Origin of the sequence: Amycolatopsis samaneae (genome assembly GCF_039541975.1) — a bacterium.
In the GTDB taxonomy this organism is placed as follows: Bacteria; Actinomycetota; Actinomycetes; order Mycobacteriales; family Pseudonocardiaceae; genus Amycolatopsis; species Amycolatopsis samaneae.
On the sequence record NZ_BAABHG010000001.1, the window covers coordinates 1 to 112,366 of the forward strand.

109 protein-coding genes are annotated in these 112,366 nt (G+C 71.9%); 64 read left to right on the forward strand and 45 right to left on the reverse strand.

Annotated elements, in window-relative coordinates; translation table 11 throughout:
- A partial coding sequence (locus ABD987_RS00005; RefSeq protein ID WP_345385393.1) for a universal stress protein occupies window positions 1-845 on the reverse strand: 845 nt, incomplete at its 3' end.
- Between the two features lie 290 nt (window positions 846-1,135).
- Between ABD987_RS00005 and ABD987_RS00010 the strand changes: the two genes are divergently transcribed.
- Window positions 1,136-1,822: a CBS domain-containing protein gene (locus tag ABD987_RS00010; RefSeq protein ID WP_345385396.1), complete on the forward strand. Its 687-nt coding sequence runs from the start codon at window positions 1,136-1,138 to the stop codon at window positions 1,820-1,822.
- 13 nt (window positions 1,823-1,835) lie between these two features.
- Window positions 1,836-2,423 carry a hypothetical protein gene (locus tag ABD987_RS00015; RefSeq protein ID WP_345385398.1) on the forward strand — a complete coding sequence of 196 codons (588 nt, stop codon included), beginning with the start codon at window positions 1,836-1,838 and terminating at the stop codon, window positions 2,421-2,423.
- A gap of 51 nt (window positions 2,424-2,474) precedes the next feature.
- On the opposite strand, the gene ABD987_RS00020 is transcribed toward ABD987_RS00015, so the two are convergent.
- Entirely contained in the window at window positions 2,475-3,572 is a 1,098-nt protein-coding gene (locus tag ABD987_RS00020; RefSeq protein WP_345385400.1) for an acetate/propionate family kinase, read from the reverse strand.
- On the reverse strand, window positions 3,560-4,444 hold the full coding sequence (locus ABD987_RS00025; RefSeq protein ID WP_345385402.1) for a three-helix bundle dimerization domain-containing protein: 885 nt from the start codon (window positions 4,442-4,444) through the stop codon (window positions 3,560-3,562). Before ABD987_RS00025 ends, ABD987_RS00020 begins: the two co-directional genes overlap by 13 nt.
- A gap of 156 nt (window positions 4,445-4,600) precedes the next feature.
- Between ABD987_RS00025 and ABD987_RS00030 the strand changes: the two genes are divergently transcribed.
- From ABD987_RS00030 to ABD987_RS00045, 4 genes are all read left to right on the forward strand, one after another.
- Complete coding sequence (locus ABD987_RS00030) at window positions 4,601-5,581, forward strand: AraC family transcriptional regulator (protein WP_345385404.1); 981 nt, start codon at window positions 4,601-4,603, stop codon at window positions 5,579-5,581.
- 118 nt (window positions 5,582-5,699) lie between these two features.
- Window positions 5,700-7,157 carry a 4-hydroxyphenylacetate 3-hydroxylase family protein gene (locus ABD987_RS00035; protein ID WP_345385406.1) on the forward strand — a complete coding sequence of 486 codons (1,458 nt, stop codon included), beginning with the start codon at window positions 5,700-5,702 and terminating at the stop codon, window positions 7,155-7,157.
- Window positions 7,154-7,498, forward strand: a complete 345-nt coding sequence (locus tag ABD987_RS00040) for a cupin domain-containing protein (RefSeq protein WP_345385408.1) — start codon at window positions 7,154-7,156, stop codon at window positions 7,496-7,498. The genes ABD987_RS00035 and ABD987_RS00040 overlap by 4 nt, the downstream gene beginning before the upstream one ends.
- Window positions 7,499-7,521: 23 nt before the next feature.
- Window positions 7,522-8,049 (forward strand): flavin reductase family protein, encoded by a 528-nt coding sequence (locus ABD987_RS00045; RefSeq protein WP_345385410.1) that lies wholly within the window; start codon window positions 7,522-7,524, stop codon window positions 8,047-8,049.
- A 51-nt stretch (window positions 8,050-8,100) separates the two neighbouring features.
- On the opposite strand, the gene ABD987_RS00050 is transcribed toward ABD987_RS00045, so the two are convergent.
- Entirely contained in the window at window positions 8,101-9,165 is a 1,065-nt protein-coding gene (locus ABD987_RS00050; RefSeq protein WP_345385412.1) for an aldo/keto reductase, read from the reverse strand.
- A 118-nt stretch (window positions 9,166-9,283) separates the two neighbouring features.
- On the opposite strand from ABD987_RS00050, the gene ABD987_RS00055 reads away from it, so the two are divergent.
- Window positions 9,284-10,117 (forward strand): helix-turn-helix transcriptional regulator, encoded by an 834-nt coding sequence (locus ABD987_RS00055; RefSeq protein ID WP_345385414.1) that lies wholly within the window; start codon window positions 9,284-9,286, stop codon window positions 10,115-10,117.
- Window positions 10,118-10,223: 106 nt separating this feature from the next.
- On the opposite strand, the gene ABD987_RS00060 is transcribed toward ABD987_RS00055, so the two are convergent.
- Both ABD987_RS00060 and ABD987_RS00065 read right to left on the reverse strand, forming a co-directional pair.
- On the reverse strand, window positions 10,224-10,700 hold the full coding sequence (locus tag ABD987_RS00060; RefSeq protein ID WP_345385415.1) for a (2Fe-2S)-binding protein: 477 nt from the start codon (window positions 10,698-10,700) through the stop codon (window positions 10,224-10,226).
- A gap of 11 nt (window positions 10,701-10,711) precedes the next feature.
- Window positions 10,712-13,063: a molybdopterin cofactor-binding domain-containing protein gene (locus ABD987_RS00065; protein ID WP_345385417.1), complete on the reverse strand. Its 2,352-nt coding sequence runs from the start codon at window positions 13,061-13,063 to the stop codon at window positions 10,712-10,714.
- A 184-nt stretch (window positions 13,064-13,247) separates the two neighbouring features.
- Here ABD987_RS00065 and ABD987_RS00070 point away from each other — a divergent pair, with 184 nt between their 5' ends.
- The 3 genes from ABD987_RS00070 to ABD987_RS00080 all read left to right on the forward strand — a co-directional run bounded on the left by ABD987_RS00070 (window position 13,248) and on the right by ABD987_RS00080 (window position 15,527).
- Entirely contained in the window at window positions 13,248-13,874 is a 627-nt protein-coding gene (locus tag ABD987_RS00070) for a VOC family protein (RefSeq protein ID WP_345385419.1), read from the forward strand.
- 135 nt (window positions 13,875-14,009) lie between these two features.
- Window positions 14,010-14,591, forward strand: a complete 582-nt coding sequence (locus ABD987_RS00075; protein ID WP_345385421.1) for a YdcF family protein — start codon at window positions 14,010-14,012, stop codon at window positions 14,589-14,591.
- 309 nt (window positions 14,592-14,900) lie between these two features.
- Window positions 14,901-15,527, forward strand: a complete 627-nt coding sequence (locus ABD987_RS00080; RefSeq protein WP_345385423.1) for a DUF4360 domain-containing protein — start codon at window positions 14,901-14,903, stop codon at window positions 15,525-15,527.
- 150 nt (window positions 15,528-15,677) lie between these two features.
- On the opposite strand, the gene ABD987_RS00085 is transcribed toward ABD987_RS00080, so the two are convergent.
- Window positions 15,678-16,262, reverse strand: a complete 585-nt coding sequence (locus ABD987_RS00085; protein ID WP_345385425.1) for a hypothetical protein — start codon at window positions 16,260-16,262, stop codon at window positions 15,678-15,680.
- 298 nt (window positions 16,263-16,560) lie between these two features.
- Here ABD987_RS00085 and ABD987_RS00090 point away from each other — a divergent pair, with 298 nt between their 5' ends.
- The 5 genes from ABD987_RS00090 to ABD987_RS00110 are packed head-to-tail and all read left to right on the forward strand — an operon-like array spanning window position 16,561 to window position 23,713.
- On the forward strand, window positions 16,561-17,040 hold the full coding sequence (locus tag ABD987_RS00090; protein ID WP_345385427.1) for a hypothetical protein: 480 nt from the start codon (window positions 16,561-16,563) through the stop codon (window positions 17,038-17,040).
- Entirely contained in the window at window positions 17,010-18,428 is a 1,419-nt protein-coding gene (locus ABD987_RS00095) for a hypothetical protein (protein ID WP_345385429.1), read from the forward strand. Before ABD987_RS00090 ends, ABD987_RS00095 begins: the two co-directional genes overlap by 31 nt.
- Window positions 18,425-19,822, forward strand: coding sequence for a VWA domain-containing protein (locus ABD987_RS00100; RefSeq protein WP_345385431.1), 1,398 nt, complete (start codon window positions 18,425-18,427; stop codon window positions 19,820-19,822). Before ABD987_RS00095 ends, ABD987_RS00100 begins: the two co-directional genes overlap by 4 nt.
- 10 nt (window positions 19,823-19,832) lie before the next feature.
- Window positions 19,833-20,945 carry an ATP-binding protein gene (locus ABD987_RS00105; protein WP_345385433.1) on the forward strand — a complete coding sequence of 371 codons (1,113 nt, stop codon included), beginning with the start codon at window positions 19,833-19,835 and terminating at the stop codon, window positions 20,943-20,945.
- On the forward strand, window positions 20,942-23,713 hold the full coding sequence (locus ABD987_RS00110) for a DUF5682 family protein (protein ID WP_345385435.1): 2,772 nt from the start codon (window positions 20,942-20,944) through the stop codon (window positions 23,711-23,713). The genes ABD987_RS00105 and ABD987_RS00110 overlap by 4 nt, the downstream gene beginning before the upstream one ends.
- Before the next feature lie 33 nt (window positions 23,714-23,746).
- Here the strand turns inward: ABD987_RS00110 and ABD987_RS00115 are convergent, their stop codons facing one another.
- From ABD987_RS00115 to ABD987_RS00130, 4 genes are all read right to left on the reverse strand, one after another.
- Window positions 23,747-24,118, reverse strand: coding sequence for an MmcQ/YjbR family DNA-binding protein (locus tag ABD987_RS00115; protein ID WP_345385437.1), 372 nt, complete (start codon window positions 24,116-24,118; stop codon window positions 23,747-23,749).
- Window positions 24,119-24,143: 25 nt separating this feature from the next.
- Complete coding sequence (locus ABD987_RS00120; protein WP_345385439.1) at window positions 24,144-24,491, reverse strand: hypothetical protein; 348 nt, start codon at window positions 24,489-24,491, stop codon at window positions 24,144-24,146.
- Window positions 24,492-24,654: 163 nt separating this feature from the next.
- Complete coding sequence (locus tag ABD987_RS00125) at window positions 24,655-25,212, reverse strand: DUF4232 domain-containing protein (RefSeq protein ID WP_345385441.1); 558 nt, start codon at window positions 25,210-25,212, stop codon at window positions 24,655-24,657.
- A gap of 255 nt (window positions 25,213-25,467) precedes the next feature.
- A complete protein-coding gene (locus ABD987_RS00130) occupies window positions 25,468-26,883 on the reverse strand; it encodes a tol-pal system YbgF family protein (RefSeq protein ID WP_345385443.1) in 1,416 nt (471 codons plus the stop codon).
- 184 nt (window positions 26,884-27,067) lie between these two features.
- Here ABD987_RS00130 and ABD987_RS00135 point away from each other — a divergent pair, with 184 nt between their 5' ends.
- A complete protein-coding gene (locus ABD987_RS00135; protein ID WP_345385445.1) occupies window positions 27,068-27,709 on the forward strand; it encodes a DUF3159 domain-containing protein in 642 nt (213 codons plus the stop codon).
- 10 nt (window positions 27,710-27,719) lie between these two features.
- Here the strand turns inward: ABD987_RS00135 and ABD987_RS00140 are convergent, their stop codons facing one another.
- Window positions 27,720-29,078 (reverse strand): sensor histidine kinase, encoded by a 1,359-nt coding sequence (locus ABD987_RS00140; RefSeq protein ID WP_345385447.1) that lies wholly within the window; start codon window positions 29,076-29,078, stop codon window positions 27,720-27,722.
- Entirely contained in the window at window positions 29,075-29,767 is a 693-nt protein-coding gene (locus tag ABD987_RS00145) for a response regulator transcription factor (protein WP_345385449.1), read from the reverse strand. Before ABD987_RS00145 ends, ABD987_RS00140 begins: the two co-directional genes overlap by 4 nt.
- A 193-nt stretch (window positions 29,768-29,960) precedes the next feature.
- Here ABD987_RS00145 and ald point away from each other — a divergent pair, with 193 nt between their 5' ends.
- The 4 genes from ald (at window position 29,961) to ABD987_RS00165 (ending at window position 35,868) form a co-directional block, all read left to right on the forward strand.
- A complete protein-coding gene (ald, locus tag ABD987_RS00150) occupies window positions 29,961-31,076 on the forward strand; it encodes an alanine dehydrogenase (RefSeq protein WP_345385451.1) in 1,116 nt (371 codons plus the stop codon).
- Window positions 31,077-31,134: 58 nt separating this feature from the next.
- A complete protein-coding gene (gene pdxR, locus ABD987_RS00155; protein ID WP_345385453.1) occupies window positions 31,135-32,598 on the forward strand; it encodes a MocR-like pyridoxine biosynthesis transcription factor PdxR in 1,464 nt (487 codons plus the stop codon).
- A 107-nt stretch (window positions 32,599-32,705) separates the two neighbouring features.
- Window positions 32,706-34,070, forward strand: coding sequence for an aspartate aminotransferase family protein (locus ABD987_RS00160; protein WP_345385455.1), 1,365 nt, complete (start codon window positions 32,706-32,708; stop codon window positions 34,068-34,070).
- Window positions 34,071-34,464: 394 nt separating this feature from the next.
- Window positions 34,465-35,868: an amino acid permease gene (locus tag ABD987_RS00165; RefSeq protein WP_345386764.1), complete on the forward strand. Its 1,404-nt coding sequence runs from the start codon at window positions 34,465-34,467 to the stop codon at window positions 35,866-35,868.
- A gap of 89 nt (window positions 35,869-35,957) precedes the next feature.
- On the opposite strand, the gene ABD987_RS00170 is transcribed toward ABD987_RS00165, so the two are convergent.
- Window positions 35,958-37,316, reverse strand: a complete 1,359-nt coding sequence (locus ABD987_RS00170) for an MFS transporter (RefSeq protein ID WP_345385457.1) — start codon at window positions 37,314-37,316, stop codon at window positions 35,958-35,960.
- Between the two features lie 19 nt (window positions 37,317-37,335).
- The gene (locus ABD987_RS00175) at window positions 37,336-38,610 is read right to left on the reverse strand and encodes a hydroxyacid-oxoacid transhydrogenase (RefSeq protein WP_345385459.1); all 1,275 of its coding nucleotides are present in this window, start codon (window positions 38,608-38,610) and stop codon (window positions 37,336-37,338) included.
- Between the two features lie 118 nt (window positions 38,611-38,728).
- Here ABD987_RS00175 and ABD987_RS00180 point away from each other — a divergent pair, with 118 nt between their 5' ends.
- Window positions 38,729-41,602: an FAD-binding and (Fe-S)-binding domain-containing protein gene (locus tag ABD987_RS00180; RefSeq protein WP_345385461.1), complete on the forward strand. Its 2,874-nt coding sequence runs from the start codon at window positions 38,729-38,731 to the stop codon at window positions 41,600-41,602.
- On the opposite strand, the gene ABD987_RS00185 is transcribed toward ABD987_RS00180, so the two are convergent.
- The 4 genes from ABD987_RS00185 to xsc form a co-directional block, all read right to left on the reverse strand.
- A complete protein-coding gene (locus ABD987_RS00185) occupies window positions 41,589-42,380 on the reverse strand; it encodes an IclR family transcriptional regulator (protein ID WP_345385463.1) in 792 nt (263 codons plus the stop codon). The genes ABD987_RS00180 and ABD987_RS00185 overlap by 14 nt on opposite strands.
- A 53-nt stretch (window positions 42,381-42,433) precedes the next feature.
- On the reverse strand, window positions 42,434-43,159 hold the full coding sequence (locus ABD987_RS00190; protein WP_345385465.1) for a TSUP family transporter: 726 nt from the start codon (window positions 43,157-43,159) through the stop codon (window positions 42,434-42,436).
- The gene (locus ABD987_RS00195; protein WP_345385467.1) at window positions 43,160-44,179 is read right to left on the reverse strand and encodes a phosphotransacetylase; all 1,020 of its coding nucleotides are present in this window, start codon (window positions 44,177-44,179) and stop codon (window positions 43,160-43,162) included.
- Window positions 44,180-44,274: 95 nt separating this feature from the next.
- Window positions 44,275-46,029, reverse strand: coding sequence for a sulfoacetaldehyde acetyltransferase (gene xsc, locus ABD987_RS00200; protein WP_345386766.1), 1,755 nt, complete (start codon window positions 46,027-46,029; stop codon window positions 44,275-44,277).
- Window positions 46,030-46,219: 190 nt separating this feature from the next.
- Between xsc and ABD987_RS00205 the strand changes: the two genes are divergently transcribed.
- Genes ABD987_RS00205 through ABD987_RS00220 form a run of 4 tightly spaced genes read left to right on the forward strand, consistent with a single transcriptional unit; the run spans window position 46,220 to window position 50,106 of the window.
- The gene (locus tag ABD987_RS00205; protein ID WP_345385469.1) at window positions 46,220-47,041 is read left to right on the forward strand and encodes an IclR family transcriptional regulator; all 822 of its coding nucleotides are present in this window, start codon (window positions 46,220-46,222) and stop codon (window positions 47,039-47,041) included.
- On the forward strand, window positions 47,038-47,991 hold the full coding sequence (locus ABD987_RS00210) for an AAA family ATPase (protein WP_345385471.1): 954 nt from the start codon (window positions 47,038-47,040) through the stop codon (window positions 47,989-47,991). Before ABD987_RS00205 ends, ABD987_RS00210 begins: the two co-directional genes overlap by 4 nt.
- 3 nt (window positions 47,992-47,994) lie before the next feature.
- Window positions 47,995-49,692 (forward strand): cobaltochelatase CobT-related protein, encoded by a 1,698-nt coding sequence (locus ABD987_RS00215; protein ID WP_345385474.1) that lies wholly within the window; start codon window positions 47,995-47,997, stop codon window positions 49,690-49,692.
- Between the two features lie 51 nt (window positions 49,693-49,743).
- Entirely contained in the window at window positions 49,744-50,106 is a 363-nt protein-coding gene (locus tag ABD987_RS00220) for an alpha/beta fold hydrolase (RefSeq protein ID WP_345385476.1), read from the forward strand.
- Between the two features lie 273 nt (window positions 50,107-50,379).
- Here ABD987_RS00220 and ABD987_RS00225 read toward each other — a convergent pair whose 3' ends face one another.
- Together ABD987_RS00225 and ABD987_RS00230 are read right to left on the reverse strand one after the other, a co-directional pair.
- Complete coding sequence (locus ABD987_RS00225; protein WP_345385478.1) at window positions 50,380-51,348, reverse strand: GNAT family N-acetyltransferase; 969 nt, start codon at window positions 51,346-51,348, stop codon at window positions 50,380-50,382.
- Between the two features lie 341 nt (window positions 51,349-51,689).
- Window positions 51,690-52,943: an HNH endonuclease signature motif containing protein gene (locus ABD987_RS00230; RefSeq protein WP_345385480.1), complete on the reverse strand. Its 1,254-nt coding sequence runs from the start codon at window positions 52,941-52,943 to the stop codon at window positions 51,690-51,692.
- A gap of 95 nt (window positions 52,944-53,038) precedes the next feature.
- On the opposite strand from ABD987_RS00230, the gene ABD987_RS00235 reads away from it, so the two are divergent.
- Window positions 53,039-53,416, forward strand: coding sequence for a VOC family protein (locus ABD987_RS00235; protein ID WP_345385482.1), 378 nt, complete (start codon window positions 53,039-53,041; stop codon window positions 53,414-53,416).
- Window position 53,417: 1 nt separating this feature from the next.
- Here ABD987_RS00235 and ABD987_RS00240 read toward each other — a convergent pair whose 3' ends face one another.
- Entirely contained in the window at window positions 53,418-54,014 is a 597-nt protein-coding gene (locus ABD987_RS00240; protein ID WP_345385484.1) for a hypothetical protein, read from the reverse strand.
- 293 nt (window positions 54,015-54,307) lie between these two features.
- On the opposite strand from ABD987_RS00240, the gene ABD987_RS00245 reads away from it, so the two are divergent.
- On the forward strand, window positions 54,308-55,081 hold the full coding sequence (locus tag ABD987_RS00245) for a TIGR03084 family metal-binding protein (RefSeq protein WP_345385486.1): 774 nt from the start codon (window positions 54,308-54,310) through the stop codon (window positions 55,079-55,081).
- A gap of 24 nt (window positions 55,082-55,105) precedes the next feature.
- On the opposite strand, the gene ABD987_RS00250 is transcribed toward ABD987_RS00245, so the two are convergent.
- Window positions 55,106-56,329: an oxygenase MpaB family protein gene (locus ABD987_RS00250; RefSeq protein ID WP_345385488.1), complete on the reverse strand. Its 1,224-nt coding sequence runs from the start codon at window positions 56,327-56,329 to the stop codon at window positions 55,106-55,108.
- A gap of 171 nt (window positions 56,330-56,500) precedes the next feature.
- On the opposite strand from ABD987_RS00250, the gene ABD987_RS00255 reads away from it, so the two are divergent.
- From ABD987_RS00255 to ABD987_RS00265, 3 genes are read left to right on the forward strand one after another with little or no spacing between them, the layout of a single operon-like run.
- On the forward strand, window positions 56,501-57,172 hold the full coding sequence (locus tag ABD987_RS00255) for a TetR/AcrR family transcriptional regulator (RefSeq protein ID WP_345385490.1): 672 nt from the start codon (window positions 56,501-56,503) through the stop codon (window positions 57,170-57,172).
- Window positions 57,173-57,202: 30 nt separating this feature from the next.
- Window positions 57,203-57,514, forward strand: a complete 312-nt coding sequence (locus ABD987_RS00260; protein WP_345385492.1) for a hypothetical protein — start codon at window positions 57,203-57,205, stop codon at window positions 57,512-57,514.
- 34 nt (window positions 57,515-57,548) lie between these two features.
- Window positions 57,549-58,370 carry an enoyl-CoA hydratase/isomerase family protein gene (locus tag ABD987_RS00265; RefSeq protein ID WP_345385494.1) on the forward strand — a complete coding sequence of 274 codons (822 nt, stop codon included), beginning with the start codon at window positions 57,549-57,551 and terminating at the stop codon, window positions 58,368-58,370.
- A gap of 14 nt (window positions 58,371-58,384) precedes the next feature.
- On the opposite strand, the gene ABD987_RS00270 is transcribed toward ABD987_RS00265, so the two are convergent.
- The gene (locus tag ABD987_RS00270) at window positions 58,385-58,645 is read right to left on the reverse strand and encodes an ANTAR domain-containing protein (RefSeq protein ID WP_345385496.1); all 261 of its coding nucleotides are present in this window, start codon (window positions 58,643-58,645) and stop codon (window positions 58,385-58,387) included.
- Between the two features lie 185 nt (window positions 58,646-58,830).
- Between ABD987_RS00270 and ABD987_RS00275 the strand changes: the two genes are divergently transcribed.
- Both ABD987_RS00275 and ABD987_RS00280 read left to right on the forward strand, forming a co-directional pair.
- On the forward strand, window positions 58,831-59,913 hold the full coding sequence (locus ABD987_RS00275) for a WD40/YVTN/BNR-like repeat-containing protein (RefSeq protein WP_345385498.1): 1,083 nt from the start codon (window positions 58,831-58,833) through the stop codon (window positions 59,911-59,913).
- Window positions 59,914-59,915: 2 nt separating this feature from the next.
- Window positions 59,916-60,200 (forward strand): ubiquitin-like small modifier protein 1, encoded by a 285-nt coding sequence (locus ABD987_RS00280; RefSeq protein ID WP_345385500.1) that lies wholly within the window; start codon window positions 59,916-59,918, stop codon window positions 60,198-60,200.
- Window positions 60,201-60,225: 25 nt separating this feature from the next.
- On the opposite strand, the gene ABD987_RS00285 is transcribed toward ABD987_RS00280, so the two are convergent.
- From ABD987_RS00285 to ABD987_RS00315, 7 genes are all read right to left on the reverse strand, one after another.
- Window positions 60,226-61,122 (reverse strand): S1 family peptidase, encoded by an 897-nt coding sequence (locus ABD987_RS00285; RefSeq protein ID WP_345385502.1) that lies wholly within the window; start codon window positions 61,120-61,122, stop codon window positions 60,226-60,228.
- A 161-nt stretch (window positions 61,123-61,283) separates the two neighbouring features.
- Entirely contained in the window at window positions 61,284-61,748 is a 465-nt protein-coding gene (locus ABD987_RS00290; protein WP_345385504.1) for a hypothetical protein, read from the reverse strand.
- 57 nt (window positions 61,749-61,805) lie between these two features.
- Window positions 61,806-62,201 carry a hypothetical protein gene (locus ABD987_RS00295; RefSeq protein ID WP_345385506.1) on the reverse strand — a complete coding sequence of 132 codons (396 nt, stop codon included), beginning with the start codon at window positions 62,199-62,201 and terminating at the stop codon, window positions 61,806-61,808.
- The gene (locus ABD987_RS00300) at window positions 62,198-63,151 is read right to left on the reverse strand and encodes a metallophosphoesterase family protein (RefSeq protein WP_345385509.1); all 954 of its coding nucleotides are present in this window, start codon (window positions 63,149-63,151) and stop codon (window positions 62,198-62,200) included. Before ABD987_RS00300 ends, ABD987_RS00295 begins: the two co-directional genes overlap by 4 nt.
- A complete protein-coding gene (locus ABD987_RS00305) occupies window positions 63,148-63,570 on the reverse strand; it encodes a cupredoxin domain-containing protein (protein ID WP_345385511.1) in 423 nt (140 codons plus the stop codon). The genes ABD987_RS00300 and ABD987_RS00305 overlap by 4 nt, the downstream gene beginning before the upstream one ends.
- 21 nt (window positions 63,571-63,591) lie before the next feature.
- Window positions 63,592-64,278, reverse strand: coding sequence for a QcrA and Rieske domain-containing protein (locus tag ABD987_RS00310; protein ID WP_345385513.1), 687 nt, complete (start codon window positions 64,276-64,278; stop codon window positions 63,592-63,594).
- Window positions 64,275-64,862 carry an RNA polymerase sigma factor gene (locus ABD987_RS00315; RefSeq protein WP_345385515.1) on the reverse strand — a complete coding sequence of 196 codons (588 nt, stop codon included), beginning with the start codon at window positions 64,860-64,862 and terminating at the stop codon, window positions 64,275-64,277. Before ABD987_RS00315 ends, ABD987_RS00310 begins: the two co-directional genes overlap by 4 nt.
- 129 nt (window positions 64,863-64,991) lie before the next feature.
- On the opposite strand from ABD987_RS00315, the gene ABD987_RS00320 reads away from it, so the two are divergent.
- The 4 genes from ABD987_RS00320 (at window position 64,992) to ABD987_RS00335 (ending at window position 67,774) form a co-directional block, all read left to right on the forward strand.
- Window positions 64,992-66,224, forward strand: a complete 1,233-nt coding sequence (locus tag ABD987_RS00320) for a vanadium-dependent haloperoxidase (RefSeq protein WP_345385517.1) — start codon at window positions 64,992-64,994, stop codon at window positions 66,222-66,224.
- A 70-nt stretch (window positions 66,225-66,294) separates the two neighbouring features.
- Window positions 66,295-66,960, forward strand: a complete 666-nt coding sequence (locus ABD987_RS00325; protein ID WP_345385519.1) for a peptide deformylase — start codon at window positions 66,295-66,297, stop codon at window positions 66,958-66,960.
- A gap of 79 nt (window positions 66,961-67,039) precedes the next feature.
- Window positions 67,040-67,312 carry a DUF2087 domain-containing protein gene (locus ABD987_RS00330; protein ID WP_345385521.1) on the forward strand — a complete coding sequence of 91 codons (273 nt, stop codon included), beginning with the start codon at window positions 67,040-67,042 and terminating at the stop codon, window positions 67,310-67,312.
- Window positions 67,313-67,420: 108 nt separating this feature from the next.
- The gene (locus ABD987_RS00335; protein WP_345385523.1) at window positions 67,421-67,774 is read left to right on the forward strand and encodes a hypothetical protein; all 354 of its coding nucleotides are present in this window, start codon (window positions 67,421-67,423) and stop codon (window positions 67,772-67,774) included.
- 21 nt (window positions 67,775-67,795) lie between these two features.
- Here ABD987_RS00335 and ABD987_RS00340 read toward each other — a convergent pair whose 3' ends face one another.
- Window positions 67,796-70,468 (reverse strand): ATP-binding protein, encoded by a 2,673-nt coding sequence (locus ABD987_RS00340; RefSeq protein ID WP_345385525.1) that lies wholly within the window; start codon window positions 70,466-70,468, stop codon window positions 67,796-67,798.
- A 309-nt stretch (window positions 70,469-70,777) separates the two neighbouring features.
- On the opposite strand from ABD987_RS00340, the gene ABD987_RS00345 reads away from it, so the two are divergent.
- Window positions 70,778-71,089, forward strand: a complete 312-nt coding sequence (locus ABD987_RS00345; protein ID WP_345385527.1) for a beta/gamma crystallin domain-containing protein — start codon at window positions 70,778-70,780, stop codon at window positions 71,087-71,089.
- 42 nt (window positions 71,090-71,131) lie between these two features.
- Window positions 71,132-71,974, forward strand: coding sequence for a hypothetical protein (locus tag ABD987_RS00350; protein ID WP_345385529.1), 843 nt, complete (start codon window positions 71,132-71,134; stop codon window positions 71,972-71,974).
- Window positions 71,975-72,034: 60 nt separating this feature from the next.
- Here ABD987_RS00350 and ABD987_RS00355 read toward each other — a convergent pair whose 3' ends face one another.
- Both ABD987_RS00355 and ABD987_RS00360 read right to left on the reverse strand, forming a co-directional pair.
- Window positions 72,035-75,439, reverse strand: a complete 3,405-nt coding sequence (locus ABD987_RS00355) for a TM0106 family RecB-like putative nuclease (RefSeq protein ID WP_345385531.1) — start codon at window positions 75,437-75,439, stop codon at window positions 72,035-72,037.
- 75 nt (window positions 75,440-75,514) lie between these two features.
- Complete coding sequence (locus ABD987_RS00360) at window positions 75,515-75,961, reverse strand: MarR family winged helix-turn-helix transcriptional regulator (RefSeq protein ID WP_345385533.1); 447 nt, start codon at window positions 75,959-75,961, stop codon at window positions 75,515-75,517.
- Between the two features lie 164 nt (window positions 75,962-76,125).
- Between ABD987_RS00360 and ABD987_RS00365 the strand changes: the two genes are divergently transcribed.
- Window positions 76,126-76,596, forward strand: a complete 471-nt coding sequence (locus tag ABD987_RS00365; RefSeq protein WP_345385535.1) for a cupin domain-containing protein — start codon at window positions 76,126-76,128, stop codon at window positions 76,594-76,596.
- Window positions 76,597-76,603: 7 nt separating this feature from the next.
- Here ABD987_RS00365 and ABD987_RS00370 read toward each other — a convergent pair whose 3' ends face one another.
- Window positions 76,604-77,500 (reverse strand): LysR family transcriptional regulator, encoded by an 897-nt coding sequence (locus tag ABD987_RS00370; RefSeq protein ID WP_345385537.1) that lies wholly within the window; start codon window positions 77,498-77,500, stop codon window positions 76,604-76,606.
- A 154-nt stretch (window positions 77,501-77,654) separates the two neighbouring features.
- Between ABD987_RS00370 and ABD987_RS00375 the strand changes: the two genes are divergently transcribed.
- Window positions 77,655-78,746 carry an FUSC family protein gene (locus tag ABD987_RS00375; protein WP_345385539.1) on the forward strand — a complete coding sequence of 364 codons (1,092 nt, stop codon included), beginning with the start codon at window positions 77,655-77,657 and terminating at the stop codon, window positions 78,744-78,746.
- On the opposite strand, the gene ABD987_RS00380 is transcribed toward ABD987_RS00375, so the two are convergent.
- Window positions 78,724-80,994, reverse strand: coding sequence for an FdhF/YdeP family oxidoreductase (locus ABD987_RS00380; RefSeq protein WP_345385541.1), 2,271 nt, complete (start codon window positions 80,992-80,994; stop codon window positions 78,724-78,726). The two genes, ABD987_RS00375 and ABD987_RS00380, sit on opposite strands and share 23 nt — an antisense overlap.
- A 283-nt stretch (window positions 80,995-81,277) precedes the next feature.
- Between ABD987_RS00380 and ABD987_RS00385 the strand changes: the two genes are divergently transcribed.
- Together ABD987_RS00385 and ABD987_RS00390 are read left to right on the forward strand one after the other, a co-directional pair.
- On the forward strand, window positions 81,278-82,498 hold the full coding sequence (locus ABD987_RS00385; RefSeq protein ID WP_345385543.1) for a PucR family transcriptional regulator: 1,221 nt from the start codon (window positions 81,278-81,280) through the stop codon (window positions 82,496-82,498).
- Window positions 82,499-82,591: 93 nt separating this feature from the next.
- Window positions 82,592-83,530 (forward strand): Dyp-type peroxidase, encoded by a 939-nt coding sequence (locus ABD987_RS00390; RefSeq protein ID WP_345385545.1) that lies wholly within the window; start codon window positions 82,592-82,594, stop codon window positions 83,528-83,530.
- A 57-nt stretch (window positions 83,531-83,587) separates the two neighbouring features.
- Here the strand turns inward: ABD987_RS00390 and ABD987_RS00395 are convergent, their stop codons facing one another.
- Window positions 83,588-84,121: a cupin domain-containing protein gene (locus ABD987_RS00395; RefSeq protein ID WP_345385547.1), complete on the reverse strand. Its 534-nt coding sequence runs from the start codon at window positions 84,119-84,121 to the stop codon at window positions 83,588-83,590.
- 126 nt (window positions 84,122-84,247) lie between these two features.
- Between ABD987_RS00395 and ABD987_RS00400 the strand changes: the two genes are divergently transcribed.
- Entirely contained in the window at window positions 84,248-84,877 is a 630-nt protein-coding gene (locus ABD987_RS00400) for a TetR/AcrR family transcriptional regulator (RefSeq protein ID WP_345385549.1), read from the forward strand.
- Between the two features lie 8 nt (window positions 84,878-84,885).
- On the opposite strand, the gene ABD987_RS00405 is transcribed toward ABD987_RS00400, so the two are convergent.
- On the reverse strand, window positions 84,886-85,833 hold the full coding sequence (locus ABD987_RS00405) for a DMT family transporter (RefSeq protein ID WP_345385551.1): 948 nt from the start codon (window positions 85,831-85,833) through the stop codon (window positions 84,886-84,888).
- On the opposite strand from ABD987_RS00405, the gene ABD987_RS00410 reads away from it, so the two are divergent.
- From ABD987_RS00410 to katG, 3 genes are all read left to right on the forward strand, one after another.
- Complete coding sequence (locus tag ABD987_RS00410) at window positions 85,832-87,247, forward strand: aminotransferase-like domain-containing protein (RefSeq protein WP_345385553.1); 1,416 nt, start codon at window positions 85,832-85,834, stop codon at window positions 87,245-87,247. The genes ABD987_RS00405 and ABD987_RS00410 overlap by 2 nt on opposite strands.
- A gap of 140 nt (window positions 87,248-87,387) precedes the next feature.
- Entirely contained in the window at window positions 87,388-87,819 is a 432-nt protein-coding gene (locus ABD987_RS00415) for a Fur family transcriptional regulator (RefSeq protein WP_345385555.1), read from the forward strand.
- On the forward strand, window positions 87,740-90,094 hold the full coding sequence (katG, locus tag ABD987_RS00420) for a catalase/peroxidase HPI (RefSeq protein ID WP_378213992.1): 2,355 nt from the start codon (window positions 87,740-87,742) through the stop codon (window positions 90,092-90,094). Before ABD987_RS00415 ends, katG begins: the two co-directional genes overlap by 80 nt.
- An 89-nt stretch (window positions 90,095-90,183) precedes the next feature.
- Here katG and ABD987_RS00425 read toward each other — a convergent pair whose 3' ends face one another.
- Window positions 90,184-90,327, reverse strand: coding sequence for a hypothetical protein (locus ABD987_RS00425; RefSeq protein WP_345385559.1), 144 nt, complete (start codon window positions 90,325-90,327; stop codon window positions 90,184-90,186).
- A gap of 278 nt (window positions 90,328-90,605) precedes the next feature.
- On the opposite strand from ABD987_RS00425, the gene ABD987_RS00430 reads away from it, so the two are divergent.
- Together ABD987_RS00430 and ABD987_RS00435 are read left to right on the forward strand one after the other, a co-directional pair.
- A complete protein-coding gene (locus ABD987_RS00430; protein WP_345385561.1) occupies window positions 90,606-91,913 on the forward strand; it encodes an SGNH/GDSL hydrolase family protein in 1,308 nt (435 codons plus the stop codon).
- 134 nt (window positions 91,914-92,047) lie between these two features.
- Window positions 92,048-92,794: a dienelactone hydrolase family protein gene (locus ABD987_RS00435; protein ID WP_345385563.1), complete on the forward strand. Its 747-nt coding sequence runs from the start codon at window positions 92,048-92,050 to the stop codon at window positions 92,792-92,794.
- Window positions 92,795-92,803: 9 nt separating this feature from the next.
- Here ABD987_RS00435 and ABD987_RS00440 read toward each other — a convergent pair whose 3' ends face one another.
- Together ABD987_RS00440 and ABD987_RS00445 are read right to left on the reverse strand one after the other, a co-directional pair.
- Window positions 92,804-93,028, reverse strand: coding sequence for a three-helix bundle dimerization domain-containing protein (locus tag ABD987_RS00440; RefSeq protein WP_345385565.1), 225 nt, complete (start codon window positions 93,026-93,028; stop codon window positions 92,804-92,806).
- A gap of 130 nt (window positions 93,029-93,158) precedes the next feature.
- Entirely contained in the window at window positions 93,159-93,887 is a 729-nt protein-coding gene (locus ABD987_RS00445) for an SDR family NAD(P)-dependent oxidoreductase (protein WP_345385567.1), read from the reverse strand.
- 113 nt (window positions 93,888-94,000) lie between these two features.
- Here ABD987_RS00445 and ABD987_RS00450 point away from each other — a divergent pair, with 113 nt between their 5' ends.
- From ABD987_RS00450 to ABD987_RS00460, 3 genes are read left to right on the forward strand one after another with little or no spacing between them, the layout of a single operon-like run.
- On the forward strand, window positions 94,001-94,936 hold the full coding sequence (locus ABD987_RS00450; protein WP_345385569.1) for an AraC family transcriptional regulator: 936 nt from the start codon (window positions 94,001-94,003) through the stop codon (window positions 94,934-94,936).
- Window positions 94,937-94,992: 56 nt separating this feature from the next.
- On the forward strand, window positions 94,993-95,574 hold the full coding sequence (locus ABD987_RS00455) for a TetR/AcrR family transcriptional regulator (protein WP_345385571.1): 582 nt from the start codon (window positions 94,993-94,995) through the stop codon (window positions 95,572-95,574).
- 22 nt (window positions 95,575-95,596) lie between these two features.
- A complete protein-coding gene (locus ABD987_RS00460; RefSeq protein ID WP_345385573.1) occupies window positions 95,597-96,796 on the forward strand; it encodes an alpha/beta hydrolase family protein in 1,200 nt (399 codons plus the stop codon).
- 9 nt (window positions 96,797-96,805) lie between these two features.
- Here ABD987_RS00460 and soxR read toward each other — a convergent pair whose 3' ends face one another.
- A complete protein-coding gene (gene soxR, locus ABD987_RS00465; RefSeq protein ID WP_345385575.1) occupies window positions 96,806-97,300 on the reverse strand; it encodes a redox-sensitive transcriptional activator SoxR in 495 nt (164 codons plus the stop codon).
- 43 nt (window positions 97,301-97,343) lie between these two features.
- Between soxR and ABD987_RS00470 the strand changes: the two genes are divergently transcribed.
- The 4 genes from ABD987_RS00470 (at window position 97,344) to ABD987_RS00485 (ending at window position 102,128) form a co-directional block, all read left to right on the forward strand.
- Window positions 97,344-98,528 (forward strand): MFS transporter, encoded by a 1,185-nt coding sequence (locus tag ABD987_RS00470; protein ID WP_345385577.1) that lies wholly within the window; start codon window positions 97,344-97,346, stop codon window positions 98,526-98,528.
- Window positions 98,529-98,701: 173 nt separating this feature from the next.
- A complete protein-coding gene (locus tag ABD987_RS00475; RefSeq protein ID WP_345385579.1) occupies window positions 98,702-100,045 on the forward strand; it encodes a serine hydrolase domain-containing protein in 1,344 nt (447 codons plus the stop codon).
- Between the two features lie 92 nt (window positions 100,046-100,137).
- Window positions 100,138-101,031, forward strand: coding sequence for a right-handed parallel beta-helix repeat-containing protein (locus ABD987_RS00480; protein WP_345385581.1), 894 nt, complete (start codon window positions 100,138-100,140; stop codon window positions 101,029-101,031).
- A gap of 59 nt (window positions 101,032-101,090) precedes the next feature.
- Window positions 101,091-102,128: a hypothetical protein gene (locus ABD987_RS00485; protein ID WP_345385583.1), complete on the forward strand. Its 1,038-nt coding sequence runs from the start codon at window positions 101,091-101,093 to the stop codon at window positions 102,126-102,128.
- 32 nt (window positions 102,129-102,160) lie between these two features.
- Here ABD987_RS00485 and lexA read toward each other — a convergent pair whose 3' ends face one another.
- Together lexA and ABD987_RS00495 are read right to left on the reverse strand one after the other, a co-directional pair.
- Window positions 102,161-102,817, reverse strand: a complete 657-nt coding sequence (lexA, locus tag ABD987_RS00490) for a transcriptional repressor LexA (protein ID WP_345385585.1) — start codon at window positions 102,815-102,817, stop codon at window positions 102,161-102,163.
- A gap of 43 nt (window positions 102,818-102,860) precedes the next feature.
- Window positions 102,861-103,232 carry a DUF5997 family protein gene (locus tag ABD987_RS00495; protein ID WP_345385588.1) on the reverse strand — a complete coding sequence of 124 codons (372 nt, stop codon included), beginning with the start codon at window positions 103,230-103,232 and terminating at the stop codon, window positions 102,861-102,863.
- A gap of 54 nt (window positions 103,233-103,286) precedes the next feature.
- Between ABD987_RS00495 and ABD987_RS00500 the strand changes: the two genes are divergently transcribed.
- From ABD987_RS00500 to ABD987_RS00535, 8 genes are all read left to right on the forward strand, one after another.
- Window positions 103,287-104,054 carry a LysR family substrate-binding domain-containing protein gene (locus tag ABD987_RS00500; RefSeq protein WP_345385590.1) on the forward strand — a complete coding sequence of 256 codons (768 nt, stop codon included), beginning with the start codon at window positions 103,287-103,289 and terminating at the stop codon, window positions 104,052-104,054.
- 735 nt (window positions 104,055-104,789) lie between these two features.
- On the forward strand, window positions 104,790-105,794 hold the full coding sequence (locus ABD987_RS00505) for a hypothetical protein (protein WP_345385592.1): 1,005 nt from the start codon (window positions 104,790-104,792) through the stop codon (window positions 105,792-105,794).
- A 91-nt stretch (window positions 105,795-105,885) separates the two neighbouring features.
- A complete protein-coding gene (locus ABD987_RS00510; RefSeq protein ID WP_345385594.1) occupies window positions 105,886-106,470 on the forward strand; it encodes a hypothetical protein in 585 nt (194 codons plus the stop codon).
- A 22-nt stretch (window positions 106,471-106,492) separates the two neighbouring features.
- On the forward strand, window positions 106,493-107,608 hold the full coding sequence (locus ABD987_RS00515) for a hypothetical protein (protein WP_345385596.1): 1,116 nt from the start codon (window positions 106,493-106,495) through the stop codon (window positions 107,606-107,608).
- An 80-nt stretch (window positions 107,609-107,688) separates the two neighbouring features.
- A complete protein-coding gene (locus ABD987_RS00520) occupies window positions 107,689-107,856 on the forward strand; it encodes a hypothetical protein (protein WP_345385598.1) in 168 nt (55 codons plus the stop codon).
- Window positions 107,857-107,859: 3 nt separating this feature from the next.
- Window positions 107,860-108,282 (forward strand): hypothetical protein, encoded by a 423-nt coding sequence (locus ABD987_RS00525; RefSeq protein ID WP_345385600.1) that lies wholly within the window; start codon window positions 107,860-107,862, stop codon window positions 108,280-108,282.
- A gap of 25 nt (window positions 108,283-108,307) precedes the next feature.
- Window positions 108,308-109,267: a universal stress protein gene (locus ABD987_RS00530; RefSeq protein ID WP_345385602.1), complete on the forward strand. Its 960-nt coding sequence runs from the start codon at window positions 108,308-108,310 to the stop codon at window positions 109,265-109,267.
- A gap of 119 nt (window positions 109,268-109,386) precedes the next feature.
- Window positions 109,387-110,202 carry a VOC family protein gene (locus ABD987_RS00535; protein ID WP_345385604.1) on the forward strand — a complete coding sequence of 272 codons (816 nt, stop codon included), beginning with the start codon at window positions 109,387-109,389 and terminating at the stop codon, window positions 110,200-110,202.
- Here the strand turns inward: ABD987_RS00535 and add are convergent.
- A complete protein-coding gene (gene add / locus ABD987_RS00540) occupies window positions 110,190-111,194 on the reverse strand; it encodes an adenosine deaminase (RefSeq protein WP_345385606.1) in 1,005 nt (334 codons plus the stop codon). The two genes, ABD987_RS00535 and add, sit on opposite strands and share 13 nt — an antisense overlap.
- A 102-nt stretch (window positions 111,195-111,296) precedes the next feature.
- On the opposite strand from add, the gene ABD987_RS00545 reads away from it, so the two are divergent.
- Window positions 111,297-112,325, forward strand: coding sequence for a YhjD/YihY/BrkB family envelope integrity protein (locus tag ABD987_RS00545; RefSeq protein ID WP_345385608.1), 1,029 nt, complete (start codon window positions 111,297-111,299; stop codon window positions 112,323-112,325).
- Window positions 112,326-112,366 lie beyond the last annotated feature (41 nt).

A 112,366-nucleotide genomic window follows, 5' to 3' on the forward strand; every position in this document is an offset into this window, starting at 1 on the left:
TGCTGCACCAGCGCCTGCCCGGTGGAGCCGAGCAGCATCCCGGTGAAGCCGCCACGCCCGTGGCTGCCGACCACCACCAGCCGGGCCCGCCCGGACAACTCCAGCAGCGCGTGCCGCGGCCGGTCGACCCGGAGGTCGCGGCGGATCTCGACGCCGGGGTACTTCTCCTGCCAGCCCGCAAGCCGCTCGGCCAGCAGCCGTTCCTCATCGTCCCGCAAGGATTCCCACTGCGGCAGCAGCCGGGCCGTGCCCCGCGTCGACTCGTAGACGACGTCACTCCATGCGTGCAACGCCACCAACGGCGCGCCCCGCAGCGACGCCTCCTCGAACGCCATCGCGACCGCCCGCTCACTCACCGGGCTGCCGTCGATCCCGACCACCACCGGTCCGTCCGAAGGCACCTCGCCGGTGCCGTCCCGGCCGCGGACCACCGCGACCGGGCAGGAGGCGTGTCCCACCAGCGCCGAGGTCGTCGACCCCAGCACCGTCGAGAGGAACTGACCGTATCCGGCACTCCCGACCACCAGCATCCGCGCGCCCCGGGACTGCTCGATCAGCAACGGCACCGGTGCCTCCGGCGAGGTACGCCCTTCGATCCGGAGCGAAGGGCTCACCGACCGCGCGATGACCTCCGCCTGCCGTACGAAGCCCTCGCTCGCGCGCCGCAGGTCGTTCAGCATGCTCTCGCCGAGCGGTGCGCCGCCGCCGTAGTACAACCCGGCGATGTTGACCGCGCTCACGATCCGCAGCACGTCACCCCGCGCCGCGGCCTCGCCCGCCGCCCACGCCACGGCCTGTTCCGCGCCGGGCGAACCATCGGTACCGACCAGGATGGTGTTGTTCATCGGGTACTCCCTCGTGTTCGGAAACGACCTCCGCGGCCACACCGGTTCCCTCCACCCTCGCCCGTGCCGGAGCGTCCGGGTCAGAGCCGAAGGTCCCGCCGGGTAACGCGAAGGTCATCGATGGCGTGCCCGGAACGAGAAAGCGGAACACGGGCAGGGCCACCGGCGTACCGAGGTCCCACGGATCGGGGACCAACGGCACCATTCCCGCCCGCCGCCCCGGTCCTAGCTTGGGCACATGGCCGACGCCGGGGCCGTCCGCTCCGGTGGCCGGCCGATCGGAGGAGATCATGCGCCAGACCGTTTCCGACGTCATGACGGCGAACCCGGTCACCGTGACACCACGGACGCCGTACAAGCACATCGCGCGGCTCCTCGCCGAGCGGAGGATCAGCGCGATCCCGGTCGTGGACGGCCACGGCCGCCCGGTCGGCGTCGTGTCCGAGGCCGACCTGATCGCCCGGCTCCGCACCGGCGAGGACACCCGACGCCCCGGGCCGATCGCGGGCGGACGCGCCCGGCGGGACTGGGACAGGGCACACGCGCTGTTCGCGAGGGACCTCATGACCAGGCCCGCGCGAACCGTCACGCCCGGCGAATCCGTCCACGCCACCGCGCTCCGCATGGCCCGCGCCGGGGTACGCAGGCTGTTCGTCGTCGACGAAGGGCGGCTCGTCGGCGTGGTGTCCCGGCGCGACCTGCTCGGCACGTTCTGCCGCCCGGACCGGGAGATCCACGCCGACATCGAACGCGACGTCCTCCAGCGCGCGCTCTGGATGGCACCGGGACAGGCCACCGTCACCGTCGAAGACGGTGTCGTGACCCTCGTCGGACGGCTCGACAGCCGCGGCGAGGCCGAGCGCGCGGGCCTGCTCTGCGCACGGGTGCCCGGCGTCCTCGGTGTCCGCAACCGGCTCGACTTCGTCTGGGACGACCGGGGCGGCACCCGGCTTCAATCGTCCACTGTAGACAGATGAGAAGGAGAAACCCATGTCCGTCAAGGGACACGACACGCACCTCGAGTCCGCGCGGGTCCCCGTCCAGCACGACGGCTCCGGTGCGCCCAACGGACTCCGCGCGCTGGCCGTACTGCGCGTCGCCACCGGCCTGCTGTTCCTGTGGGCCTTCCTCGACAAGACCTTCGGCTGGGGCTACGCCACCACCTCGGCGAACGCCTGGGTCGACGGCGGCTCCCCGACCAAGGGCTTCCTCGGCCACGTGAGCGTCGGCCCGCTCGCGGACACCCTGCGTTCGTGGGCCGGCGCCTGGTGGGCCGACTGGCTGTTCATGCTCGGCCTCGCCGCGATCGGCGTCGCCGTCACGCTCGGGATCGGGCTGCGGATCTCCGCCGCCACCGGCACGGTGCTGCTCCTGCTCATGTGGGTCGCGGAATGGCCACCGGCCCGCACCACCCTCGACGGCAGGCCGAGTATGTCGACCAACCCGGTCATCGACTACCACCTCGTCTACGCCCTCGTGCTGATCGCGCTCGCGCTGACACTGGCCGGGAACGTCTGGGGCCTGGGCAGGCGATGGGCCGAAATCCCCTTCGTACGGCGCAATCCCTGGCTTCGTTGAGCCACTCCGGAGCGTCGGTGGCACGGTCCGGAGACCGTGCCGCCGACGCCGTCACCCCGTTCCCGCGGCCGAAAGCACCCGTTCGGCGTCGCGGGCCAGTTCGAGGTCTTCCCGCGTCCGGACGATCAGCACGGCCACTCCCGCCCCGTCCGGGCTGACCACCCGGTCCCCCGCCCCGGCACAGCGAGCCGGATCGACCTCGACGCCGAGCGGCCCCGGTTTCCCGGCCAACGTGGCGACCAGGTCCGGCTGGTGCTCCGCGACACCCCCGGTGAACACGATCGCGTCCAGCTCCGGCAGGCTCATCGCCACCGCGCCGATCTCCCGCCGCAGCCGGTGCAGGTAGACCTCGAGCGCGAGTACCGCGTCCGGATCCCCCGCCGACGCGGCGGCCCGCACCTCCCGCAGATCCCCGCTGGTCCCGCTCATCCCGGCCAGCCCCGAGCGGCGATACAGCGCGTCGGCCAGCTCCGCGGGCGACATCGGCGCCGTCTCCAGGACGTGCAGGAGCAGACCCGGATCCACCGTGCCGGACCTGGTCGCCATCGCCGGACCCGCCAGCGGGGTGAACCCCATGCTCGTGTCCACGCTGCGGCCGCCGTCGATCGCGGTCACCGAAACCCCGGCCCCGAGATGGCAGCACAGCAGCCGCGCGGCATCCGGCCCGACGCCGAGCATCCCGGCGGCCCGGCGCGCGACGTACCGGCAGGACAGGCCGTGGAAGCCGTACCGGCGCAGGCGGCCCTGCCGGGTCCACTCCCGGGGCAACGGGTAGTGGGCGGCGGGCTCCGGCAGGTCGACGTGGAAGGACGTGTCGAAGCACGCGACCACCGGCGTCCCCGGGCGTTCCCGGAGTACGGCACGGGCCACCGCGATCGACTGCGGCTGGTGCAGCGGCGCGAGCGGGCCGAGCCGCCGCAAGGATTCGAGGAGTTCGTCGTCCAGGAGCGCGGGCCCGCGACGCGCACCGCCGTGCACGAATCGCACCGCGACCACGTCGGCGTCCGGCCAGCACCCCACCGCGTCGGCGACGATTCCGTCCACAGTGGACCCGGCCGTTTCCCAGGCGGCCCGGCCGACCGCCGCCCCGGCCGCGACCAGCGCCGCCTTCAAGCTCGACGAACCGGGGTTGAGGGTCAGTACCCGCATCGCGATCTCCCTGCTGCCCGGGTTTCGACGTGCTCGAGCAGTTGTTCGGTGCGGCGCACGGCGGCGGCGCGTTCACTCCCGTTGACGGCCAGTGCACGAACCACAGGATCGGCCGGGCCGCGGCGAGCGCGCAACTCGGCCAGCCGGTCGGCATAGGAGACCGGTTCGCCGTCCGGGCTGGTGGTCATGTCACAGAACCACAGCGCGTCACGCACCGCGCCGCGTTCGTCCGGGAACCGCGCGAGTTCGCCGGAAAGCCCAAGTAGATCCGCGACCGCCGCCGCACCGGTGTGGTGAGCCACCAGCGCACAAACACGATCCGGCACACCACTGGCACCAAGGAACCGCGCCCCGTCCACCGGATGAAACCCGGTGCGGACCAGAGCGGGGGCGTAGCCGATGTCGTGCAGCCACGCCGCGGCCACCAGCACCTCACGATCCGTTGACACGAAAAGGGTTCCGACCTCGCCCGCCCGCCGGGCGACGCCCTGGGTGTGGGCCCACCGGCGCGGCAGGTCGCCGGACAGCAGCCGATGCGCCACCACCCGCGCCCACTCCGGCATCGAGTAGGGCCGCGGCCCGTTCCCGGCGGCCGCCGGGCCCGACCGCCCGGCCGCGCCCGTGGTGAGGTCCAGGTGCGCGCGCACCGTCCGCTCGACCAGGATCGGCACGAACCTCCGGATCCGGGCGTGCGCGAACCGCGCTCGGGCGTACTCGACCATCCGGTGCACCAGCCCGGACGGCATCCGATCGTGCTCACGCGCCAGCCGCTGCTCCAGCTGCTGTATCCGCTCCTCGATCTGAGTGTCGTCCAGGTCGTCCACAGACGTGGGCCGCACGTCGCTCCCCTCCACCGTCGACTGATCGCTCACCCATCTCCGGTTACCCGTTCAGTGTCGAGACAGGCACACATGCCGGACAGGGCCGGAAGACCCCACCTCCCGTCGTGGTGCTTCCCCGCCCGGGAACCGCGCCGAGCCGGGCGCCCCGGCGTCTACACTCGCGGGGACCCCTACCCCGGAGTTCCGATGGGCACGACCGAACTCGCACGCAGCACCGTCGCGCACGGCGACGCGGTCCTGGCCGCGGCGCGCGACGCCGAGCAGGTGATCGAGGCGTGCACCGGGGCGCTGCGCCCGCACGAGCTGCGGCTGTCCAGGGGCGCCCGGCTGGCCGCGCGGCTCGCCCACGTCCCGGTCGGCGACCTGTCGGTCAACCGGCTCCGGTACGGCGCGAACGTCACGGTCTCCCCCGCGGTACCCGAGGAGGACAACTTCCTGCTGACCCTCCCGGTCGGCGGTGGGGCCGTCTACCGCTACGGCCGGACGGAGGTGCCGGTGTCCCCCGGGCACGGCGTCATCGTGGGGCCGTATCACGAGTTCGAGTTCGCCATCGACGCCGCGTTCGACCAGGTCGTCGTCCGGCTGGACCGGCGGCGGGTCGAATCGGTCGCCTCGGCGATGACCGGGACGGCCGGTCCCGTCCACTTCGAACTGGGTCTCGCCGACGCCGTCCGCGGGCTCGACGGGTTGCTGGAGTCGGTGGTGGACCTGGCCGGGCCGGGGCCGGTGTCCGCGCGGCCACGGCTGCTGTGGCAGCTCGAACAGGTGATCATCGAGTCGCTGCTGCTGTGCCAGCCGAGCAACCGCAGCGCGGCGCTGGGGCCGGAGCGGGAAAAGGCGCCGTCCGCGCGGGTCCGGCGGGCGATGGACCACATGCGGGACCGGCTCGCCGAGCCGATGAGCATCGCCGCCGTCGCGGCGGAGTGCGGTGTCGGCGTCCGGACCCTGCAGGAGTCCTTCCGGCGCGAGCTCGACACGTCACCCGCGCGGTGGCTCCGGGACCAGCGGCTGGAACGGGCCCACGCCCTGCTCCTCGGCGGCGGGGAGCACACCACCGTCACCGAGGTCGCCTACGCCTGCGGTTTCCTTCACCTCGGCGAATTCGGCGCCGCGTTCAAGGCACGCTACGGCGTCACGCCGTCGTCCCTGCTCACCCCGCGGCGCTGACCCGCCCGCGCGATTCCGACAACGGCGCCGCGCACATCCGATATCGCCGGGCCTTCCCGCGGACCGAAACTGACGGCCATCCGCCGGTTCGTACTCCGTGAAAGTAGGGAAGCCCCTGATGCGCACCAGTGCCGACTATCTGGCGAGCCTCGACGACGGCCGCACGGTCATCGTCGACGGCGAGCCCGTCGAGAACGTCGCCGCCCATCCGGCGTTCGCGCCGATCGCGACCACGATCGGCGAGCTGTTCGACATCGCCGCCGATCCGGCCTCGGACATGCTCCGCGCCGAACCCGGCGCCGACGCGGTGAACCGGCTGTTCACCACCCCGCGCAGCCGCGCGGACCTGACCGCGTTCCGCGAGGCGGCCACGACCTGGGCGCGGCACACGCACGGCTGGGTCGGCCGCAGTCCCGACCACGTCGGCGCGTTCTTCGCCGCGTTCGCCGCGCACCCCGAGGCCTTCGCGGGCGGCGAGCACGACTTCGCCGCGAACGTCGCCGCCTACCAGCGACGCATCGAGACCGAGGATCTCTACGTCTCCTACGCCATCATCCCGCCCCAGGTCTCCCGCGCCACCACCGCGCACGCGTGGGACGGCGAGCTGGTGCAGGTCGGTGTCGCCGAGGAACGCGCGGACGGGATCGTGGTGCGCGGCGCGCAGATGCTGGCCACCGGCGGCGCGGTCGCCGACGAGATCTTCGTGTCCTGCATCAAGCCGCTGGGCCCCGAGGACAGCGACTTCGCGCTCGGCTTCGCGGTCCCGGTCGCCGCGAAGGGACTCAAACTCTACTGCCGCCGCCCGTACGCGCCCGCCGCGACCAGCGCCTACGACTACCCGCTGACCACCCGCTTCGACGAGTCCGACGCGCTGCTGGTGTTCGACGACGTGTTCGTCCCGTGGGAGCGGGTGTTCGTCCACCGCGACGTCGCCGGGCTGCGCCGGCAGTTCTTCGACACCGGGGCGCACGTGCTGGGCAACTGGCAGGCACAGATCCGGTTCACCGTGAAGCTGCAGTTCCTCGCCGGGCTCGCCCGCAAGGTCGCCGCGGTCAACGGCGTGGACAAATTCCCCGGTGTGGTGGAGAAACTCGGCGAACTCGCCAGTCTCGCGTCACTCGTGGAGTCCGCGGTGCTGGCCGCCGAGTACACCGCCGTGCCCGACGAACAGGGCCTGTGGCGGCCCGGCGCCCGCGCGGTCTACGGCGCGATGGGACTGCAGGCCGAGCTCTACCCTCGGGTGCTGGCCATCCTGCGTGACCTCGTCGGCGGCGGCGTCCTGCAGGTGCCCTCCAGCGTGGCCGAGCTGACCAATCCGGCCACCCGGCCCGACATCGACCGGTACGTGCACAGCCCGAACGCGCCGGCCGGGGAACGGGTGAAGCTGTTCAAGCTCGCCTGGGACGCGGTCGGCAGCGAGTTCGCCGGGCGCCACCACCAGTACGAGTTGTTCTACGCGGGCGCGCCCTTCGTGGTGAAGGGATACGCCTTCCGCAACTACGGCTTCGACGAACCGCTCGCCGAAGTCGAGAAGTTCCTTGCCGGATACGACATCCCCGGAGTGGCCGACCGATGAGCAAGCCCGAACACGAGTTCTTCCCCGTCACCGGCGTCGCCTTCACCGTCTGTCCCGGCGACGACCCGAAGATCACCGAGCGGATCCTGGCCAGTGACCCGGAAACCGGGGTGGCGACCCGGATCCTGCGCTACGAGCCGGGCGCGGACTCCTCGCCGATGGGCGTGCAGGAGCACGACTTCTGGGAGGAGGTGTACATCCTGGAGGGGTCCTTCACCGACCTCACGCTCGGCGAAACGTTCAGCGCGGGCATGTACGCCTGCCGCCCGCCCGGCATGCCGCACGGTCCATGGCGCACCGACCAGGGCGTGGTCACCTTCGAGGTCCGCTACCCCGCCTGACGCCCGAACCCCCGGAGGACACCATGGTTTCCCCTTCCGCCGTTTCCGACGTCGGCCCGCCGGCCATGCGCCGCGCCATGGGCCGGTTCGCCACCGGCGTCGCGGTGGTGACCGCCACCGGCACCGACGGCACCCCGCACGGCATGACGGTCAACTCGCTGACCTCCGTGTCGCTGGACCCGCCGCTGCTGCTGGTGTGCCTGACCATCGGGGCGCGCAGCACCGACGCGGTCACCGGTACCGGACGGTTCGCGGTCAACATCCTTTCCGCCCGGCAGGAACACCTCGCGCTGCGGTTCGCGCGACGCGGCGAGGACCACTTCGCGGGCCTGCCCGTCACCACCGGGAGCCATGCGGTCCCGATCGTGCCGGACGCGCTGGCCCATCTGGACTGCGCGGTGGAGCGGCACTTCACCGCCGGGGACCACGTCGTGGTGTTCGGGCACGTGCGGCGGGTGTGCGAACGCGACGGCGAGCCGCTCGGCTTCTTCGGCGGGCGGTTCGGCGACCTCACCTGCCGAGGACACGAACCCGTGCACTGGTTCTGCTGAACGACGGGCCCGCACCGGAGGACACCGGTGCGGGCCCCCGGGGAGCGGCGCTCAGCGGCGGGTTTCGACTTTCAGCTCGCCGATGATCGCGGTACGCAGGTGGTCACCGGCGAGCAGGTCGTGCGGGTAGCCGAGGTCGATGGCGCTGGCCTCCTCGAGGCGGTCCAGCTGCTCGGCGGTGAACTCGACCTCCAGCGCGCCCAGATTCCCCACCAGCTGCTCCGGGGTGCGAGCGCCGATGACCGGTGCCGTCACGCCCGGGGTCCGCAGCGTCCAGGCCAGCGCGACCTGGGCGGGGGTGTGTCCCAGCTCCGCGGCGACCTCCCGTACGACGTCGGCGATGGCGAGGGTGCGTTCGGTGACCATGCCCAGGCCGGCGTTCCAGCTCTTGCGGCTGCTTTCCCCGGCGCCGGCGCTCGTCGCGGTCAGGTCGGCGCGGCTGTACTTGCCGGAAAGCACGCCGCCGCCCAGCGGGGAGAACGGGGTCACCCCCAGCCCCATCGCCCGCGCCATCGGGATCAGGTCACGTTCCCCGGCCCGGTTGATGAGGCTGTATTCGATCTGCAGCGCGACCAGCGGGGACCAGCCACGCAGATCGGCGATCGCCTGCATGCGCGAGACCTCCCAGGCGGGCGCGGTGGACATCGCCACGTACAGGACCTTGCCCTGGCGGACCAGATCGTCCAGGCCGCGCAGGATCTCCTCGACCGGTGTCGTGAAGTCCCACACGTGCAGGAAGAGCAGGTCGAGGTAGTCCGTGTCCAGCCGCCGCAGGCTGGTCTCCACCGACCCGAACAGGTTCTTGCGGTGCGCGCCCCCGGAGTTCGGGTCGCCGGGCCGGCGCAACGTCGTGTACTTCGTCGCCAGCACCAGGCTCTCGCGGCGATCGCGGGTGAATTCGCCCAGCATGCGCTCGGCGCTGCCGTTGGTGTAGGTGCTGGCGGTGTCGACGAAGTTGCCGCCGCGCTCGACGTAGCTGTCGAACAGCTTTCGGGCGTCGTCCTGCTCGGCGCCCCAGCCCCATTCGGTGCCGAAGGTCGCCGTCCCCAGTGCCAGCGGCGAGACCCGCAGCCCGGAGCGGCCCAGCAGCCGGTAGGTGTCGAGGGTGAGGGACATCGTGTTCTCCTGGTGCTCGTGATCCGTTGCCGGTCACCAGCCTGCGACCGCCGCGAGCCGGGGGTAAGGGAAGGAACTTCCTGGGAACACCGGTCCTACCCAGAATGTTGGACCTGTCATGACCACCGGCACCGTGGACACGACCCAGGAGCTGGCCGCGTTCCTGCGCAGCCGGCGCGAGCGTCTGGACCCCGGCGATTTCGGGCTGCTCTCGCACCGCCGGTCCCGGCGTACCCCCGGCCTGCGCCGCGAGGAGGTCGCCGAGCTGGCCGGGGTCAGCATCGACTACGTCGTGCGGCTGGAGCAGGCGCGCGGGCTGCGGCCCTCGGCGGAGGTGGTGGAGGCGCTGGCACGGGCGCTGCGGCTGGCCCCCGACGAACGCGCCTATCTCTTCGGCCTGGCCGGCCGGCGGCCAGGCGCCCCCGACAAGCCCGCCGACACCGCGGCGGAGCCGTTGGCCCGGCTGGTCGACGACCTGTCGCCACGGCCGGCCATGCTGCTGAACCACCGGTACGACATCCTGGCCTGGAACCCCGAAATGGCGAAGCTGCTGCTGGATTTCGGCACCCTGCCACCGGCACGGCGCAACGCGATGTGGCTGTGCCTGCTGCATCCGGAGATCCGCGAACGCTACGCCGACCGCGAACGCGTCCTGCGGGAGGGAGTCGCCCACCTGCGCGCCGCGTGGGCCGCGCATCCGGACGATCCGGCGCTGACCGAGCTCATCGCCGAGTTCGCCGCCGGGGACGAGGATTTCGCGCGGCTGTGGGCCGAGCGGGACGTCCAGGTGAACGGCCGAGGGCGCAAGGTGCTGCGGCATCCCGGCGTCGGCGTGCTCGCGGTGGAGTTCGAGGTGCTGGTGCCGCTTCAGGACGCGGACCAGCGGTTGCTGATCTACCGCGCCGCGGACGAGGAGAGCCAGTCCACTCTGGACAGACTGTTCGCGGGATGAGCCGAACCCCGTCGCTTTTCCCGCCGAGAGGGACTTCCTCGCGTCACGACCGGCGGGATTCGCCCGCTCGTGGCGCGGCGGGCCCGGCCGCGCCACGAGCGGGTCCCTACATCTTCGCCGCGCCCGCCTTGATCGCCTCGCGGATCCGCGAATAGGTCCCGCACCGGCAGACGTTGCGGATCTCGTCGAGGTCCGCGTCGGAGATCTCGCGTCCCTCGGCACGAACCTGCTTCACCTTGGCGACGGCCGCCATGATCTGGCCGGGCTGGCAGTAGCCGCACTGCGCCACGTCGTGCGTCAGCCACGCCTCCTGCATGGGGTGCAGGTCGGCGCCCACCGTGCCGGGAAGTCCCTCGATGGTGGTGATCTCGTCCCCGGCCTTGACGTCGGCGACCCGCACCGCGCACGGGTTGAACGCCTTGCCGTTGTAGTGCGAGGTGCAGGCCTTGCAGACGTTGATCCCGCAGCCGTATTTGGGCCCGCGCACGCCGAGGACGTCACGCAGGACCCACAGCAGGCGGACGTTGTCGTCGACGTCGACGGTGACCGGTTTCCCGTTGAGGACGAAGGTGTGCTTGCTCATCGGTGTGCTCCTCAGTAGGTCCGGTTCAGGCCGTCGGTCGGCGACGCGGGCACGGGCGGGACGAACGGCTTGACCTCGAAGCCGATCGGGTCGTCGTGGTTGATCGGGAACCGCTTCGGGACCTTCCCGGTGGCACGGGCGTACGCGCAGGCGACGGCCGCGACGGAGGGCGCGACCCCCGCCTCCCCGGCGCCACCCGGTTGCTCACCGGTCGAGGGCATCGCGATCGCGGTGAAGTCGGGCGGGATGTTCCACTGCCGGGTGTAGAAGTAGTTGTCCCAGCTGGCTTCGAGGAAGTGCCCGTCCTTGAGGTGCACGCTGCTGGTCAGCGCGAGCGCGAGGCCGTCGGCGAACCCGCCCATCAGCTGCGCCTCCAGACCGCGCGGGTTCAGCACCAGCCCGGCGTCGATGGCGATGACCGCCTTCGTCACCCGCGGCCCGGCCACCCCGTCGCGGATCTTCCGGTTCACCGTCTCCGGACGGCAGTCGATCTCGACGAGGCACGCGCTCGCGCCCTTGTACTCCTTGTGGATCGCGATGCCCTGCGCGGTGCCGGGGGCCATCTTCCGGCCCCAGCCGCCGACCTCGGCGACCTTGCGCAGCACCGCCTTCACCCGGTCGTTCTTCAGGAACTCCAGCCGGAACGCGAGCGGGTCCTTGCCGAGGGCCCCGGCCAGCATGTCCACCACGAGTTCGTTGGCGCAGGCCACGTCGGGCGAGTAGACGTTGCGCATCGAACCGGTGTTGAAGCGCTGGTCGGTCTCGGTGAGGGTCTGGGTGACGACGCCGAAGTCGTAGGGCAGTTCCTGACTCAGCGTGAACACGGTCTCGGCGACGCCGAGATTGCCCAGCCCGGTCGGCAGCTTGGTCGCGATCGAGGTGAACAGATCGCCGAGGCCGTGCCGGAACGAGGTCTCGACCGAGGTGTGCCGCTGTTCGAAGGTGAGCACGGTGCCGGCGAGGATGGTCGCGCGGATCCGCGACGTGGCCATCGGGTGCACCCTGCCCTGGCGCGGTTCGTCGGCCCGGTGCCACATCAGCCGGACCGGCTTGCCGAACGCCTTCGACGCCCGCGCGGCCTCGACGGCGTGGTCACCGAACAGTTTGTGCCCGAACGAACCGCCGCCGGTGACGACGTTGACCTTCACCTTGCCCACCGGCAGCCCGACCGCCGCGGCGACCTCGCCCTGGGCGACCACAGGCGACTTCAGCCCGGCCCAGATCTCCGCGCCGCCGGGACGGACGTCGGCCACCGCCGCGTAGGGTTCCAGCGCGGCGCTGGAGCGGAACATGAACTCGAAATCCGCGTCGACCTGCTTGGCCAGCAACGGCACGCGCGGCACGGCCAGCGGCAGTTCGGCCCGGCGCAGCCCGGCGAGGATCGACTCGTCGTCCTCGCCCTCGACGGTGCCTGGGTTCCAGTCGACCTCCAGGGCGCGCACCCCGTCGATGCACTGGCCGAAGGTCCGCGCGCGGACGGCGACGCCCGTCGGGATCATCGCGACGTCGGTGACGCCGGGCAGGGCCAGCACCGCCGCCCTGTTGCGGATCGCCTTCGGGGAGCCGTTCAGCGTCGGCGGACGGCAGATCATCGTGGGCAGCGCGCCGGGGACGTCGAGGTCCATGGCGAACTGTTTCCTGCCGGTGACGATGTCGTGCGCGTCCACCCGGTTCCGCGGTGTGCCGAGGACCCGGAACGCGCTGGCCGGCTTGAGCTGCTTCGGGTCCAGCGTGACCTGCTTGGTCTGGCTGCTCGCGGCCTTCGCGGCCAGCTCGCCGTAGGTCGCCGAGGCCCCGTTCGGCGCGGTGACGACGCCCGCCTTGGACTTCAGCAGGGTCACCGTCGAGCCGAGCAGGATCGCCGCCGCTTCGAGCAGCTGCTGCCGCGCGAGCGCCGCCGCCACCCGGATCGGCGTGAACGTCGAGACCGTGGTGTTGGACCCGCCGGTGAGCTGGTTGAACAGCAGCTCGGGCCGGGCCGGGGCCAGGGTGACCCGCACCTTCTCGACCGGCAGGTCCAGCTCCTCGGCGATGATCATCGCGGTGGAGGTGGTGATGCCCTGGCCGACCTCCATCCTCGGCAGCGCGAACGACGCCGTGCCGTCGGGGTTGACGGTGACGGTGATCAGCTGCGAGGTGGGCAGCGCCGCGTGGGTGAGCGCGTCGTTGAGGTCGTAGAGCTCGGACGGCTGGGGCGGGGACGGTACCGCGGCGGAGGCGGGAGTGCCGAGCCCCACGTCGGCGGCGACGACGAGGGTGCCCGCCGCGAGGACGTAACCGAAGAAACCGCGCCGGGAGACGCCCCTGCCCGCGGTGTCGGGGTCCGGGCCGCCGGACTCCGGGGCGGAGTGACTGAGGGTCACGCTGCTCCCCTTTCGAGATCGTGCCGCCGGTGGCGGGAAGCACACCTGCGCCGAATGTGCGAGACATCATGCACCCGGACGGCCGTATCCGCTGTTCAACTTCTGGACAGTGCCTCCCGGCGCCGCCAGGAACGATCAGGAATCGAGAAGCACCGGCGGCCGGGCCCGGCCTAGCGTTTCCGGCATGACCTCACTCGACACCATCACCCTCGAGGTGGCCGACCCCGCGGCCGCCGAACGCTTCTACACCACCGCCTTCGGGCTCGGCGCCCGGCTGCGGTTCCGGCCGTCTCCGGAACCGTCCACCGGCTTCCGCGGGTTCACGCTTTCGCTCGTCGTGCCCCGGCCCGCCGACGTCCACGCCCTGTTCGACGCCGCCGTCGAAGCCGGGGCCGAGGTGCTCAAGCCCGTCGCGAAGTCGATGTGGGGCCACGGCGGGGTCGTGCGGGCCCCGGACGGGACGATCTGGAAGATCGCGACCTCGGCGAAGAAGGACACCGGCCCCGCGACCCGCCGGATCGACGACGTCGTGCTGCTGCTCGGCGTCGCGGACGTGACCGCCAGCAAGAAGTTCTACCTCGACCGGGGCTTCGCCGTAGCGAAGAGCTTCGGCCGCATGTACGTCGAGTTCGAAGGCGGGGGCGGCTCGGTCAAACTGGCCCTGTACCGGCGCCGGGCGCTCGCCAAGGACGCCGGGGTCTCCCCCGAGGGCACCGGCTCGCACCGGATCGCGCTCGGCACCGCCGCCGGATCGTGCACCGACCCGGACGGGTTCGCCTGGGAAGCCATCCCGATGGCGGCGAGGTCCTGATGTGCCACCAGCATCTGCTGGCGGCCTGGGCCGGGGCGGCGGCGAGCGACCGGGACGCTCCGGCACCCGGCCACCGCCCCCGCTCGCCCGCCGGGCGGACCGGCGGTACCCGCGCGGTGGTTAAGGTGGCTCCTCGTGAAGACGGCCCTGACGAGCGCCTGTGCCCTGACCCTGCTGGTGCTGGGCTGGGGTGAAGCGGAGCACTGGCTGGCCTCGAAGCGCCGCCTCGGCACCGCTCCCCGCGACGGGCGGCGGGAAGCCGTCGTCGTGCTGGGGTATCGCAACCGGGGAAAGCGGATCAACGCGGTGAACCGGTGGCGGGTCCGCGCCGGAATACGCTCCCTCGGCGGCCCGGAGGCCGTTCTCGTCCTTTGTGGAGGGCAGGTGGGCGGCGCCCGGCCGGAAGCGGACCTGATGGCGGAGTACGCGCGTGTGCTCCACGGCTACCGCGGCCACCTGGCCGTCGAGACCGAGAGCCGGTCCACCTGGGAGAACGTCCGGAACGTCGTCCCGCTGATCGAGGACGCCGACCACATCAAGATCGTTTCGCATTCCCTGCACGCGGAGAAGGCGCGCGTGTACCTGTGGCGGCAGCGTCCCGACCTCGCGGCCCGGCTGGTCCGGGCCCGCGACTACCGCTTCGGGGAATGGCTGCCGGTCAAGCCCGCCCTCGCGGTGCTCGGCCGGTGGCGTCTCCGCCGGAGCACGGCGGGCTGATCGCGCGGAACCGCTTGCCGGACCGCCAAAAACGGGAACTCCGGAGCGGTCTGGACCACCTGTCCGCCCGAACGTCCGGCACACATCCGGGACGCTCCGGAAACAACACGAATAGATGGGACGAATTCCCCGAGACCAAGCGGAATTGCTCCGTTCGGCCGCAAGACCACGATCCCCGCACGGCCCGCCGCAAATAGCGCCCACCACTTTTCGCGGTCGCGTTACTCCGTTCAGTGGCCATGGAAATCCCCACGACCGCGCTACGATCGCTGGCGCGCGATAAGAGGATTATCCGCGGGAAGGAGTGTCATGCTCGGGATGCTGATCGCAGTCGGTCTGATCCTGTCCCCGCTCACCGCACCCGCCGTTTCCCCGGCGACACCGGTGCCGACCGAAAAGATCACCCTCGACATCAAGACGATCAATGGGTCCGGTTGTCCGGCCGGCACGGCCGACGCGAGCGCGGACGTCGCGTCCGACAACACGTCTTTCACCGTGCACTACAGAAACTTCAAGGCACGCGTCGGCGCCGACGCACCCGCCACGGACTTCCGGAAGAACTGCCAGATCAACGTGCTGGTCCACGTACCGCAGGGGTTCACCTACGCGGTCGCGAAGGTGGGCTATCGTGGCTTCGCACACCTGGAAAACGGTGCGAGCGCGCTGGAACAGGCGAACTACTACTTCAGCGGAACCTCGCCGACGGCACGGGTCGCCCACACCCTGACCGGTCCCTTCCACGGAACGTGGGAAATGACCGATTCGGCCGAAGCGCTCATCTACGCGCCCTGCGACGTGGAGCGCAACCTGAACATCAACGCCGAACTGCGCACGAACGCGGGCAGCTCGGCGCCGGAGGCGGGCAGCTTCATCGAAATGGACACCGAACACGCGAGTGTGGACACCATTTACCACTTCTCCTGGAAGAAGTGCTGAGTCACCGGATCGTTTTCCCACCCCGCAAGAATCACACCACGGAACAAGTGGAGAAACGACTCGTTCGTCGCTTTCGCCGCACCCGCGGTGAGACACCGGCGTGGTCCCGCTCCCCGGACCACGCCGGTGTCCCGTGTCATCCGGTGCCGGCTACTTCGGTGTGTAGCACTGGATCCCGGCACTCCAGTTCCCGTCGCGGGTGGGCCCGGCGCCGACGCCGGTGCACATGCGGTCGCCGGGTTCGATCGAAACCACCGCGGAGTTCATCGCCGAGTCCAGCGTACTGCCCGCACCCCGGTGGACCCACGGCATGTACCGGGAGCCGTCGATCTTGGCCACCCAACAGCTGACCACGATGCCGAACCCGGAGTCGACCGTGATCGAACCGGTGGAACTCGCACACATCGTGGCGCCAGGACCGGCGGACCGCCGGGCGATCTCGAGCGCCGCGGCCTGCGCCGAGTCCACCGAGCTGCCATAGGCTCCGGAGCTCCAGTAGAGCATGTTCGCGGAGCTGGACTTCGGGATCTGGCACTGCATCCCGGCGTCGAAGCCGAAGTACCGCACCGCGCTCGCGGCGACCCCGGTGCACCGGGTCCCGCCGTAGGTGTCCTTGAGCGCCTGCACGGCCGACACCGCCTTGTCCACCGTCGACCCGAAGGCCCGATATTCCCAGTTCATCGTGTCGTCCGCCGAGGCACCCGCCGCCCCGGTCAGCATCGTGGTCCCGGCCACGGCCGCCACCGCACACCATCGCGCAATCCGACGTCTCACAACCCATCCCTCCCTGTCCGGTCATCCGGTCACCGGAAGCGTCGCCGCCGCGCGCGGCACCCACCAGGGCAGAACTGCCCTGCCCGCCCGGAATCCCGGGCGGACGGACCCCGGCGAACCCCTGCCGGAACCGCTCTCACCCGGGCGGATCCGGAATTGTCGGTGCCTGCCGCTAGGTTCGCCTTCGTCCCCGCCAAGGAGGCGTGGCGACCACTCGCCGCAAGGAGATGACGCGTTGTCAGACTGGGAAGGATCGAGCATGGCCCGCGTGCTGCCACCCGCGCGCCCGCGCAAGCTCGCCAAGGTCCCGTTCGTGGAGCTGGCCGAAGGGCGGCTGCAGGGCGTGGTGTCCAGCGGGTCGGACATCGGGCGGGTGTACGTCTCGTCGGTCGCGGCAGGCACGTACGAATTCGCCTGCAGCACCAACAACAACCGCCCCTGCGGCGGCGCGCGGGGCGCGTTCTGCAACCACATCCTCGCCCTGCTCACCGAATCGGCGCTGCAGTACGGCGCCGAGCGCGTCGCGCGGTACCTGCGGGTGGAGCTCCCCGACGGCGAGCCGAGTGCCACCGCCATCGCCGCGGCGATGAGCGAAACCCGGCCCGCGCAAGGGGAAAGCGCTGCCGCCGCGTCGGTGTTCAGCCGGTTCCTTCGGCATCTGGCCTACCTGGAGCACGCGCCCTCCACCGCGCCGCTGCCGGAGATGCAGTGGTTCCCACCGGCCAGGGTGGCGGGCTGATGCGGGCCGATCTGCTCGCCGACCCCCTCGCCGGTGTCGGCGAGGCGCTCGCCGCGATCGACGCCGCCGACCGGGTGCTCACCGCCGGGTTCCTCCGGCCCCAGCCCGCCCAGGCACACGACCTGGCCGAGCTGGCGGGCGCGGTGGCGGGCTCGCCACTGGCCGGACGAGTCGCCGAGGCGGCAGGGAAGATCGCCGCCGGGGCAGGCGACGAGGAGCATTTCGTCGCCTTCGCCGCCGCCCGCACCGCGTTGTTCGGCTCGGTCCACGACGCGCTGACGGCCCGGATCGCGGAGGCGACCGGCCGGCCGCTCACCGGCGAGCCGGTCGTGACCGCGGGCGGGGACCCCGCGCCGAACCCGTCCGCCGCCGCCCGTTCCTGGCTGGCCGAACTCGCCCGCGCCGGCTGGCGGGGCATCGACCACGAGCTGGTTTCCGGTGCGGCGCCGGTGGTTTCCGCGCTGCTCGCGGACCCGTCCCAGCGGCGGCAGGCGACCCTGCTCGACGGGTTCGCCGCCGAGCTCGCGGCGTCCTGTCCCGGCGCGGCGCTCGACCGCGTCCCGGCCCGCCGCTGGGGTGACCTTTGGTCGCGGGCGCTCCTGCTGACCCTGCCCGGCACGGGCCCGGCCGGTGCGGCGGGTACGGCCACCGGCCGTCTGCTGCCCCTCGGTGTCGACCTGCACGAGCACTCGACCGCGGCACAGGTCCAGGTGCACGCGGTGTTCGAGCCCACGGACGGCGGCGCGCCCCGGCTGGTGCGGGCCGGCGCGTCCGCGCCGAAACCGGACACGATCACCGGGGCCGGTGTCTGGCAGCTGCTGCGCCCGCACCTGTCCCTGCTCGCCGCGCTCGGCGAGGGCCGCTCGATGGAGCTCGCCGCGATGCCCGTCACTGCCGAGGGCGACCTCCTGTGGCACGACGAGCACGCCCGCGCCGGTGCCCCGGCCGAGCCGTTCACCACCGCGCGGGTGGCCCTGCCCACCGCCGCCCTCGCGGCCACCGCGCCGCTGGACCGGCACCCGGCGCGGATCGCCGTTCCCGTCTTCCTGGAGGGTTACACCGTCGAGGGTGGTGAGGAGGCGCCGGTGTTCGTGCTCGCCGGGCACCGGCTCCCCGTGGACACCGGCCGCGTCCCCGCCGCGGGCCCGCTCACCCCGAAGGCGGTCGCGGGTTCCGGCGCGTGCCTCGGGCTGCTCCGCTGGGACGCGGGCGCCTTCCGCCTCCAGCCGATGGCCGTCGAGACCACCGTGCGCAAGAAAACCACCGCCGTGCACGCCGGGGCGTGGGCCGGGGGCACCACCGACAAGGCCGGGCTCAAGGCGGAGAAGGCCGCCAGCGACGCCGCGGCGGTGCTGCGCGAACGCGCCGGAAGGCTGTTGCGGAAATGACCGAATCCCAGGAGACCCGGCGTCAGGTCCTGTACTGGCGGCTGCTGGCCCGGCTGTTCGACCACGAGGAGCAGGCCGCGCTCGAATCGGCGAGCCTCGCCGTGGTCGAGGACATCGGGCTGCCGCCCGCGGTGCTGGATCCGGCGGTCGGCGTCGACTCGCTCGTGCAGCGTCATCCCGGGCTGGCCGCGGAGCTCGACGGCCTGATGGCGCCCGAGCCCGGCGACACCGGCACTCGGGACAGGGCCGCCGAGGTACGCCGCGCGGCGCTGGTGTCGAAGGTGCTGCTCAACGTCTTCGCCGCGGGTTCCGGCGCGGTCACCGCTACCCAGCTGGCCCGCTGGCAGGCCGACGCTGGCTGGCTGGAGCGCGCGCTCGGCTGCCGTCCGGGTGAACTGCGCGGCAGTGGTCCCGGGTCCGGCGCCGGCGCTTCCGGTGGCCGGGGCGTCAGCGCGACGGGCACGGGCGGTGGCCGGGCACCGGACCTCGGCACGCTGCTCCCGGCGATCGGGCCGGAGCTGGGCGCCATCGAGGCCGACCTCGTCCGCCGGATGCGGCTGCGCGAGGTGCTCGCCGATCCCGCGCTCGCCGCGCGGCTGAGCCCGAGCATGTCGCTCATCGAGCAGTTGCTGCGGGACAAGGACAATCTGTCCGGCGTGGCACTGGCCAACGCGAAATCCCTGATCCGCCGCTTCGTCGACGAGGTCGCCGAGGTGCTGCGCACGCAGGTGGAAAAGGCCACCGCGGGCGTGCTGGACCGGTCGGTCCCGCCGAAGCGGGTGTTCCGGAACCTCGACCTCGACCGCACCATCTGGAAGAACCTCGTCAACTGGAGCCCGGAGGAGGAACGGCTCTACGTCGACCGGCTCTACTACCGGCACACCGCGCGCAAGACCACGCCGCAACGGCTCATCGCGGTCGTCGACCAGTCCGGGTCCATGGTGGACTCGATGGTCAACTGCACCATCCTGGCCTCGATCTTCGCCGGACTGCCCAAAGTGGACGTTCACCTGATCGCCTACGACACCCAGGCGCTCGACCTCACGCCGTGGGTGCACGATCCGTTCGAAACGCTGCTGCGCACCAATCTCGGGGGCGGCACCGACGGTACCGCCGCGATGGCGCTGACCCAGCCGAAGATCGCCGAACCACGCGACACCGTGGTGGTGTGGATCTCCGACTTCTACGAAAGCCACGAGGAACAGCTGTTCGAAGCCATGAGCGCGATCCACCGGTCCGGGGCGAGATTCATCCCGGTCGGCTCGGTCACCAGCGCGGGCCGGGGCAGCGTCAACCCGTGGTTCCGGGAGCGCTTCAAGGATCTCGGCACCCCGGTGCTGTCCGGTCACATCACCAAGCTCGTCCACGAACTCAAGAGTTTCCTGACTTCCTGAAAGGCCAGACATGTCCGACCTGTTGCGCGCCCCCGCCGAGCTCAAGTACGCCGAAGAACTGGACTGGCTGGAGTCGGTGGACGACGGCCCGAAGCCGTTCGCCTGGCGCCTGTCCCCGAAGATGGTGCGCCGGTTCGTGCTCGGCACCGAGCGCGCCGACGGCCTCGACCGCGAGCTCGCGCAGAAGTGGTTCGGCGACCGGAGCATCGTCGAGCGGGCGATCGTCACGCTCGCCTCCGACCGCGGCCTGCTGCTGATCGGCGACCCCGGCACCGGCAAGAGCTGGCTGGCCGAACTGCTGGCCGCCGCGATCTCCCGTAACTCCACGCTGGTGGTGCAGGGCACGGCGGGCACCACCGAGGACCACATCAAGTACTCCTGGAACGTGTCCATGGTCATCGCCAAGGGTCAGTCCCGCGAGTCGATGATCCCGTCGCCGATCATGACCGCGATGGAGGCCGGCTCGATCGGCCGGTTCGAGGAGCTGACCCGGTCCACCAGCGACGTCCAGGACGCGCTGATCTCCATCCTGTCCGAGAAGTACATCTCGGTGCCCGAACTGGACAGCGACAACATCGTCTTCGCCAAGCCGGGATTCTCCGTGATCGCCACCGCCAACAGCCGCGACCGGGGCGTCAACGACCTGTCCTCCGCGCTCAAGCGCCGCTTCAACTTCGTCCGCATCCCGGTGGTGACGAACAAGAAGAGCGAGGCGGAGATCGTCCGCTTCCGCACCGAGGAACTGCTGCGGCGGCACCAGATCGAGCTGGACGTGCCGCCGACGCTGCTGGACGTGCTGCTGCGCAGCTTCGGCGACCTGCGCGCCGCGGCGGCCTCGGCGGGCAGCGACGACGAGAAGCTGGAGTCCGCGCTGTCCACCGCCGAACAGATCGGCGTGCTCGAAGACGCGGTGCTGCACAGCAACTTCTTCGGCGAGCGCGCGCTCACCGCCCGCACACTGGCCTCCTCGCTCGTCGGCTCGCTGGCGCGGCGCGAGCCGGAGGATCTGGCCATCCTCAACAAGTACCTGCACGGCGTGGTCGAGCCGCGCAGCAAGGACGAGGGCGGGGACTGGCCGGAGTTCCTCGACGGCGGCCGCGACGCGATCGCCACGCTTTCGTGAGCGGCGCCTTCGCGGCGTTGCGCGGCCAGCTCCGGGAGGCCGCGGCCGCTTTCGCCGACGGACCGGACGCGCTGGAGGGCATCCTGCTCGGCCTCGTCGACGACGTCGACCGCGCGGTGGCCGAACCACTGGAGATCTTCCCGGTCTGCCACCACTCCCCCGCCTCGGCGGTGGCGATGGCGCGGCGGTTGCGGGAGAAGCAGCCGAAGGTGGTCTACCTGGAGCTGTGCGAGGACATGGCCCCGCTGCTGACCGAGCTGCGGAACTGCCGCCTCCCGGTGGCGGTGCAGGCCTTCGCGACCGAGGTCGACGGTTTCCCGGCGGACTGGGCGCCGCTGTCGGTGGTCGCGCCGATCACCGAGGCCTCGGCGGAGTACCAGGCGATCGCCTACGCGCTCGACACCCCCGGGGTCGAACTGGTGCTCGTCGACCGCTCCGCCGACCACGTCTTCCAGTGGGACGAACGCACGGCGGCCGGTACTCCGGCGGACCGGGGAACGCCGCCCGCCGAGGAGGAGGCCGCGCTGCACGGCGACGCGGTCGGGGTGGAGATCGGCGGTCTGCGGCCGCGTTTCGCCGAACTCGAAGAACACCTGCTGCGCCACGGAAAGGTGCGGCACTGGTCGGAGTGGTGGCACCAGTACGTCGAACTGCCGCTCGGCGACAGCGACCACGACACCTACCGGCAGGTCATGCTGCTGATCGGCAGCCTGTTCCGGCGGCTCGCACCCGGTGACCCGCACCAGGTGCGGGTGGACGAGGACCGGGAGCGGTACATGTGGACGCGGATGCGCGAGCACCTCGCCGCGTCCGCCGCCGATCCGGCCGACTGCCTGTACGTCTGCGGCGCGTTCCACGCGGCCAGCCGGGTCGCGGAGTTCGGGGCGGGCGGCGCGGACGGTTTCGCGATCAGCCCGCGCAGCGCGAGCACCTGGCAGTACGGCCTGATCCCCTCCAGCCACGCGGCGATCGAGGCGCAGTTCGGCCTCGCCGCGGGGTCGGTGTCGATCGCCGCCACCGAATGGACGAAGAACCTCAAGCGCACCAAGGTGAAACCGTTCCGGCTGACCGGCCAGGCCGGCACGCCCGCGCGGAAGAAACCCGCGGCGCTGCCCGATCCCGTCCCGGACGTCGTGCCCTCGGATCACCTCTCGGGGTTCCTGCGGCGCCCGCCGGTGCTCGACCAGCTGGACGAGGACGAGCTGATGGGCTGGTCGGTGGAGATCGTGCGGGCCGCCCGCCGCAACGGGTACCTGGCCTCCACCGCCGACGCCATCGCCGTGTTCGAAACGTCGATCCTGCTGGCGGGCATGCGCGAACGCGCCAAGCCCACGCCGTACGACTTCCAGGACGCGGCGGTCACCTGCATCGAGAAGGACGTCGTGCCGGGCAGGCGGGACGTGCGCCGCCTCGTGGAGATCATGCTGGGCGGCGACCGGATCGGCCAGGTCGGCTACGACGCGCTGCCCCCGCTGGCGCGTGACGTGCACGACCGGCTCGCGCCGCTCGGTCTCAAGCTCCAGCAGCGGGGCGTGCGGCGGGCGCTGCTCGACGTCGCCGCCCGGCCGGAACTCGGGCCGTGCTCGGACGTGCTGTGGATGCTGCGGTACCTGATGCCGCCGGGGGCGGCACGGCCGATCATGGGCGAGCGGCGGCTCGGCGAGCGGCCGATCCAGGAGTCGTGGGACCTCGCGCTGGGCACCCACCAGCGGGCCCTGATCGAGCTGGGATACGAGGGCGTCAGCGTCGAACAGGTGCTGGAACAACGGCTCCGGCGCGCCGCGTACCACCCGAGGGCCACCGCCGCGACGGTGCTCGAGGCCGTCGAGGACGCGACACTGTACCTGGGCAGTGCCCGGCTGGCCGGCGAGCTGGGCGCCAGGGCGCTGGAGGTGCTGGCCACCGAACGCACCGTCGACGGCGCGCCGGAGGTGCTGAGCCGGGTACGCAGGCTGCTGGCGTTCTACCGGACCAGTGAACCGGCGCTCCCGCGCTGGATCGAGCGCTTCGTCAAGACCGGGTACGCGCATTACTGCACCCTGCTGCCGACGGCGTTCGCCGACGAGGAGGCGGGTGTCGGCCAGGTCGCCGCGATGCTGGGCTTCCTGTTCGGCATGGAGTCGCTGGCCCTGTCGCTGGGCTGTGACCGCGCGCAGCTGGAGCTCTCCGTCGCCGGATCGCACCCGGAGGAACCGTCGAAGGTGGCCCTGCTGTGGGCGGCGCGGGTGCAGCTCGGGCGGATGTCCCGCGCGCAGCTGCGGGCGCGCTGTGCCGAGCTGCTGTCCAGTCCTCTGGTCCTGCCCGCCTATCCGCGCTACCTCAGCGGGTTCGTGCACGCGCTCGTCCCGGCGCCCGGCCTGGCCGATTTCGTCGTCGAGGCGGTGTCCCACGCCTTCGCCGACCTCCCGGACACGGTGCTGCTGCCGTGGCTGCCCACGCTGATCACCACCCTGCGTGCCCAGGGAGCCGAGCTGGTGCCGCTGCTCGTCCGCGAGGCCGGGCGGCTCTTCCCCGGCCGCCTCGCCGCGCTCGACGAGTGGGTCCCGCCCTGGCGGGCCGGGGCGGAACCGTCGGCACCGCCCGAAATCACCCCCGCGACCGGAGCCGGCGCGGCGCTGCTGGCCGAACACCCGGCGACCTGCGAGGCCGTGGCGACCCTGCTGGGCTGGCCCGTCGACTGGGAGGAGGCCACGCCGGCGGGTGTGGCGCTGCTCGACCGGTATCCCGGCACCGCGACGGCGCTGGCGGAGGTGCTGGCGGGCACCTGACCACGAGCACGGGCCGGGGCGCGCTGGCCGGGGTCACTCCCCGGCCAGCGCCACCCAGTGCAGTTTCTCCTGCTCGCGGCGCGGCAGCCCGGCGACGACCAGGTCGTAGGAGTCCTCGACCATCTCCCGGACGAGACCGTCGGGCACCGAGCCGTCCAGCAGCACCGTGTTCCAGTGCCGTTTGTTCAGGTGGTACCCGGCGGTGACGGCCGGGTACTGGCCGCGCAGCTGCACGGCGACGTCCGGATCGCACTTCAGGCTGACCCGCAGGGGCCGCTGCCGTAACGGGCTCAGCGCGAACATCTTGCCCGCCACCTTGAAAACGCTGTTCTCCTCGCCGAAAGGGAACTCCTCGCGCGCACCGGTCAGTTCGAGACAGACCTTCTTCAGTTCAGCGGCCTTCATCGGCCCAGCCTACCCGGCGCGAGGGTCAGCACCACGGATACAGCTCGGGCCCCGGCAGCGCGGTGCCACCGTCACGGCGCCGCGCGTAGAACAGCAGTGTCCGCGCCTGTTCGCGGGTCACTTCGAGGCAGGCGCACAGCGCGCCCAGCGACGCGCCCCGCTCGGCCAGGGTCAGCCCTACGGACAGCACCACCACGGGCACCCCCGGCGACTCGGCGACCAGGTTCGCCGGGAGCGAGGCGAGCACGTCGCACTCGAACTCGCGACGCGCCTGCGCGAGGAGTTCCTCATACCCGGCTCCGCGACGGCGGTGCCGGAACCGGGTCAGCGCCGTCCACATCGGACGCCGCCCCACGGCAGGGGTGCGGATCATGGTGACCTCCGGGAAGGTGTGCGTTCACGGCCGGGATACGACTGTGCGACGGACTCACGTCCTCACCTCCTCCGGTGGCCCCTCGCCGCCCAGTCAACCCGCCTTCCCCGCAACAGTCAAACGATTGCGCAAGTGTTTTCGTGTTACTGATGCCCGTGGCTGGTCAGGCCGTGGGTGCGGTACCCCTGGTCAGCGCGCCGACGTCGAGGGTGTGACTGTCCGCGCCGGCATCGACCGGGCCGAGATCCCAGCCGAGGGTGACGTTCGGATCGATGTGGTCACCGTGCGGATTGGAGTCCGACGGGGCGGTGAACGTGAGACCGTTGGGGGTCTGCTGCTGGGCCTCGGCCTCGATGGCGGTCCAGTGCAGCGGGACATACGCCGAGGAGCCGTCGGCGAGCACGACGGCGGGCGCGTCGGCCGGGGCCTGGTTGTCGACCAGCACGTTGCGCGCGCCCACGAGATCGACGCCGAGCTTGCCCGGCAGGGAGCACCGCTCGCCCGGATTGGCGGTGAACTGGATGGCCGCGTTGCGGTTTCCCGCGCCGGCGCCGCCGTAGACCACCTTGCCGCTGAACTGGTTGGCGGTACAGGGGAACACGCTCGGGCCGTAGCCGCCCTCGGCGCTGGCGGTACCCGCGGCGAGCGCGGTCATCCCCGCGGTCGCGCCCGCGACAGCGAGAACGGCGACGGTGCGGCGAAGATGGGTGCGGACGGTCATGGTTGCCCCTTTCCGGTCGCGTCCGGGCGGGCTTTCCGCCCGGGGCGGACGATCGAAGAGGTGATTCATTGACTTCGATCGCCTTCATCCGGGAAGACGTCCACATCGCACACCGGGTTCGGCCCTGTGGGATTGCCCGCACCGGGGCAACCCGAAGCCGCCCCACACGTCGGTACCACTGACCGGCGTGCGAGGCGGTACGCGATTCCGCTTTCCCGGCAGGCGTTCCCCGGCGTCCACAGTGGATCGTCGAGATCACCTGACCACGGGGGCGAACCCGGCACGGAGGTCCGCGTCGGACGGGCTGACGTACTGCCGCGGGGGCGGGCCGCCGACGTGGTGGGGCACGGTGAAGTGCTGCGGGCAGCTCGCGCCGCCGATCTCCACCCTGGTGTCGGTCACGAGCTTCCCGGTCCGCAGCTCGTAGGCCCGCACCGGGATCGCGATCTTGTGGAAGGTCACGTTCCCGACGACACCGGGCGCGCTGGAGCTGGTGTACGGGCAGGTCTGGACGGGAGCCCCGTACCCCCGATCGCCGAGGCAGACCACCAGCACGGCGTCGGCGACGTCGCCCGCCCGCCACTCGGCGGGCAGCTTGGCCGGGTATTCGCCGTCGCCGTAGAACAACGCGCGGTTGGCCGCGCCCTTGGCGTAGGCGGGAGCACCGCCGTACTGGGCGGGCCGGTCACAGTAGACCGGTCGCCGGGCGGCGGAGCTGCCCAGCAGGCCGCGCACGTTCGCCAGTTCGAGGGCCAGGGTGCTCTTCTTGACCCCCTCCGCGGCACCGGCGGCGAGTTCGTGGCCGGGGTACCGGTCCAGGAGCTGCTGGTATCGCGTCCGCGCCTGTTCCCACTGTGCGGCACCCGCGAACTGGTCGCCACACCCGACGAGCGCCGGGGGCGCGGTCCTCGGCACGACCGAGGCCGCGCGGTCCAGCACCGTTCTGTCGTTGTGCCGTCCGGAAATCCAGTCCGTGATCACGGCGGTGTGGCACGGATCCTTGGCGGGCAGCCCGGCCAGGAACCCGTCGAGGGCCACGCCGACCATCTTCTCGTGGCCGGGCTGCCTCGCGAGAACCGTGCCGAGTTCGTCGAAACCCGTTTTCAGGGAATCGATGTCCCCGGTCAGCGCGGTGGCGAGCCGGGTCTTCGCGTCTCGTATCCGCGCGCACGCCCGCGTGGTCCCCTCGCCCCGTACGGTCATCGGGGCGTCGGCGACCCGGTGCCCGAACCACACCCGGCCCAGCGCGGCGTCCGCCCGCGCGCAGTCGCCGGTGGCGCGGGCCTCGGTGACCGTCCCCTCGATCCGGGCGGCGTCGAACCGCAGGAATCCCACCGCCAGCAGGACCGGGACGGTGACCGCGAGCGCGATCAGCCGCTGCTTCCGCCGCACGACGCGGTCGGCGCCCCGGCGCGCGAGGAACCAGCCGTGCGCGATGAGCGCGATCCACCAGAGCAGCACGACGAACTCGAACCACACCGTTCTGGCGACCGTGACGAGCAGGGTGACGAGCGCGATCGTGACCAGTCCGGTGAGGACGGCGAACCAGCGCCGCCGCAGCAGCAGATAGCCCACGCCCACCAGCGAAGCGTTGCCGAGCGCGACGGCCACCGGGTCGTGGGACCGGCGCGCCGGCGGCTCCTCCGGCGGGACGTACGGCGGGTGTTCCATCTCGCTCCCCCGAATCCTTCGACGAGTAGCGGTTGCCGCCGAGTGTGCGGCCCGTGCGCCGGGACCGGTCCCCGCGCACGGGGAGTGATCGTTGAGGCACGAACGAAAGCGCGGGCACCGATTCGCAGCGGATTCGCAGGGCTCTCCCAGAAAACGTGGAGATCACCGCCGCACCGTGGACGACATGAGATTCGACTTGCTGACAAGGAATTCGCCGCGTCTGTTCGCCGCGGTGGGCGGCTGGTATACGGTCGCGGAGGTCATCGCGTCCCGGGTCGTCTACCTGCTCGCGTACCTGGTGACCGGCCGCGTGGTCGTCTCCGCGCTGATCGCCGTCGGCGCGGTGCTGGTGTTCGCGGTCGTGCGGGTGCGCACCGACCGGAACTGGTGGCAGGCGGCGGGCGCGCTGCTGATGGTGGGCGTCTGCGCCACGCTCGCCGGCAGCAGCGGCCGAGGGGCGGACTTCTACCTGCCGAACGTGCTCTTCACGGCGGGGGGCGGGCTGGTCCTCCTGGTGTCGATGCTGGTCCGGTGGCCGGTGGCCGGGGTGCTGATCGGCCGGGGCGCGCGGGCGGGCTGGCGGCGGGATCCGGTGCGGCGGCGGCGTTATCAGCTGTGCACGGCGGTGTTCCTGGCCAAGGCCGCGCTCAGCCTGGCGATACTGGTGCCGTTGTACCTGGCCGGGTCCGTGGTCCCGCTCGGCATCATCTGCACACTCGGCGGCCTGCCCGCGCTGAGTGTGTGCGGCTATTTCTGCTGGCGGATCCTGCGGGACGAACGGGCCCTGACCGGGGCGGCACCCGGCGCCGTGCCGGAACCCGCCTGAGAAAACGGTTTCACCCGGTCAGCGGAAGTTCGACGTGGAGCCGGGTCCCGATCCCGCCGGGTCCGATGTGGACACTCGCGCCGCCGTGGTGCGCCGCGGCGATGGCGGCCACGAGGGCCAGGCCCAGACCGGTGCCGCCGCCGCGGGTGTGCGCGGCGCGGTGGAACCGGTCGAAGACGTGCGGGCGGTCCGCGGCGGGGATCCCCGGCCCGGCGTCGGCGACGTCGATCGTCGCGAAGCCCCCGTCGACGCCGACGGTGAGCGTCGCGGCGGTCCCGGGCGGGGTGTGCGCGCGGACGTTGGCGAGCAGGTTGTCGAGCAGCTGCCGGACGCGGATGGGGTCGCACCGCAGCACCACCGGCGCCCCGGCGGGCACCAGCCGCAGCGGGCGGGCGGGTTCGGTGGCGCGGGCGGCGGCGAAGGCGTCCGCGGCGAGCTCGTTGAGGTCGGTGTCCCGCAGGTCGAGCGGCCTGCCCTGGTCGAGCCGCGCCAGTACCAGCATTTCGTCGACGAGCACGCCCATGCGTTCGGCCTCGCTCTCGATCCGCGCGGTGACCCGCGCCAGGTCGGCGGGCCGGTCCGCGGCGCCGCGGCGGAACAGCTCGGCGTAGGCGCGAATCGTCGCCACCGGGGTGCGCAGCTCGTGCGAGGCGTCGGCGAGGAAGGTGCGGAGCTGTTGTTCGGAGGCGCGGCGTTTCTCGAAAGCGGTTTCCAGCTGGCCGAGCATGTCGTTCAGCGCGCGGCCCAGCCTGCCGACCTCGGTGCGCGGGTCGGCGGGCCCGACGCGCTGGGTGAGGTCGCCGCGGCCGATCGCCTGCGCGGTGCGGGCGATCCGGTCCAGCGGCCGCAGTTCCCGGCGGACCAGCCACACGGCGAGCACGAGCACCCCGGCCAGCGCGACCGCGCTCAGGACCAGCACCGGCCGCCGGATCCGGCCCAGCAGCTGCTCGGCGACCGCGGTGTGCGTGCCGACGACGAGTTCCGTGCCAGGGCCCACCGGTTCGACGTGCAGCAGCCAGCCCTCGGGCGCGGGCCGCCCCGGTGCCGTGGCGGGTGGGGCCGCGCCACTGGACATCGTCTGCACCACCGTCCCGTCGGTGCGGCGCAGCTGGAAGAACGACGGCACGTCACCGCGCTCGGCGAGCGCGGTCAGCAGCGGGGTCCGGACGAGCCTGCCGCCCTGCGCCAGGTCGGCGGCGACCGCGCGGGCGGCGGCGTTGAGCGTGTCGGTGTCGCGGCTGGTTCGCCATTCGGACAGGGTGCGGCTCGTCGCGATGCCGAGCGGGAGTATTCCGGCCAGCAGCAGCAGCGCGCCGACGGTGAGCACCAGCCGGGTGCGCAGCGACAGCGCCGGGAGCGCGCGCCTCACGGGGCGGATTCCGGCGGGCGCAGCACGTAGCCGACCCGCTGCACGGTGTGGATCAGCCGGGGCCTGCCGGTGTCCACCTTACGGCGCAGATAGCTGATGTAGGTCTGCACCGCCCCGTCGTTGCCGCCGAAGTCGTAGCGCCACACGTGATCCAGGATCTGGCCCTTGGTCAGTACCGTGCCCGCGTTGACCGCGAGGTAGCGCAGCAACCGGAACTCGGTCGGCGTCAGCTCCACCGGGCGGCCGCCGACCAGGACCCGGTGCCCGGCCTCGTCGATCTCCAGGTCCCCGACGACCAGCGGCGCCGGACCGCCCGCGACGCCGGACCGCCGCAGCACGGCGCGGATCCTGGCGATCAGCTCGCCGAGGCTGAACGGCTTGGTCAGGTAGTCGTCCCCGCCCGCGGTCAGCCCCGCGATGCGTTCCTCGGTCTCGTCCCGCGCGGTCAGGAACACCACCGGGACCGCGCACGCGGACCGGCGCAGCGCCCGGCAGAGATCGAGCCCCGACCCGTCCGGCAGCAGGATGTCCAGCACCACGAGATCGGGCCGGTAACGCGGCACGGCCTCGATGGCCGCCGCCCTGCTCCCGGCGATCGTGGTGCCGAACCCCTCGTACCGCAGGGCGGTCGACACCGCGTCCGCCAGGAAATCGTCGTCGTCGACGACCAGGATCCGTGTCTCCGGCATGGTTCCCAGTGCACCGAGGGCACGGGGCACGCCGCCACGTCGTACCGGACTTTCACAGAGAATTCCCAGAACCGGACGCCCGGCGCCGGGCTGGTCCCTTCGAACGAACGCGTTCTGGCCCTTCTGGGGAGGCCAGTCATCCCGGACGCTCAGCTGGTCCGACAGCGACGGTGTCAACGGATGGGAGCGGGAAATGCGGATCGGTGTTCCCCGGGAAGTGAAGGACAACGAGTTCCGGGTGGCCCTCACCCCGGCCGGCGTGCACGAGTTCGTCTCGGCCGGGCACGAGGTGTTCGTGGAACGGGGCGCGGGCGAAGGCTCGTCCATCGCCGACCAGGACTACGCGGCCGCCGGCGCGAAGGTGCTCGACGGCGCCGACGACGTCTGGGCCACCGGCGAACTCGTGCTCAAGGTCAAGGAGCCGGTCGAGCAGGAGTACGGCAGGCTGCGCGCGGGCCAGTTGCTGTTCACCTACCTGCACCTCGCCGCGAGCGAGCCGTGCACGCGGGCGCTGCTGGCGGCGGGCACGACGTCGGTGGCCTACGAGACGGTGCAGCTGCCGGACGGGTCGCTGCCCCTGCTGTTCCCGATGAGCGAGGTCGCCGGGCGGCTGGCGCCGCAGGTCGGCGCGCAGACGCTGATGCGGGCCAACGGCGGCCGTGGCGTGCTGATCGGCGGTGTGTCCGGGGTGGCCCCGGCCAGGGTGGTGGTGCTCGGCGCGGGCGTCGCCGGGATGAACGCGGTCGCCGGGGCGGCCGGGAGCTGGGCCGACGTGGTGCTGTTCGACAAGAACGTCGACAAGCTGCGCGCGGCGGACCGGATGTACCAGGGCCGGATCCGCACGGCGGCGGCGAACGCCTACTCGATCGAACAGGCCGTGCTGGAGGCCGATCTGGTGATCGGCGCGGTGCTGGTGCCCGGGGCGAAGGCACCCAGCCTGGTCTCCAACGACCTCGTCTCACGGATGAAGCCGGGCAGTGTGCTCGTCGACATCTCCGTCGACCAGGGCGGCTGTTTCGAGGACACCCGCCCGACCACGCACGCGGACCCGACGTTCCCGGTGCACCGCTCGGTGTTCTACTGCGTCGCGAACATGCCGGGCGCGGTCCCGCACACCTCGACGCACGCGCTGACGAACGTGACCCTGCCCTACGCGCTGGAGCTGGCGAACCACGGCCTGCGGCCGGCGATCGAGCGGCGCCCGGAGCTGCGCGGCGGTGTCAGCACCGTCGACGGCGTCCTGACCTCGGAGCCGGTGGCGGCCGCGCACGGGCTGACCGCGGTCGCGCCGGAGACCGCGCTGGGCTAGCCGGGCGGCACCCGTTCGGGTTAAGTTTCGGTCGCCCAGACCTCGGCGAGGAGCAACGGTGCCCCGTACGCTGATCGAGATCGACCGGTCGTCGCCGGAGCCGCTGTACCGGCAGGTACGGCGCGCCCTCGAGCACGGCATCGCGGTCGGCACGTTCGACCCGGGGCACCGCCTGCCCAGCTCCCGGGAGCTGTCGGTGCAGCTGGGCGTCTCCCGCAACACCATCAACCTCGCCTACCAGGAACTGGTGGCCGAGGGGTTCGTGGAGAGCAGGGAACGCAGCGGCCTGTTCGTCAACGCGGAGATGCGGCCGCACTGCGCGGTGCAGGAACACACGAAGAGGCCGCGGATCGACTGGCGGACCCGGGTCCGCCGGTATCCGGACGCCGACGTGCCGCACGTCGAAAAACGCGCCGACTGGCACGCCTATCCCTATCCGTTCGTGGCGGGCCAGATGGACGTCACCGCGTTCCCGGCCCGGTCGTGGGCCCGCTGCCTGCGCGACGCGCTGTACCGGCCGCACGTCTTCCCCGCGTTGCAGGACAGCGTCGGCTCGGACGACCCGATGCTGGTGGAGATGGTGTGCAAGCACCTGCTCACCGCCCGCGGGATCGAGGCCGACCCGGCCGAGGTGCTCATCACCGTCGGCTCGCAGCAGGGCCTCGACCTGCTCGGACGCGCGCTGCTCGGGCCGGAGCAGCGGGTCGGGATGGAGAACCCGGGCTATCTCGACGCGCGGCACATCTTCCTGCGCACCGGCGCCGCGGTGCGGGGGCTCGACGTCGACCAGAGCGGCCTGCGCCCACCGGCCGAGCTCACCGACGTCGACCTGTTGTACCTGACGCCCAGCCATCACCACCCGACGAACGTCACGCTGAGCATCGGCCGCCGCCGCAGGCTGGTCGAACTGGCCGCGGCGGCCGGCACGGTGCTCGTCGAGGACGACTACGACAGCGAGTTCCGCTACCACGGCAGCCCGACCCCCGCGCTCAAGGCGCTCGACGGCTCGGGCGACGTCGTGTATCTCGGCACGTTCTCGAAGTTCCTGTCCCCCGGCCTGCGGCTCGGCTACCTCGTCGCGCCGCGCGAGCTGGTCCGGGAACTGCGCGAGATCCGCCGCTACGTGCTGCGGCATCCGCCCGGTCACCTGCAGCGCGCGCTGGCCCTGCTCATCGACAGCGGGGAGTACCAGCGGTCGTTGCGCCGCTACCGCACGAAACTGATGCGCAAGTGGGAGGCGACGTGCGCGGCGGTCGAGGAGCACCTGCCGTGGCCGCAGGGACCGTACCCGCCGGGCGGGGTGAGCCTGTGGGTGTCCGGACCGTCCACACTGGACTGCCGGAAGCTGGTGGAGCGCGCCGAACGCGACGGTGTCCTCGTCGAGGGCGGCGACATCTTCTTCTTCGGCGACACCCCGCCCCGCAACCACTTCCGGGTCGGGTTCGCGGCCATCCCGCCCCGGGCGATCGAACCCGGGATCCGCCTGCTCGGCCGGGCCTGCCGCGAGCTGCTGGACGCCTGAGCGCGACCCCATCTGGACCCGTCGGAACGCACGTTTCTGGTGCTGGGCGCGGACCAGCCCGGTTGCGAGAGTCGGACCACACACTCGCGCCTTGAAGGAGGTCTCCGGTGGACGTCACCCAGCTGCGAGCGCAGGCTCGCCGCCATCTCGGCCCGCACTTCACCCGCAAGGACACCTGGGACAGCGACTTCCCGGTGTTCGTGCGCGGCGAGGGCTGCCACCTCGTCGACACCGAGGGCCGCCGCCACCTCGACGGCCTCGCCGGGCTGTTCTGCGTCAACATCGGGCACGGCCGGGCCGACGTCGCCAAGGCCGTCGCCGACCAGGTGGGCACCCTGGCCTACGCCAGCAACTGGGGCTCGGCGCACCACCCGGCCATCGCGGCGGCCTCGCTCATCGCCGAGCTGGCGCCCGGCGACCTGGGCACCACGTTCTTCGTCAACTCCGGCTCCGAGGCCGTCGAAACGGCGCTGAAGTTCGCGCGGCAGTACCACCGCAGCCAGGGGCGGCCCGAGCGGACGAAGATCATCGCCCGCGACATGGCCTACCACGGCACCACGCTGGGTGCCCTGTCGGTGACCGGCCTGCCGAAGATCAAGGACCCGTTCGGCCCGCTGCTGCCCGGCGTCCGGCACGTGCCGAACACCCTCGGCCTGCTCGGCGACTGCGGGCCCGCCGAAGAACTGGACTGTGTCAAGGCGATCGAGACGGTCATCCTCGAAGAGGGCCCGGAGACGATCGCGGCGCTGTTCGCCGAGCCGGTGCAGAACGGCCGGGGCGCGCTGGTACCGCCCGACGGCTACTGGCCCGCGCTGCGGGCGCTGTGCGACCGGTACAGCATCCTGCTGGTCTCCGACGAGGTGATCTGCTCGTTCGGCAGGCTCGGGCACTGGTTCGGCCACGGCCTGACCGGCGTCGTGCCGGACATGATCACCTTCGCCAAGGGCTCGACGTCCGGATACGCGCCGCTCGGCGGGCTGATCGTGCGCGAGCGGCTGGTCACCGAGCTCTACGACTCACCGAAGGGCGGCGTCTTCACCCACGGCGCCACCTGGGGCGGGCACCCGGTCGCGACCGCCGCGGCCGTGGCGAACCTGACCGCGATGCGCGAGGAAGGCGTGCTCGAGCACGTCCGCGCCGAGGCACCGCGGCTGTCCGCCGCGCTGCACGCGCTCAAGGACGCCCACCGCTGTGTCAAGGACGTCCGCGGGACCGGGTTCTTCTACGCGATCGAGCTGATGGCCGATCACCGGAGCGGCCGGGAGCTGACCGAGGCCGAGTCGCTCAAGGTCCTGCGCGAGGTGCTGCCCGAGGCGTTCCGCCGCACCGGCGTGATCCTGCGCGGCGACGACCGCGGCGCCACGATGCTGATGATCTCGCCGCCACTGGTGGCCGGCGAGGCCGAGCTCACCGAGCTGCTGCACGGCGTCGACGCCATGCTCACCGACGTCGAGAAGGCCGTCCAGCCCTGACCTCGTGTCGTACCCCGGGTGGGGCCGCCGATCCTCGGCGGCCCCACCCGTCTTTATACCGCCGGACCGCGCCCGCATCACGATTCGAGTACATTGTGGACGCTCACGGTGCGCTTTCCCCGTTGCCGGGGAAGCGAAACGGTCACCGTCCCGGTCCGCGAGATCACCCTTCGACACCTCCTCGCGACCGGTACAGTCGGTCGCCATCTGGACCCCTCGGGCACGGCGCAACTGGCTCTCGTACCGGGCCCAGGCAGTACCTACGGTGACGGGAACCACAAAGCAAGCTCCCAGCGGTTCCGCACCGTCGGTGCCGCGACTAGGAGGAGACGTGAGTTCGATGTCCGAACCCGCCCGGCCCAGCGGACTGAAACCGGGGCTCAAACAGCGGCACATGAACCTCATCGCCCTCGGCGGCGTCATCGGTGCCGGACTGTTCGTCGGCAGCGGCGTCGTGATCCAGTCGACCGGCCCCGCCGCGGTCATCTCGTTCCTGATCGCCGGGCTGATCACCGTGCTCATCATGCGGATGCTGGCCGAGATGACGGTGGCGAAGCCCGCGCTGGGCTCGTTCTACGTCTACGCGCGGGAGGCGATGGGCAACCGCGCCGGCTTCGCGGTGGGCTGGATGTACTGGTACTTCTTCGTCATCGTGGTGGCCGTCGAGGCCGTCGCGGGCGGGCGGATCCTGCAGCTGTGGCTGCCCGGGGTCCCGCTCTGGGTGCTCAGCCTCGGCCTGCTGGTCCTGCTGACCGGCACCAACATGGTTTCGGCGCGCTCCTACGGTGAATTCGAGTACTGGTTCTCCTCGATCAAGGTCGTCGCGATCATCGTGTTCCTCGTGCTCGGCGCGCTGTACCTGTTCGGGATCTGGCCGGGTTCGCACGGCGGTGTGTCGAATCTGGTGTCCCACGGCGGTTTCGCGCCGCTCGGTATCGGCGCCGTACTCGCCGCCGTGGTGCCGTGCATCGGGTTCTACACCGGGGCGGAGATCGTCACGATCGCCGCGGCCGAGTCCGCCGAGCCGAAGAAGGCCATCGCGAAAGCGATGCGGTCGATCATCTTCCGGGTCGTGCTGTTCTACGTCGGCTCGGTGTTCGTGGTCGTGGCGGTCAAGGCGTGGAACTCCCCGGAAACCGCGGTCAGCCCGTACGCGTCGGTGCTCGACGTGCTGGGCGTCCCGGCGGTCGCGACCATCATGAACGGCATCGTGCTCACCGCCGTGCTGTCCTGCCTGAACTCCGCGCTCTACACCTCGTCCCGGATGCTGTTCGCGCTGACGCACCACGGCGACGCGCCCCGCGCCTTCACCCGGCTGTCCCGCAGCGGTGTCCCCCGCCGCGCCATCCTCGCCGGGACGGTCGTCGGCTACGCCTCGGTCATCGCCGCCTACACCTCGCCGGACGTGATCTTCCAGTTCCTGGTGAACTCCTACGGCGCGGTCGCGTTGTTCGTCTACCTGGCGATCGCGCTGGCCCAGGTCACCCTGCGCCGCCGCCTGCAACGCGAGGACCCCGGCAAACTGGCGCTGAAGATGTGGCTGTTCCCCTGGCTGAGCTACGCGACGATCGCGTTGATGGTGCTGGTGATCGGCGCGATGGCGATGCTGCCGGACACCCGTTCGCAGTTCTGGCTCAGCGCGGTGACCCTGGTCCTGATCCTGGTGGGCTACGAGGTACGCCGCCGTCGCGGTGGTACTCCGCCCGCGGCCGAAGCGCCCCCGGTGGAGGAATCCCCGGCGACGCCGGACACTCCCCGCCCGAGCCTGCGGAACACGCCCGGCACCGATCTCGCCTGATCTCTCGCGCCCGGTCCGTGAATGCCACATTGAGGGATTCTGAGTCCCTCAATGTGGCATTCACGGACCACTCCGTATTTCGGCTTCGTTCAGGCGTTTCCCTGGCCGACGGCGGTCGCGGGCACCGCCGTGCGGACGTCGTCGGCGAACATGTCGCGTTCGCGGATGGCCAGCGTGCACACCACGCTGATCGCGGTGGTCACCGCGAGGTAGACGAGCACACCGTTGGTACCGGTGCGGCCCGCCAGATAGGCCAGGACCAGCGGGGTGAGCCCGGAGGCCACCACCCCGGAAAGCTGGTACACCACCGAAATCCCGGTGCAGCGGCGGGAAACCGGGAACAGTTCGGCGTAGAAGGCCGCCTGCGGCCCGTACATCAGCGGATAGCTGATGCCCAGCACGGCCACGAGCGACACGGTGATCAGGACCGTGTTGCCCGCGTGCAGCGCGGCCAGCGCGGGGATCGCCAGTACCAGGGTCGTCAGGGCGCCGACGGCGAAGGCCCGGCGGCGGCCGACGCGGTCGGACACCCGGCCGAAGACCGGGATGAACACCACCATCACGGCGGCGGCGATCATCACCGCCTGCAACAGTGGCTGCCGGTCCAGATGCAGGGTCCCGCTGCCGTAGGAGATCACGAACACGGCCCAGGCGTTGAAGGCCACGCCCTCGGTGAGCCTGCTGCCCATGCCGAGCAGCAGATGCCGCCGGGAAACCCGGTCCCGCACGAGTTCGAGCGCGGGCACGGTGGATTCGCCCTCCTGCTCGGCCATTTTCCGGAACGCGGGCGTCTCCACGATCTTGACCCGGATGAGGAGCCCGACGACCACGAGCACCGCCGAGAGCAGGAACCCGATGCGCCAGCCCCAGGAGAGGAACGCCGCCTCGGTGGTGAGGGCGTTGAGCGCGGCCAGCACACCGGTGCCGAGGGTGAGCCCGAGCGCGAGCCCGATCTGCGGGAAACTCCCGTAGAGGCCCCGTTTCCCGGCCGGCGCGTACTCGGTCGCCATGAGCACCGCGCCGCCCCACTCGCCGCCGACGGCGACGCCCTGCGCCAGCCGGAGCACGATGAGCAGGATCGGCGCGGCCGGGCCGATCATCGCGTAGTCGGGCAGCAGCCCGATGAGACAGGTCGCCACCCCCATGATGAGCATCGTCGCCACGAGGGTCTTCTTGCGGCCGACCCGATCGCCGAGGTGTCCGAAGAGGAATCCGCCGACGGGCCGGGCGAGGAAGCCCAGCGCGAAGGTCGCGAAGGAGAGGACAGTGGCGACGAGCGGGTCGTCGCCGGGAAAGTAGAGCTTGTTGAACACGATGCCCGCGGCCGTGCCGTAGAGGAAGAAGTCGTACCACTCGACGGTCGTGCCGAAGACGCTGGACGCCACGACGAGGCGGACGTCGGTACCGCTCCTGGATTCCTCGCCAGGCCCGGAAGGAGTTGTCTCCATTGATAACTCCATAACCCCGCTACAGGGAGCGGCGGAAGATGTCTTCGAGGGCTGTGCGGGTGACCGGGCGGGGCACGACGGCGAGCTGGCGGGTCTGCTTGAGCGTGCCGTCCACGAGCGTGGTGATGTCTTCTTCACCGTAGCCGAAGGCGTGCAGCCCCTTCGGCATCTCGATGTCGGCCATCAGCTCGCCGAGCACGTGCGGCAGGGCCTCCGCCCCGTCGGTCGCGGTGAACGTCTGCCCGCCCGAGAGCAGGTGGGCCGCGCGCAGATGGCGTTCGGGCGCGGCGGGGTAGGTCCAGCGGAACACCGCCGCCGCGGTGGCCGACACCGCCTGGCCGTGCGGCACCATCGGCATCTCGGGGTAGCCCTCGGCCCGGTAGTCCTTGACCGCGCCGGCGATCGGGTAGGCGTTGGCGTGCGGCAGGTGGGTACCCGCGTTGCCGAACCCGGTGCCCGCGTAGGTGGACGCCAGTGCCATCTGCGTCCGCGCGTGCAGATCGCGTCCATTGAGGACAGCGGTCCGCAAATGCTTGCCCACCAGGGAAAGCGCCATCTCGCACCAGACGTCGCTGATCGGGTTCGAGCCGCAGAAGGCGGGACGGCGCATCGGCTCCTCCGGCGCGGGTTTCGCGTCGAAGGCCACGCTGGTGTAGCTCTCCAGGGCGTGCGAAAGCACGTCCATCCCGCTGGCCGCGGTCACCTGCTGTGGCAGGCTCACCGTGGTCCGCGGGTCGACCACGGCCAGCGCCGGGCGCAGCGCCGGATGGCTCACCCCGGCCTTGAGGTGCAGGCCGAGCAGGTCGACGACGCAGATCGTGGTGGACTCCGAGCCGGTCCCGGCGGTGGTCGGCACGGCGATCAGCGGTTTGAGCGGCCGCCACGGCGCCTTGCCGGCGCCGATCGGCGGCGTGACGAAGTCCAGCAGTTCGCCGGGGTGCGTGGTGAGCAGGTTGACGGCCTTGGCGGTGTCGATCGCCGAACCGCCGCCGATGGCGACGAAGCAGTCCCAGTCCTGTTGCCGGGCGAAGGCCACGGCCTCCTCGATGCTCGCGTCGGTGGGCTCGACGCCGACACCGTCGAAGATCTCGCTCTTCACGCCCGCGGCGCGGACCGAGTCGAGCGCGCGGTCCGGGATCCCGGTCCGGCGGACCCCGGGATCAGTGAGGATCAGGCACGACTTCGCCTGCCGGGCCGCGACCTCGGCGCCGAGTTCGTCCAGGGCGCCCGCCCCGAATTTCAGCGGCGGTGCGGCCCAGGTGAACACACTCTCGTTGCGGTGCAGTTCGGGCACGGGTGACCACTCCTCACGTCGACATTGACAAAATGTGGAAGACATATCCACTATGTGGCGAGCACACCATAGCTCCGCGTCCAGTCGTTGTGAACCCCCGAGTTCCCTGGAGAAGCCCATGCCCTCACCCGCACTTTCGCGATCCGCACTGGTGGAAGCGCTGCGAGCCGCGGTGTCCTGCGAGGTGGCCGGCGACCCGGCGACGCTCGCGACGCACTCCACCGACGCGTCGAACTACCGGCACATCCCGCTGCTGGTGGTGCGTCCCCGCTCGGCCGAGGAGGTGGTGACCGTGCTGCGGGTCTGCGCCGCGCACGGCGCGCCGGTCCTGCCGCGCGGCGCCGCGACGAGCATCGGCGGCCAGGCCACCAACGAGGCGGTGATCCTCGACTTCACCCGGCACCTCGACCGCGTTCTGGAGATCGACGCCGGGGCGCGCACCGCCCGCGTCGAACCCGGTCTCGTCCTCGACCGGCTGCGCGAGCGGGCCGCCGGACACGGGCTGACCTTCGGGCCGGATCCCTCGACGCACAGCCGCTGCACCATCGGCGGCATGATCGGCAACAACGCCTGCGGCTCGCATTCGGTCGCGTGGGGCAAGACCGTGGACAACGTCCGGTCGCTGGAGATCGCGCTGCGCGACGGCACTCGGCTGGAGGTCGGCCGGACGTCGCCGGAGGAACTGGAATCCTTGTGCGGCCGGGAGGATTCGGTCGGGCGGCTCTACCGTTCGCTCCGCGCGGTGCGCGACGAGTACCTCTCCGACATCCGGCTCGGCTTCCCGAAGCTCCCGCGCCGCGTCTCCGGCTACAACCTCGAATACCTGTTGCCGGAGAACGGGTTCGACGTCGCCAAGGCACTCGTCGGCACCGAGGGAACCTGCGCGACGATCCTGAGCGCGACCGTCGACCTGGCGGAGGCGCCGGCGTCGCGGGCGCTCGTGGTGTTCGGGTTCGACAGCAGCGTCGAGGCCGCCGACGCCGTGCCCGCGCTGCTCGATCTGCCCGTGCTGACCATGGAAGGCATCGAAACCGGGCTCGTCCAGGCGCTCGACGCGCGGAAACCCGGCGACCGCAGCGAACTCCCGGCCGGGACGGCGTGGCTCTACCTCGAAACCGGCGGCGCGTCGGCGGCCGAGGCCCGGGAGAACGCCCGGCGGGTCGCCGAGCGCGCCGAACTGGTCGGCGCCAGCACGCTCGTGGTGGAAGACCCGGCGGCGCAACGGAAACTCTGGCGGATCCGCGAGGAGGGCGCGGGACTGGCCACCCGGCTGGCCGACGGTTCGGAGGCCTGGTCCGGCTGGGAGGACGCCGCGGTGCCCCCGGAAAACCTCGGGAAGTACCTGCGCGACTTCGAGCTGCTGATGGCAGAACACGGCCGCAAAGGGCTGGTGTACGGCCATTTCGGTGACGGCTGCCTGCACGTCCGCATCGACTTCCCGCTCGCCGCGCCCGAGGCGGCACCGGCCTATCGGGCGTTCCTCACCGACGCGGCCGACCTCGTCGTCAGGCACGGCGGCTCCCTGTCCGGTGAGCACGGCGACGGCCAGGCGCGCGCGGAGCTGCTGCCCCGGATGTTCCCGCCCCGGCTGATGGCCGCCTTCGCGGAGTTCAAGGCCGCCTTCGACCCGGCCAACGGGATGAACCCGGGCCGGGTCGTCGACCCCGCGCCACTGGACGCCGACCTGCGCACCGTCATCGCGCCGCCCGTCCTGCCGACGCGGGCACGGCTCGCCCTGCACGCGGACGGCGGTGACCTGGCGGCGGCGTCCCGCCGCTGTGTCGGCGTCGGCAAGTGTGTGTCCGCCTCGGGCGGGATGATGTGCCCGAGCTACCGGGCGACCGGCGAAGAAGAGCACTCCACCCGTGGCCGGGCCCGGCTGCTGTTCGAAATGCTCGCCGGGGACGTCATCACCGACGGCTGGCGGTCCGAAGAGGTCCGCCACGCGCTCGATCTCTGCCTGGGCTGCAAGGCCTGCAAGTCCGACTGCCCGGTGGGCGTCGACATGGCCTCCTACCGCTCGGAGTTCCTCAGCAGGCACTACGAACACCGCAAACGCCCGATGGCGCACTACACGATGGGCGCCCTGCCGCGCTGGCTGCGGCTGGGCGCACCGCTGGCGAAGATCGTCAACGCCGTGGCGGCGAGCCCGCTGCGGCACGCGCTCACCCGGCTCGGCGGGATCGCCGCCGAACGCGAGCTGCCCGCACTGGCCACGCCGACGTTCCGGAAGTGGTTCGCCCGCCGGGAAAATCCACAGTGGACGGCTGAACGGACACCCGTCGTGCTGTGGCCGGACACCTTCACCAACTTCTTCGACCCCGGGGTCGGCCGCGACGCGGTCGCCGTGCTGGAGGCCCTCGGCCACGAGGTGCACCTGCCCGCCCGCACCGTCTGCTGTGGACTGACCTGGCACAGCACCGGCCAGCTCGACACGGCCCGCCGCGTGCTGCGCCGTTCCCTCGACACCCTGGAGCCCTGGCTGGACCGCGGAGTGCCGGTGATCGGGCTCGAACCGAGCTGCACCGCACTGCTGCGCGAGGACGCCGCCGAACTGCTGCCCGGCGATCCCCGGGTGAAACTGCTCGGCAAGGCGGTCCGCACCTTCGCCGAGCACGTCGGCGAAGCCGAGCTACCGGAGATCAGGTCGGTCGAAAACCGGGTCCTCACCCAGGTGCACTGCCACCAGCACGCGGACCTCGGCTACGACGCCGACACCCGGCTGCTCGGCCGCGTCACCGGCGAAGCGCGCGTACTGCGTGAGGGCTGCTGCGGCCTGGCGGGCAACTTCGGGTTCGAGCGCGGGCACTACGACGTCTCGGTCCGGGTCGCCGAACACCAGCTGCTGCCCGCGTTGCGCGCGGCGGAACCCGGGACCGTCGTGCACGCGGACGGGTTCAGCTGCCGGACCCAGATCCGGCAGCTGTCCGGGCACGAACCCGCGCACCTCGCGTCGCTGACCGCGCGGGCGCTGGGCCTCAGCGCTGAATGAACCTGTCCGGCGGGAGGAACTGCGCGACCTCGCGCGCGGCGGCGACGGCCCGCGCGCCCAGTTCGGGGATGCGCTCGTCGGGCAGCCGCACCGTCGGTACCTGGATGACCACCGCCGCCCTGGCCAGCCCCTGTTCGTCCAGGACCGCGGCGCCCACGCAGCGCACCCCGGCGACGTTCTCCTCGTCGTCGATGCTGTAGCCGCGGTCACGGGTCTCGGTCAGCTCCAGCGCCAGTTCCTCGCGACGGGACAGCGTGTGCGTGGTCAGCGCGGGCAGCCGCTCGGGCAGGCTCGCCAGATAGGCCTCGACGTCGAGCGAATGCGCCAGCATCGCCTTGCCGGAAGCGGTGGTGTACAAGGGGAAACGAGCACCGGGGTGTTGTTCGAACCGCAACGGCAGGGTGGACTGCGCGCGCAGCAGCACCACCGACTCGCCGCCCTCGCGGACGGCGATGTTCACCGACTCCCCGGTGTCCGCGTTGACCTGCCGGATCACCGGCAACGCGCGTTCCAGCCCGTGCACCCGCTGCGCGGCCTGGCCGAGCAGGATCGCCCCGGCGCCGAGGTGGTAGCAGTCGGTGTGCGGGTTGTGCGCCACCAGGCCGTCGACGCTCAGCGCGCCGACGACGCGGTGCGTGGTGCCCGGGGTGAGGTCGAGCCTGCGGGCGATGGCGGACAGGGACAGCTCCCCGCCCTCCTCCATGAGCAGCCGCAGCACCCCGAGCGCGCGTCGGATCGCCTGGGTTCCGGCTGGTGGCTGGGCTCCTGAGTTGTTCACGGGCTTCCGTCGTCCTGGCGGTTCTCCTGACCGGGTCAGGCTAACGCAACCGCTCAGGAAACCGCGGTCACCACTCCGGAGACCACGACGAGCCCCGCGACGACGTACTTGAACGCCTTCCGGGGCACCCGCGAGGACACCGCGGTGCCGAACTGGTTGCCCACGATCGCCGCGACGAGCAGGACCGGGAGCACCGGCAGCAGCCCGTGACGCGGAATCCCGCCGGTGACGGCGAGCGCGGCGAGGGAGATCAGGTTCGTCGAGATGAAATAGCACGCCAGATTGGCGATGAACGCCCGCACCGGCAGGTTCGCCGTGCTCAGCAGCGCCGCGACCGGCGGGCCGTTCAGCGACACCGAGGTGGCGAGGTAACCGCTGGCCAGCCCGGTGGCCACATGTCCGGCGCGGCCGGGCCCCGCCCTCGTCTCGCCGGTGACGGGAACCAGCAGGAGCAGCCCGAGCAGCGCCACGACGACGCCCGCGAAGACCCGCAGGACATGGACGGGCACGGCGCCGACGGTCACCGCGCCCAGCACCGCGCCCGGGGCGCTGCCCGCGACGAGCAGCCCGATGCGTTTCGGCTCGATCGCCCGCCACGACCGGCACACGACCAGGATCCGGGACACCAGCGTCGCCGCGAGGTTGACCGTCACCACGAACGGGACGTCGTAGCCGAGCAGCAGCAGCGCGGGCGTGGACAGCAGCGACGTCGCGAATCCCGTCGCGCCCCCGATGAGCGAGGACGCCGTCACCGCCAGCCCGGCGAGCAGGAGGTCCATCTAGCCGCCGTCACCGCCCCTGCCGCGGGCCTGCACCGCGGTGAGCAGCGCCGTGGCCCGGATCTCGCCGGCGCCACAGCCGCGGGACAGGTCGTTGACCGGCGCGGCCAGCCCCTGCAGGATCGGCCCGAACGCCTGGGCGCGGCCGAGCCGCTCGGCGATCTTGTACCCGATGTTCCCGGCGTCGAGGTTCGGGAAGACCAGGACGTTCGCCCGGCCCGCGACCGCCGAGTCCGGCGCCTTGCGCAGCCCGACACTCGCCTCCACCGCGGTGTCGAACTGCATTTCGCCGTCCACCCGGAAGCCGGTGTCGCGCCGCCGCAGCAGTTCGGTGGCCCGGCGTACCCGCTCGACCCGTTCGTGGCTGGCGCTGCCGAGCGTGGAGAACGACAGCATCGCGATCACCGGCTCCTCCCCCGTCAGCGCTTCGTGGGTGCGGGCGGACGCTACCGCGATCTCGGCTAACTCCTCGGCGGTGGGATCGGGAACCACGGCGCAGTCGGCGAAGGTCAGGCACCGCCGGTCCGGCAGGGCGAGCAGGAAGCAGCTGCTCAGCGTCGTGGTGCCGGGGGTGAGCCCGGCGTAGCGCAGGCACGCCCGCAGCACGTCGGCGGTCGGCCGGTCCGCGCCCGCGACGCACGCCCCGAACGTCCCGGTCGTGACACCAGCGACCGCCACGGCGAGCGGATCGGCCAGCGCGGCCGGGATCCGGTCGGGCCTTTTCGCCAGCCGGGTGGTGATCAGCGCGTGGATCGCCGGATCCGCCACGAGCTCCGCGGCGTCCACAATGGACTCCCCGGGCAGCCGGACGCCCGCCTCCCGGCAGGCCCGGCGGATCGAGGCCGGATCGCCGACGAGCCGGGGCGCGACACCGTCTTCGTCGTACAGCAGCGCCGCCGCCCGGACGGCCCGCGGGTCGTCGCCGTCGGCCAGCGCGACCGTGGGCCGGTCACCGGCGAGCACCGCGCGCCACCGGTCGTGCAGCGGGAACGTCTCGGCTGGGGCGGGAAGAGCAGACACGGCACCGCTTTCGTGATCGGTGGTGAGGAACCGGGCCGGTCCGTGAATGCCACATTGAGGGACTCGGAGTCCCTCAATGTGGCATTCACGGGCGATCAGACGTAGTCGCGGTACTTGTCCAGCAGCCGCACGGGCTTGCGCAGCGCGTCGCGGCGGAACGGGTCGCCCAGCTCGCGCGAGCACATCACCTCGATGACCGTGGTGCGGCCCTCGTTCATCTGCGCGTCGACCGCCTTGCGCAGCGCGGGACCGACCTCGTCGAGCGAGTCGACCACGATGCCCTCGGCGCCCATCGCCTGCGCGATACCGGCGAAGCTCTCGCTCTCCAGCTCACCCGCGACGAACCGGCGGTTGTAGAAGTCGACCTGGTTCTTCTTCTCCGCGCCCCACTGCCGGTTGTGGAACACGACGGCGGTCACCGGGATGTCGTGGCGTACCGCGGTCATGATCTCGACCATGCTCATCCCCCACGCGCCGTCCCCGGCGTAGGCGATCGCGGGCCGGTCGGGGCACGCGGCCTTGGCGCCGATGATCGTCGGCAGCGCGTACCCGCAGTTGCCGAAGCTCATCGGGGCGAAGAAGCTGCGCGGCTCCTCGAACCGCAGGTAGCTGTGCGCGACCGAGTTGATGTTGCCGATGTCGGTCGAGACCATCACGCGCTCGGGCATGGCCTTTTCGAGCTCACGCAGCACCTGGCGGGGGTGCAGCCAGGTGTGCTCGTCCTGCTCCTGCTCGGCGATCATGTCGAGGCTGTACGGGTCGGTCTCGTGGATCCAGTCGCCGAGCTCCTGCTCCCACGCCTCCTTCTCCGCGCGGATCTCGTCGGCCCGCTGGCCGCGGGACGCGTCACACGCGAGCGTCCGCTTGCGCAGCCGTTCGGTGAGCGCGGTGGCGGCCTCCTTCGCGTCACCGCAGATGCCGACGTCGATCTTCTTGACCAGGCCCAGCATCTTGTTGTCGGCGTCGACCTGGATGATCTTCGCGTTCTTGGGCCAGTAGTCCATCCCGTGCTGCGGCAGCGTGCCGAACGGGCCGAGCCGGGTGCCGAGCGCGAGAACGACGTCCGCCTTGGAGATGAGCCGCATGGCGGCCTTCGAGCCCTGGTAACCGAGCGGGCCGCACCACTGCGGGTGACTCGCCGGGAACGAGTCGTTGTGCTGGTAGCTGTTCACCACCGGCGCGCCGAGCCGCTCGGCGAGCTCGCGGCACTCGTCGACACCGCCGGAGAACACGACGCCGCCGCCCGCGACGATCACCGGGAACTCCGCCGTGGCCAGCAGGTCGGCCGCCTCGTCGAGGCTGCGGGTGCCGCCGGGACCGCGGTCGAGCCGCGCGGGTACCGGGATCTCCGTCTCGATCTCGCCGTAGAAGTGGTCGCGCGGGATGTTGAGCTGCGTCGGCCCCATCTCCGACATCGCGCGGTCGAACGCCCGGCCGGTGAACTCCGCCATCCGGTTCGGGTTGTTCACGTGCGCCTGGTACTTCGTGAACTCCTGGAACATGGGCAGCTGGTTGGCCTCCTGGAAGCCACCGAGCCCGATCCCCATCGTCCCGGTCTCCGGCGTGATCATGACCACCGGGCTGTGCGCCCAGAACGCGGCGGCGATCGCGGTGACGCAGTTGCTGATGCCCGGGCCGTTCTGGCCGATCACCACGCCGTGGCGGCCGCTGGCGCGCGCGTAGCCGTCGGCCATGTGCGCCGCGCCCTGCTCGTGCACGACCGGGATCAGCTTGATGCCCGCCGGCGCGAAGATGTCCATCGCGTCCATGAAGGCGGACCCCATGATGCCGAAGATCTCGGTCACGCCGTTGGCCGCCAACGTCTCGACGAAGGCCTCCGAGGGGGTCATCTTCTGCGGCCCCGTTGCTCGCTCGCTCACTGCCTGCTCCCTGAACGTCGTCGTCGCAAAATCTGGAACGAAAGATTCCGAAAACTTGTACTTCGCCGGACTGTAGGCGCCACGCCCCAGCCAAGTCAACGGGTTGTCTTCAACTCCGAGACGAGGTGTACTGTTTTCCGAGACACCAGAGGGAGGCGGTGTGGAACTCATCCAGGAGCCGGACGGGCCGCTGTCCGGCGACACCCCGGCGCTGCGGCTGTTCGCGCTGCTCGAACTGATCGCAGCCAGTGACCACCAGGTCTCGCTGCCCGCGCTCGTGGCCGAGACCGGGCTGCCCAAACCGACGTTGCACCGCATGCTCCAGCAGCTCGAGTCCGCGGGCCTGCTGCTGCGCGAGGCCGACGGGCGCACTTACACCACCGGCGCGCGGCTGCACCGGCTCGCGGAGAACCTGCTGCTCAACGACTCCCGCAACGGCGGGCGGCACGTGATCCTCCAGCACCTGGTCGAGGAGCTCGGCGAAAGCTGCAACATCACCGCGCTGTCCCGCGGCGAGGTCGTCTACCTCGACCGTGTGGAGACCCCGGAGCCGCTGCGGTTCTACCTGCGCCCCGGTTCGCGGGTCCCCGTCCACTGTTCGGCGAGCGGCAAGCTGTTCCTCGCGCAGATGCCCGCGCCGCAGCGACGCAAGCTCATCGGGCACACCCCGCTCAAGCGCTACACCGCCAAGACGATCACCGAGCCCGACGCGCTGGAGGCCGAGCTCGACCGGATCCGCGCGCAGGGCTACGCCGTCGACGACGAGGAGTTCCTGCCCGGACTGGTCTGCGTCGCGGTGACCGTGCCGCGTGAGGACGGCGGGCAGCCGGTTCTCGGCGTCGCGGTCCAGGCGCCGGTCATGCGCCTGTCGCTCGACGACGTCACCACGACCCTGCCCGCGCTGCGCGCCGCCGCCGAGGCCATGGGGCGCCACGAGATCACCGCCACCACCGACGCCGCGTCGGGAGAGGAGCAGCCGTGACGACCAGGACGCCGGACACCACGGTGGACGCGCGGGAACTGTTCGGCCTCGACGTCGACCTCAAGGTCCCCGCGTTCGCCGAACCCGACGAGCACGTCCCCGCGCGCGACGACGCCTACCGCTTCGACCCCGAGGCGACCCTCGCGTTGCTGCTCGGCTTCGCGCACAACCGGCGGGTGCTGGTGCACGGCCGCCACGGTTCGGGCAAGTCCACGCACGTCGAGCAGATCGCCGCCCGGCTCAACTGGGGCTGCCTGCGCGTCAATCTCGACGGCCACGTCGGGCGGCTCGAACTCGTCGGCCGCGACACGGTGACCCTGCGGGAAGGCAAGCAGGTCACCGAATTCCGCGAGGGGATCCTGCCGTGGGCGGTCCGGCGCCCGGTCGCGCTGGTCCTGGACGAGTACGACGCCGGACGTCCCGACGTCATGTTCGTCATCCAGCGTCTGCTGGAGAAGGAGGGCCGGTTCACCCTCCTCGAACGCAACGAGGTCCTGCACGCCCACCCCGGTTTCCGGCTGTTCGCCACCGCCAACACCAGCGGTCTCGGCGACCACGACGGGCTCTACCACGGCGTGCAGCGGATCAACCACGCCCAGCTGGACCGCTGGAACGTCGTCGCCAAGCTCGACTACCTGCCTGCCGAGGCCGAAATCGACGTGGTCCTCGGCCAGGTCCCCTGGCTCGATCGCCGGACCGCCGAGGCCATGGTCGCGCTCGCCCGGCTCACCCGGCACGGCCACGAATCCGGTGACCTCGCCACGCTGATGTCCACCCGGACGGTGGTGACCTGGGCGGAGAACACCGGGTACCTCGGCGATCCCGCGCTCGCGCTGCGCGTCACGTTCACCAACAAGTGCGCGGAGTTCGAGCGGGAGGTCGTCGGCGAGTACTTCCAGCGGTGTTTCGACCGCGACCCGGAGCCGGGCACGCTCCGCGCGAGCGCCTGAGCGATGGCAGGCGACGCGCTCGCCGACCGCGCCGCCGCGCGGGCGGCCCACCGCCTCGACCTGGTGCGCGGCACCACGGTCCGGGCGATCGGGCGGGATCCCGAGGTCCGCTTCCGCGCCGGGGAACCGTACCGGGGCGGCACCCGGCTCACCATGCTGGCACCGCATCTGCGCACCGGCGCGGAGGAGGACCGGCACTGCCTGCGGGGCGCGGCCGACGCGCTCGCCCTGCGGCTGCGGTACACCGACCCCGCGCTGCACACCGGGCACCGGCCGGACGGCGACGTCGGCGGGCTGCTGTTCGACCAGCTCGAACAGTTCCGCGTCGAATCCCTTGTACCGCAAGGATTTCCCGGCGCCGCCGCGAACGTCCGGCACCGGGCGGAGCACTGGCTCGTCGCCGCCGACGCGGCCGGGCTGACCCAGACGAACTCGGGCCTGCTCCTGCACACCGTGGCCGTCATGGCGTGGTCGCGGTTCACCGGATTCCCGGTGCCCGCCCCGATCGAGGAGATCATCGAGCCGGTGCGGGCCGCGCTCGCTCCCCGGTTCGGCCCCCGGCTCGCCCGGTTGAGCGGGCTCCGTGGCGAACAGGCGCGCTTCGCGCCCGCGGCCGCCGAATTCGCCCTCGCCGTCGCGGATCTGCTGGGCTCCCCCAGCGGACGGGCCCGGCGCGCGGAGTCGGCGGGCCAGCGCGCGCTGGCCGATCTCCTGCGTGGCTCCGGCCCCGACGACGCCGGCGTCCCGGTCGCCGGGGATCCGCGCCATCGGTCCGAAGTGGACGATTACCGGATCTTCACCACCGACCACGACCGGGAGCGCGACGCGGTCCGCCTCGTCCGTCCCGCCCAGCGGAAGGAGTTCCGGCAGCGGCTCGACGATCTCGGCCGCCACGCCCGGCTGAACCGCGCCAAGCTGCTCCGCGACCTCGCCGCCGCGCTCGCGATCCCGGCGGCAGACGGCTGGGAGCACGGCCTCGAAGACGGTCATCTCGACGGCCGCCGCCTCGCCACTCTGGTCACCTCCCCCGGCGAGACCCGCGTCTTCCGCGCCGAGGCCACCACCAGGAAGGCCGACGTCTCGGTCACTTTCCTGCTCGACTGCTCGGGCTCGATGAAACAGCACGTCCCGCTGACCGGCGTCCTCGTCGACGCCCTGACCCGTGTGCTGGACGAACTCGGTGTCACCACGGAGGTTCTCGGTTTTTCCACGGACGGCTGGAACGGGGGCCGGGCGCGGCGCGACTGGGCGAGGGCGGGCCGCCCCGCCGGGCCCGGGCGGCTCAACGACCGCCTGCACCTCGTCTTCAAGGACGCGGACGACTCGTGGCGACGCGCCCGTCAGGGGCTCGCCTGTCTGTTCAAGGCGGACCTGTTCCGCGAGGGCATCGGGGGCGAGGCCGTGCGCTGGGCCGCCGGGCGCTCCCGCGCTCTCGGCGCCCGCCGCGGCCTGCTCGTGGTGTTCACCGACGGCAGTCCCGCCGACAGCGCCACCGCCGCCGCCAACCCCGACGGCTTCCTGGAAACCGATCTGCTCCGCGCCGTCCACGAGGCCGAGAGCGCCGGGACCGAGGTCCACGCCATGAGCCTCGGCGTCGACCTCGGCCACTTCTTCGGCCGCTCCCTGGTGTTGCCCGCTCAGGAACGGGCCGACCAGTCCATGGCCGACGAGATCGTGGCGGCCCTGCGCGTCCGGCGGTGAAACCGCCTGATCCGGACCTGGGTCAGCGACACCCTGGGCGCGTTCGACCTGATGGGCGGCACGGTGGAGAAGCGCACCGAGCGCATGATGTCACGGGGCATCACCAGGCCGGTCGCCACGGCACTGGCCGCGGCGCAGGGACCGGAAATGGGCCGGGCCATCCTCACCTACTACCGCTCCGCCGTTCAACCGGTCATGGCCGACCTGGGCAGGAACCTCCCCGCCGCGGCACGTCCCGGGCTCGCCGTCATCGCCGCCGAGGACCACATCGTCGGCTCGCAGGAGATGCGGCGCCGCAGCGCGGAACGGGCCGGAGCCGAGGTCGCGGTCCTCGACGGAGTGGGTCACTGGTGGATGGTGCAGAACCCGGCCCTCGGCGCCCGGGCCCTGACCGATTTCTGGGCCCGGCACTGAGTTCCCGGTCGTGACTGGTTATGACTGGTTATGGGAGCCAGTTCTGGACTCGCGGCGAGCGGCGGCCACACTCGACCGCGAGGAAACTCCGGGTGGGGCCACTTCTGGTTCCCAGTCGATCTTCCCAAGATCGGGAAGTGGTGTCGGCATACTGGCCAAAGTGCTCAGGCGCGTACAGATGAACGTGCTCAGTGGTGCGGCTGCTTCTGTGTGGCACTCGGCGCAGGGCACTGCAATCGGTGGTCCGTTGAGACGGCCCGTGAGTGCGTCGGGTCAGACTTCGAGTGCCCAGCGCACGTAGCGCATCCTCGGGGTGAAGCCTGCCTTCTCGAAGACTCCGGACGCCCCGGAGGGGCTCGCCGAGTCGACGCTCAGGCTGGCGCGGTCGTAGCCCTGGTCGGCGGCGGCCCGCAGTGCGTGCCCGATCAGGGCGCTGGCGACGCCCCGCCTCCGGTAGCCCGGGAGTGTTCCGATGAGCATGAAGTGCGCGTCACGGACCCCGGTGGCCGCGGTATCGGCCTCCCAGGACATGGTCACCAGCACGCCCACCGGCGCCCCGGTCGTTACCTGCCGGAGCAGGAAGCTGACCTCGGGCCGGAACGTCTGGTTGGTGATCTTGTTCTTCCACAGGTCCACGGGCATCGGCACCGCACCCCAGTGGTCGATGAAGGACTCGTTGCGGGTCAACCGGAATTCCTCATCGTTGCGCTCCGACCACGGCTCGATCCGCAGCCCGTCGGGGACCGCCACGGCGCCGAGCGCGTCGCCGAGCGGGCGCTCCATGCGCTGGAAGTAGCGAACCGGCGCGAACCCCTGGCAGCGGAGGAGTTCGGCCACACCGGCGATGTGCTCGCTCTTGTGGACGTCGACCACGAGCTTCCGTGTCGGGTGATGCAGCGCGTGCAGCACCTTCGCTGCCGCCACCCCGGCTTCCATGAGCGTGGTGCCGACACCCCGGCGGCGATAGTCCGGGTGGACCCCGCCGTCCAGAAAGACCCGATGGACCTCGTCCGCGGTCGGCTTGTAGCGGATCTTCATGTAGCCGACCATCACGCCGCCGTCGAAGATCGCGAGGCTCCCGCGCTCCAGATCCGCGTAAGGATCGATCAGCTCCTGGAGGGTATCTTCCGCGGTGTAGTTCTCACCGATCTCGTCCACCGTCTCGATGGCGTTGAGCAGGTCGGCCGACGCTTTGGCGTCCCCGTGGGTAAGCGGCCGCCACGTCAGAGATGTTTCCACCATGCCACGGACGGTAATCCCCGCATGTGCGGGCTGTCGCACTATTTCCCGGCCAGAGCCGTAGACCGCGCCGACCGCCGCGCGGAGCGATCAGCCACGGTCAGCCAGCGAGGTCGTCGGTTGAGGTCAAGCCAGACCAGGCCGACCACCAGCAGCGCACAGGCCAACTCACCCAACCGCAGACCCGCAAACCGCGAACCGAACTCGCCCAGCACTGAGCACGTTCGTCCGTACACGACCGAGCACTTTCGCCAGTACGCCGACAAGCGGGACCAGAACTCGCCCGAAAATGGAGCCGGAACCCGTTCTTGCAGCCATCGTGACGGTCTCCCGAGCAGGACAGCTCAGGTTCGGTGAATGGTATTGCGTCGAGGCGTACGGGCGGGGTCCATCCAGGTGGGTGGCAGGAACTCCGGTAGCCCGTCGTTTGCGATGCGGACTTCCCATTCGGATCGGTGGATTACCTTGTGGTGCACGGAACATACGAGCACAAGATTGTCCACTTTGGTCTCCCCGTGGTGTGCCCAATAGGTGATGTGGTGCGCGGTGCATTGGGACGCGGGGGCTTCACAGCCCGGGAACGCACATCCGCGGTCGCGGTGGATCAGGGCCCGGCGGATGGCGGGGGTGGCGAGTCGGTGGGCGCGGCCGACGTCGAGGGGTTCGCTGTGGGTACCCAGCACCATGGGGATGATCTTGGCGTCGCAGGCCAGCCGTCGGGCTTGGGCGGCGGTGATCTCGCCCGACGGGGCGAGGGTGGCCTGCCCGATCCCGGTGCGCAGTTCCTCCAGCCCGACGGTGACGACGATGTGGGTGGCTTCCCCGGCCTGAGTCGGCAACTCCGGAAGCTCGGCCCACATCCGCACCAGTTCGGAGAAGGCGTGCCCGCGTCGTTCCCAGGGGGAACGAGTGTCGCGGCCTTCTTCGGTGGCGGGCCGGGGCTTCGCTAACGGATTGAGCATTGCCTGGAGGCGTGCGGAGGTCTCGTCGTCGACGCGGGCCTTGATCTGGTGCCCGCCATCCCGATGCGAGGCGATCGAGAACTCGGGCCGGAACGGTTCCGGCTCCGGGTTCTTCGGCTCCGGCCCATCCGGGTCAAGCTGAGCCAGCAATCGCGCTCCGGCCTTGTCGATCTCCCGAGGCCCAGCCGCGCGGGCCAGTTCGGCGAGAATCTTCTCCGCCTCGCCCCGCTCACTCACCAGCAGCGTCTTCGGGAGTTTTCCAAGAACACTGAGGATTTTATCGATCTGCGCGGCACCGACCGCGCCGTCCGTGGCCGCGAGTGCCGTGGCAGGCGCGATCGGGGGTTGCTCACCGCTGGTCAGATCGCGGGTGCCGTTCAACGCCACCGCCCGTGCCACTCGCGCTTTCGCCTCGGAGAACGGAAGATGCAACGTCTCACACAACAACCGCGCCAGACTCCCATACCCCGTGACCTCCCGAACACCCCGTCGTTCCAGCTCGGCCAGGATTTCCCCTTGCCGCGCCGCCAAACGCCGCTGTGCTCGTTCGGTGCGGACGAGTTCGGACAGCAGACAGTCGGCATCCTCGCGCCACCACTCGGTGCGCGATGTCTGGGTGCCGCTGCCGGTACTCACATCATCGACATTACCGAGATAATCGAACGCACGTAGCTACACGATCAGGTGAAGTGGCCGATGAGTCGAGAGCGGATTCCTGGCAGACTGCGCCAATGCGCATCAAACACCAGGTCGTCACCTTCGACGCGGCCGAACTCGCCGCGGAGAGCCATTTCTGGGCAGGAGTGCTCGGCGGGGAGGTGGACGAGGACGAGGACTGGCACATGGTGCTGGTGGGCGGGGCACCGCGGATCGGCGTGCAGTTCGCGCCCGGCCATGTGCCACCGGATTGGCCGGACGGCCCCACCGCCCAGCAGGTGCACCTCGATCTCTGGGTAGAGGACTTCACCGAAGCGCATGAACACGTCATGTCTCTCGGTGCCTCGGTGCTGAAAACGGCCGCCGGGGCCAAGTCCGGGGACGACTTCCAGGTCTATGCCGACCCGGCCGGTCACCCCTTCTGCCTGTGCTGGCTGGTTGAAAGCCGCTGAGTCAGACCTTGAGGTCGAAGCCTGAGACGTACCAGGCGCCTTCGTGCTTCTGCACCTTGAAGGTGAGACTGAACGAATCCGTGTTCCCGGTGGCGCCGACGAGTTCGAGACTGCGCAGGGTGCGGCCGTCGAGCTCGACCGCGGTGTCGGCGACGGTGACCTGGTCCCCCGTCGCCGACTTGTCGGTCACGACAACCTTTCCCCGCGGCGGCAGGGTGACGCCCGGCTTGGCCCAGGCTTCGTGCAGCGACTTCGCGCTCTTGAGCACTTCCGGACTCTTGCACAGCGTGTTGGCGTCCTTGCCGGGAGGCAGCACGGGAGCGCCGGACAGGCACGCCTTCGTGTACTTCTCTTCCAGAATCTGGGTGACCCAGCGCTCGACAGCGGCCTGGTAGGTGGGAGACCCGGAAGCGGGCCGCGTCCCGGACGGCTGAGTCGTACTGCTCGCCGATGGCGCGGGCGATCCGGTGCTCGGTCCCTGCGAACCGGTCGCACCGCACGCGGTCAGGCCCAGCATGATCGCCGGTACCAGGAGGGCGAACCGGCTCGTTTCCGGTTTCCGGGCGGGCGCGCCGAGCGAGACTATCCTCACGGTCACAGGAATTCCCTTTGACTGGCCCGATGTTGGGCTCTGCGGCTTTGTTTCCGAGTTTCGCGGCTGTTCTCCGGGACGTCAATCAATTCCGGCAAGGGGTGCCTCATCGGGCATCGGCGTTGTCCGGGATTCCGTCCGCGGGCCGGGTGGAGCTTCCTGCCTGTTCGTCCAGCGCTCGTTGACCGAACACGCCGTCCGCGAGTCCGCCCGCCACTCCTTGGGTAGCATGAAACAACAGGCTGACCTCAGCCGTCCTGTTAGGACATTCCAGGTCAAAACGCGCGAAAGTGAGCCGGATGCTGGACTACGGCCTCGACATGTCCACTGTGGAGCGTGACGTCGCGCTGCCGGATCTGGTGGCCGAGGGGGACGAACTCGACGCGCTGGTGTCGGCGGAGGCCGACTGGTCCCGGCCCACGCCCGCGGCGGGGTGGACGATCGCCCACCAGATCGCGCATCTCGCCGCCGCCGACGCGAACGTGCTCGTCGCCGTCCGGACACCGGAAGGGTTCGACGCCGTGCTGGCGCGGACGGAGGCCGCGGGTGACGAGGCCGCCGACCTCGAAGCCGCCGAGGGAGCCGCCAAACCACGCGAGGTGCTGCTGGCACAGTGGCGGGCCGGGCGGGCCGAGGTGGCGGCGGCGCTCCGTGACGTTCCGCTGGGCCACGGGTTTCCGTGGTTCGGCTCGCGGCTGACCGCGGCGCTGATGGTGCCGCTCCGGCTGATGGAAACCTGGGCGCACGGACAGGACGTGTTCGACGCACTGGACACCGAACACCGCGCGACGAGCAGGCTCCGGCACGTGGCCGCTCTGGGCGTGGCCGGACGGGCACTGTCGTTCCACGCCGCCCGAACACCCGAACCGGCGGAACCGTTCCGTGTCGAGCTGACCGGCCCCGGCGGGCAGATCTGGACGTGGGGCCCGGAGGACGCCGCGCAACGGGTCGAGGGCACCGCCCGCGACTTCTGCCTCCGGGTCACCCACCGCCGGTCACTGGCCCAGACCGGCCTCACGGCGGTGGGCGAGGACGCGCGGAAGTGGCTGGACCTCGCGCGCGTCTTCCTCTGAGAGCCCGCTGTTGAGATCCCGCTGTCAGGACGGGCGGTTGGTCTCGGGAATCTCGATGCTGATCGGCCGGGCCTCGGACAGGTAGAGCAGTGCCGCCCTGCGCAGGAACTCGTCGAAGAGCCAGTAGGCCTGTGGCGCGCCGGGGAACGGGAGCAGCCCTTCCCGTACAGCGATGAACGGTCCCCAGCTCGCCCGGAGCAGCGGGTCCCAGACCGGTTCCCTGGCGATCCGCAGCCAGTCGGCGATCCGGTCCCCGAGCAGGAACCGGGTGAACGCGCCGAGCACGGGCTTGCTGAGCACACCGCCGTCGACCGCCGAACCGAGGCCGAGCAGGATGTCGGCGAGCTCGACGCCCTCGGAAGTCGGCTCCAGCACCGGGTCCAGCACCTGCGCCGCCTGGGCGTTCGCCTGGTCCCATGACGCGGGGATGTACTCGTCCATGATGCCGAGCAGGTGCGCGCCGACCTGCCACGAGTGCAGGAACGCCGCGGAGTCGGCGGCCGGGATCGGCACCTGCCACGCGGTGAGCTTCCGCATCACGGTGGTGGGCAGGCTGTGCCAGGTGACCATCATGTCCGCCTGGCTGATCGGGATCTTCTCGCCGGAGGCGTCCGGCCAGTGCGGGGACTTCGGCAGCAGATGGCGCACCGCGGCGTGCACGAGCCGGGTCTTGACGCAGGTGACGACCATTTCGCCGTCGGGCTGGTAGGCGTTGCGCGAGCCGATGTCGTAGCCCAGTTTGGCGGTCTTGGAGATGCGGTCCTTCATGGCCGCGCCACCCTTGGAGTAGTACACCGCGCGCGCCTCGTGGGGAATGACCGTGCTCATCATGCCGCTGGCCAGCCCGTACAGCACGCCGAGGTAGAGCCCCCGTTTCTCGGTGAATTCGACCGCGGTGCCCAGCTTGCCCCGGTCCGCCCACGGCGGCAGCCGCCGCGCCCGCTCCATGAAGTCGCGCAGATCCGCCGGGAGCCCGTCCGGCAGCGGCTGGCCGTTCTTGGTCCAGGTCCGCAGCGCCGCGTTGACGCGGGGCACCTCGCCCCGGTCGAGCAGCGAGGCGACCAGCGGATCGGCCTCCGGATCCCACACCCACCGCGGATCGGCGCCCTCCCCCGTACCGGCCACCGAACCACGCGGCGACCACGTCCACGGTGGCCGCGCCCACGCGGGCGTCGCGGCGCTCAGCGCGCCCAGTGCGCCCAACGCCCCGCCCGCCTTCAACATGTTGCGCCTGCTGAGACCGTCCATGCCTTCGCTCCTCCTCGAGGCCGCGAGCACTGATACGATGAAACGCGTCTTGCATCTGCGTATCACCATGAGAGCACAGCGTGCCACGGGTCACAAGACCCGTCGCCGGGGAAAACGTCCGGCGGTGAGGGCGGGTCTTGGGGCAGAATCGGTCCTCTGGAGGAGGTGCTCGTGGAACCTGCGCTGTCGGCCCTCGGGGCGACGTCGGGCTCGGCGTCGATGCTCGAACGCGCGTACACCGAGGCCGTCGAACGGGTCGACGACACCGACGAGACCCGCGCGCGCATCCTCGACGCGGCCTACGAGCAGTTCTGCCGGATGGGCATCCAACGGTCCACAATGGAGGATGTGGCCCGGCGGGCGGCGGTCTCGCGGATCACCGTCTACCGCCGGTTCGCCACGAAGGACGCGCTGGTCGAACACGTGGTGCGGCGCGAGTTCCGCCGGTACTTCGACCAGTTCCTCGTCGACATCGAGCGGGCCGAGACCGTCGCCGACCGGGTGGTGCTGGGTTTCGTCAGCTCACTGCGCGCCATCCGCGGCAACCCGCTGATCGGCGGTCTGATCGCCGCGGAGCCGGACCTGTTCGTCTCGTCGATGACCCGCGACGGCGGGCGGACGCTGGCCACCGTGCGGGAGTTCGTCGCGGGCCAGCTCCGCCGTGAGCAGCGGGCGGGCACGGTGGCACGCGAGGTGGATCCCGACCGGGTGGCCGAACTGATGGTCCGGGTCTCCGCCTCGTTCCTCGCGATCCCCAGTCATCTCATCGATCTCGACGACGACGACCAGGTGGCCGCGGTCGCCCGGCAGTTCCTCGTCCCCATGCTGCGGCCGCGCGGATGACCGCGCCCGCGACCGAAGGGAGAACGTCCGGTGTTCGTGCACGTCAGCGGTGACGGGGCCAGGGTGGCCGAAGGCGACGACTGCACCCGGCTCCACGTCGCCTCCGAGCTGGATCCGGCGGCGACGGGAGCGGCGCTGCGGGAGGCCGGTCTCGGCGAACTGGCCGACGGCCGGGACGACGCCCGGCTTTCGGTCGAGGCGCTGCGCGCCGCCGCGTCGCGTGACCCGGTCGGCGAGGACTGGCCCGGCCGATGGGACGCGATGCTCGCCTACGCGGCGCGCAAGGGCTGGCTGGACGGGGAAAAGGTCACCGCCCACGTCGAATACCGGCCCTCCGCGTGACCCTCCACAAACGACAGTCCACCGAAGGAGCCCGATGAGTCCCTACGCACGTTTCGAGCATCTGCGGGTGGACGGACCGGACGACGCGGGCGTGCTCGAACTCGTCTTCGACGCGCCGAACCTGAACGCGGTCGGCGAGGCCGCGCACGGGGAACTCGCGGACATCTGGCGCGAGTTCGACCGCGATCCGGCGGTGCGGGCGGTGCTGGTGCGCGGCGAGGGCAAGGCGTTCTCCGCGGGCGGGTCGTTCGACCTCGTCGAGAGGCTGTCGAACGACTACGAGGCCCGCACCCGCACGATGCGGGAGGCACGAGACCTGGTCTACAACATCATCGACTGCGCGAAACCGATCGTGTCCGCGATCCACGGCCCGGCGGTCGGGGCCGGGCTGGTCACCGGGCTACTGGCCGACGTCTCGGTGGTCGCCGCGAACGCCAAGATCGTCGACGGCCACACCCGGCTCGGGGTCGCGGCCGGTGACCACGCGGCGGTGTGCTGGCCGCTGTTGTGCGGGATGGCCAAGGCGAAGTACCACCTGATGACCTGCCGCCCGATGACCGGGGCGGAGGCCGAGCGGATCGGTCTCGTGTCGCTGTGCGTGGACGAGGAGACCGAGTTGCTGCCCACCGCCCGCGAACTCGCGCTCGAACTGGCCTCCGGCGCGCCCACCGCCATCCGCTGGACCAAGCAGAGCCTCAACGCGTGGTACCGGCAGGTCGCCGGGGCGATCTTCGACTCTTCGCTCGCGCTGGAGTTCTACGGCTTCGCCGGCCCCGAAGTGCGTGAGGGCCTCGCCTCACACCGCGAACGCCGCAGGCCCGACTTCTCCCGCGACCACGCCGAGCGGGACGGCTGACCCGGCGGCAGGCTTCACCCGTCGGTACCCGGCAGGGTGCCGACTATCGACCCGGCGACGGTGTGCAGCCGCCGCCGCTCGTCCCGCGCGCGTTTCCGCAGGCGGGTGAACGCCTCGTGCAGGGTGATCTGATGCCGTTCGGCGAGGACTCCCTTGGCCTGCTCTATCACGATCCTCGTGTCCAGCGCGGTCTGCAGCTGGGTGACAAGCCGGCGCAGGCGTGCCAGCTCGTCGAGTCCGTCACTTTCGGTTTCCGACCCATGCCCCGAAACCATCTCGTCTCTCTTCCCCGGCGCGGAAGCGATCGATGACGCGGCCAGCTCCATGAATACCCGAACGACAGTGGAAATAACTACTCCGGCCGGGCGGTCCCCGGCCGGCATCCGGTCCCGCCGCTTCTGTCGGTGCGGCGGGGTATGGTCCCTGTGACCCGAGTCACTCTCGAACACCAGGAGGCCGGATGCCTGTTCTCCTCGCGATCGGCACACGCAAGGGGCTGTGGCTGGCGACCAGCGCGGACGGCCGGGAAAACTGGACGACGACCGGCCCGCACCACCCGATGACGGAGGTCTACGCGGTCGCGGTCGACGTCCGCCGGACCACCCCCCGGCTGCTGGCGGGGGTCACCAGCGAGCACTACGGGCCGAGCGTGGCCACGAGCGACGATCTGGGCGCGACCTGGGCGGAACCCGACCACGCCCCGCTCGCCTTCCCGCCGGACACCGGGGAGTCGCTGGCCAGGGTGTGGCAGCTGACGCCCGGCCCGGCGGAGGAGCCGGAGGTGGTCTACGCCGGGGTCGAGCCCTCGGCGCTGTTCCGCTCCACCGACGGCGGCCGGACCTACGAGCTGGTCCGCGGCCTGTGGGACCACCCGCACCGGGCGCACTGGACGCCGGGCGGCGGTGGCAAGGCCGTGCACACGGTGATCCCCCACCCCGCCGCGCCGGAGCGGATCACCGTGGCGATGTCCACCGGGGGTGTCTACCGCACCGAGGACGGCGGCGGCTCCTGGCAGGCGCGCAACACGGGGATCAGGGCGGTCCACGTGCCCGACCCGTTCCCGGAATACGGCCAGTGCGTGCACAAGGTGGCCGCGCACCCCGGCGCGCCGGAACGTTTCTTCGCCCAGGTGCACCACGGCGTCTACCGCAGCGACGACGACACGGCCAGCTGGCGCTCGATCGCCGGCGGGCTGCCCAGCGACTTCGGCTTCCCGATGGTGGTGCACCCGCGGCGGCCCGAGGTGATCTACACCTTCCCGCTGGTGGCCGACGCCCGGCGGTTCCCGCCGCAGGCGCGGTGCCGGGTGTACCGCAGCGAGGACGCGGGCGAATCGTGGACCGCGCTGGGCTCCGGGCTGCCGGACGGCTTCTGGGCCGGGGTCATGCGGGACGCGATGTGTGTCGACGACGCCGAACCCGCCGGGGTGTACTTCGGCTCGCGCAACGGCGAGGTCTACGCGAGCCGGGACGAGGGCGAACACTGGCGGCTCGTCGCGTCGCACCTGCCCGACGTGCTGTGCGTCCGTGCCGCGACGGTGTGACGATGCGCGCCGTCGTGCTGCTGCCGGGAATGCTGCGTGCGCAGGCGGGCGGACGGGCCCGGCTGGTCGTCGAGATCGGCGAGGGGGCCACCCTTGGCGGCCTGCTCGACGCGCTGGCGGAGCAGTACCCGGCGCTGGAGCGCAGGCTCCGCGACGAGCAGGCCGGGCTGCGCCGCTACGTCAACTTCTTCGTCGACGGCCAGGAGTGCCGCCACTCCGGCGGCGCCGCGACCCCGCTCGGACCGGAGGCCGAGATCCAGATCATCCCGTCGGTGGCCGGGGGCTGACCGAGGGTCCACTGTGGACTTTCGGTCAGCGGGCGGTGCCGCCGGTCTGCGCGCGGATCCAGTCGGCCAGCACGTCCACCCGCGCGAGGATCTCCGTGCCCGGCTGGGGGCAGGGCGGCCCGCTGTTCTCGATGGCCACCAGCCGCCCGGTCCGGTCGTCGTCGGAGACGAAGTACGGCGAGCCGGAGTCGTCGGGGCACGGGCTGTTCTCCACGGTGCGCGGCACCACCGGCAGCGCCTCCACCGTGTACCGCAGGAGCTTCGCGACGCTGAACTCACCGTGCTTGAGGCGTTCGGACGGGACCGAGACGGTGGCCGAATGGGAGCCCCAGCCGGCGAACCGCAGCCGCTCACCGACCTGCGGTGCCCGGTCCGGCAGGGTCAGCGGGACGACGTCGGTGATCGCGGTGTCGAGCTTCGCCAGCGCGAGGTCGCTGGCTGGGGCCTGCCGGACGTCGACCACCTGGGCCTGGTGACCACCGGGGTCGCTGTCCTTGAGCTTCCCGACGGTCACGGTCATGTGGTAGTCGGGCTTGCCGCTCACCGCCGTGCCGTCGAGGTCGTGGAAGCAGTGCCCGGCGGTGACGATCCACTCGGGGGCGATCAGCGAACCGCTGCACCCGCCGCGGCGCACCCCACCGCCCCGCACCGGGATGTCCGAGGACGCCAGCTTCGCGTTGAACGGCAGGGTCCGGCTCACCGTGGGTGGCGGCGTGGTGGTGGCCGCGGCGGTCGTCGCCGGCACCGGGGAGGTGACGGCGCCCTGCGGCGCGGCCGCGGCGGCGGGGCCGGGTCCCGGCCGGGCCGCCGCGCGTATCCCGCCGGTGACGACTCCGATATTGGCGCAGGCGGCGCCCGCCATGATCGCGGCCGCGATCGCCCAGAGCCGCCGGATCGGCAGGCGAGGCGCGTTCGTGCTCATGTCCGGTAGGACGTGCGATCACCCGGAGAGGTTCAGCCGGATGATCACCTGTGCACTTACGCACACAAAATTTTCCCGGCCTGACGTGGGCGAGCCCACATCGGCAGGCGCGCCGTGACCCAGCGGATCCGGACGGTTCCCCTGCGCGAGCACGGGAGCGGTCAGGGGGAGAGCGGGCCGCACCGGTCCGGTGCCGGGCCGAGATCGACGGCCCCGTCGATGACTTCACCGGTGTCATGCCGGACCGCGTGCGCGGCCATGTGCTGCGGCGTGTGGTGCACGGCGGGGTTCATGTGGACCTCCCGGATGCCGTCCGCGGTGGAGACGTCGTCGGGGTTGGTGAAGAACTCCGTCCCGTTGTCGGTGAAGGTGACCGTCCAGTGCTGACCGGCGCCCTGGGTGTTGATCTCGAACTCCTCGCCGACGACCAGCTTTCCCGGCACCGGGCCGTCGTCGTCGTACATCGACTTGAGCGTCCACGTGGTGCCCAGCGTGCCGGCTCCCGATTTCGACGCCGCCGGTCCGCACCGACGTCCGCTGGCCTGGGCGGCCGGACCGGTGAGCACACCGGCCGCCAGGGCGAGGGTGGTCGCGGAAAGCACGACCGCCGTCATGGCTCTGCGCATCGATTTTCCTTTCCCAGTAGGGTTTTCCGAACTCTCGATGAGGAATACGCGGCCGGGTTACGCCACCGCGCCGGGTGTTTCGCGACGTCGCCTCGCCAGCAGGTGGGAAACCCCGAGCAGGACCAGCACCGCCGCCTCGGCGAGCAGGCTGACCAGCGCCTCCGGCGCCGGTTGCAGGCCGTGCTCGGTGAACCCGAAGAGCCCGACGGTCCGGGACACCGCGAATCCGCCCAGCGCGCCGAGGGCCAGCCCCGCCGCGGCGAGCCGCAGCAGTACCGGGCCACCGAGCGCGAGCAGCACCGCGATCGCGAAGGAACCACCGGCCTGGACCAGGAAGGCCGGGCCGACGAACGGGATCACCCGGTAGCCATGCACGTAGAGCTCGGCGTGGACGTAGCCGCTGACGGCCAGGCAGGCGGCGGTGCCGAGCCGCATCGGCAGGTTCCCGGTCACGCGAGCCTCACGTCCTTGACCGCCAGACCGGGATTTCCGGGCCGGTAGGCCACTTCGCGAATCCCGCGCGCCTCGCCGAGCTTCCCCGCCGGCAGGGTCACCGGCGTCGGCGCGGGACGGGTTCCCGGCTGCGGCAACGGGTACGCGGTCGTGGTCGCGCTGTGGAAGGTCACGTTGCCCTCGGTCTTGGTGAACAGCTGGTGCACGTGCCCGTTGAGACAGGTGACCGAGGAGAACCGCCGCAGGTAGGAAAGCGCCTGGGTGGCGTCGTCGGTGCCCCAGCCCCACGCCGGGTACATCGCGAACAGCGGGATATGGCTGAAAACCACGATCGGGGTATCCGCCGGGAGTTTCGCGACGTCCTTGCGCACGAACTCCAGCTGGTCGTTGCCGAGGTGTCCCAGCTTTTCCAGGCTCAGCGTGTTCACCAGCGAAATGAAGTGCACTCCCTGGACGTCGAAGCTGTACCAGCCGTCCCCCGCGGTTCCGGCACCGAAGACCTCGCGGTACTTCTGGCCGGTGTCGTCGATCGAATCGTGCTCGCCGGGCACCGTCAGCACCTGCCCCGTGCGCAGGCCGCTCATCATCTGTCTGACCTGGTCGAACTGCGCGGGCGTGGCGAGGTGGGTGAGGTCGCCGGTGTGCATCACGAACGCAGGGCGGTATGGCAGCGCGTTGATCTGGCCGAGGGCATGGGAAAACGACTCCTCCACCGCGGTGTTGGCGCTTCCCTTGAACCCGAGGTGACTGTCGCTGATCTGGACGAACCGCAGCGCGTGCGGATCGTCGTCGGCCGCGGCGCCCGACGGCCCGGCGATGTGGCTGACGACCTCACCACCGGCCACGGTGAGCACCACGGCGGCGCCGAACCACGCGGTGTGGCGCAGCAGCTGCCGTCGTGTCATGCCTTCGGGGCCGGGCTCGTCCGCCGCCCCCTCCCGCGCGGTCACGGCGTCACCGTCACGGTCGCGGTCATGAACGGGTGAATGGTGCACAGGTACTCGTACCGGCCCGGCGCGGCGAAGACGTACCGGTAGGTCTCCCCCTTGTTCAATGTCGGCGAACGCAGTGGCCCGCCGTTTCCCGTGCTGGTCACCGTGTGCGGGTCCTGGTCCTCGTTCCGCCAGGTGACGGTGGTACCCGCCTTGACCGTGACGTCACCCGGCGCGAACGCGAAGTCCTTTATGGACACCACACCCGGGGTGGCGGGCGCGGCGGCCTGACCGGGCGGCGACGCCGTCATACCGGACATGCCCGGCATCGACGCCGGCGGCGCCGTGGCCGGCGCGGCGGCCCGTGGCGCGCCGCAGGCCGTGAGTCCCAGCGCGACGGCGATCAGCAGGGCGGTCGTTCCCAGGATTTTCGTCATGCCAAGACGTACGCGCCCTGGTTACGTCTCCTGTGGAGGGACGAGCACCTCCACCACCCCGGCGGATTCCCGGACCTCCAGGCGCGGCAGCGGGGGCGGGGTGACCGGCAGCTGGTGGAACAACACCGCGCCGTCCACGGCGAACGCCGTCCGGTGGCACGGGCAGTTCAGCCGCCGGGCCGGCGCGTCCAGTGCCAGCCGGCAGCCCAGGTGCGTGCACGTCGCCGAGACCGCCCGCACCCGCCCGTCCGCGCGCTCGACGAATCCCGCGACGGACCCGAAGTCGAACGGCCGCACCCCGCCCTCGGGCAGGTCCTTGCCCGCCACGACCGCCCGCCACTCCCCGTGCTCCGGCCGCAGCGTCCGGTCCGGTGGCGGCGGCTGGGCCACCTGCTCGCCACCGCTGGTCAGCAGGTGGTCGGCCCCGGCGCCGACCGCGGCCGCCGCCGCGGCGGCGGAGGTGATCCGGACGAACCGGCGGCGGTTGCCGCCCCGGGGCGCGGATGCCGCGTCACCCAGTTCGGCGGCCAGCCGACGGTGCAGCCCGGCGACGAACTCCTCACTGGGCGCCCCACTCCCGGTCCGGGCCGCGCGCAGCTCGACGGCCACGCGCAGCTCCGCCTCGTCGGCGGGCCCGGCCTCGAACCGGCGTGGACGTCGTTGCCGCAACAGATCCTTGACATACCGGCGGACTCCGCGACTGCTCACGTTTCCATCCTTTCCGCCACCACCGCGGCCTGACGCAACGCCCGGTGCTGCAGCACCTTCGCGTTGCCCACGGTGATGTCCAGCTCGGCCGCGGCCTCCTTGAGCGAACAGGCCTGCAGAAACCGCAACCGGAGGATCCGCCGGTACCGCTCGGGCAGCTGCGCCAGTATCGCCTCGGCCCGCGCGAGTTTCGCCGGGTCCTCCGTGTCCGTTTCGAGGACGGCCACCTCCCGTTCGTCGTCCAGCACGGTGATCTCCCTGCCGAGCGTGCGCCGCCAGTGCGTCGCCAGCACCGTGCGCGCGGTCGCCAGCAGATACGCCCGTACCTCACCGACGCTCGCCGAGACCCGCAACGGCTTGAGCGCGACCAGGAAGACCTCGGTCGTGAGGTCCTCGGCGTCCGGCCGGTTGCCGACCTTCGCGAACATCAGCCGGTAGACGCGCTCGACGTTGTCGCGATACACCGCTTCCCAGTCCGGATAGGCATCCGGACCCACCACCCGCAGCCGGGCGGGCGCGTCCTGTCCCGCGCCCGCCGCCTCCTCCCCGGCCTTCCTTCGCCGGGCCCCGAAACGTCTTCCCACCGGTCACCATCCGGCCCACCATCGTTGTCCTGCCCCGCCACCCGAGGAATACGCGCGCGGGTTACACGGCGACACGTAACCCGGCGCCGTATCCCCGGACGACCACTTTTCGCGACCACGGGAGCCGAAGTGACCACACCACTTTCACGCAGACGTCTGCTCGTCATCGGCGGCACGGCCACCGCGGCGCTGGCCGTCGCCGGTCTGCCCGCCGCGGCGGCCGGGCCGGGCCATGGCGGCGGCGAACTCGTCGCCGCGTGGAACCGCACGGTACTCCGGATTCTGCGCACCGCGGGCGCGCGTCCCGCGACCGTGCACCCCACCCGCAGCTTCGCCATGGTCCACTCGGCGCTCCACGACGCGGTGGTCGCCGCGCGGAGGAGCGGGCACGCCGCGCCGGTCGCCGCCGCAGCCCAGGCCGCCCACGACGTGCTGACCGGGCTGTACCCGGCGTTCACCGCCGAACTGGACGCCCAGCTGGCCACCGACCTGGCGACCGTGCCCGAAGGACCGGCGAAGAACTCCGGCGTCCTCCTCGGGAAACGGGCCGCGCGGCGGGTCGCCGACCGCCGCGCGCACGACGGTTCGGGCGCGACCCCGCCCGCGCTGCCGCCCGGGACCGGGCCCGGCGAGTACCGGCCCACTCCCCCGGCGTTCACTCCCGCCGTGTTCACCCACTGGGCAGCCGTGACCCCGTTCGTCCTGGACCGGGCCGACCGGTTCCGGCCGGGACCGTATCCGGCGCTCACCCGCGCCGCCTACGCCGGAGCGCTCAACGAGGTCGCCCGGCTCGGTCAGGACGCCAGCACCGCGCGCACCGCGGACCAGACCGTCCAGGCCCGGTTCTGGGCCGCCCCGATCTGGAACTACTGGAACGAGATCGCGCAGAACGTGGTCGTGGACGCCGGGAGCCGCCTGCCGGACGCCGCCAGGGTGTTCGCCGACCTCAACCTCGCCTTCGCCGACGCCGTGATCGCCTTCTACGACGCCAAGTACCACTACCGGATCTGGCGCCCGATCACCGCCGTCCGCCTCGCGGACACCGACGGCAACCCGGACACCACCGGCGACCCGAACTGGACCAGCCTCGCCGTGACCCCCGCCGACCCGTCCTACCCCGGCGCGCACAGCGTCGTCGCACAGGCCGGGGCGGAAATCCTGCGTGCCGAGTACGGTCCCTGCCGCGCGGTGGCCGTCACGTCCGAGGCACTGCCCGGCACCGTCCGCCACTTCGAGTCGTTCCAGGACATCGCCGACGAAGCGGGCACAAGCCGGCTCTTCGCGGGCGTGCACACCCGGCTCGACCACGACGCGGGCCGGCGCCTCGGGTCCGACGTCGCCCATGCCGTTCTCCGCGGGTAGGACCTGCCGATCCTCGGCCTCCGCCGTCGTTAGACTTCGGTGAACCGCCGCGAGGACTAAGGGGACCGGGTTGACCACGACCACACTGATCGAGCTCGTCGAGGCGGTGCTGGCGGGCCTCTCGCCCGCCCCGATCGTGATCGCGGGCGACCCGGTGCTCCGGCAACCGGCCCAGGACTACGAAGGCCAGCTGAGCGCGGAGCAGCTCGACGGTCTCGTCGCGCTGATGCGGACCACGATGCGCGACGCCCCCGGTGTTGGTCTCGCGGCGCCGCAGATCGGGATCCCGCTGCGGCTCGCGGTCCTGGAGGACCGCCCCGAGCTCCTGCGGAACATCCCCGCCGGCACCCTCGCCGCCCGCCGGCGGGCCCCGCTGCCGTTCCGGGTGCTGGTGAATCCGCGCTACACCGCGCTGGGCGCCGGGACGGCCGCGTTCTACGAGGGCTGCCTGAGCGTTCCGGGCTGGCAGGCGGTGACCACGCGGCACGAGCGGGTCCGGCTGCGCGGCCAGGACGAGACCGGACGCGAACTCGACGAGGAGGTCGAGGGCTGGGCCGCCCGCATCGTCCAGCACGAGACCGACCACCTCGACGGCACGCTCTACCTCGACCGCGCGGAGATCCGGTCGCTGTCCAGCACCGCGCACCTGCTCGAGCGCTGGGCGGATCCGACACCGGAGCGGGCGTCGCACGCGCTCGGGTTCCCGCTGCCCGGCTCCGCGGGGCCCGCGGCCTGAGCCCTTCCCGGACCGTCCACTCCGGACGGTCCGGGAAACCCGATGCGCCGTCCGGCAGGCGCGGGGTACCGTCCGCGGCATGACCGACCCGCTCGAAGCGCTGTTCCGGCACGGACGGCTCGTCACGATCCCCCGCCGGGGCACACTCCGGCGCGCCCTGTTCGCCCGGCTCGCCGAGCGGTTCGAACCGGGTGTGCTCTACACCGAAACGGACGTCCGCGAGCGGCTCGCCCCCATCCACGACGACCACGCCGCGCTCCGCCGTCACCTCGTCGACGCGGGCCTGCTCCAGCGCAGCAGGGACGGCGGCGTCTACGGCCGCCCCGCCGAATCCCGGCCCGGCCCGGACTGAGCGGCGCTGTCCGAGACGTTCCGCCCGGAATCCCTCTCACTTCGCCCGGCATCCTCATGGCGCGCGTTAGGTTGGCGGACAAGAGAAATCCGCCGTCCCGGAGGTTCCGTGCGCTACCAGGGCCCGATCCCGAAACACGCCATCGACCGGTTCAACACCTGCGTGCTGAGCCTGCGCTCCTCCCCGCGCTGGGGTCCCGCGGTGCGCAAGCGGCTCACCATCGTGACCTACACCGGGCGCCGCTCGCACCGCACGTTCAGCACCCCGGTCGCCTTCCGCCGCACCGGTGACACCGTCACCATCGGCGTACGGCTTCCCGAAGCCAAGAAGTGGTGGCGCAACTTCCTCGCCGACGGCGGCCCGATTTCCCTGGAACTGGACGGGGTCGACCGGACGGGACACGCGGTCGCGCACCGGGACCCGGCGGGCCGGGTCCGTGTCGTCGTCCGCCTGGACGGCTGACGCCCGGCCACGCCCGCCTCGTCAGTCGCCCAGTACACCGCCGGACAGGTCCCGTAGCTGTCTGCGTGAGGTGATGCCGAGCTTGCGGAAGATGCTGCGCAGATGGGCGTCGATCGTGCGCGGGCTGAGGAACAGCCGCCCGGCCACCTCGCGGGAGGTCGCGCCGGTGGCGACCAGCCGGGCGATCCGCAGTTCCTGGGTGGTCAGCGGACCCCCGGCACGCGGCGAACCGGAACCGGGCGGTTCACCGGTGGCGCGCAACTCCGCCGCGGCGCGCTGGGCGAACGCCTCCATACCGGCGCGGGACAACAGCTCGTGGGCGACGCGCAGGTGCTCGCGCGCACCGCGTCCTCGGCGTTCGCGGCGCAGCCACTCCCCGTACAGGAGGTGGGCCCTGCCCCGGTAGGGAATCATCGTGCCCTCGGCGAGGTGGCCGACCGCCGCGCGGTAGTGCTCCTCCTCGCCGGTCGCCAGCGCCCGCGCGTACGAGGCGACGCCGAGGCCCCACGCGGTGCCCCCGGCCTCGGCGCGTTCGGTCAGCGACTCCAGTGCCGCGCCGGCTTCGGCGGGCTCGCCGCAGCGGACCGCGGCCTCCACCAGCTCGGGCAGGGCCATCCCGGCGAAGACGAGGTCGCCGTCCGCGGTGGCGCGCCGGGCGGCGGCGAGCGCGGCCGGGTAGTCGGCGAGGCCGTTGTGCAGCACCGCGGCGGCCCAGTTCGCGTTGGCGATCGCCCGGCCCTCGCCCCGCGCCTTCGCCACGGCCGCTTCGATCAGGCCGAGTGCCTCCTTCCGGCGACCGCGCAACGCGGAGACGTGCAGCCGGGAGTATTCCCACGGTGTCCCGCAGAACACGCCGTCCAGCGCCTCCGCCTCGGCGATCGCCGCCTCGGCCCGGTCGAGTTCCCCGACGTGCGCGGCGGAGGCGGCGACGTGGGCGAGCCCGAGGCCGACCTTCGCGGGCACCCCGTCTTCGCGCCCCACCTTCAGCAGCCACTGGGTGACGTCGTCGTGTGTGCCCAGGTCCCACAGTTCGACCGCGAGCAGCGCCGCCAGGGTCGGGCGCCGCACCCACTCCGCGCCCTCGTGCCCGGTGAGCACCCGTCTCAGCAGCGGGGTGGCCACCCGGTGTCCCTCGGTGAGCAGCACCACCAGCGCCGCCAGCATGTCCGGCCGGTGCGCCGGGGGCGGGGCCACGCGCGCGGTCGCCAGCACCAGGTCCAGCACCTCACCCGCCCCGAGGACCAGTCCCATCTCCAGCGCCTCCAGGAGACAGTCCCGCGCGCGTTCCGGCTCGTGCCCCGCCAGCCTGCCCGCCGCGCGGAGCAGCAACGACGGCCCTTCTCCGTCCCGCTTCCTGGTGAACGCGATCCGCCCGCGCAACCGGTCGGCCTCGGCCCGCCGGTGATCGTCCAGCGTGCCCGCCAGCACGGTGCCCAGCAGTTCGGCCGCCGTCTCGGTCGCGCCCGCGTCGAGGGTGGCCCGTGCCGCGGCGAGGGTGCGTTCGGTCCGCCTGCCGGGATCCAGCGACAGCGCCGCCGCGCGTTCGAGGAACGCCGCGGTCGCCGCCATGCCGCCCCTGGCCCGCGCGTGGGACGCGCACCGCTCCAGCTCGGCCGCGACGTCCTCGTCGGGCCCGGTGCCCGCCTGTGCCCGGTGCCAGGCCCGCCGGTCCGGATCGGTCAGCGGATCGGTGACCTCGGCCAGCACGCGGTGGGCGGTGTGCCGCCACTCCGCCTCGGCGGCCCGGTAGATCGCGGACCGCGCCACCGGGTGGCAGAACCGGACCCGGGTCCCGATCTCGATCAGGCCGGAGCCCTCCGCGGCGTTCCTGGCCGCCCCGGTGATACCGAGCCGGTGGCCCGCCCGCCACAGCAGTCCCGCGTCCCCGGTCGGTTCCGCGCTCGCGAGGGTCAGCAGGAGCCGGACCTCGGGACCCAGTTCCGCCGCCCTGGCGAGGAATCCTCGCTCGATCCGGCGGGACACCGCCGAGGCGGCGGGTGGCTCGAACCCGCCGGTCCGGGGAAGTTCCAGCAGTGCCAAGGGATTTCCCCGCGCCTCGGCGAGCACCCGTTCCCGCACCCGGTCGTCGAGCGGCGCGCGGATCGCCGTCGACAGCAGGGTGCGCGCGGCGGCCTCGCCGAGCCCGCCGAGGACCAGCCCCGGCAGCTCCTGGGCCGGGCCGGACGGATACTCGGCGAACACCAGTGCCACCGGGACCGTGGCGATCCGCCTGGCGACGAACGCCATCGCCCTCGCCGAGGCGTCGTCGAGCCAGTGCGTGTCGTCCACGAGACCCACCAGCGGTCGCTGCCGTGCCTCGCCACCGAGCAGTTCCAGTACCGCCAGGCCGATCCGGAACGGGTCCGGCACTCCGGGGGCCACGCCGAACGCGACCTCGAGGGCCGCCCGGTGCGTGCCGGGCAGCCCGCCGAGCCGCCCCAGCACCGGCATGCACATCCGGTGCAGCGCGGCGAACGGGAGCTCGGTCTCGCACTCCACCCCGGTGCCGTCGAGCACCAGGAACCCGGACGCCGCCGATCGGGTGTACGCCAGCAACGCGCTCTTGCCCGTTCCCGGTTCGCCGCGCAGGACGAGGACACCGCCCTTTCCCCGTCGCGCGGCGCCCAGCAACGCTTCGAGGTGGCGGATTTCGGCCTGCCTGCCAATGAGCGCACGAGAAGATTCGGCCCGCACAAGGAAAACTCTAGCGTGCACGGCCGCAGGGAGAAGGGGTCTCCCGGACAGGATCCGGGGTGTGCCAGGGCAGAAAACCTTTCCGTGCGGGGAAACCGGGACGGCACGGCCCATCCTCACCGCCCGCGGCCGGGCGCGCATCGGCGAACTTCGCCTAGGTGCGACGGCGGACGAGAACATAGGGAATCCTCGCCGACGCGGGCCAGGTCACCTCGATGCGAATCTTTCCGGGCAACGTGCCACCCCGATCGAATTCCGCACCACCACGGCACGTCAGCACCAGATCCGTCGTCAGAAACGGAGAAAGTCATGAAGAAAACCCTGGCCGCGGGCGCGGTGGCGGCACTGTCGGCCACCGGCATGCTCGTGAGCGGCAGCGACGCGTTCGCCATCAACCGCGTGACCTGCAACGAGAACGGCTACACCTGGCTGAACTCGACCGACACCACCTGCTGGGCGAACCGCGGGACCATCGGCGTGACGCTGTACGGCGTCTACTCGGTCAGCAGCGGCAACAACACCGGCTGGGTGGCTTCCCCGTCCGGCTACGTCGATTTCCCGCAGAAGTGGAACATCTACCAGTTCTCCTCGCGGCGCATCGACACCATCCACATCAACTAGGAGGCGAGCGACGGTGACCACGAGGTCCCTGGGGGTGTTGGTGTGCGACGCGCAAGGGTGATACGTCTGGCCGTTCTCGCGGCGGTGGCGGCGGTCACCGCCACCGGCTGCGGCGCGGAGACCGAGCCGCCGGTCGGCAGCATCGACGTCATCACGCGAGAAACCCAGATCTCGCGCCCGATCGATGGCTATCTGCCCTCCGGCGAACAACTCCGGCAGCTGTGGCAGGTCCGCGGAGCGGCCACGACCGCGTGTTACGCCGAGCACGGCACGCCAGGCCGGACCAACGTACCGCCGGACCTGGCCGCCAGGCTGCGAATCCAGCGGCAGGAGGACGTGACCCGCACGCGCCTCTACGGATTCTTCGGCCCGGAGGACGCCCGCTCCCGGGGATACGGGTCGGCCTTCGAGGGACAGCGGAACCTCGAAATGCCGGCCCCGTGGTCACGGCCGGAAGTCGTCCGCCAATGCGAAAAGGCGGGCAGCGAGGCGATCGGTGACCTGACCCTCGTCACGGACGAACGGATTCTGCCGGACGGCGGCCCGCCGTCCGCGACGAACGACAGCCGGGTCACCGAAGCGGTGTCGAAATGGTCCGCGTGCATGACCAGGGCGGGTTATCCGTACCAGCGCCCGATCGACCCGCTGATCGACCCGAAATGGCAGCGGCCCATTTCGACACAGAAAGGGGAAGGACCGCCCGCGACCCCGGCCGAGATCGCGGCGGCGACCACCGACATCGGCTGCAAGCTCGACACGAACCTGGTCGGCGTCGCGGTCGCCGTCCAATCGGCCTACGACCGCAGGTACATCGCGGCGCACGCGGACGCGCTGTCCAGGTTCAAGGAACGGCTGCTCGGCTACACGCGCACCGGTACCACCTGAATGATCGTCCCCCGGCCGGCCCTGGCCGGGGGACGGTCCCCGTCCGGCGCCTGCCACAGGTCAGAGTTCGGTCCCATCCGCCCGCCACGGTTTCGCCTCGCCGGTGAGCCCGAGGAGACCGGAGATCAGCCGCATGTCCGCGACGGTGCGGACCTCGGCCTCGGCCAGCCGGGGTGAGCAGACCAGGATCGTCACCGCCTGGGCGCGGGACAGCGCGACGTTGAGCCGGTTGCGGGACAGCAGGAAGTCCAGCCCGCGCGGAAGGTCCACTGTGGACGACGAGGTCATGGTGGTGATCACCACCGGCGCCTCCTGCCCCTGGAACCGGTCGACCGTGCCGACCCGCACCCCGGGAAACCCGGCCCGCTCCAGCGCGCGGGTGACCTCGCGGGCCTGGAAGTTGTACGGCGCGACCACCAGGATGTCCTCGTCACCGAGCGGGCGCGCCGTCCCGTGGTCGGTCCACCGGCGGCCGTGCAGGTCCGCCACGATCGCGGTGACGGCGGCGGCCTCCTCGACCGAGCGGGTGGTGTTGCCGTGGTGGTCCACTTCGGACAGATAGAGGCCGGAGGGCACGCCGTCGATCCCGCGCCCGGCCGCGGTGGGGTGCGCGTGCAGCTGCCCCGCGTAGGACAGCCGGGAGACCGGGTCACAGACGGCGGGATGCATCCGGCGGGTCTGGTCGAGGAAGTAGCCCAGCTCGGCCGGGATGATGTCGTGCCCGCCGATCAGGTGCCCCAGCGCGGAGGCCTCGGCGCCGGCGGGGTGGGTGCCCTGGACGACCTGCGGGAGCTGCTGCGGGTCGCCCAGCAGCAGGACGTTGCGGGCGGACATGGACACCGCGAGCGCGTCGGCGAGCGCGAACTGACCCGCCTCGTCGATGACCAGCAGGTCGAACGGCTCGTCCCGGATCGCGGCGTTCGCGAACGTCCACGCCGTTCCGCCGACGAGGTGACCGCCGGTGTGCTCCGCGCGCCACCGGACGAGGGCGTCGTTGGTGGAGGGCTGCTCCCACGGCAGGTCCGGGTCCGGCGCCTTCTTGGCGCGTTTGGCGCACGGCAGGCCCGGCGCGTTCTTCATGGTGGCGGACAGGACGTTCTCGACGGCCTTGTGACTGGTCGAGGTGACCGCCACCGTCCGTCCCGAATGGACAAGACGCGCGATCAGCTTTCCCGCCAGGTAGGTCTTTCCCGCCCCCGGCGGCCCCTGGACGGCGAGGGTGGAACCGTCGAGTGCCTCGACCGCGGCGAGCACCGCGCCGACCACGTCGTCCCCCGCCTCGGGCAGGGTGTCCCGCCCCCGGAGCCGGGGCGGGGTGCGGCGCAACAGGTCGACGCCGGGGTGCGCCGGCAGCACGGGCAGCGCGTCCACCACCAGCCGGGCCAGCTCGGCGACCGCCTCGTCCTTGGGCGCGGGACGCACCGGGCTGCCCGGCAGGACCGCGACCGGCCGCGCGTCGTCGGTCACCTCCGGCGGGCAGCTTTCCTGCAGGGTCACGTCCGCGGCGGTGGCGTCGACGACCTTGGCGTCGCGGGCGGTGGCGCCGTACCGCAACCGGACCTGGTCGCCGGGGGCGAACGGATGCGGCCGGTCCGGATCGCACCGCAGGGTCACCGTGCGTTTGGCGGTGCGGACCCGGCCCTTCGGGGGCACCCACTCCCCCGCTTCGGCGGCGACCGGGACCATGCAGGTGGTGTCGACCTCCAGATCGCCCAGCGGCGCGGCGAGCTGCCGGAAGTACTCCCACCAGGCGGGCGTGGTCTCGCGGCGGTGATAGCCCACCGAGGCGGCCAGCAGCGCGCGGGCGCGGTCCTCGGCGGTGAACGCGGCCGGATCGTCGGGCAGCCCGTCCAGCAGCGGATCCACCAGCGCCGCCATGCGCGCGGCCCGCTCGGCGCGCTTCTGCTCGGCGACGTCCTCCTCGGCGGTGCGGAGCAACGCGTCCTCTTCGGACTCCACCGGGGTTTCCGCGAGGTCGATCCCGGCCTCGGCGCGGGCCCGATGCAGGAACTCGAACAGCCGCAGCGTCGAAACGCAGTCGTACTCGTTGTAGTCACCGATGCCGCGGAGAACCTCGTCGGCGCGCTCACCTTCACCGCGCTGGGTCAGTGTGAGGTAGTCCTCGTAGGCCTCGATGCTCGACGCCGCCGTCTTCACCTCACCTTCGCGGGTGTCCGGCATGTACAGCGGTTCGAGGTACTTGATCGAATAGGACGGTTGCGACACGCGCATCGCCTTGCGCACCACCGCGTACAGGTCGACCAGCGCGCCCGCGCGCAGCAGCGCGTCCACCGCGTCCTCGCGGGTGCCGTGCACCGCCGCGAGGCGCTTGATCGCCGTGTTCTCGTAGGGCGCGTAGTGGTAGATGTGCGAACCGGGGTGCTCGGCCAGGCGCGCGCTCGCGAAGTCGACGAACCGCTCGAACGCCTCCTTCTCCTGGGCCCGGGTGTGCGCCCAGAACGCGGTGAACCGCGGCTGTCCGGTCTCGGCGGTGATCGCGCCGAACAGGTACTCCAGTCCCTCCCCGGCCAGCGCGTACGGATCGCCCTCCATGTCGAAGAAGACGTCGCCCGGCGCGGGTGGCGGGAGCGTGGCCAGCGCGCCGGGATCGACCACCTCGTAGCTGACCTCGCCGGTGCTGTCCTGGCGGAGCTGGATGGCCGCCTGCGCGCGCAGGGTTTCGAACGACCGCGCCGACAGGTCGCGGGGCCGCTCTCCCGGGGTGGCCCGCGCCAGCGCGTCGATGGTGCCGAGCCCGGCGGCGGCGAGCTTGCGGCGCTGGTCGCCGCGGATGCCCGCGACCAGTGACAGATCGCGGTCGGCCTTGCGCGCGCTCGTGCAGTGCTCGGCGAAACCGCAGCTGCCGCACGCGGGGCGTTCCTCGCCCCAGAGACGCTCGGGCAGGCGCGGTTCGCGGCCGCGCAGCCGGGCGCGCAGCCGGTGCAGCAGCGGCAGGAAGTCCTGGACCCGCAGGGTGTGCGTGCCGCCGTCGCCGAGCAGCAGGTGCATCTCCGGTCCGGCGGGCCAGCCCGCCCGGCGCATCGCGTCGGCGTAGGCGGCCAGCTGCACCACCGCGGCAGGCGTCGCGTGCCGGGCCAGTTTGGTGTCGTACACCTCGTAGCGGCCCTGCTCGTCACGCAGCAGGAAGTCCGCGCGGCCGGAGAACTCGCCCTCCTCGTGGAAGACCGCCTGGTAGATCACCGGCGCGCCCGCGTGGACCGCCGCCGCGGTCTCCCGCGCCGCCACCGCCGGATCGCGGTGGTCGATCTCGACCACGGCGTGGCGCTCGCCGCGCAGCCGCGTCAACGTGGCCTGTTCGTGGGCCCGGCCGTGCTTGGCCGCGAGCGTGTCACCGGCGCCCTTCGGCGCGGGGGCACCGGACAGTCCGGCCGCCCACGCCTGCTTGAGAACGCTCCGGTGCTCGCATTCCAGCAGATCGGCGAGGTCGGACGGGGTGTGGTGCATCGTCGCGGATTCTGGCACGACCGGGCCGCCGTTTCGCGCAGGGGCGTTCCCGACACGCCGGAGGCCGGGAGCGGGTCACCCCGGCTCGGCCGCGAGCCGGTTCCAGACCTCGGCGAGATGCCGGAGATCGTCGTCGCCGAGCCGGTCGAAAAAGAGCTCGCGCAGGTCGCCGTGGTGACGGCGCCAGGCCTTGCGCAGCAGGGCGCGTCCCTCCCCGGTCAGCGTCATTTCGAAGCCACGGCCGTCGGCGTCCGATCGCTGCCGCCGCACGAGGCCCCGCCGCTCCAGCCGGTCGGCGAGCCGGGTGAGGCCGCCGGTGGACATCACGCGCCGCTCGGCCAGCTCGGACATCCGCATGCCGTTCGGGCCCGCCTCGCCGAGCAGCGCGAGCACGCTGTACTCGGGCAGGCTCACGTTCAGGGGCGCGAGGCCCTCCTCCATCGCACGCAGAATCCTGTCGTGCGTGAGCAGGAACCCGCGCCACGCCTCGTCTTCGAGGGGACGCAGCTTCTCGGTGGCCATGCCCGGACTGTAGCGGAGAGCACGCACAGGTTGCCTGCGCAGGTAACTACCCGGACCGCGAAGCGGCTGTGACGGACAGCACAATTCCTGGATGTAGTTGTCTGCGCAGATAACTATAGAAGAAGACGGCGCACCGTGTCGCCGCGCGAGGAAGGGAATCCGTCATGAGCAATGCCTTGGTACGCAACCGAAACGACGGCAAGACCTACCGCTACTACCACTTCTCCCACGAACAGGTCGTGTCGACCGCCGAGACCAACGGGGCGGTCAGTGTCGTGCGCATCACCATGCGCAAGGAGGACGCGCCGCCGCTGCACCGGCACAGCCGCGAGGACGAGAGCTGGGTGGTCCTGTCCGGCCGCGTCCGCTTCTGGGTGGGGGCCGAGTCACTGGACGAGTGCGAGGTGCACGACGCCGAGCCGGGGGCCTACATCTACTCGCCGCGGTTCGTTTCGCACACCTTCCAGCCCCTGACGACGACCGCGGAGGTCCTCGTCATCAACAACCCCGGTGCCATCGAGGGCTACTTCCAGTCGGTCGGCGCCAGCGACACGCGCGACGACACGGCGCACGCCGCGCTCCTGGCGGAGTACGGGATCGAACTCCTCGACAGCCCACCACGACCCGAAGCCTGACCTGACCTCAGCCGTCGGCGTCCCGGGTGGCCGTCGCGACGCGGGTCAGGGCGCGGGCGAGCACCGAGCCCGGCTCCGTCGCGCCGGTGACCAGCGCGACCGGCGTGGTGACGGGCGGATCGGCCAGCCGCACCACCCGGGCACCGGCGGGGAGGCGCAGCGTGTCGAGCCAGGACCCGGGGAGGATGCTTGCCCACCGGCCGGTGCCGACGTGCGCGAGCAGGGTCACCACGGAGTCGGTTTCCAGTCGCGGCGTCACCGCGAGACCGCGCCCGGCCAGCGCCTCGTCGATCAGCTGACGGCCACGCATTCCCTTGTGCAGCAAGCACATCGGCAGTTCCAGCGCCTCCGCCCAGCCCGGATCCTCCGCCCGGCCGGCGAGCAGGTCACCACCGGCGACGAGCACCTGACGCTCCTCGTACAGCGGGGTGACCAGGAGTCCTTCGAGGTGTGGCTCGTCCGGGTGCACGACACCGGCGTCCAGTTCGAACCGCCGGATGCGGTCGACGATCTCCGCCGTGCGTAGGCTCGCCTCCACCCGCACCCGGACCAGCGGATGCGCGGCGCAGAACGGATCGGTCAGCGACGCGACGGTGCCCGAGGCGGCCGGGACCACGCCCAGCCGCAACTCACCGGTGAGACCGGTCCGCAGCGCGGAGACCTCCTGCCGGAGGGCGTCGTGGTCGGCCAGGATGCGCCGGGCCCACGGCACGAGCCGTTCCCCCTCCGGTGTCAGGCCCTCGAAGGCACGTCCCCGGCGCACCAGCGGCACCTTCAGCTCGTGCTCCAGCTTGCGGATGGCCTCCGACAGCGCGGGCTGGCTCACGTGGCACGCGGCCGCGGCGCGGGCGAAGTGCCGTTCCCTGGCGAGCGCGGCGAAGTACTCGAGCTGACGGAACAGCATGGCCCATTCCACCACGCCCGCGCCGGGCCCGCCCGCGCTGATCGGCGCCGCCTATCGGCCGGTCGGAACTTCCGCTTGGACGCGTGGCCGCCCCGCCCGGCAGACTGGGCAACCAGTTCCGCGGACCGGCCGCGCAGACGACGGGAGAGCTTCCTTGCGCGCAGCCCGGGTCCCGGCACGGCCGTTCGCCGGGCTCGGCCCCGCCGGGAGCGACTGGCCGCACGCGCGCCGGGTGGCGATCGGGCTGCTCGTGCCCGGTCTCGCCCTGCTGCTCGCCGGGCGTCCGGATCTGCTCATCTACGCCGTTTTCGGGTCCTTCACCGGCATGTACGGACGGGCCGAGTCCCCCGGGCTCCGGCTCCGGCACCAGACGCAGGCGGGGACGGTGCTCTCGGCGGGCGTCGCGATCGGGATCGCGTTGTCCGCCTGCCACGCCCGGCCGTGGGTCCTGGTGTCCACGGAGGCCGTCTTCGCGGTCGTGGTGGCGCTGGTGACGAACCGGCTCGGGCTCAGCCCCCGCGGGCCGTTCTTCGGGATCTTCGCGCTCGGCGCCGTCGCCACCGTCCCGGCGGGCCGGATCGCGCCGTGGGCGGCGCTGGCGATCTGCGTCGCCACGGCCGCGTTCTGTGTCCTCATCGGACTGTCCGAAAGGCTTTCCGGTACCAGGAAACCCGTGCCCGGCGAGGCGGTGGCCGAACCGGCGCGCTGCGAAGCGCGGTGCGCGCGGCGACGGCGGCCGTGGTGCGCGCTGACCCACGCGGCGCGCTACGGGCTCGCCATCGCGGCGGCGGGGTCGATCGGGCTGCTGCTGGGCGTCGACCACGCCAACTGGGCGATGGCCTCGGCCGCCGTGCCGCTCGCCGCCGCCGACGCGCGCAACAGCCTCCATCCCGGTATCCGCAGCGTCGTGCGTCGCGGCGCGCACCGGGTGCTGGGCACGCTCGCCGGGCTCGGGGCCGCCGCCCTGCTGCTCCTGCCCCCGTTCGGCCCGACGCCGCTGGCGCTGTCGGTGATGGTGCTGCTGTTCCCCACCGAGCTGTTCATGGCCCGTAACTACGGTCTGGCGCTGGGGTTCTTCACCCCGCTGATCATGGTGATGACCGAGCTGGCCACCCCGGCCGAACCGCTGACGCTCCTCACCGACCGCGGGCTCGACACCCTGCTCGGTGTCGCCGCGGGCATCGCGGCCGCGGTCCTCGTCCGCGGCCCGTGCTCTCCGCGCCTCAGGCGGAGGGACGGACGGTGACGGTGAGGTGCTTCATGATCGGCTGGTCGCTTTGCGTGCTGTAGTCGCCGATGGCGCACAGGACGTTCATCTCCGGCATGTAGCCCGCCGCGCAGCCACGGGGGATGTCGTACGGGACGGCCTTGTAGCGGTACAGGCACCGGGTACTGCCGTCCTTGGCGGTGCTGGTGATGTCGACCTCGTCGAACTCGGCCAGCCCGCGCTCCCGCATGTCCTCGGCGTTCAGGAAGATCAGCGTGCGCAGGTTCCTGATCCCGCGATAGCGGTCGTCGTCGGAGTAGATCGTGGTGTTCCACTGGTCGTGCGAGCGCATCGTGCCCAGCGCCAGCGTCCCGGGCGCGGGCACCACGTCGGGCAACGTGGCGGTGGAGAACTCCGCGCGCCCGGACGGGGTGTGGAAGACCAGCTCGCGGGCGGGCTGGCGGATGCGGAAACCCAGCGGCAGCCGCACCCTGCGGTTGAAGTCCTCGAAACCGTCGAGCACCCTGGCCATCGTGTCGCGGATCCGGTCGTAGTCCTCGACGTAGCTCTCCCACGGGGTGGCGCTGTCCGGCAGCGCCGCGCGGGCCATGCCCGCGATGATCGCCGGTTCCGACAGCAGGTGCGGCGAGGCGGGCCGCTTCATCCCGACCGACAGGTGCACCATGCTCATCGAGTCCTCCACCGAGGTGGACTGGAGTCCGCCGCGCTGGTGGTCCTTCTCGGTGCGGCCGAGGCACGGCAGGATCAGCGCCTGCCGCCCGTGCACGAGATGACTGCGGTTGAGCTTCGTGCTGACCTGCACGGTCAGCTCGCACTCGCGCAGCGCGGCGGCGGTGTAGGGCGTGTCCGGCGCGGCGAGCGCGAAGTTCCCGCCCATGCCGACGAACACCTTCACCTCGCCGCGGTGCATCGCCTCGATGGTGCCCACGGTGTCCAGGCCGTGCTCCCGGGGCGGGGTGATCCCGCAGACCTCGCCGAGCCGGTCGAGGAACGCCGCCGCGGGCCGGTGGTCGATGCCGCAGGTCCGGTTGCCCTGGACGTTGCTGTGCCCGCGGACCGGCGAGGGCCCGGCGCCCTCCCGGCCCAGGTTTCCGCGCAGCAGCAACAGGTTGACGATCTCGCGGACGGTGTCGACGCCGTGCTCGTGCTGGGTGATGCCCAGGCACCAGCTGACGATGCTGCGGTCGGCCTCGCGGTAGATCCGGGCCGCCGCGCGGATGTCGGCGACGGCGACGCCCGACTGGTGCTCGATCTCCTCCCACGAGGTGGCCTCGCAGAGGGCGCGGTAGTCCGCGAAACCCGTGGTGTGACGCTCGATGAACTCCGTGTCGAGCGCCTTCGGATCGGTACGCGCCTGTTCCAGTACGGCCTTCGCCATGCCGCGCACCAACGCCATGTCCCCGCCGATGCGCGGCTGCACGTTCAGGTTCCCGGTGGGCGTGGCGCGGAGGGTGGCCATCCGCGCGAAGTCGTGCGGGATGATCGTCCGGGTGGCGGCCGCCTCCACCAGCGGGTTGACGTGCACGATCCGCGCGTTCCGGCGGTATGCCTCGGCGAGCGCGGTGAGCATCCTCGGCGCGTTGGACGCGGCGTTCACCCCGAACACGAACAACGCGTCGGTCAGCTCCCAGTCCTTGAGGTCGACGGTGCCCTTCCCGGTGCCCAGCGCCGCCTGCATCGCGCGGCCGCTGGCCTCGTGGCACATGTTGGAGCAGTCCGGGAGGTTGTTCGTGCCCAGCTCGCGGGCCATGAGCTGGTAGAGGAACGTCGCCTCGTTGCCGAGCCGGCCCGAGGTGTAGTAGGCCGCCTGGCCGGGGTCGTCGAGACCGGACAGCACGCGGCCGACGAGGGCGAACGCGTCCGGCCAGGAGATCGGGACGTAGTGGTCGGTGTCCGGGTCGTAGCGCATCGGCTCGGTCAGCCTGCCCTGGTCCTCGAGCGCGAAATCGCTCCAGCCGGACAGCTCCGTCACGGTGTGCGCGGCGAAGAATTCCCTGCCGACGCGTTTGCGGGTCATCTCCCAGGTGACGTGTTTGATGCCGTTCTCGCAGATGTCGAGATGCAGGCCCTTGGTGTCGTCCGGCCACGCGCACCCCGGGCAGTCGAAGCCGCCGTTCTCGTGGTTCATCTTCAGGATCGCGCGCGGTCCGTCCAGCAGTTCCCGCTCGCGGACCAGGAACCGGGTGACGCTCTTCGCCGCGCCCCAGCCCGCGGCCGGGTGGTGGTAGGGCCGGAACTCCGGCTCCGCGCCGTCCTGCTCGGTCATGACCGCACGCTCCCGTCGCCGCCGTACCTTCGGTCCCATCCGACCATGGGGCCCGCCCCCGCGAAAGGAGCCGGAACACCGTGTCGATGAAAGCACACAACCGGGTGAGCCGCCCCGCCGGCGAGACCGATGTGGACGAAGACAGAATTGTTTGTCGCGGGCCACAACGGCACCGGACTGTGTTGACGGCCCGGCCGTTCTCCCGTAGACCGGTCGGCAATTCCTGCCGAACGGAAAAACGGAATATCCGCCGAAAGCGGGGAATCACGGAGATGGTCACCCGGTGAACGACACCGTGCTCACCGAACTGCTCGCCTGGGCCGGGACGCGGCTGCCCCGGCTGATCGACGACGTCCACGCCGCGGTCTGCGACCGGATCGACCTGTACCGGGACGAAAAGATCGTGCCGCGCGAGGAGCTGCACCGCTCGATCGCGGTCAACCTGCGGTTCGTGGTCGGCGCGCTCGCGGCCCCGGACACCCCGCCCGATCTCGCCGCGCCGACCGAGACGGGCAGCCGTCGCGCGCACCAGGGGGCACCGCTCCCGGAGGTGCTGCAGGTCTACCGGATCGGGTGCGCGATGCTCTGGGACCTGCTGGTCGGCCGCGCCAGGGAGTACCCGGAACCCGGCGCGCTCGACGCGCTCGTCGAGGTGGCCGGCCTGCTCTGGCAGGTGAACGACGAGCACGCGGTGCGGCTCACCGAGGCGTACCGGGCGGCCAGCCGGGAACTGTTCGCCGCCCGGCAGCGGCGCCGCTCGGCACTGGCCGAGGCGCTGTTCACCGGCCAGCGGGTGTTCAACGCCGGTCCGTGGGAGGCGGGCAAGCTGCTCGGCCTGTCCCTCGACGGGCAGCTGGCCGTGGTGGCGGCCGAGACGCGCGGCCTCGCCGAAGAGAGCCTGCCCGGGATCGAACAGCGGCTCGCCCGGCTCGGGATCGTCTCGGCCTGGCAGCTCACGCCCACCCTGCAGGCGGGAGTGGTGTCCCTGCGCGAGGAACAGCACGACGCCCTGATGGCGGTCCTCTGGGACGTCGCGGTCACCCGCACGGGCGTGAGCCCGCTGTACCGGTCGCTGACCGAGACCCCGCGTGCGCTGCACCTGGCCAGGACCGCGCTCGCCGGGCTCCCGCCCGGCAAGCCCGACGTGCGGGCGTTCAGTCCCAGCCCGCTCGCCGCGTTCGTCGCCCATGACCCGGACGAGGGAGGACGTCTGGCCGACGAGGTCCTCGGTGCCGTGCTCGACCTGCCTGCCGAGGAACGCGAGGTGCTGTTGGAAACCCTGCACGCCTACTTCGCCGCCGGCGGATCGGCCGAACACGCCGGGCGGATCCTGCACTGCCACGCCAACACCGTCCGGTACCGGCTGCGCCGGATCCGGGAACTCACCGGCCGCTCGCTGCTCGATCCCCGTGCCCTCGCCGAACTGGTCACCGCGGCACAGGCGCTGCGGCTGAAACCCGGGCGCGGGCACACCGGGACGCCGCCGGAGGAGAACGAGGACTGAGTCAGGGCGGCCTGACTCGTCCGGCCGGACGAGTCGCGCGACGCCCGTTCCCGCGCGACGATCGCCGTCCCACCACCAGATCGGAGAAAGCCGGTGCCCGAGGCCCAGGGCGTGCTCGCCCCGCTCACCGAAAGCGCGTTGTTCCTCACCCTCACCATCGGACCCGGCGGCGAGACCGCCGTGCACGAACTGCTGCCGGACCTGGCCGGGATGGTCCGCTCGGTCGGGTTCCCGCTGCCCGAGGAGGACCTGACCTGTGTGCTGGGCATCGGCTCGGCGGCATGGGACCGGCTGTTCACCGGTCCGCGCCCGGCCCGGCTGCACCCCTTCCGCGCGATCGACGGCGCGCGCCACCACGCGCCCGCCACACCCGGCGACGTGTTCCTGCACATCAGGGCGAAGCGGCTCTATCCCTGTTTCGAGCTGGCCCGCCGCGTGGCCGGCGCTCTCGGGGCCGCGGTGTCCGTCGTCGACGAGGTGGTCGGTTTCCGCTACTTCGACCGGCGGGACCTGCTCGGCTTCGTCGACGGTACGGAGAACCCCACCGGGGACACCGCGTCCGCCGCGGTGCTGGTCGCCGACGAGGATCCCCGCTTCACCGGCGGCTCCTACCTGATCGTCCAGAAATACCTGCACGATCTGGACAAGTGGCACGCGATGCCGGTGGAGGCGCGGGATCACGCGGTGGGACGCCGGATGGTCGACGACGTCGAACTCGCCGACGACGTCAAACCCGGCGATTCCCACGTGGCACTGACCACGATCGAGGACGAGGACGGCACCGAACGCAAGATCCTCCGCGACAACATGCCGTTCGGCTCGATCGCCCGCGGCGAGTACGGCACCTTCTTCGCCGGGTACGCCGCCGATCCGGCGGTGACCGAGCAGATGCTCACCCGCATGTTCCTCGGCGAGCCCGCCGGGCACACCGACCGCATCCTCGAGGTGTCCACCGCCATCACCGGCGGGCTGTTCTTCGTGCCACCGGCGGACTTCCTGGACGATCCGCCTGCCTGCCCCGCCCGTCTCTGAAGGCCACCTTGAGGGACCCCAAGTCCCTCAAGGTGGCCTTCAGAGGCCTGGAGCCGGTCAGAGCAGTTCGGTGCGGTACCGGGCGGCCAGCGCGACGGCCCGTTCCCGCATCGCGGCCTGTTCCGCCTCGGTGAGCTCCGGTGGCGCGGAATCCGCGCTGTCCACCGGAACTGCTACCTCCAGGAAGTACTCCTCCTGTCCCGCCGGGGCGCACAGGCACAGCATGCGCGCGGGCCCGTCCGAGACGTTGCGGAAGAAGTGCGGCGCGTTCGCGGGGATGTTCACCGTTTCCCCCGCGCGCACCAGCACGTCCTCGCCGCGGCAGGTGAACCTGATCTGTCCACTCTGGACGGTGAACATCTCCTCGAAGTCGTGCCGGTGCGGGGGCGGGCCGCCACCCGGCGGGACCCGCATGTCGATCAGGCAGTACCGGCCGCCGGTCTGCTCGCCCGACACCAGGATCGTGTAGACGTCGCCGGCCAGCGCGAGGTGCCGGAGACCGGGATCACCGGGACGGGCGACGGTGAGCGCGCGGGCCGGGTCGTCGGGTGGGATCGCCGCCGGGTCTTCCGGAGACGTGCTCTCGGACAAGGTGACTCCTTCCAGCGGCGGTGGCCCCCGGCACCGAGAAATGCGGAACAATTCGTCCGCTTAATCGAGGTTAGCCTACGATCACCGGCACCGTCCAGGTCCGTTCCGTCCCGCGAAGGAGAGCCGATGCCCGGCCCGCGCAAGGCCCGCAGTGACGCGGAGGCCAACCGCCGCCGGCTCCTCGCGGCCGCCGTCACCGCGATGTACCGGGAGGGCCGCGCGGTCCCGCTGGCCACCATCGCGGCCGAGGCGGGCGTCGGCGTCGGCACCCTCTACCGCAGCTACCCCGACCGCGACGCCCTGTTGCGGGCCCTGGAACACCGCGCGTACGGCCTGCTCAACGACCTCCTTGACGACATCGAGCGCGAGGGCCTGTCCGGCCTGGACGCGATCGCGCGGTACCTGACCGGCTCACTCGCCATGAGCGACCAGCTGGTCCTGCCGTTGCGGGGCGCGCCGCCGCTGGTGACTCCTCCCGCGATCGAGGCACGCGAGTCGATCAACCGGAGGCTGGAAGCCTTCCTCGCGGCGGGCAGGGCCGACGGCGGGATCCGCGCACCGGTCAACGCCACCGATCTCATCGCCTTCTGCTCGCTGGTCACCCACCCGCTGCCCCACGGCCCGGACGGGGAACACCTGGCGCGACGCCAGATCGCGGTCTTCCTCAACGGCCTGGCGACCGGCGGGCCGGTCGAGGTCCCGGCGCCGCCGGTCACACGCGCCGACGTCGAACGCGCCTTCCGGCGGCACGCCTGATCCGCGCCTCAGTTCTCGCGCACGGGCTCGGCCCGCCCCAGCCGCGCGCGCACGGCGAACCCGGCGCAGCCGATCACCGCGACGCCGCCGAGGACGGTCGGCCAGGTGAGCCGCTCGCCGAGGAACAGCGCGGCCCAGCTGAGGGTCAGCACCGGCTGGACGAGCTGGACCTGGCTGACCCGCGACATCGGGCCGATCGCGAGCCCGCGGTACCAGGCGAAGAAACCGAGGAACATGCTCACCACGGCCAGGTAGGCGAACGCGGCCCACTCCCCCGCCGTCGTACCGCCGAGCGGCCGCTGGGCCATCGCGACCCCGGAAAGGACGACCATCAGCGGCGAGGCGAGCACGAGCGCCCACGACACGGTCTGCCAGGCGCCGAGTTCGCGCGCGAGGAGCCCGCCTTCCGCGTAGCCGACGGCGGCCGCGACGACCGCGCCGAACAGCAGCAGATCGGACCAGTGCAGCCCGCTGAGCCCGCCTCCCTGCAGCGCGGCGAACCCGACGGCGGCGGCCGCGCCCGCTATCGCCGTGACCCAGAACGACCTCGGCGGCCGCTCGCGCCCGCGGAGCACGGCCGCCATCGCGGTCGCCGAGGGCAGCAGGGCGATCACGACGGCACCGTGACCGGCGGGCGCGGTGGTCAGCGCGTAGGAGGTCAGTACCGGAAAGCCGACGACCACCCCGCCCGCGACGATCGCCAACCGTCCCCAGTGGACACCACGGGGCAGGCGCTGTCTCGTGCAGGCCAGCGCCACGGCCGCCAGCAGCGCGGCGACGACCGCGCGGGCGGATCCGGCGAAAAGGGGCGACATCCCGCCGTCCTGGACCGCGACGCGGGTGAACGGGACGGTGAAGGAGAACGCCCCGACCCCGGCCAGGCCCCACCAGAGGCCGGCGTGGGACGGGGATAGCGCCAGCCGGCGCGGGAGAGTAGCGCTACTCTGTTGTGTCATGTTCGACGATAGCAGCTCCGCCCGGATCGCCACCGCACTGCGGCAGTGGATCGCCACCGCCCCGCCGGGCGCGCGGCTGCCGTCGACGCGGTCCCTGGTCAAGCAGCACGGCGCGAGCCCGGTCACCGTGCAGAAGGCCCTGCGCGCGCTGATCGCGCAGGGCGCCGTGGAGAGCCGGCCCGGCGTCGGGACGTTCGTCCGCGCGGTCCGCACCGCCCGCCCGCACGACTACGGCTGGCAGACCGCGGCGCTCGGCTCGCCGAACCACCGGGTCGCGCACCTGCCCGCCTCGCTGCAGTCCGTCCCGAACGACGTGCTCGCCCTGCACTCGGGGTACCCCGACCGGGAACTGGTGCCGGAGCGGCTGGTCCGCGCGGCGTTCACCCGGGTGGCGCGGACCGACGCGCTGGTCAGCAGGCCACCGGCCGCGGGGCTCCCGGAACTGCAGGCCTGGTTCGCCGCGGAACTCGCCGCGGCGACGCCTGCCGAGATCACCCCGGCCGCGCCCAGCGACGTCGTGGTCGTCCCGGGGAGCCAGAGCGGGCTGCTGACCGCGTTCCGCGCGCTCGTCGGGACCGGGCGGCCGTTGCTCGTGGAATCACCGACCTACTGGGGCGCGATCCTGGCCGCCGCGCAGACCGGCGTCGACCTCGTCCCGGTGCCGAGCGGCTCGGCCGGTCCCGATCCCGACGCGCTGGCGCGCGCGTTCGAACAGACCGGCGCACGCGCGTTCTACGCCCAGCCGAACTTCGCCAGCCCGACCGGTGCGCAGTGGACACCGGAACTGGCCGAGCGGGTCATGGACACCGTCCGGCGGCACGGCGCGTTCCTGGTCGAGGACGACTCGGCGCACGACTTCGGGATGACCGCCGACCCGCACCCGGTCGCCGCGCGGGACGACGGCGGGCACGTGGTCTACCTCCGCTCGCTGAGCAAGAGCGTCTCCCTCGCGGTCCGCGTCGCCGGGCTGATCGCGCGCGGCCCGGCACGCAACCGCATCCTGGCCGACACCCAGGCGGAGTCGATGTACGTCAGCGGCGTGCTGCAGGCGGTCGCGCTCGACGTCGTCACCCAGCCCGGCTGGCACACCCATCTCCGCCGGCTCCGCCAGCAGCTCACCACGCGGCGGGACCTGCTCGTCGCGAGTCTCCGCGAGCACGCGCCGCAGGCGCGGCTGGACCTGGTGCCCCAGGGCGGGCTGAACCTCTGGGCCCGGCTGCCGGACAGCGTCGATCTGGGCCGGATCGTCCGGGAGTGCCACGCGGCCGGGGTGGTCGTCGGCGCGGGCGACGAATGGTTCCCGGCGGAACCGGCCGGGCAGTTCCTCCGGCTCAGCTACGCCGGTCCGCATCCCGGCGCCTTCCCGGAAGGGGCCCGCGCGCTCGGCGAAGCCCTCGCCCGCGAGTGCGCCTGACCTCCAACGCCCGATATCGGCACCGTGTCGGGTCCCACGGTCGACAGTGGACTCGCGCGACCCCGGCGAACCGGGTGTCCACATTCACCTCTTCGGCGCGTCAACTTGATTCATTCAAGAAAATGGGCGAGACTTCGTCCGTGCCCACGACTTCGGACTACGAACACATGCTGCGCGGCGCCGCGCTGCGCGTGACACGTCCTCGCGTGGCGGTGCTGACCGCGGTGTACGGCCATCCGCACGCCGACACCGATTCCATCATCGGCGCCGTGCGGGAGGACCTCGGCGAGGTCTCCCACCAAGCCATCTACGACGTGCTCCGCGCGCTGACCGCGGCCGGTCTGGTGCGGCGCATCCAGCCGGCCGGTTCGGTAGCACGGTACGAGTCACGGATCGGGGACAACCACCACCACGTCGTGTGCCGGTCATGTGGTGCGATCGAGGACGTCGATTGCGCCGTGGGTTCCGCGCCCTGTCTGACCGCCGACGACGATCACGGCTTCACCATCGACGAGGCCGAGGTCATCTACTGGGGCCTGTGCCCCGCCTGTTCCACCGCAACCAGTTCCTGAGCACCCGCTCCCCGATCCTGGAAGGATTCCCGTGTCTGACAGCCCTGACGCCGTTGTTGGCGAGTTGAACGAGGAGAGCGCGGGCGGTTGCCCGGTCTCCGCCGGGCGCTTCAAGCACCCGACCGAGGGCGGGAGCAACCGTGAATGGTGGCCGAACCAGCTCAATCTGAAGATCCTGCGCAAGCACCCGGCCGTGGCCAACCCCATGGGCGAGGACTTCGACTACGCCGCCGAGTTCAAGACCCTCGACCTCGACGCGCTGGCCGCCGACGTCGACGCGCTGCTGACCACCTCGCAGGACTGGTGGCCCGCCGACTTCGGGCACTACGGCGGCCTGATGGTCCGGATGGCGTGGCACAGCGCCGGCACCTACCGCATCGACGACGGCCGCGGGGGCGGGGGCGCCGGCATGCAGCGCTTCGCGCCGCTGAACAGCTGGCCGGACAACGTGAACCTGGACAAGGCCCGCCGTCTGCTCTGGCCGGTGAAAAAGAAGTACGGCCGCAAGATCTCGTGGGCCGACCTGATGATCTTCGCGGGCAACCGCGCGCTGGAGACCATGGGCTTCAAGACCTTCGGCTTCGCCGGTGGCCGCGCGGACGTGTGGGAGCCGGACGAGGACGTCTACTGGGGCCCCGAGCGCACCTGGCTCGGCGACGAGCGCTACACCGGTGACCGCGACCTGGAAGCGCCGCTCGCGGCGGTCCAGATGGGGCTCATCTACGTCAACCCCGAGGGCCCGAACGGCAACCCGGACCCGCTCGCGGCCGCGCGTGACATCCGCGAGACGTTCCGGCGCATGGCGATGAACGACGAGGAGACCGTCGCGCTCATCGCGGGCGGGCACTCGTTCGGCAAGACCCACGGCGCGGGCGACGCCGACGCGCACGTCGGCCCGGAGCCCGAGGCCGCGCCGCTGGAGGAGCAGGGCCTCGGCTGGAAGAGCAGCTTCGGCAGCGGCAAGGGCCGCGACACGATCGGCGGCGGTCCCGAGGTCACCTGGACCCCGACGCCGACCCAGTGGAGCAACTGGTTCTTCCACAACCTGTTCGAGTACGAGTGGGAGCTGACCAGGAGCCCGGCGGGCGCCCAGCAGTGGACGCCGAAGGACGGCAAGGCGCGCAACACCGTCCCGGACCCCGAAGACGGCAAGCTCAACCGCGCGCCCGGCATGCTCACCACCGACCTGGCCCTGCGGTTCGACCCGGTCTACGAGCAGATCTCGCGGCGTTTCTACGAGAACCCGGACCAGTTCGCGGACGCCTTCGCCCGCGCCTGGTTCAAGCTGACGCACCGCGACATGGGCCCGATCCAGCGCTACCTCGGGCCACTGGTTCCGCAGGAGGAGCTGATCTGGCAGGACCGCGTCCCCGCGGTGGACCACGAGCTGGTCTCCGACGCGGACGTCGCCGAGCTGAAGGCCAAGGTCCTCGACTCGGGCCTGTCGATCGCGCAGCTGGTCTCCACCGCGTGGGCGTCGGCCTCGACCTTCCGCGGCAGCGACAAGCGCGGCGGCGCGAACGGCGCGCGCATCCGCCTCGAGCCGCAGCGTGACTGGGAGGTCAACGACCCCGCCACGCTGACCCAGGTGCTGAGCACCCTGGAGGGCATCCAGCAGTCCTTCAACGGCGCCCAGACCGGGGGCAAGAAGATCTCGCTGGCCGACCTCATCGTGCTCGCCGGCGGCGCCGCCGTCGAGCGGGCCGCGAAGAACGCCGGTGTCGAGCTGACGGTGCCGTTCACGCCGGGCCGCACCGACGCCACGCAGGAGCAGACCGACGCGGAGTCCTTCGCCCCGCTGGAGCCCACCGCCGACGGGTTCCGCAACTACCGCGGCAAGAGCAACCGGATGCCGTCGGAGTACCTGCTGATCGACCGCGCGAACCTGCTGACGCTGAGCGCGCCGGAGATGACCGTCCTCGTGGGCGGCCTGCGTGTCCTCGGCGCGAACCACCAGCAGTCGCCGCTGGGCGTGTTCACCGCGAAGAAGGAGACGCTGACCAACGACTTCTTCGTGAACCTGCTCGACATCGCCACCGAGTGGACCCCGGTGGCGGAGTCGGGCACGGACCCGGAAACCTTCGAGGGCCGGGACCGCGCCACCGGTGAGCTCAAGTGGACCGCCAGCCGGGTGGACCTCGTGTTCGGCTCGAACTCCGAACTGCGTGCCGTCTCCGAGGTCTACGCGACCGACGACGCGCGGGAGAAGTTCGCGCACGACTTCGTCGCCGCGTGGGTCAAGGTCATGAACGCCGACCGGTTCGACCTGGTCTGATCCCCGCCGATCCCGTGGCCCGGGCCGGTCGTCCGTCGACCGGCCCGGGCCTTCGGGTGTCTCCTGTTCCGGGTGTCTGTTTCGGGTGTCTACTGTGGAGCGACGGCGGGCGCCGGCGCCGGGGCGGGCTCCGGCCGTGCCCTGGCTCCAACCCCGGCACCGGCCAGGCACGCGATCACCACGCACCACACCACGATGCGGAACAACGCCTTGGGCGTCAGCACAATACGCATGACCACTCCTGCGGACCCGGGCTTCCCGCCGTAGCCGGAAGCGTTCGCTGTACGGGAGTTTCTTTCACCGGCACGATCAACTGTGCCGCCGCCGCGCATCGATGACCACGGGTTTCCCGTTTCCGATCATTTCCAGGTCCGGCCCAGCACGCCGCCGGTCATCGGATGTATGACCGGAGAACCTCGACGGACCCTTGACTCCTCCGCGCATCCAACCGTAGCTTGTGGACTAGACATCCGATGTATCTCCGGCCGATAGCTCGACCCCGGGAGAGACCATGCGTTGGATCCATCGCCTGCGCGGCCCCGCCGCGACCGTCGTCGTCCTCGGCGTGCTCGCCGCCTCCCTGACCGGACCACCCGGCGCCGCGGGCGAGGACGCGGCCGCGGGACACCACCGGCGAGACACCTGGGTGGGCGGCTGGGCCGCCTCGATGGGACCGCCGGGCAGCGCCGGGATCTCCGCCACCGGCTTCGCCGACCGGACCCTGCGCCTGGTCGCGCACACCGCCGTCGCGGGCACCGCCGTCCGCATCCGACTGTCCAATGTGTACGGAACGGTGCCGCTCGACATCGGGACCGCCATGGTCGCGCTGCGCGCGGACGGCGCCGCCACGGTGCCGGAAACCCGGCGAACGGTGACCTTCGACGGCAGACCGGACCTCACCATCCCGCCGGGCGGGCAGGCCACCAGCGACCCGGTGCCGCTCCGCGTCGGCGACGGCGCCGACGTCGTGGTCAGCCTTTACCTGCCCACCCCGACCGGTCCCGCGACCTGGCACGGCTGGGCGAACCAGACCAGCTACCTGTCCGCTCCCGGCGATCACAGCACCGAGGACGGCGCCGCGGCGTACCCGGACAAGACGACCTCCACGTTCTTCCTGGAGGGTCTCGACGTGTCCACCACCGCCGCGGGCGGCACGGTCGTGGCGTTCGGCGACTCCATCACCGAAGGCGGCGCGACCACCAAGGACGCCAACCGGCGCTGGCCGGACGTGCTCGCCCGCCGCCTCGCCGCCGGGCCGCCGCACGAACGGCTGTCGGTGGTCAACGAGGGCATCGGCGGGAACCGCGTGCTCACCGACGCCGGTTTCGCCAGCGACGGCCGGATCAACCTCGGGGTCAACGCGCTGGCCCGGTTCGGCCGCGACACGCTCGCGCAGCCCGGCGTCCGGAGCGTGATCCTCCTGGAAGGCACGAACGACCTCGGCGGTGGCGGGCACGGCGTACATCCTGGCCGCCCGCTGACCGCGGACCAGCTGATAGCCGGTCTGCACACCCTGGTGCGCGCGGCGCACGCGCGCGGGGTCGCGATCTTCGGCGGCACCATCACCCCGAACGGCAAGCTCGATCCCGTCAACGAGCGGATCCGGGGCCAGGTGAACACCTGGATCCGCGGCTCCGGCGCGTACAGCGCGTTCGACGGCGTGATCGACTTCGACGCCGCCCTGCGCGACCCCGCCGACCCGCACCGGCTGCTCCCCGCCTACGACAGCGGCGACCACGTCCACCCGAACGACACCGGCCTGCGCGCCATGGCCGACACGGTGGACACCCGGGCGCTGCACCGGCCACCCCGCCCCTGACAGTCCACAGTGGACACGATTCGGACGATGCCGGCGGAAGTGGACCTTCGCGGTTCGCCACCCACCCGATGATCGGATCGGGGCTAGGCTGGCCGGTGCACACTGCCGACAAGCAATTGGGGAGTACTGGCGAAATGCGCAAGACGATGGTGGACGTCCCGGCCGCGGACGGGACCGCCGACGCGTACCTGGTGGTGCCCGACGGCGGGCCGCACCCCGGCGTGCTGCTCTTCCCGGACGCGTTCGGGCTGCGGCGGCGGATCGAGGAGATGGCGGAGCGGATCGCGGGCGCCGGATATGCCGTGCTCGCCCCGAATCTCCTTTATCGGGGCGGAAAGCAGCCGGAGATCGACATGACCGCGCTCGCGGACGCGACCAAGCGTGAGGAACTCTTCGGCCGGATCATGCCGCTGATCCAGGCGCTCGACACCGACACGATCACCCGGGACGCGGAGAAGTACCTCGACTTCCTCACCGCACAGGAGGGCGTCGCCGACGGACCGGTCGCGATCACCGGCTACTGCATGGGCGGCACGAACGCGCTGCGGGTGATCTCGGCGCTGCCCGGGCGGGTCAACGCCGCCGCGAGCTTCCACGGGGGCCACCTCGTCACCGACGCGCCGGACAGCCCGCACCTGCGGCTCGGTGGCATCACCGGCGAGGTGTACTTCGGCCACGCCGACAAGGACCACGCGATGACCGCCGAGCAGATCAAGGTCCTCGAGGCCGCGCTGGACGAAGCGGGCGTCACCTACCGCTCGGAGCTCTACGAGGGCGCGGACCACGGGTACACCATGTCCGACACGGCCGCCTACAACGAGGCGGCCGAGCAACGGCACTGGGAGAACCTGTTCGCGCTGCTCGAACGCGTCAACAACTGAGGCCCTCCGTTAGTGGTGGGCCGGATAGCGGGCGCGCAGCTCGTCGCCGGCCTTCCCTTCGGTCAGGTGTACGAGGTACGCGTCGACCGGGGAGTCGGCGCTGACCTGTTCGTAGGCGCGGCGCACGATCGCCGCGACCTCGTCCCTGGTCGCCGGGAAACGGGCGGTCAGGGAATCGGTCAGTTCGTCGAGGGCTTCGTCGGTCGGCGGCAGGTGCGGCGGATCGGCGGTCATGGTGACTCCATGGACTCGGAACCGGACACCGCCGAACGATAGGGGCACCGGTGCCCGGCCACAAGTGAAGGGCGGGCCGCTCCCCCGGTGAGTCCTCAGTGGACACTCACCGGCGGGAGCGGCCACCGGCTCACCAGCCGTCGAAGAAGTGCTCGGGAACGAGCTTCTCGCGCGGGTTCCCGGTGGAGTGCATGGTCCAGAGCAGCTCGGCCAGCTCGGCGGGATCGGCGGCGGGCTGCTCCCGCGCCGGGCCGCCCGCGTCCTCGGCCACCCGCTGCTCCGCGGCCGCGCTGCCCACGATGTATGCCCCGATGTAGAGCATGCCGACGTGGACACCCCGGTCCGCGACCTCCGCGGCGAGGGACTGGAGATAGTGCCGCTGCGCGGCCAGTGCGGGCGGCCAGCCGGTCATCCCGGGCAGGCCCCGCATGGCGGCGGCGCCCTGGGCGCTGAGCACGGCGCCTTCGCCCCGTTCGAGCATGGCGGGCAGGAACTCCCCGACCAGCGCGAGCAGCGTGTAGAGCGTCATCGGCATGAGGTCCCGCACTCGCTCCGGGTCCAGCGTGACGGCCGGGACGAACCCCGGGTCCGCGGGCGCGGGCCCGTAGTAGAGGACGTCGGGATGTCCGGCCTTCGCGCGGATCCGTTCGGCGAGCGCCGGCACGGAAGCGGTGTCGGAAAGGTCGCCGGTGACGACGTGGGTGGTGATGCCCTCGGCGGAAAGCTTCTCGGCGAACCGCTCCAGCGGGGCCGCGCGGCGGGCGACGAGGACGACGTCGTAGCCCGCCTGGCCGTACCGGCGGGCGACGGCCTGGCCGAGGCCGGGGCCCGCGCCGAACACCGCGATCGTTCGTGGCATGGACAACTCCTGTTTCTGGGACGAAAAGAACCGTGCTCCAGCCAACTCCCGGCAGCCAGGACGATCCATGGGAGAACGTCGCGGATTCCTTTGTCATCGTCTAGCGTGACCGGGTGGACGTCCTGAGCGACCTGCTGCACCGAGCCCGCGCCCGCACCTCCGTGGCCCACCAGCTGATCCGGCGGCCGCCGTGGTCGCTGACCTACGCGGACGCCCCGCCGCTCGCGGTGGTGGCCACGCTCGGCGGGCACGCGTCGATCCGGTTCGAGGACGCCACGCCGGTCCGGCTCGCCGCCGGCGACCTCGCCCTCGTCCGGGGCACCGGCCGGTACACCGTCGCCGACGATCCGGCCACCCCACCCGAGGTGGAGATCCGTGCCGGGCGGAAGTACTTCCTCGGCGGCACGGACGTGGTGCGCGCCAACCAGGAGCTGGCCCCGCGTAGCTACGGCGACGGCCTGCCGGGCGCCACGGTGCTGCTCCGCGGTTCCTACGAGCTCCACGGTGACGTCGCCGAGCGCCTGCTGGAGATGCTCCCGCCGCTGGCGGTCGTCCCGGCCGGGCCGCGGACCCGCGCCGCGCTGGACCTGCTCGCCGCCGAGGTCGCCCTGGACGAGCCGGGGCAGGACGCGGTCCTCGGCAGGCTGCTCGATCTCGTGCTCGTGCTGGCGCTGCGCGCGTGGTGCGCCGACGCGGAGACGGCGCTCCCCTCCTGGTACGGGGCACTGGCCGATCCGGCGATCGGTGCCGCGCTGCGCCTGCTGCACGCCGATCCCGCCCATCCGTGGACGGTCGCCGGGCTGGCCGCGAAGGCCGGGATGTCCCGCGCCGCCTTCTCCGCCCGCTTCACCGGCCGGGTCGGCGAGCCGCCGCTCACCTACCTCACCGGCTGGCGGATGGCACTGGGCGCCGATCTGCTGCGCGACACCGAGGCGACGGTCGCCGCCGTGGCCCGCGAAGTCGGCTACGAGAACGCGTTCGCCTTCAGTGTGGCGTTCAAACGCGTCCGCGGTGTCAGCCCGTCGACCTGGCGCCGCGACCAGGACTGACGACGTCGCGACCAGGGGTTGTGTACAGCGTAGACACCGACGTGTACGGTGTAGACATGGGCGACGCGGGAACGGCCGAACGGATCGCGGCGGCGGCGCTGGCCATCCTGGTGAAGGAGGGCGCGCAGGCCGTGACGATGCGCCGGGTGGCCGCGGCGGCCGGGGTCACCGCGATGGCGACCTACCGCCACTACCCGAATCGTGAGGCCCTGCTGCGCAAGGTGGCCGACGACGCGTTCGCGGAGATCGGCCGGGACTGGGGCCACCACGCCGGGGCCGGCGACTTGGAGACCCGGCTTCACCGCCTGAGCGAGGACTTCCTCGATTTCGCGCTGGGCAAGCCGAATCTGTACCGGTTTCTGCTGACGGACCGGCGCGACGAGGCGCGCAGGTTCCCGGAGGACTTCCGGGACGGCTCCTCACCCGCGTTCTCCCCGGTACTCGAAGCCGTCGAGCAGGCCATCCGCGAGGGACTGCTGCGGCCCGGCGACCCCATCGAGATCACGCTCGCCGTCACCATGCCGGTCGTGGGGCTGGTCCAGTTCTACCTCGGTGGCCGGATCGGGCTGAGCGAGCAGGATTTCCGCGCGCTGTGCGCGCGAACCGTGGAGCGGGTTCTCGACGGCACCCGGAAATAGCCGTCACCAAGGGGGATTTTCCATGGACACCAAGGAGATCGACGAGGAAACCGCGCCGAAGCCCCGGCGGAAGCGGCGCCGGATCGTGCTGATCGTGCTCGCGGTGCTGCTGGTGCTCGTGCTCGGCGGGGCCTTCGTGCTCGCCTGGCGGGTCAGCGATCTCGCGGTGGAACCCGACCACCAGTACTACACCCACCCCGACCACTCCGACGTCGTGCTCGCGGTGAAGCGTGCCGGCGCCGGCACGACCGTGGTGATCGGCTCGCCCGGCAGGTACTCCCGGCGGCACGGCACGTTCCGGATGCTCTGGGACGGCACGGAAGCGACCATCGGCGACCTCACCGCCGAGTCGCCGACGTCGGTGGAGCGTCCGATCCTGCGCGGCCCGGCGCCCTCGGCCGGGACGACGGTCACCGTGACCGGCGTGATGATGGCCGACCCGAAAACCTCGTACGGGCTGGACTACACCGAGGTCGCGGTGCCGACCGAACTCGGCCCCGCCCCCGCGTGGTACGTCCCCGCGACCGGTCCAGCCGCCTCGACCTGGGTGATCGCGGTGCACGGCCAGAACGGGCGGCGCAACGCCATGCTCGCCACCCCGGCCCTGCACCGGCTCGGCCTGCCGGTGCTCGCGATCACCTACCGGAACGACGAGGGGGCGCCCGCGTCCGAGGACGGGCTGATGCACTACGGCGATTCCGAGTACCGGGACGTGGAATCGGCGGTCCGCTACGCGCAGGGCCAGGGCGCCCGGCGGATCGTGCTCTACGGCGGTTCGATGGGCGGGCAGATCGTCGGCCAGTTCCTTGCCCGCTCCTCCTTGGCGGGCACCGTGGACGCGGTGCTGCTCGATTCGCCGTTGCTCAGCATGCCGATGGTCGGCGACTTCACCGCCAGGAACAACGGCGCGCCCGGCCCGATGGCGTGGCTGACCAACCAGGTGATCCGGTGGCGCACCGGCGTCGACATGAACCGCCTGGACCTGATCGGCCACCCACCGGCCACGAAGCCGCCGACGCTGCTGTTCGCCGGTGCCGCGGACCAGGAGGCCCCGGTGGACATGGACCGCGTTTTCGTCGACACGGCAAGGAAAACACAGTGGCCGGTGGAGTACCACGAGTTCCCCGGCGCCGGACACGTCGAGTCGTGGAACTCCGACCCCGCCCGCTACGAGCAGGCGGTCACCGCCTTCTTCACCCGCACGCTGCCCCGGACCGGCTGACCCACGTGGTCACAGGTCCATCGGCAGCACGCCCGGTTCGAGCAGCCGTCGTGGGCCGCAGCCCTCGGTGGCCAGCACGTCGTCCGGGTTGGCACTGCGGCACCGGTCGATGGACAGGCAGCCGCAGCCGACACAGTCGGTGAACCTGTCGCGGATCTGGGTGAGCCGGTGGATGCGCGCGGTGAGCCGGGCGTGCCAGTGCTCGGCGAGCCGTTCCCAGTCGCGCCGGGTCGGCAGCCGGTTGTCCGGGAGCAGCGCCAGCGCCTCGCGCACCTCGGCCAGCGGGATCCCGACGTGGTGGGCGATCTTCACCAGCGCGACCCGGCGCAGCGCCTCCCGCCGGTAGCGGCGCTGGTTGCCGCTGGTGCGCCTGCTGGTGATCAGGCCCTGCCGCTCGTAGAAGTGCAGGGCGGAAACGGAGACCCCGCTGCGGCGGGCGAGCTGGCCGACGGTCAGCTCGCCCGGCAGCGGCCCCGGTTCGCTCTCGTGTGACTCGGACCTCATGGAGATTGACCTTAACAATTGTTGAGGTTCTAGCGTCGTCACCATGACCACCACGACTGCCGCCGGGACACGGCGACCACCGAAAGCCCTGCTGGCGACGCTGCTCGGGGTCAGCACGATGACCATCATGGCCAGCGCCACGATCACCCCGGCGCTGCCGGGGATGGAACGGCACTTCGCCGGGGTGCCGCACGCCGAACTCCTGGTGCGGCTGGTACTGACCCTGCCGGGGCTGGCGATCATGATCGCCGCGCCGCTGCTGGCCCGGCTCGGCGCGCGGATCGGCCGAGTGCGCGTGCTGCTGCTGTGCCTGGTGCTGTACACCGTCGGCGGCGGCTCGGGCCTGGTGCTCGATTCGCTGCCCGCGCTGCTCACCGGGCGGGTGCTGCTCGGCGTCGGCATCGCGGGCGTGATGACGACCTCGACCGCGTTGCTCGCCGATCACCATCCCACCGAGGAACACGGCCGGGTGCTGGGCCTGCAGGGCGCGGCGATGGGCTTCGGCGGTGTGGTCGCGCTGCTGCTGGGCGGCCTGCTGGCCGCGCTGAGCTGGCGGGGCCCGTTCGCGGTCTACCTGCTGGCCGTGCCGCTGCTGGTCCTGGTGCTCCGCTTCGTCCCGGAGGCGGAGGTCCGGCAGACCGGCACCGAGGAGCCCGGCGGCGCCTCGCCGTGGAAGCCCCGGCTGCTCGGGCTGTACGCGCTGACCTTCCTCGGCGTCGTCGTGTTCTACACCGTGCCGACCCAGGCGCCGTTCTGGCTGGCCGAGGTGAGCGGGGCGGGCCCGGTCGTCGCGGGGGTGTCGATCGCCGCGGTCAACCTCGTGATGACGCTGGTGGGCCTGAACTTCCGGCGGATCCGCGCGCGCTGGGACTTCCGGCCGCTGGCCATCGGGATGTTCGCCGCCTTCGCCGCCGGGCTCCTGCTGATCGGCTCGTCGAGTACACTGTGGACGTTCGGGATCGGGATGCTCGTGGTCGGCGTGGGAATCGGCCTGCAGAACCCGACCGTCAACGGCTGGGTGGTCGCCTCCGTCTCCCCCGGCACGCGCACCAGGGCGCTCGGGCTGCTCACCTCGGCGCTGTTCCTCGGCCAGTTCGCCTCACCGCTGATCGCGCAGCCGGTGATCGGCGCGGCCGGGCTCGGCCGGACGTTCCTGTTCGCCGGTGTGCTCGCCGCCCTCGTCGCGGTGACGCTCACCGTCCTCCACCTCCGCCGTCGCCGGCACTGACCACCACACCGTCCACAATGGAGCATTCCGCCCGCTTCGTACGCGCCGACGAATTCGGCGGGCGGATTTGGGAACGCCGTACGGGCCGCCAGGGGCGGCGCGCTCGCTACCGTGGCCGTGACCACGCTGACCACCCGAGCCGCACGGCCGGACGGACGTGAAGGACGACCCCGATGACGGCACGCTATCCGGAACTCCAGACCCTGCTCGACGAGGCCGCGCGGGAGACCGCGGTGCCGGGGGCGGTGGTCGGCATTCTGCGCGAGGGCGAGGAAACGGTGCTGACCACCGGGGTGACCAACCTCGGGTCCGGGCGGCCGGTCCGCGAGGACACCCTGTTCATGATCGGGTCGACCACGAAGACCTGCACCGCCGCGGCACTGCTGGCGCTGGCCGAGGACGGCGTGCTGGACCTCGACGAACCCGTCGTGCGTTACCTGCCCGAACTGGAGCTGGCGGATCCGGTGGCGCGCAAGGAGATCACCGCCCGGCACCTGCTGACCCACACCGCGGGCTTCCTCGGCGACCGCGACCTGGAAACCGGCTGGGGCGACGACGCGCTGGAAGCCGCTGTCGGCCGGTTCGCCGAACTGCCCCAGTCCTTCCCGCCCGGGGAGGTGTTCTCCTACAGCAACACCGGGTTCGTCCTCGCGGGCAGGCTGGCCGAGGTACTCGCGGGCGCGCCCTTCGAGGACGTCGTCCGCACCCGGCTGCTGGAACCGCTGGGGATGCGCGATTCGGTGTTCCTGCCGTGGGAGGTGCTCACCCGCGACCACGTCACCGGGCACGCGGTGCGCGACGGGGTGGCCGCCGTCGAGCATCGCGTCGGCCTTGGCCGGGCCGGTGGACCGGCCGGTGGCCTGTGGTCCTCGGCCCGCGACCAGCTGCGGTGGGCGCGGTTCTTCCTGACCGGCGAGACGAGCGGGACACCGCCGCTCGGCGACGCGACCAGGGAAGCGATGTGGCGCCCGCAGCGCCCGGCCGCGCTGCCCATCGAGGAGGTCGGGCTGAGCTGGCTGCGGACGCGGCACGGCGACACCGAGGTGGTCCGGCACGGCGGCAACGTCGGCTTCCTCCAGGTGTCGGAGTTCGTCACGCTGCCCGGCGCGGGGATGGCGATTACGGTGCTCACCAACAGCGGCGGCGGCGCGGCGCTCGGCCCCCGGATCGTCGACTGGTGCGTCGAGAACCTCGCCGGCGTGCCCCGGATGCCGGCGCGGCCGACGCTGGCGAAGCCGGTCGAGCGGCTGGCCGAGTACGCCGGGCGGTACCGGACCGGGGATCTGGCCATCGACGTCACGGTGTCCGGCGCCGCCCTGCTGGCGCGGCTGGTCTTCACCGGTGACGCCGACGCCGCGGTGCCGCCCGCGTTCGAGATCGCGTTCCTCGACGAAGACGGCGGAGACATCGTCACCCGCGCGGCAGACCCGAGGAGCCGCGCGGGCCGGTTCCTCCGCGACGCGCGGGGACGGATCACGATGCTCGAATACGGCGGCCGGACCGCGAAGCGCGATTGAGGCCGCGATCATCCACGGTCACGCCGGGAGCCCTCCCGCCCCGGCGTGACTAGGTTCCCGGCGGTGAACACCGGAATCACCCTGGAGCGCCGATGACCACCAAGACGATGCTCGGGCGCGCGGCGGCGATCGCCGTGCTGGCGCTGCCGTTCGCGTGCTCGGCGGCGCACGGCGCGCCCGGCGCCGCGCCCGCCTGCACCCGGCACGTCACCGGCCAGCGTTCGATGGACGCGGCCCAGCCGGGCGACGTCGTCTGCGTCGACGCCGCCCAGAGCGGGCAACGCCTGAGGATCACCAAGGGCGGCACCCCGGACCGGCCGGTGACCTACACCGGCGACGGCCGGTGGGTGCGCGGGATCGACGTCCGCGCGGACAACGTCGTCGTGACGGGATTCGCGCTGGACCGGCCGTCCGCGCCGGGGATCGACGCCCGCGGCGTCAACGTCACCATCCGGGACAACACCATCACCGCGCCGCAGGGGGGCGACGGGGACGGCCTGCGGTTCTTCGGCGACGGCGCGAAGATCCTGGGCAACCGCATCTCGCACACCGACAACAGCACCGGCGCGCACGCCGACTGCATGCAGACCTTCGCCACCGACGACGACCACGTGGCCAGCCGCCACGTGCTGATCGCGGGCAACCGGTGCGAGCACATCGACAACATGTGCCTGATGGCCGAGGGACCGCACTCCGAAGCAGGGGACGGCAGCGGCAAGGGCGTCTCCGAATACTGGATGTTCTTCGGCAACTACTGCGAGACCCTGATCGGCTCGCAGGCGGTGATGATCGACGACGTCCAGCACCTGAGCATCGTCGGCAACGTCTGGGCGGCGGGCCCGGACCACGCCATCGGCATGCAGAACCACTCGACGGACGGGTTCGTGTGGGCCAACCTCCTCGACCCGGCCATCCCGTGCGAGGTCGGGATGGACGAATCCTCGCGGAAGGGATACCACGGGCCCCCGCCCCGTTGCGCCCCGTGATCGACAGCGGGCCCGCTGATCGCACGTTTGGTCGACACGGGCACCGCCCGATCGCTGCGATGCTCGACCACGAGGTGATGACGATGGTCGAGGATCGGCTGGTGGGCCCGGTGTTCGGGGCCGAGGGCGCCGACTGGCAGCTCACCGTGGAGTCACGGGCCCGCCGCGTGCGCGCCGATCTCGCGGCGTACGAGGGCGTGCCGGGCACCGAGCACGCCCGGCACGCGGCGTTCGCGTCGCTGGCGGTGGTGGACGCGGCCCTGCGGGGCGCGCCACGCCGGTGGTGGTCGGTGGCGTCGTGGTGGTCGGGCTGGCACATCGAACGCGCCTGGCGGGCGCTGCACGAAGCCGAGATCGCCGCGATCTCGATCGACCCCGAACTGGCGGGCAGGCTGCCCGGGCTGCGGGCGCGGATCGAGGTCTACCTCTCGTCGGACGACCCGCGCTGGAAGGCGCTCTACGAGCTGGACCTGTCCGGCGCGGTCACCGCCGCCGACCGCGCGGTCGTGGTGGACGCGCTCCGCGCCGCCTTCGACGCCTCCGACGACGCGCACGCCGCAGCCCGCGCGCTGCGCAACAAGCTCGTGCTCGCGACCGTGGCGCTGTTCGTCCTCAACACCGTGCTCGGCGTCCTCGGCCTCGTCCGGCCCGGCCTGGTGCCGCTGTGCATCCAGGAACAGGAGTCCGGACCGGCCAAGGTGGTGTGTCCCAGCGGGGGAAGCGTGCCGACGGGCTGGGACGTCTGGCTGGCGCAGATGTTCGGCACGCTCGGGGCCGGTCTGTCGGTCGTGGTCCTGCTGATCCGGCGGCGTCCCGAGGTGACGCCGTACGTGCTGACCGGATACCAGGCGCTGATCAAGGTGCTGTTCGGCGCGACGCTGGCGGTGGTCGGGCTGCTGGCCTTCAGCGCCGGGCTGGCGCACGGCATCGTCTGCATCGGCTCGCAGGCGGCGCTGCTGCTGTGGTCGGTGCTGCTCGGCTACGCGCAGCACGTCGGCACCCGGATGCTCGACAAGTACGCCGACCGGATCATGGACGACGTCCGGCCCGTGCCCGAGCAGGGCGCCGACCGGCCGGAGGCGGGGACGCGGAGCTGAGGCGGCGCGGTCGTCCGTCCGAACAGGACGGATCAGACGCTGCGCAGCACCGAGACGACGGTGCCCAGCACCACCGCGGTGTCACCGTCGATGACCTCGTAGGCGGGGTTGCGCGGTTCGAGGTAGACGTGGCCATTGCGGCGGCGGTACACCTTGACCGTGGCCTCGCCGTCGATCATCGCGGCGACGATCTGCCCCGAATGGGCCTCGTTCTGCTGGCGCACCACGACGATGTCGCCGTCGCAGATCGCCGCGTCGATCATCGAGTCGCCGCGCACGCGCAGGCCGAAAACGGTGCCACGCCCGGTCAGGTCGCGGGACAGCGTCAGCACGTCGTCGACGTGTTCCTCGGCGGAGATCGGCGTGCCCGCCGCGATGTCGCCGACCACGGGCACGCTCACCGAGTTCTCACCGGTCTCGCGCGCCGAGGGCTCGTGCAGGAACGCCCGGACGTCCATCGGCCGCGCCACCGTGCTGCCGCGCCGCAGGAAACCGCGGTCTTCCAGGCTCGCCAGGTGTTTCGACACCGACGAGGAGGACCGCAGCCCGACTGCGTCCCCGATCTCCCGGGTGCTCGGCGCGTACCCGTGCCGGACCACCCAGTCCCGGATCACCACCAGGATCCGCTGCTGGCGCTCGGGCAGGGTCGAGGCGTCCAGGTGCTCGAAGGCGTCGTCGTAGGCGGTCACCCGCGGAATCCTAGAGGCCTGGTCAGCCGCGTGCGGGACGGGGTCAGGCGTCCTTCTCCTTGAGCCGCTTGGCCTCCTTGCGGACCTCGGCCTGGGTGGCGCGCTCCCGTTCCAGCCACTCGGGGCTCTCCGCCTTCAGCGCTTCGATCTGCTCGGTGGTGAGCGGGTCGGTGATCCCGCCCCTGGCGAGGCCGCCGATGGAGATCCCCAGCTTCGCCGCGACGACCGGCCGGGGATGCGGGCCGTTGCGGCGCAGTTCGGTCAGCCACTCGGGCGGGTCGGCCTGCAGCGCGTTCAGCTCGTCGCGCGAGACGACACCCTCCTGGAACTCGGCGGGGGTGGCTTCGAGGTACACGCCCAGCTTCTTCGCCGCCGTCGCGGGCTTCATCGTCTGGGTGGTCTTGGGCGACGTCATCCGCCAAGGGTAACGACCGTGCCCGCCGCCGATCACGCCCGGTAGTCTGGCCCGGTGACCGGCCCGGACGTCCCCGCCTCCTTCCACCTCGCCTACGTCCCGGGGGTTCTCCCCGGCAAGTGGGTGCGGATCTGGCAGGAGCGCTACCCCGCGGTGCCACTGGAGCTGTCCGGGGTGCCCGCCGCGGACGCGGCCGCCCTGGTACGGGACCGCGGCGCCGACGCCGCGCTGCTGCGGTTGCCGATCGACCGCACCGGCCTGCACGCGATCCCCCTCTACACCGAGACCACCGTGGTCGTCGTGCCGAAGGATCACCTGCTCGCGGCGGCCGACGAGGTGTCCACCCCGGACCTGGCCGACGACGTCGTGCTGCGTCCCCTCGACGACACCCTCGACTGGGACCGGTCACCGGGACGGCCCGCGATCGAGCGGCCCGCCACGACCGCGGCCGCCGTCGAACTCGTGGCGGCGGGGGTGGGCCTGCTCGTCGTCCCGCAGTCGCTGGCCCGGCTGCACCACCGCCGGGACCTGACCTACCGGACCGTCACCGACGCCCCGCAGTCGCGCGTCGCGCTGTCGTGGCCGGACGAGGAGACCACCGACCTGATGGAGCAGTTCATCGGCGTCGTCCGCGGCCGGACCGTCAACAGCACCCGCGGCAGGCAGGCGCCCTCCCCCGCGCCGACGAAACCGAAGAAGTCCGATGTGGACGGACGAAAAGCCGCGGCGGGCAAGCGAACGGGCGGGTCTCCCGGCGGGAACCGGGGCCGCGGCGCCGCGCCGAAGGGCGGCAAACGCGGGAAGCCGCGCCGCCGCTCGTAGCCCGCCGGATCGGCGATTCGGCCGCACTGAGGTTTTCTCATTCAAGGTGACGTGGCCTCGGCGAGGATGTCTCATACGCGTCGTTGGCGACACTCAACGTCCCCAACGTTCCGTTCGGGACGCGGGCTTCGGCCGGGCGGCGTCCTGGCTTGACAGGTATGTCCTTTGCGGACTCCAGCGCCCAATGAGGTTTTCTCACTGGGAGTGGTGAGTTCTGGCGCCCGGGGTGTGCTGAAGGACGCCTTCGGTGCGCTCAGCGCACTGAAGGCGTCCTTCAGCGCGGCCAACGCACTGAAAGCGTCCTTCAGCACCCCGTGTGCCCCGGGAAAGGCCACCAGCAACGCTCACCATCCCCAGCGCTCCGCCCGGGACCCGGGCTTCGGCTCAGACGATGTCACGAATGCGACATTCGCGACGCTGAACGTCGGCAATGCGACATTCGCGACACCAGCACACCCCCAACCGCTACTGAGAAAACCTCAATGTGGCATTGGGTGCGTTGGACGCACCGAACGCCACATTGGGGCGCATGGGCCACCGCGATCACCGGTCGGCGAGGTACCGCTGGCCGGGAAATCCGAGCCGTCACCGGGACATCACCTCCCGGACACCGCTTGTTCCCCTGGTTTAGTGCCACACCAGCGTTTTCACGGAATCGGATCTTGCCTCGCCGACCGGCCGTGTGCTCAACTTCTGCTGCTTCCGGCCCGAACCCAGCGAAAAGGAGCGGCTGCATTGCGTAAGCACTGGCGTGGAACAGGACGAATCACCGCGGCCGCGCTCGCCGTCGCCGTCACCGGTCTCGCCGCCGGGCCGGCCTCGGCGGCTCCCCACGCCGCGTGGCCGGGCGGCTCCGCGGTCGCCGTCGCCGACGGCTCGAACGTGTTCGGCAAGAACCTGAGCGGCCTGTCCTTCCAGAGCCCCAGCGTGTTGTGGGCGGTGAAGAACGGCCCGGGAACGCTCTACCGCCTCGTGCCCGACGGCGCGAAGTGGCGTCCGGACCCCTCCGGCGGCTGGGCGAAGGGCAAGAAGCTCCGCTACCACGACGGCAGCGGCGACCCCGACGCGGAAGGCGTGGTCTCCACCCCCGAGGGCGTGTTCGCCGCCACGGAGCGCGACAACGACAAGGGTGACGACAGCAAGATGCAGGTGCTCCGCTTCGACCCGGCCTCGTCCGCGAGCACCCTCAAAGCTACCGCTGAGTGGGATCTCACCGACGATCTTCCGTCGGCGGGGGCCAACAAGGGGCTCGAGGGCATCTCCTGGATCCCCGACTCGTTCCTGACCGCGCACAAGTTCCGCGACGAGCACACCAAAGCCGCCTACGACCCGGCCAAGTACCCCGGTCACGGCGGCGGCCTGTTCTTCGTCGGGCTGGAGGACAACGGCACCGTCTACGCCTACGCGCTCGGGCAGAAAGGCGAGTACACCCGCGTCGCCACCATCCCGAGTGGACTGCCCGCGGTGATGGACCTCGAGTTCGAGCCCTCGACCGGTCACCTGTGGGCGGTGTGCGACGACAACTGCGACGGCCGTTCCACCACGCTCGACATCACCGCGCAGGGCAAGTTCGCGGTCAGCGCCACCTACGACCGGCCGTCCGGGATGCCCAACTACAACAACGAGGGCTTCGCGATCGCGCCGCAGCAGGCCTGCGCGTCCGGGCGCAAGCCGGTCGTCTGGTCCGACGACGACAACGACGACAAGCACGCGTTGCGCAGCGGCACCCTGCCCTGCTGACCCGCCCTGTTTTCCTCCCGCGCGGCCGGGTACCCGTTTCCGTGGAGCCACGGCACACCGTGGCTCCACGGAAACGAACGGAGGACAACGCATGCCCGGCACTCCCGAACCCGATCCGGTCCGCGCGGCCGGGCCCCCGGTGGTCGTGCACGGCGTGCCCGGCGGGCGGCGGGTGCTCGTCCTCGATCCGGCGGGCGCGGGCAAACACGACGAACTGCCCGCCACCTGGCGGCCGTTCACCGAGGACCGCGAAATCGTCTGGGCCCGGCTCCCCGCCGAAGGCGCGCTCCACGCGTGCGAACACGTGCTCGCGCACGCCGACGGGCCGCTCCCGATGACCGACCTCGTCGCGAGCGGGCCGTTCGGCGAGGAGGCGTTGCTCCTGGCCGAGCACCGGCCGTCCGCGGTGCGGGCGGTACTGCTGGTGGACCCGGCCGCCGAGAGCTTCCTCGAAGCGGACCACGCACGGGCCGCCGACGAGGACTGGCTGCGCGAACACGGCACCCGGATCGCCGGGCTGCGGGAGGAAGGCGTCGAGGTCGAGATCGTCGCGCACAGCACGGGCGGCGAGGACGACCGGGTTCCCGCGCCGCTGCCGCTGGGCCATCCCGACGTCGTCGCCGCGCTGGTGGACGCCTTCGACCGACTGCCCGCCGTGCGCCGACCCGCCCTGTAGGACGGGCAGGCCGGGGCTCGGGATGTCCGAAGGCGACACCAGGACGGTGACCCTCGGGCTGGTGGCGGACCCGGGTCCGTCCGCGACGCTGGCCCGGCGGGTGGCACCCAGCGTGGAGAAGGCGCTCGCCCGCCTCGACCACCGGGTCCGGTGGAAGGTCGAGGTGCGCGCCGAGCCGCTGACACTCGACCCGGACGGGCGGCTGCCGGTCGCCGAACGGGCACGGACGCTGGATCCCGGCCGGGACTGGGATTTCGTGGTCTGCCTGACCGATCTGCCCCGGCACGAGGGGCGGCGCACCGTGCTGGCCGAGGCCGCCATCGGCGCGCGTGCCGCGATGATCTCGCTGCCCGCGCTCGGCTTCGCCCCGCTGCGCGGCCGCCTTCGCGCCACCATCACCGACCTGGTCACCCTCGTCCTCGACCCCGCCGAGGCCACCGGCGCCCGCCAGGGCCCACCACGCGGGCGCCGGTTCCGGCCGATCCGGCGGGAACCGGTGCCCGGCAGCGACCAGGACGTGCGCCTCGTGCTGACCGGCTGGCGCGGCCACACGCGCCTGCTGCTGGGCATGGTGCGCGACAACCGGCCGTGGCGGCTGGTGCCGAGCCTGTCCAAGGCGATCGCCGCGGCGTCGGCCGCCGCCGCGTTCGGCATCTTCTACCCGACCATCTGGGCGATGGCGGACGCGCTCAGCCCGCCGCGCCTGGCGATGATCAGCATGGTCGCGGTGACCGCGATGGTGTCCTGGCTGATCGTCCACAACGGACTGTGGGAACGGCCGCACGAGGGCCTGCGCCGGGCCAGGGCGGGACTGTTCAACCTCGCCAGCGTGCTCACCCTCTATCTCGGCGTCGGCTGCATGTACGCGGTGTTGTTCACCTTCACGCTCGTCGCGGCGACGGCGGTCATCTCCGGCGAGTACCTCGAAACGATGCTGCGTCATCCCGTGACCCTCGCCGACTACGCCACCCTGTCGTGGCTGTCCAGCTCGCTCGGCACGATCGCCGGTGCCCTCGGCTCCAGCCTGGAAACCGAGGAGGCCATCCATCGCGCCGCCTACAGCAAACGGGAACGGCAGCGCCGGGCCCAGCGCCGCCGCCGGGAGGACCACCCCGGCACCGGCGCCACGCTGGAATGACCGATGCCCCGGCGGAGTTTGGCCCCGCGCCCGGCGGGCAACCCGGGAGGTGCACGGACACACCCGGGAAGGAGGCCGTCATGCACCGCGAAAGCGATCAGCACTCGCCCCGCGAAGACGACCAGCTCAAGGCCGAACTCGACGGCATGCTCCGCGGCAACGGACCGAGCCGCGCCGAGCAGTGGCGCGATCCGGAACCACCCGCGGACGACGACCCGGACGTCCCGCCGTTTTCGGCGCCGGAGTGAGCGATGACCACCCACCAGGCCACGCGGACCGTGGTGCGATACCGGCTGCACGCCGGCTTCACCGTCGACAGCGGGCTCCGCTGGCCGGGCGAGATACTCGACGAGGACAGCGGCCTCGACCTCGACGGCGACGGCCTCCTGATCCGGATCGGCCGCCGCGTCCTGCCGATCCCTCTGTCCACTGTGGCCGGTGCGGAGGTCACCGACGGCTGCCTGTCGCGCGAGCGCGGCGTCCGGCTCTCCCCCGGCCACGGTCTCCTCGTGCGCACGACCACGCTGCCCGGTGTCCGCATCCGGTGTCACGAACCGGTTCCCGGGCCGTTCGGCGAGCAGCGGCATCCGACGGTCACGGTGACCGTCGGCGAGCCCGCGCTCGTCGCGGACGTCCTCACCCGGATCGCCGGTGCGCACCGGGAAGCCGCTTGACGAAGGCACGGGAAAGGGCGGAACCATGACCACGGACGAAATCACCGGCGACGGCCCCGTCGTGGTGGGCACCGACGGCTCGGACGGCGCCCGCCAGGCGGTGACCTGGGCGGCGGCCGAGGCGGCCGCGATGGGCCGGGGACTGCTGCTGGTGCGGTCGGCGCGGGGGCGGCGGCCGCCGCCGGGGACCGATCTCCTCGCCGCGCCGCTGGCCGGGCCACCCACCACCGAGGACGTCATCCTCGACGCGCGGCGGAGTCTCGACGCGCTCGCCGCGGACCTCCGGCGCCAGTATCCGGGCACCGGCGTCGAAACCGCGTTGCGTGACGGCCCGCCCGAGGAGGCGCTGCTCGCGGTCGCCGAGGACACCGACGCGGCCATGATCGTGCTCGGCGCGTCCGGCTCCGGCGCGTTCGCCCGGCTCCTGCTCGGCTCGACGGCGGCGGAGGTGGCCCGCACCGCCTTCCGGCCGGTGGTCGTGGTGCGGGGCCCGGCACCGCACCCGGCCAACGCGGGCCCGGTGGTGCTCGGGGTCGACGGCTCCGACGAGGAGTCCGAGGCGACCGGGTTCGCCTTCGCCTTCGCGGAGCGACACGGTCTCGCGGTGCACGCGGTCCACGCGTGGCTGAACCCCGCGCTCGACACCCCGCTCGGCACGGCCACCGGGGTCGGCGTGCCGGGTCACGCCCTCGGCCCCGAGGAGGACGAGCTGCGGGCGGCCGCGACCGAATCCGTGCGGCGGCGGCTGCGGCCGTGGGCCGGGCGCCATCCCGGCGTCGGGCTCACCCACGAGGTCGTGGCGGACTTGGCGGCGAAGGCGCTGCTGGACCGTTCCGCCGACGCCACCCTGCTGGTGGTCGGCAGCCATGGCGGCGGGGAGCTGTGGCGTGTACTGCTCGGCTCGGTCGGCCACGCGGTGCTCTACCACGCCGACTGCCCCGTGGCGATCGTCCGCGCCCCGGCGAAGGGCGGGGACCAGGACTGAGGTGGCGCCCACGGACTTGCCCCGTCGTGCCGAAGAGCCGATACGGTCTGGTCCATGATCGTCCCGAACCTCCCCACCCGCCCCGATCCGCCCCGGTCCCCGTCGCGGGAGCGGGCGCGATGACGCCCGTGGCGCACGGCAGCCCGTGCTGGATGGAGCTGGCCACCAGCGACCCCGACCGCAGCATGCGGTTCTACCAGGCCCTTTTCGGCTGGGACTACCGCGTGCTGCGTGACGGCGCCGGACAGGACTACCCGGTGGCGGTGCTGGCGGGCGAACCGGTCGCCGGGATCCGCGTCCAGCCCCGGCTCGTGCGGGACTGGACGCCCTACCTCGCGGCCCCCGATCTGGCGGACACCGCCTACCAGGTGAGCCGGCTCGGCGGCACCCTGCTCGAAACCCGGCCCCACGTCGTCCCCGGTGTCGGGGCGAAGGCGCTCGCCGACGACCCCGGCGGCGCCACCGTCGGGCTGGCCGCGCCGGACGAGGAGTGGGTGTTCGTCGCGGGTGAGCCGGGATCGCTGGTGTGGCTGGAGTTCGTCACCCACCGCGCACACCAGGCCGACCGCTTCTACCAGCGGTTGTTCGGCTACGAACAACGTCAGTTCGGGGACGGCCGCGACGTCGACTACATGGTCTACACGACCGGCGGCGACTCGGTGCTCGGCCGGGTCCGGATGGCACCCGGCACGCCCGACGACGTCCCGCCGCGCTGGATCGCGCACTTCGCCGTCGACCCCGACCACGGGTTCGACCACACCCTCCACCAGGCCCGTACCCTCGGCGCCAAACTGCGTTTCCGTCCCTACACCTCCGCGCTGGGCAAGGTCGCCGTGCTGTCGGATCCGCTCGGCACCCGGTTCGCGATCATCGACCCGGCACTGGCCTCGGACTGGGATTTCCGTTCCGCCGCCGACGATCCCTACGACGACTGACCGGCGGCGCCGAGCCAGAACTCGATCCCACGCAGCGCGGTGGCCACCAGGTCCTCCGGCGCCGCCGAAGCACGCAGCGAGGTCGCCGCGATCCGGGCGAGCCGCTCGTCGGTCAGTCCCATCCGGTGGCGGCAGTTTTCGTACTCCCCGAGCAGATCGCTGCCGAACAGCAGCGGGTCGTCGGCGTTGACCGTGCACGGGATCCCGGCGGCCAGCAGCGCGGGCAACGGATGCTCCTCCAGCGACGGCGCGACCGAGAGCAGTACGTTGCTGGTCGGGCAGACGTCGAGCACGATCCCCTCTTCGGCGAGCCTGGCCACGAGCCCCGGGTCCTCCAGGCAGCGGACTCCGTGCAGGACGCGGCGCGCGCCCAGCACGTCGACGGCGTCGGCGACGCTGGACGCGCCGAGCAGTTCGCCGGCGTGCGGGAGCGCGGGTAACCCGGCGGCGCGGGCCACGCCGAACGCCTCGGCGAACGACGCGGGCGGGTGACTCTTCTCGTCGCCGTCCAGACCGAATCCGACCACGCCGTCGGCGGCGCGCCCGGCTGCCAGCCGGGCGATCTCCAGGGCGGCATCGGGCCCGTGATCACGGTTGGCCGCCAGCACCAGGCCGATGCCCACCCCCTGCCGCCCGGCGGCCAGCCGGGCGGCCCGCAGGACGACCTCGACCGCGGCGGCGTCCGTGCCCAGCCTGCCCTCGAACAGCCCCGGCCACATCGAGAGTTCGAGCCAGACGCCGCCGGCGGACGCGGTGTCCTCGGCGATCTCGTCCACCACCCGCACCACGTCCTCCGGGGTACGCAGGCACCGCGCGGCGGCGGTGATGGTGCCGGTGAACGCGGCGAACGAGCCGTAGCCGGTCGGCAGCGGCGCCTCGATGCCCGCCCGGCCGGCGAGCTCGGCCAGTGTCGTGCGGCGCATCGCGCCGTCCAGGTGCAGGTGCAGGTGGGCCTTGGGCAGGAGCCAGAGATCACGCGCGGTCGGGGTCATGATCCGGTCCTACCACCCGCCGCACTCCCCCGGCACCGCGTCGCGCCGGGGACACGGCCCCGCGATCGCCTCCGGCAAGAGGCGGTGAGGTAGATGTAGGCGGTGACCAGACAACGATCACGGACGGCCGCCGGGGACGGCGCGTGGACGCGCCTGCGGGGGCGGTACCGGTGGCTCGACCACCTGGTGCGGGCCATCGACCGCTATGTCGACTACAACGGCTACCACTACGTGGCCTCGATCTCCTACTTCACCCTGACCTCGCTGGTGCCGATGCTGATGGTCGGGATGTCGGTGGCCGGGTTCGTGCTCGCCGGGCAGCCCGAACTGGTGCACACGATGCTGCAGGCGATCGGGCGAGCGGTGCCGGGGCCGTTCGGCGACAACCTGATCGCGCTGCTCACCGGTTTCATCGACCAGCGCACGAAGGTCGGGCTCGCCGGTCTCGCCATCGGGCTCTACTCGGGCTGGAACTGGATGAACGCGCTGCGGGACGCGCTGACCGCGATGTGGGACAAGCACCCGCCGCGTCAGCCGTTGCTGCGCACGATCGTCAAGGACCTGCTCGCCCTGCTGAGCCTGACCGCGGCGCTGATGGTGTCGTTCGCGCTGACCGCCTCCGGCGGCGTGCTCGGCGGTTTCCTGCTGCGGCTCAGCCCGCTCGCGCACGCCGAATGGGCGCACACCCTCGTCTCGGTGCTGTCCATCCCGATCGCGCTGCTCGCCGACTGGCTGGTCTTCCTGTGGGTGTTCGCGAAACTGCCGAGGGAACCGGTCGGGGTGCGCAGCGCGATGCGCGGCGCGCTCGTCGCGGCGATCGGGTTCGAGCTGCTGAAGCAGGCGGGCGGTGTCTTCATCGGTATCGTCAGCAAGTCGCCGGCGGCGCTCGCGCTCGGTTCGGCGATCGGCATCCTGTTCTTCATCGCGCTGGTGTCGCGGATGGTGGTGGTGATCACCGCGTGGACCGCAACCGCGCACGACGCGCCCGTGCGGGCCCCCGCGCCGCCGGGGCCCGCGGTGATCCGGCCGGTGGTCCGGCCGCGCCGGGCGTCGCTGGCCTCGGCCGCGGCCGGGGCGGTCACCGGCATCGTGGCGACCCTCGCGGTACTCCGCTCGCGCCGCAGGCCGTGAACCGTCCTTTGTGTACTCCCGGGTTCCCCTGCCCGCGTTCG

Coding starts and splice junctions, on each gene's coding strand:
- ABD987_RS00010 (WP_345385396.1), top strand. CDS start 1,136: ATGCGCCAGACCGTTTCCGACGTCATGACGGCGAACCCGGTCACCGTG.
- ABD987_RS00015 (WP_345385398.1), top strand. CDS start 1,836: ATGTCCGTCAAGGGACACGACACGCACCTCGAGTCCGCGCGGGTCCCC.
- ABD987_RS00020 (WP_345385400.1), bottom strand. CDS start 3,572: ATGCGGGTACTGACCCTCAACCCCGGTTCGTCGAGCTTGAAGGCGGCG.
- ABD987_RS00030 (WP_345385404.1), top strand. CDS start 4,601: ATGGGCACGACCGAACTCGCACGCAGCACCGTCGCGCACGGCGACGCG.
- ABD987_RS00035 (WP_345385406.1), top strand. CDS start 5,700: ATGCGCACCAGTGCCGACTATCTGGCGAGCCTCGACGACGGCCGCACG.
- ABD987_RS00040 (WP_345385408.1), top strand. CDS start 7,154: ATGAGCAAGCCCGAACACGAGTTCTTCCCCGTCACCGGCGTCGCCTTC.
- ABD987_RS00045 (WP_345385410.1), top strand. CDS start 7,522: ATGGTTTCCCCTTCCGCCGTTTCCGACGTCGGCCCGCCGGCCATGCGC.
- ABD987_RS00050 (WP_345385412.1), bottom strand. CDS start 9,165: ATGTCCCTCACCCTCGACACCTACCGGCTGCTGGGCCGCTCCGGGCTG.
- ABD987_RS00055 (WP_345385414.1), top strand. CDS start 9,284: ATGACCACCGGCACCGTGGACACGACCCAGGAGCTGGCCGCGTTCCTG.
- ABD987_RS00060 (WP_345385415.1), bottom strand. CDS start 10,700: ATGAGCAAGCACACCTTCGTCCTCAACGGGAAACCGGTCACCGTCGAC.
- ABD987_RS00070 (WP_345385419.1), top strand. CDS start 13,248: ATGACCTCACTCGACACCATCACCCTCGAGGTGGCCGACCCCGCGGCC.
- ABD987_RS00080 (WP_345385423.1), top strand. CDS start 14,901: ATGCTCGGGATGCTGATCGCAGTCGGTCTGATCCTGTCCCCGCTCACC.
- ABD987_RS00090 (WP_345385427.1), top strand. CDS start 16,561: ATGGCCCGCGTGCTGCCACCCGCGCGCCCGCGCAAGCTCGCCAAGGTC.
- ABD987_RS00100 (WP_345385431.1), top strand. CDS start 18,425: ATGACCGAATCCCAGGAGACCCGGCGTCAGGTCCTGTACTGGCGGCTG.
- ABD987_RS00105 (WP_345385433.1), top strand. CDS start 19,833: ATGTCCGACCTGTTGCGCGCCCCCGCCGAGCTCAAGTACGCCGAAGAA.
- ABD987_RS00115 (WP_345385437.1), bottom strand. CDS start 24,118: ATGAAGGCCGCTGAACTGAAGAAGGTCTGTCTCGAACTGACCGGTGCG.
- ABD987_RS00120 (WP_345385439.1), bottom strand. CDS start 24,491: ATGATCCGCACCCCTGCCGTGGGGCGGCGTCCGATGTGGACGGCGCTG.
- ABD987_RS00125 (WP_345385441.1), bottom strand. CDS start 25,212: ATGACCGTCCGCACCCATCTTCGCCGCACCGTCGCCGTTCTCGCTGTC.
- ABD987_RS00130 (WP_345385443.1), bottom strand. CDS start 26,883: ATGGAACACCCGCCGTACGTCCCGCCGGAGGAGCCGCCGGCGCGCCGG.
- ABD987_RS00135 (WP_345385445.1), top strand. CDS start 27,068: ATGAGATTCGACTTGCTGACAAGGAATTCGCCGCGTCTGTTCGCCGCG.
- ABD987_RS00145 (WP_345385449.1), bottom strand. CDS start 29,767: ATGCCGGAGACACGGATCCTGGTCGTCGACGACGACGATTTCCTGGCG.
- ald (WP_345385451.1), top strand. CDS start 29,961: ATGCGGATCGGTGTTCCCCGGGAAGTGAAGGACAACGAGTTCCGGGTG.
- ABD987_RS00165 (WP_345386764.1), top strand. CDS start 34,465: ATGAACCTCATCGCCCTCGGCGGCGTCATCGGTGCCGGACTGTTCGTC.
- ABD987_RS00170 (WP_345385457.1), bottom strand. CDS start 37,316: ATGGAGACAACTCCTTCCGGGCCTGGCGAGGAATCCAGGAGCGGTACC.
- ABD987_RS00180 (WP_345385461.1), top strand. CDS start 38,729: ATGCCCTCACCCGCACTTTCGCGATCCGCACTGGTGGAAGCGCTGCGA.
- ABD987_RS00190 (WP_345385465.1), bottom strand. CDS start 43,159: ATGGACCTCCTGCTCGCCGGGCTGGCGGTGACGGCGTCCTCGCTCATC.
- xsc (WP_345386766.1), bottom strand. CDS start 46,029: ATGACCCCCTCGGAGGCCTTCGTCGAGACGTTGGCGGCCAACGGCGTG.
- ABD987_RS00215 (WP_345385474.1), top strand. CDS start 47,995: ATGGCAGGCGACGCGCTCGCCGACCGCGCCGCCGCGCGGGCGGCCCAC.
- ABD987_RS00220 (WP_345385476.1), top strand. CDS start 49,744: ATGGGCGGCACGGTGGAGAAGCGCACCGAGCGCATGATGTCACGGGGC.
- ABD987_RS00225 (WP_345385478.1), bottom strand. CDS start 51,348: ATGGTGGAAACATCTCTGACGTGGCGGCCGCTTACCCACGGGGACGCC.
- ABD987_RS00235 (WP_345385482.1), top strand. CDS start 53,039: ATGCGCATCAAACACCAGGTCGTCACCTTCGACGCGGCCGAACTCGCC.
- ABD987_RS00245 (WP_345385486.1), top strand. CDS start 54,308: ATGCTGGACTACGGCCTCGACATGTCCACTGTGGAGCGTGACGTCGCG.
- ABD987_RS00250 (WP_345385488.1), bottom strand. CDS start 56,329: ATGGACGGTCTCAGCAGGCGCAACATGTTGAAGGCGGGCGGGGCGTTG.
- ABD987_RS00265 (WP_345385494.1), top strand. CDS start 57,549: ATGAGTCCCTACGCACGTTTCGAGCATCTGCGGGTGGACGGACCGGAC.
- ABD987_RS00270 (WP_345385496.1), bottom strand. CDS start 58,645: ATGGTTTCGGGGCATGGGTCGGAAACCGAAAGTGACGGACTCGACGAG.
- ABD987_RS00275 (WP_345385498.1), top strand. CDS start 58,831: ATGCCTGTTCTCCTCGCGATCGGCACACGCAAGGGGCTGTGGCTGGCG.
- ABD987_RS00280 (WP_345385500.1), top strand. CDS start 59,916: ATGCGCGCCGTCGTGCTGCTGCCGGGAATGCTGCGTGCGCAGGCGGGC.
- ABD987_RS00285 (WP_345385502.1), bottom strand. CDS start 61,122: ATGAGCACGAACGCGCCTCGCCTGCCGATCCGGCGGCTCTGGGCGATC.
- ABD987_RS00290 (WP_345385504.1), bottom strand. CDS start 61,748: ATGCGCAGAGCCATGACGGCGGTCGTGCTTTCCGCGACCACCCTCGCC.
- ABD987_RS00305 (WP_345385511.1), bottom strand. CDS start 63,570: ATGACGAAAATCCTGGGAACGACCGCCCTGCTGATCGCCGTCGCGCTG.
- ABD987_RS00330 (WP_345385521.1), top strand. CDS start 67,040: ATGACCGACCCGCTCGAAGCGCTGTTCCGGCACGGACGGCTCGTCACG.
- ABD987_RS00345 (WP_345385527.1), top strand. CDS start 70,778: ATGAAGAAAACCCTGGCCGCGGGCGCGGTGGCGGCACTGTCGGCCACC.
- ABD987_RS00355 (WP_345385531.1), bottom strand. CDS start 75,439: ATGCACCACACCCCGTCCGACCTCGCCGATCTGCTGGAATGCGAGCAC.
- ABD987_RS00360 (WP_345385533.1), bottom strand. CDS start 75,961: ATGGCCACCGAGAAGCTGCGTCCCCTCGAAGACGAGGCGTGGCGCGGG.
- ABD987_RS00365 (WP_345385535.1), top strand. CDS start 76,126: ATGAGCAATGCCTTGGTACGCAACCGAAACGACGGCAAGACCTACCGC.
- ABD987_RS00370 (WP_345385537.1), bottom strand. CDS start 77,500: ATGCTGTTCCGTCAGCTCGAGTACTTCGCCGCGCTCGCCAGGGAACGG.
- ABD987_RS00380 (WP_345385541.1), bottom strand. CDS start 80,994: ATGACCGAGCAGGACGGCGCGGAGCCGGAGTTCCGGCCCTACCACCAC.
- ABD987_RS00400 (WP_345385549.1), top strand. CDS start 84,248: ATGCCCGGCCCGCGCAAGGCCCGCAGTGACGCGGAGGCCAACCGCCGC.
- ABD987_RS00410 (WP_345385553.1), top strand. CDS start 85,832: ATGTTCGACGATAGCAGCTCCGCCCGGATCGCCACCGCACTGCGGCAG.
- ABD987_RS00405 (WP_345385551.1), bottom strand. CDS start 85,833: ATGACACAACAGAGTAGCGCTACTCTCCCGCGCCGGCTGGCGCTATCC.
- ABD987_RS00425 (WP_345385559.1), bottom strand. CDS start 90,327: ATGCGTATTGTGCTGACGCCCAAGGCGTTGTTCCGCATCGTGGTGTGG.
- ABD987_RS00430 (WP_345385561.1), top strand. CDS start 90,606: ATGCGTTGGATCCATCGCCTGCGCGGCCCCGCCGCGACCGTCGTCGTC.
- ABD987_RS00435 (WP_345385563.1), top strand. CDS start 92,048: ATGCGCAAGACGATGGTGGACGTCCCGGCCGCGGACGGGACCGCCGAC.
- ABD987_RS00440 (WP_345385565.1), bottom strand. CDS start 93,028: ATGACCGCCGATCCGCCGCACCTGCCGCCGACCGACGAAGCCCTCGAC.
- ABD987_RS00445 (WP_345385567.1), bottom strand. CDS start 93,887: ATGCCACGAACGATCGCGGTGTTCGGCGCGGGCCCCGGCCTCGGCCAG.
- ABD987_RS00455 (WP_345385571.1), top strand. CDS start 94,993: ATGGGCGACGCGGGAACGGCCGAACGGATCGCGGCGGCGGCGCTGGCC.
- ABD987_RS00460 (WP_345385573.1), top strand. CDS start 95,597: ATGGACACCAAGGAGATCGACGAGGAAACCGCGCCGAAGCCCCGGCGG.
- soxR (WP_345385575.1), bottom strand. CDS start 97,300: ATGAGGTCCGAGTCACACGAGAGCGAACCGGGGCCGCTGCCGGGCGAG.
- ABD987_RS00470 (WP_345385577.1), top strand. CDS start 97,344: ATGACCACCACGACTGCCGCCGGGACACGGCGACCACCGAAAGCCCTG.
- ABD987_RS00475 (WP_345385579.1), top strand. CDS start 98,702: ATGACGGCACGCTATCCGGAACTCCAGACCCTGCTCGACGAGGCCGCG.
- ABD987_RS00480 (WP_345385581.1), top strand. CDS start 100,138: ATGACCACCAAGACGATGCTCGGGCGCGCGGCGGCGATCGCCGTGCTG.
- ABD987_RS00485 (WP_345385583.1), top strand. CDS start 101,091: ATGCTCGACCACGAGGTGATGACGATGGTCGAGGATCGGCTGGTGGGC.
- ABD987_RS00495 (WP_345385588.1), bottom strand. CDS start 103,232: ATGACGTCGCCCAAGACCACCCAGACGATGAAGCCCGCGACGGCGGCG.
- ABD987_RS00510 (WP_345385594.1), top strand. CDS start 105,886: ATGCCCGGCACTCCCGAACCCGATCCGGTCCGCGCGGCCGGGCCCCCG.
- ABD987_RS00515 (WP_345385596.1), top strand. CDS start 106,493: ATGTCCGAAGGCGACACCAGGACGGTGACCCTCGGGCTGGTGGCGGAC.
- ABD987_RS00520 (WP_345385598.1), top strand. CDS start 107,689: ATGCACCGCGAAAGCGATCAGCACTCGCCCCGCGAAGACGACCAGCTC.
- ABD987_RS00525 (WP_345385600.1), top strand. CDS start 107,860: ATGACCACCCACCAGGCCACGCGGACCGTGGTGCGATACCGGCTGCAC.
- ABD987_RS00530 (WP_345385602.1), top strand. CDS start 108,308: ATGACCACGGACGAAATCACCGGCGACGGCCCCGTCGTGGTGGGCACC.
- ABD987_RS00535 (WP_345385604.1), top strand. CDS start 109,387: ATGACGCCCGTGGCGCACGGCAGCCCGTGCTGGATGGAGCTGGCCACC.
- add (WP_345385606.1), bottom strand. CDS start 111,194: ATGACCCCGACCGCGCGTGATCTCTGGCTCCTGCCCAAGGCCCACCTG.